Genomic DNA, 115343 nt, shown 5'->3' on the forward strand with positions numbered 1-115343 from the left:
AGGAGATTGTACTTTGAAAATACCATTATAGAAATGGTGCTTGAATAGAAGTTGTGGATTTGAAGAGGCTCCCATACAATACGTGATGGTTGTAAATGCCCTAAACGTAATGGGTCAATAATTAATCAAATTGGTGCAAATGAAAGGTAAGAAAAATAAAAAAAGAGGGCTGAATCCCTCTTTTTCTTTTGATATGCTAATTAATCACAAATCGGTATTCCAAGCACTCTTAGAGCTAATGCTACTTGAAGAGAAATCTCTAATCTAGCAATCTCGATACCAGCTACTGTAAGAACTAAAAAAAGGTTGGCCATTTACAAACACAACGCAACTTTCCATGGTTACACCTCCCTCGTATATTAATATTTAAGCCCTATTACAGGCTTAGATTTTCTTCTTAATAAGAGCCCTATAAATAAAAATACTTGGACGTCTCAAGATATTTCTAGATAATGATTGTAGGATCATTTGGGACAATTCTTTCACCTCCTGTGGATTTACCACATTTGAAGAGTGTTTCTCAGTGAACGTGCGGGACTCCCTACTCGCAGGCTGAGCAGCCTGCCCCTCGAACCTAGATGATAGTAGCTCTAGGGCGGCTTTCGATTCAGGACTAGCTCTCATACACGAGGTTGTTGGTCGGCGTACACACTAGAGATATCTCGAGACGTCCAAGAAATGATTCTAATATAGAAGGGAGGTCTCTTACATGAGATTATTTGTTGGTTTAGATGTAAGTTCGTTTGATATGAAAGTTTGCTTTTTAAATGGTGATGGAGAAAAACTGGATTCTTTTTCGGTCAGTAATGACCTACCAGGAGCTACTACACTCAAAGAAAAATTATTACAGTGTGTTGCAGGGAAAGAGGTCGACATCCTTAAGATTGGCCTAGAATCCACCTCTGTTTACAGCTTTCATCCTTCTATGTTTCTTCACCATGATATAGATTTACAGCGTTTTGGAGCAAAAGTATTTCTCCTAAACCCAAAGCAAGTCGCAAATTTTAAGAAAAGCTATTCTGACATGAATAAAACCGATGAGATTGATGCCTATGTCATTGCTGATTACTTACGATTTGGCCGCAATCAAATGTCTATCGTAAAAGAAAGCCAGTACGTGGCACTGCAGCAATTAACTCGATCACGATACCAACTTGTCAAAATGTTAACGAAAGAAAAACAACACTTTCTTCAACACCTAAGTTTTAAATGTAATACATTTTCACAAGAGGTGGATACTTCCGTATTTGGTAGCGCCATGACAGAACTATTTCTTGAAAAATTCAGCTTAGAGGAACTAGCTAATATGCCTTTAGAAGAACTCGCTGAGTTCCTACAGGAAAAAAGTCGAAACCGTTTTGGTGATCCAAAATGCGTAGCAGCATCCATTCAAAAAGCTGTGAAAGCTTCTTATCGCTTGGATAAGGTTGTAGAAGATTCAATAGATGTCATCTTAGGTACATCCATCGCAGTCATTCGTACGTTTCAACAGCAAATCAAGGAATTAGAAAAGTCTATTAAAAAAATCATGGCTGGTTTGACCCAAACACTTGAATCTATTCCTGGAGTAGGTCCTGTTTTCGCTGCCGGTATCATTGCTGAAATTGGCCAAATCGAAAGATTTGACGATGAAACAAAAATAGCCAAATACGCTGGATTATACTGGCGAAAGCACCAATCTGGTCGTTTTACAGCTGAAGATACTTCATTATCCCGTACAGGTAATCATTACTTGCGTTATTACTTAGTTGAAGCCGCCAATTCAGTAAGAAAGCATGTATCAGATTATCAAGAGTATTACGTGAAAAAATATAATGAAGTACCAAAACATCAACACAAACGTGCACTCGTTCTAACCGCAAGAAAATTTGTGCGATTGGTGGATGCGCTACTACGTAGCCACCAACTTTTTACGCCTGGAAGGTGTGTGAAAGAATGACATAAATTTTTGTCATCGCTACCTTTCATTATTTTCCAGTAAATTACATTCGTTACTGGTTTAGTTTCGTGATGCCTTTTTTAAACAAATTGACCTTTGGCAACTTTAAACTTTGTTATTTCTCAGTTGACATACTACCGCAGGTCTTTTAGTAAACTACTACAGTATATGAGTTGAATATTAATATGTAATAGTTAAATTAACGGATTTAATAGAATTGATAGATTTACCTTGTTCTAACAAAACAAACTCAACACAAACCAAATATTGTAAAAGTGATTTGGAAATGATCTAATGTAACACATCATATATTTTGTTACATTAGATTTATGAAGAGAAATGCTGTTATATCAACGTTTCTTTCTAATTTTAAAAATAACTACCATACTTTATGTAACATATTGTATAATAAAGATACATCTAATATAACATAACGTATGGAGGGGTAAGGAATGAAGTTTGTGCAACCAATTCGAGATAAGAAAAAACTAGAAGAAGTGAAAGAGGTTTTACGTCGCCAATCTTATCGTGATTTGTTTTTATTTGAAATGGGAATCAATACAGGTCTAAGAATTAGTGACTTATTAAAGTTACATGTAAATGATGTGAAAGAAAGAACTCACATTGTTATTAAAGAACAGAAGACTGGAAAAGAGAAACGTTTCATTATCAATACAGCGTTAAGAGAAAAAATAAATGAGTATGTAAGTGGAATGAACGAAACAGATTGCTTATTTGCTTCTAAAAAGACAGGGAAACCGATCACAAGAATTCAAGCTTATCGAATCATGAACGCTGCTGCTGAAAAAGTAGGGCTTGATGAAATTGGAACGCATACTCTTAGAAAAACTTTTGGATACCATTACTACCAAAAGACAAAAGATGTAGTAATGCTACAAACAATCTTTAATCATTCTGCTCCATCAATTACATTACGTTATATAGGAATCCAACAAGATGAGATAGATAAATCATTAGAAGATTTCAGTTTATAAATAAGAAACAACTAAAGTAGCGAATCCGCTGCTTTTTTATTTTTAAAAAAAGAACCTGCAAACCTGCAGATTCTCCTGACAATGATTTATATAAGTAAGATTCGAAAATGAATTCAAGATCGCTTGTTAATTCAATCTGTTCTATAATCATTGTTTCTAATTTTCTTTTTTATATCTAAAAATCCTATAAGCATAATTGCTATAAATATTAATTTAGTCCAATGAAATTCTTGATGGAACATTAGCCCATAGAAGAATTCACAAGCATATATTAGCCCAATGATGGGGAATAGCCAAATCATAAATTTTAAATCTTTTAAATGATATTTGTAATTATTGATTTTTTTCCACATATGTATCAGCTCCTTTTATTATGAGTTACTTATAATACTACATTTAAATTAATAGATTAACAATAAAATACAAAGAAATTATCGTGAGGTGGTGTAAATGGAAAAAGAAACTATAAACGTTCCTACATGCTCTGTTTGTAATGAGCCTTGCATGTGGACATTAAAAATGCCATTAACTATTACTCATTTTGATAAAACATATATCCGTGAAGTAAATACGGATAATGCTCAAATATGCATTGAGTGTTTAGAGAAGGAAGTGCAAGCAATTGGATAAGGGGGCAGGTGTTATGTGATTATGGCCAGACAACGAAGTCCAGACCGTAACAAAGCGTATGAAATATTTAAAGAACATAATGGCGATATTACGAATCGTAAAATTGCTGAATTGTTGTCTATATCTGAAAAAAACGTAAGTGAAAAAACGATTGGCGGATGGAAATCCAAAGATGAATGGATAGACAAATTAAATGGAGTACTCCATAAAAATGAACGGAGTACTCCAAAGAAAGATACGGAGTACTCCAAAAAGAAACCAGGAGCACCCAAAGGTAATAAGAATGCTGTAAATAATCGTGGTGGAGCAAAAAAGGGCAATAAAAACGCTGTCGGTAATTCCGGTGGCGCTGCTCCACTACGTAATGGTAATGCAGCTACACATGGTTTGTATAGAAAGTATTTGCCGCAAGAAATATATGATTTAAAAGAAGAATTAAAAGAAGCTGTTAACAACGATTCTTTAACAATCATTTGGGACAGTATTATGCTGCAGTACACTCAAATCATTCATGCTCAACGTATTATGTTCGTTCGAGACAATGAAGACATGACCAAAGAACTGCGGAAAAATAAACTTACCGAAAGTGGTTTTGAAGAAGAGTGGGAGATTCAATTCGCTTGGGATAAACAAGCTAGTTTCTTAAATGCTCAATCGAAAGCAATGTCAACGCTAGTAAATCTAATTGAAAAATACGATAGATTAGCTAATACAGAAGAACAAAAACTACGAATTGAGAAACTCAAGAAAGAGATCGCTGCTATTAAAGTTGATGGTGATACTAATCAGAATACAGAAGACTGGAAAGAGTCTCTTATGAAGATAGCAGAGCGCAGACGTAAGCAAAAGGAAGCTGAAGCTAATGAGTAATACTGCTTTTAGTGAATTTATGGAGATTATCGATGTTTATTGGGATGATCCAGTTGCGTTTGCCGAGGATATGCTTGGTTTTTATCCGGATGAATGGCAGAGAAAAGTTCTTATGGATTTGGCACAAAGTCCAAAGGTTTCAGTTCGTTCTGGCCAAGGTGTTGGTAAAACAGGTCTTGAGTCAGTTGTTGTTATCTGGTTCCTCTGCTGTAGGCCGAATCCAAAGGTTATTTGTACAGCTCCTACAAAAGAGCAGTTATTTACTGTACTTTGGGCTGAAATAGCAAAGTGGTTAGAAGGCAGCGCGGTTAAAAATCTTCTTAAATGGACTAAAACGCGAGTATACATGATTGGTAGTGAAGAACGTTGGTTTGCTACTGCTAGAACAGCAACTAAGCCGGAAAATATGCAGGGTTTCCACGAAGACTATATGTTATTTGTATGTGATGAAGCTTCTGGTATAGCAGATCCTATTATGGAAGCGATACTCGGTACTTTATCTGGTGCAGAAAATAAATTGTTTTTATGCGGAAACCCAACAAGAACAAGTGGTGTATTTTATGATTCTCATAATCGTGATAGGGATTTATATAAAATACATAAAGTATCTAGCTTAGATAGCCCTCGAACCAGTAAAGACAATATAGAAGTATTGAAAAAGAAATATGGTGAGGGTTCAGATGTTTGGCGTGTACGTGTACTTGGTGAATTTCCTAAAGCAGAAGCAGATGCCTTTATTCCGCTAGAAATTGTAGAGCAAGCAGCATCTTGTAAAGTGGAGCCAACTGGTGAGACACTTGATTTAGGTGTTGACGTTGCCCGATTTGGTGATGATGAAACTGTAATTGCTCCAAGGATAGGAAATAAAGTCTTTAAACTATTAAACCACTATAAACAAGATACTATGGAAACTGCTGGCCACGTATTGAAATTAGCTAAAGAATACATGGTAAAGTACAAGCAGTTAAAAAGAGTTGATATAAAAGTCGATGATAGTGGTGTTGGTGGTGGTGTTACGGACAGGTTAAAAGAAGTTATTAAATCTGAACGATTACCATTCAAAGTATATCCGGTTGTGAATAACGGGAAGCCGCTTGATGATGAACATTATGATAATGCAGGTGCAGAAGGTTGGGCCGTAGTAAGAGATTTACTTGAAGAGAATATGAAAGCATTTATGCAGGGTGAAGAACCTACAATGGAGATTCCAAATGATGAAAAAATGATTTCTCAATTTTCTAGCCGTAAATACAGAATAACAAGTAGAGGTAAGATTGCATTAGAGCGAAAAGAAGAAATGAAGAAACGCGGATTGCAATCACCCGATAGAGCAGATGCTATAGTTCTAGCCTTCTATAAACCGAAAGTAGTTATGGGTGGGAAGGTTAAAAGAGTGTAGTCGGACATTTATTGTTCCGCTATTTCTTTTGCTCTTTATTAATAGAAGAAAGGAGGACACACAAACGATATGAGCGACAAGAAAACCATAAAGAATGTAAAAGTATTTGGTATTAATAAAACGGCAGATGACCCAAAGAATAGGGAAGACAACAGTAAGCAAATGACTGTAGATCCATTCGCGCAAATATATGGCGATAAAGGGTTGGTTAAACCACCTTATGATATGTCAGTGCTGTTGGAAATAAAGGAAAGTAATCCAATCCATTCTGCTTGTATTAGCGCAAAAGTCGATGATATTGCAGGGGTTGGTTTCGACTTTGCTCCTTTTGAAGAAGTGAAAGAAGCGAACCAGGAGCAATATAAAAGGTTGAAAGAATTTATGCGGAATTGTAATCCAGAAATGACGAGTTCAGAAATTCTTAGAGCTGTATGGGATGATTATGAAACCGTTGGCTGGGGGATTATCGAAGTTGTTCGGAATCAAAAAAACGAACCATCGGAACTGTACCATATTCCGGCGCATACGGTTCGTGCTCATAAGGATAAAGTCCGATTTGCTCAAATTGTAAATAACAAAGAACGATGGTTTAAAAAGTTCAATTATCCCGATAATTTCTGTCTTGCTGATGGTAGTGCGATAAATGCAGAGGATGTTGCAGAAAGCGGAACAGAAAAAGCTGGAGAAGTAATTGTTATTCGTAAATTCGGTTCTCGTTCTTCTTATTATGGGATACCTAATTACGTTAGTTCTATCGGCTCGATAGTTGGATCTCAAGCAGTAAGAGATTACAATATTAACTTCTTTACAGGAAAGACAATTCCGGATGCTCTGCTATTTCTTGAGGGCGTTGATGAAATAGATGATGGAACGGAAAATGAACTAAAAGCATTCTTCTCTGCAGAAACAAAAGGAGAACATCATAAATTGGCCGTTGTCCCCGTACCGCCAGGGGCAAAAGCTAGATTAGAAAAAGTTAGTCCAGATGTAAAAGAAGGCAGTTTTCGTTTATATAAGCAGGATAGCGCAATGGAGATATGTGTGGCTCATCGTGTGCCGCCTTATCGTATCGGCTGGGCTATGACAGGCTCATTAGGACAAACAACTGCTAAAGAAATGAACGAGATGTACAAGCGTTCTATTATTGAGCCTGGACAAGGAATATTAGAACATCGATTAAACTATCAATTGTTCCGTGTATTTGCTGAAATACTTGGTGGATTAGATTGGCATTTCAAATTAAACGAAATTGATACAGATGATCGTGAAGCTGATATGCAATATGCGGCAGATGGTTATGAGAAACGTATATTAACACGGAATGAATCTCGTAAAGTAGTAGGTTATGAACCTGTAGCAGATGGAGATACATTCTTTGAAGGTGGTCCATCCGTTTCTCAAATAGAACCAATTGCAAAAGCTGCAGATAATGAGCAAGATAACTTAATTGCTATTAATGCATTTAGGGAAAAGCATGAAGAAGTAGAGAAAGCTATGCAAAAGAAGGTAGCTGATTTTTTTCTGAACAGGGAAAACGGCTCTTAAACCTGCTTCCCGTAATTCGTATTAATAAAGCAGATGAAGAGATTGATCTTGTGATTGCAGAAGCAGAAGTTGATGAATTTCTTGATAGTGTCGATTGGGATGAAGAACGACAAATGTTTGTTGATGAAGTCACGGACACACTACAGGATGATGTAACGGAATTCGTCCAAAGTACCATTGCATCAAACGGACTAACTTGGATGGTATTAGATCCAATTGGTGACGTCGCTGCAAAATGGGTTGCTGCTTACGCATTCGAATTGGCAAAGGGAATCCATGAAACTACTAAAGATAGATTAAGGGAAACGATGTTAAAGAATCTTAGTGAGGGAATGGGTGTCGATGCATTAAGTGTTTCTATTGCAGATGTGATGTCAGAAGCAAGTAACTACAGAGCAATGATGATTGCACGTACAGAAACAACATATGCCATGAATTACGGCAATTTAATTGCTTATAAGGGCGCAAATAGAAATAAGAAAACATGGCTTACAGGAAACGATGAGCGTGTTTGTAAAGAATGTGGTGGTTTACATGGAGAAACGGTAGATATTGATGATCTATTTAGTAATGGAAAGATGTGCCCGCCAGCTCATCCACATTGCCGCTGCACTATGATTTCAGAAGAGTAATAAAATACACCTATTTGATTGGGGTTTCATCGTCAAAACGTATGCGGCTTTAAATTGGCTATTATGCGTTTTGACAGTGGAACCCCAATATTTATAGGGAGGAGGTAAAACGATGGGATACGAACTAAAAAACGCCAATATCAGCTATGTTTCATTAGTTACAAAGGGCGCTAATGGGCGTCAATTCGCCATTATGAAAAGTGAATCTGCTAAACAACCAAATATATCAAAACAAGTTCCAATCCTTAAAACAGAGGAAGAGAAGCAGCTTGTTACAGGTGTGGTATATGAACCGGATGTAGAAGATTCACACGGGGATAAAATGACCGCAGAAGAAATTGAAAAGGCTGCTTATACCTTTATGGAAAATTACCAACACATCGACAAGCAACATGATGAAATCGCTGGTAAAGGGACAGTTGTTGAAAACTGGATTGCTAAAAGTGATATGACAGTAGGCGAACAAGAAGTACAAGCGGGAACATGGCTTATGACTGTTCGTGTTGATGATGCAGACACCTGGGAAGAAATTAAAAAAGATGAAGTTACCGGTTTTTCTATGGGTGGATTTGGTGAACGTGTAGAAATCGCTAAGACTGATGATTTTACTCATGAAGATAAAGGCCTTATTCGAAAGATGTTAGATTTCGTTAAAGGTGAAACTCACAAAATTACAAAAGGCGAAGTGAAAGATCGTTTTATTGATGAAAAACAAAAGCGTGATTTACGAGCTGTATTTAATTTGTTTGAAGATGTGTTTTATTGGGAGATTTGGGAAAGTAACCCCGATATCGACCGAATGACGGCTGCTCTTGATGATATGAAGGACATACTTTCTTCTATTAAAGGTGGTTATACCATTGCGAAATCAAAAGACAGTGTACAAGCAGAAAGCATCGTTTTAGAAAGTATTAAAAAAGCGGGGAAAGTATTATCCCAAAAGAATCATACAAAATTAGATGAAGCATTAGCTTTAATTACTGAAATAAAAGAAGCTGCTTCACCACAGGAGGAAGATGAAATGAAAGCAGAAGATATTGCAGAGATTGTTAAACAAGCAGTAGAACCACTAGCTACTAAGTTAGAAAAGATTGAAAAACAGGTGAATGGTGAAGAGGTAGAACCGACGCCAGAAGAGCAAACAGAGGAAGAAAAAGCTGCAGCAGTTATTCAAAAAGCATTAGAACCAATTACAAAGCGGCTTGAAAATATCGAAAATGCTGCTTCTATCCGTAAAGGTTTAGATCCAGATGAAGAAGTTACACCAGGACAACAACCAATAAAAAAATCAGTATTCTCAAATTTAAATTTGTAATATAAGGAGAAATAAACAATATGAACAATCAACAATTATTAAATCGTTTATCTAAAATTGAAAAGACAATTACTACAGGTTCAGTTTCTTCTGGCTTATTAAATCCAGAGCAAAGCAAAGAATTCTTTAGAATGGCATTTGACGCAACACCATTCTCTCAATTACATCGAAAAGAGATGCGTAAAGCAAAACAAGGTGTACTTGATAAAGTTGGTATTGGCGGCCGCATTCTACGTAAGAAAACAGAGAATAAAGATGAGGATTACCGTGCAGGTGTTAATACATCAACTATTCCATACAATACAAAAGCACTTCGTCTACCTTGGGAAATTACAGAAGAAACGCTGCGTGAAAATATTGAAGGTGAAGGCTTTGAAGATACTGTAATGACACTTATGTCAACTCAAACAGGTATTGATTTAGAGGACTTACACTGGAATGGTGATGTAGAATCATCTGATCCATTTTTATCAATTAACGATGGCTGGTTGAAGAAGATTCTAAAATCAAAAGAATCGCATATTATTGACCACGCTAAACTAGTAACTGGTACAGGGGAAGAAGCAAAAGCTAATGGATTTGGTAAAGGTTCGCTCTTTGCTTTATCTGGTGTAATGCCAAATAAATATAAAAATAGTAATCTACGTTGGATTATGTCACCAAATCGTAGAGAAAAATGGATTGAATATTTAACAAACCGTCCAACTGGAGCGGGAGACGCTGCGTTATTAGGAGCTGGCGATCAAGTAAATAAACCAATGGGTTATGGGATTGTTACAGTTCCTTCTTTATCAGATGACATTATTATTCTTGCAGATCCACGTAACTTTATTGCTGTTAACACCTATGAAACTCGCATTCGTAAAACAACAGAAGGTAAATCTGCAGTAATGGAAGATAAACGATTCTATGTAATTCACTTTGATGACGATGCTGTAATTCAAGAAATGGATGCAGTAGCAATCCTAACGAATATTCCGGATACGTTTGGAGCTTAATATCCAGGCGTATTTTTTATGGGAATAAACCCTTTGTTATTAGGGTTTTGAATGTATACTTTTTTATTATTTTCTTGTTTTTAATAGAAAACGAGTTAGGGACAATAAAACCAACAATACGAATGTAAACTTTCATGTGATAGTTTACATTCGTGAAAGGGGTGTTAATTATGAAAGTAGTTACGCTGCGATACGGTGGCACTTACACCGCTTATGGACAAAAGTTTAAGAATGGCCAAGAAGAAACAGTTGCAAATGAAAAAGCTGATTACCTTGTAAGTACTGGACATTTTGAACTTGTAAAAGAAGTCGATAAGAAGGAGAAAGAAACATAATGGATATTACCTTGCAGGACATTAAAGACCGCGTAAATGTGCAGAAGATGCCTGATACAGTAATTCAAGAACTAATAGATTACTATGCAGTTATTGTTAGAAAGTATTTAAGAGTTAAGCCGGAGAATCCAATGAAAGAAGTCATTCAAACAAGCAAACTAGCTTGGCTTTCTTTTCCCGCTGAATATATAGCAAAAGTCACTCATGTTAGTTCGAAACAAGATATGACCGATTCTATTACTGTAAATGGCCGTATTGTTTATGGTTTATCCGAAAATAAAATGTATGAATTCGAATATAAGATACAAGATTATGATGATCTGCAGGTACTTATGAAGAAATGTATTATTGATTTGGTTGTTTCAGCAGTAGTTCGTGCTAACTTACACCGAAAAGGTATGAAGACATCGGAGAGTATTGGCGATTATTCGTACCAGATTAGCCCAGAAACGCTGGATGAACCAGCAACAAACAATAAGATACTCAATGGTTTAAAAGGGTTTAGAGCAAGAGTTAAGCCGGTGATGGCTACATGAATACGTACTTCGATGATGGTGATATGGATGATTTATATATTCATGAGGTAGTAGTAAAACGAAAAATGAAAAAGAAACAATCCGCTGGTAACTATGCGGAAGTACCAGTGGACGTTTACGAGAAGATGATTTGCCGTGTAACTACTAATTCTGCTACTGATAATGAGAGATTTAAGCGTGATAAACAAAATTTTGATACAACCTTTAAGATATATGCACCTGCTTCTTACATAATTAAACCCAATGATCTTATTCATTTCAAAAATGAAGATGTGGGTGTTGATTATACATTTGAAGTAAAAGGAGAGCCGCGTAATCCTGCATTTATGAATCATCACATTGAAATTTATTGCGAAAAGGTATGATTCTATATGGCGAATTCAGTAGAAATTGAGTACTCAAGTAATATGGAGCAAGTAAAGACGCATATTAACGCTATGTGTGTTGAAAAAGTCACAGCAGCATCTATTCATTTACAAAATCAAGTTAAGAAGAATCTCACAGGTAGCCGTAGCGGTAAGCAATACAAAATACCTCATACGAGTCGTAAATATACTGCTTCTAAACCAGGTGAAGCTCCTGCTGTTCGTACCGGTGACTTGTTAAATTCGATTAAATACAATGTTAAACGGTCACAATCAGAGGTATTGGGTGCAGTAGGGAGCGATTTGAAAAAAGCAATATGGCTTGAAACTGGTACAAGTCATATGGAAGCCCGTCCATTCCTATTAAAAGCGTTTGAAAAAGAACGTAGAGAACTTAAAAGAATGATGGGAGGGTAATACATGTCTAACGCTATTGCAGCTATTAGAATGCTTGTAGAGAACGATGAGATAATAAAAGATAATCTATCAGAGTATGGTGAAGGCGAGGACAAAGGGCCTGCTCTTTCATTCCAAACTGCACAAGATGATATGGAAATGCCTTATGTAGTGATGAGAATTGAAGCAGATAATCCGGATGATGTTGAAATTATAGATCGTATGATTCTAAATTTCGATGTGTATTGTGATAATGGGGATTATGATAAGGCAAAGTTAATTGCTACACGTATTGAGAAGTTACTAGATAGAGAAGTGGGTTTAAAAGATGATGGGATACTTTCTATACATCGTGCAGGGAAACTGCCGGTACCGGATGAAGACCCATCTATCATTCATATAAATGCAAAATTTCTTGTCCGAACCATGCGAACGGACTTGTATTAGGGGGTAGGACAAATGAGCTGGAAATTAATTAATGGTGTCCGTGAAGGGACTACAGATAATTTTGTTATCGGTCCTGGTGTCATGTACAAAGGATTTAAAAGTGTAAAAGAATTAGGTGAACTTGTAGGAGCGACTACAGGCGGAACTAAAGTGGGTTTTGATCGTGAGTATTATGATGCAGATATTGATGGTGTGCTAGGTAAAATGGTGCGTGGTAAGTGGTTATTAAAAGATGAACCACATGTAGAACTTACATTAGTAGAGTTCACAAAAGAAAACCTGCAGTTAGCTTTACCTGGTATGACGGTAGATAGTACAACTGAAGAAGAATACGATATTATGAAACCTTCAAATGATATTCCAGATTCAAATTATCATGATATTGCACTCATTGGTATGATTTCGGGTAGTGAGCTACCAGTTATTTTTGTAATTCGTAATGCAATGGTAGTTTCCTCTATTGAAGTAGATCTTAAAGACGGTAAAGGAACGGTTGGTTTGAAATGTAAATTTATTGGTCATTACAGTGAATCTGCACCAACTACACCACCATACGAAATTTATTTACCAAAGAAAAAGAAAACAACAGTACAAAAAGCACCGGCTACCGCATAAATGGTAGTCGGTTTTCTATTACATAAAACGAGCTAAATGCTAAAAGGAGAGAACAAAATGGCTTCTATTTTAGAAAAAATGATGAATACCGGTACAGAAATTACAATCCTAGGCGAAAAAGTAGCAATGCGCCGATTAAATGTAACGGACGTTTGGCGATTTGCAAAAATCATCTCAAAGGTTGGACGCAGTGCAATGGCTAACTTTGCTGGTTTCGGTAAGGATAAGCAAGAAATGGATGAACTAACTAAAGCTGCTGAATCTCTTCCAGAAGAAGAAAAACAAGCGCAATTATCTGCACTTAAAGAGAAGCAACAACAAAAAGGATTAGAATTTGCTTTCCGTGTTCTAACGATGATCCCTGCTTGCGAAGATGATTTTACAGAGTTCTTTGCTAGTTTATTAAAAGTGAAAGCAGAAGAATTTAGACAGTTCCCTCCGGAAGCAATGGTTGCTGTTATACAGGGCCTATTAGAAAGTGAAGACTTAATGACTTTTTTCAACCAGGTCAAGGGACTCGTGAAAGTTCAGAGCGAGAAATGGAGCCAATCAGCAGTAATTCCAGCAGCAGCTCCGATTCAAGCGTAAATGAAAATTCAGATGAATATTTAGAAGAAGCCGAACAAAACATGTTACGTGCTTTCGACAAGATCCAAAAGCGGTATGGATGGACAGATGAATATGTCTTATCTATACCGTATTCGCGTTTAATGGACCTATTTTCTTTAATTGCACGAGAAGAGCAGCAAGAAGAACTAAATGAGTGGAAGAAGATGGCGTTCATTGGCTTTCAAACTCGTCAACTTGAAGAAGGTACTACTTTTAATGATTATCTTCAAGCCTTTGGGCTAACTGACACCCAGGATGATAAAGAATCATCTTATGAAATAGGTGAAGTATGGACGAAAGAAGAGTGTGAAGCGCATGTTGCTCAAATCATGGCTCACTTCCAAGAAGACGATGAAGAATAAAATGGTTATCGGCCCCGTGAAAGGGGGTGCGTAAATGTTAGCTGAAATGTTCCAACTGTTCGGAACGATTGGTATTAAAGCAGAAGGCGCTTATAAAGATTTACAACAATTCGAAGATCGTGTACAAAAAACCGCAAATGGAATGCATGATAAGTTTCAAAAGGCAGGGGAATCAATTAGTCATGTAGGTAACAAAATGAAAGATGTTGGTACAAACATGACAACGGGCGTTTCCTTACCTTTAGCTGGTATCGGTGCTGCAGCTGTAAAAGTAGCTTCTGATTTCGATACTTCTCAAAGAAACATCCAATCTTCTTTAGGTCTTACTGAAAAAGGTGCTGAAAACCTTGGTAAAATCGCAAAAGAAACTTGGAAAGATGGATTTGGCCAAAGTATTGAAGAAGTGGATCAGTCTCTTATAAAAGTGTATCAGAATATGAAAGACGTTCCTCACGAAGAATTAGAAGAAGCTACAAAAAGCGCTATGACATTGGGGAAAACATTTGATTCTGATATCAATGAAGTAACTCGTGGTGCAGGACAGTTAATGAATCAATTTGGTATTTCTTCCAAAGAAGCATTTGATTTATTTGCTGCTGGTGGACAAGAAGGTTTGAACTATTCAAATGAAATGTTTGATAATGTGGCCGAATATGCGCCATTGTACAAACAAGCCGGCTTCTCTGCTAACGAGATGTTTACCATTATGGCAAACGGGACTCGTGATGGCAGTTATAATCTCGATTACATTAACGACCTTGTAAAAGAGTTCGGTATTCGGGTACAGGATGGTTCTAAAGGTGTATCTGATGCCTTTGCTGAAATGTCACCCCAAACACAAAAGGTCTGGGATAACTTCAACAAAGGTAAAGGAACTTCTGCAGATGTGTTTAATGCCGTCTTAGGTGATTTAGGTAAGATGGACGATAAAGTAAAAGCAAACCAACTTGGTGTTGCTGTATTCGGTACAAAATGGGAAGACATGGGTGCTCAAGCTGTCTTAGGTCTTAATAATGCAAATGGTGCGTTAGGCGATGTCGAGGGCACAATGGGAAAAATGCAGAAGACGCAGCAAGAAGCTTTTGGTGTTCGTTGGCAAAAGTTAATGCGTACTACAATGGCATCTTTAGAACCATTAGGACAAGCTATTTTAGATATTGCAGAAGTGGCACTCCCTCCAATTATTAAAGCGGTAGAAGTTGCTGCAAAAGCATTTAGTTCTATGCCTAAGCCAATTCAAATTGGTGTTGTAGCAATTCTAGGTATGGTCGCTGTCTTAGGTCCATTAGTCGCCATGATGGGATTTATGACAAGTGGGGTTGGTGCATTTGTTGGTTCATTAAGATTCCTAGTACCGATACTTACTAAAGTACCATTATTATTTACAGGTATTCTTAAAGTCGGCCCTAAACTTATCGGTATGTTTGGTGGAATCGGGAAAGCCCTAGCGCTGTTGGGTAGATCCATGATGACCTTACTGATGAATCCCTGGACGATTGCCATACTAGCAATTGTAGGATTAGTATATCTAATTTATAAAAACTGGGATGACATCGTAAAGTACACCAAGAAAGCAGTTAAATGGATTGGCGATGCCTGTTCTAAGGCTTGGAACGCAACTGTAAAAGGTGCTAAAAAGGCATGGAATGGTTTAGGTAAGTTCTTCTCTGGATTCTGGGAAGGTACGAAAAAGGTATTCAGTTCTGCAATGTCATTCATAGGTAAAATATTTTCAAAAGCTTGGGATGGCTATGTAAAAATAGTTAAATGGTATTTTAACTTGTTGAAAAATATAATCGAATTCGGTTGGAATGCTATTAAATTCATCTTCAAATTTGCATTAGATGGATTGAAAAAAATTGTAGATGGCACATGGAAATTCATTAAGAATAGTGCCCAAAAGGCAGTTAACACCTGGAAGAAAATTTTCTCTACTGGATGGAATGCTATTAAAAGAATTTTCTCTATGGCTTTAGCAATAATAAAGCAGTACGTAAAAACCGAATTCGAAAAAATGAAAAATACAATATCCAGTGTTTTTAACACGATTAAGGAAATTGTAAAAAAAGCTTGGGACGCAATTAAATCAACCTTTACTACAGTATTAAAATTCTTAAAAGATTTTGTGAAATCTTCTTGGGAATCTATTAAAGATACTATTTCTAGCGTTATGAACACAATTAAAAATGTGATTCAATCAGCTTGGAATTTTATAAAGTTTACAATCATTAATGCAGTTCGTGAATTTGTTGGGTTTGTAATTACTAATTTCAACAAATTATATAACACAATAACCGATGTTGTTGGCGGTATAAAAGAATTTATTGTTAGTAACTTTAAAACTATAAAGAAAGCAATCACTGGTGCATTTACAGGGGTTGTAGATACTGTAAAGGATGTATTCAGTAAAGTTGGTTCTATAGTAAAAAATGTAGCAAAAGATGCAGTTAGCTGGGGAAAAGATATCATTGCCGGTATTGGTGAAGGTATGTCCGGTATGGCAGATTGGCTTATAAAAAAAGCTAAAGGAGTTGTTTCGGGAATACCTAAAGCCGTATTAAAGTTCTTTGGTATCCGAAGCCCATCCCGGTTAATGATGGAATACGGGGGCTATATTACAGAAGGTCTTGGTGTAGGGATGGAAAAAATGATTCCTGCAGTAGACAAAGCTTCTGAACTATTAAATAAAGCTGTCGTTCCACCTAAACCAATGAAACTAGTAACCGATGTATCTAATCAAATTGGACAAATGGGCGCACGTTCTGCTGATTTAATTGGTAAAACTGCACATCCATTTGCTGGACAAACCCGCGTTGAGAAGAAAACGGATAATGGCGTAACAATTCAAAATGCTACATTTAAAGTCTCTGTTGAAAAACTACAATCTGCAGACGACTTTGTAAAAATGAGAAAGCTGCTACAAAACGTAGTTGCTGATGATCTAATGGGAATGGCGGTGCGAAATGTATGAGTATATTAAAAACATTGCATAGAAGAGCCGGTTCATATCACCTCTTATGGGATGCTACAGAATTAAAAAGTACAATTACATATACTATTAATTTTTCATGGCCTGGGACATATAACTTCTCTTTTATGTCCCAAGTTCCTATTGGTTCTGATGGTATGTTACCGGATAAATACTTTATTGTTCGGGTAAATGGTATTGAAAAATTTAGAGCAAGAGGTGCCTATGCCTGGGAATCCAGAGAAATTTTTGTTGGTGCAGGACCACAAACAATTGAATTCATAACAAGCGGTTATGGCGGTGCAGATGTAGCTTATATACGTGACGTTCATTATTACGCTTTTGGATTCGTCCCAAACATCGCAATGATTGAGCAAACAAAAATGCCTAAATCATTAGACGGATTAAAAAACTATAATATTATGCATGGTTATCCCCGTTTCCAAAGTAACGGGAATAAAGGATGCGAAGTAGAATTCAATATTTTATTTAACGATATCAGATATTGGCGTGATTTCATGAGGGAAATATACCGCCCACATATTATTACTGGCGATTACGGTACCTATGGGGGTATAATACCGCCGAATGAAGTAGATGCAATACGAAAAGGAACGTTGGTCATAGCAAAATGCAAATTAATATCCATGTCACAAGCAGGAATAGGAGTTGATGGAATGTGAGAGAAGGATCTATTTCTTTAATTAGAATGTTGGGGAGCTATTTCCAAGTTGGGAATAACTCCCCTACTTTAATTGTTTATATGAAAAGAAGAGACTCTTCTTCTTACGTACAAATACAACATCGTGTAATAGGCTTAGAAGTGCAGGAGAACGCAGACCAGTTTGCTAGTACATTTACTATTACCTTTGCGAATGAATACGGTCAAATGGCTCCTGACAACTGGTATGGTAAGTTCTCTTCTATTCAAGAATGGTTTTATAACAGTGAAGTAACAAATACAAACCAACTATATCCGCAGACTGAATTTAAGGTGTCTATCGGATACGGTGAAGAAGCTTTACCGTATATACATGGTTTTGTATCTGATGTGAAGGTAAATGCCGAAAGTGGGACAATCTCTGTCACCTGCACCACATCATATAAAAAAGTTTTACACAAATCAGTTATCCCAACGCCAGGATCAGATGAGATTGTAGCACCAACCGGTAATGTTTATGATGTGGTGAAATTCTTCTTTGAAAAAGCCGGAGTTACATTGCACGGTAGCAGAGTAAACATTCCTGGTACCAATCAAAGTTGGATTGTTGAGGGAGCAACTGGTAAGAGGTTTCAAAAGTGGGATGAAATTGTACGCGATATTATAGATACAACATTCCATTATATAAAACATGAACCGGATGGAAGTTGCACATTCATGAAGATGCCGGACTATGCAATTAACGAACCTGCAAAATTTAGTTTTAGAGAAGGTGAAAATCTTATCTCTTTAGATATGCAGCTAACTGACCAGGACATAAGTAACAGTATTGTTGTTAAATGTGGAGATTACGCAAACGGATTTCTTAATTCATTTCTATTAAAAAATGTATCGCAGGGTGATTTACGAGAGGAAATGATAGAAGTTCCTTGGGCGACAACGTTCTTTGCAAGAAGAGCGGTTGCTGCAGCTTATCATTTAAAAGCGATTCAGAAGTTCAGAACATTAACAGTCGCAGTAATAGGTGATCCAAGGGTTCAATTATTTGATGTTATTTCTGTTTACAATAGAGATTCTGGCCAACAATGGAATTACTTTGTTAAAGGGATTAATACAATGATCTCTGCAGATGATGGATTCTATCAAACTTTAGATTTAACTGTTAATTACGGTTATGAACCAGCCCCATATACAGATATAACTGGTATCACAGTAAATGTAGATACATTACGATTGAAACTTTGGGATTGGGATGTAGAGGATGGGGACTTATTAAATATTTACTGTAATGATAAATTAGTCGCAGAAAACTATTTCATCCGAAACAATCCAACATATGTTGATATTCCACTTGAATATGGTGTGAATATTATCGTATTTGAAGCAGTTCGAAATCCTAAGGGGATTCTTACAGGACGTTTGCAAGTACTGGATACGCAGAACAATATCTTGTTCGATTATGGTTCCTTACCAGATTTATCATTTCCTCGGGTAAATCAAGACAAAGATCACTATTATATCCAACGACCAGCAAAAACTTGGTCTGTTACGAGGGTGAACTAGGGGTGATTCTATGATAATGCAAAAAAACTTATATGATCCAATCATGTATTTGATGAAGGGCTTAATCGATAGGCAAATTTATAACGGTGGTAAACCAATGCCCGGGAATGATCCAAATGACGTATTTAAAGAAGGCATGACCGAAGGATATACACTTATTCGTGACGGTGCCCGCCTATCTGCAGTCGATGGCGATAAATACCTACACTATGATTTGGCTTTCAACGCACAAGGTATGCTAGAAAAGGTCCTTGTCTCACATAAAGTAACTGGAAAAGAGATGGAGCTACAATTAATATATAATGCGCAAAAGCAGCTAGAACGTGTGCAGCCCCGCCTTCTAAACAAAGGTAACGGTATGCTGTCTGATTTACCAATTCCCGATGTATCGTGATGATGCACGGGAATTTTTTAATACACGAAAAAGGGTGATTACTCTTGTTTGAAACAACCTATTTAGCCGGTGGTCGATTAGATCCGCCTTTTCATCCAACTAAAACAGAACCATTCATACCTGGATTCATTATGGATTCTTTTTCATTCCAAACAAATGAAACTACATATACTGTACCTGCAGATATGGAGCTGTATGCAATAAGTGTAAGTGCATCTATATATGAATTAGATGATAAATGGAGCTTAATTGTAAACGGTAAAACGATTTGTAAAAACATATATACCAAGGATATTCCTGAAGGTATGCACTTTATGATTTATAAACCTTTAGCAGCAGGAAGTACGGTTCAATTTTCATTTAAAAATCAAGGCATCCTTGATAAAACAGTATGGTTCGAATTGCATTTTTTATCATAAAGGAGGGATAGCATGAGTTTTGCTGTTACATATATGGCGGGCGGTAGATTTGACGCTCCTTATTTCCCTACAAAAACGGAACCGTATATAGAAGGTAGAAGAATTGGAATAGATGATGCAGTAAAAAAAGATGAATTCTCACTACCGTTCGATACAGAGTTAATTGCATTTTCTATAGCTGCATCAAGTTATAGTGATCGTGATTATTGGAATCTATTTATCGATGGAAAACAAATATTTAAAAATGTTTATGTAAAAGACGTACCAGAAGGATTCAATTTTTCTATTATTAGACCTATTCCGGCTAACGCTGTATTAAAGTTCGAATACCACAATATAACCGGAACATCCAAAGTAGTAAAACTGAATTATCAACTATTAAGAGATTAGGAGCGTCAAACCTATGGCATATATTGAAAAAATAGTATCAGAAGCAGAATTCCATATGGAGTTAATAAACACCATGATTGAAAATGGATGGAAGAAAGTAAGCAGCTTTTACAAGGTTATTTATAAAGCTACGAAATCGGACGACCCTGTTCATAATTATTGGGCTGCAAAGCATGTAATTTTAAAAAATAGTGATGGTGGTTTATACGGAATTGTTCAAGCTTGGAAGTGGACCGCAAAGACTCAATTAGACATCGATTTTTCTAAGCCTGATGGTAAAACTGCATTTAAAACATACTTAGAAAACAACCCACAATATAAAGATCGTTCATGTATGTATTTATATATGATTGAAAAACTACCAAGCTATCAAGAGGATAATGTAGTTATTATGGGAGCCGAGGACAAGAAAGAGTTCCAATCCATTATAGATGTAGAATTGGCCGAAGTGATAGCTACAGAAAAAACAGAAATAAACAACGGAAGACCTTATACATATACCGTTTATGACTATACAGATAAGCCTGATTTAATGATGTCGCCTTGGGTTAAATCTACTTTGAGAAACCCTAAATTGCTAAATATAGACGCTGATACAAATTGGTGGCCAGATTCTTTAGTTCGTATTACAGGACAAGTTGATAAAAATAGAGTTGTCCTACTAATACAAGCAGATAAAACGCCAGCATTTGAAAATAATACTGTCCCTGTAACCCCAGTATACATGGGACGCTTAGAAAGCTATGGAAATGACGACACCATAGCAGATGCTCTTTGGGCTGGAACTGCTTACGATGAAGGTGGAGAAAGCTCATCTCACAGCTTTAATTTTGAAAGTAAAACGCCATTTAGGGACGTATCGAACTATATGCCACGCACAAAGAAATACCCTAAATCACCAGGTAACGGCATTGATAACGTAATTATTAAACGTTCCCGTTTTGGCGCAAGGTACCAAGCGCATTATATTGCATGGAATATACCAAGTAATATTATGCCACCTGATCGGAAAGGTGCTAATGGTGGCCAATATCCTACAGCATGGCAAAGCCATGATAATGACGAATATAAGTATCAATTCAATCCATCTTTATATAGCGGAAGAGTTCATACATCTAGGGCTTATATTGTACATCCAGATGAAGGGGTACGTGGTTATATGCCGTATGTTGTACTTCTCTCCCCGTTAGGATTGCTAAATGGAGATAAATTAAAAGTTAGAAAAAATACATGTCCAGATACACACGACATCTACAGATTCTTTACCGTAGATGCAATTTCACCAATTACAAAGATGCCAGCTACTGCATATCGTCCAGCAGGATTAGGTATTTTCGAGAAAACTATATAGGGGATGAATATAAATGTGGTTCGATAAAATTGTAAATTTACAAACCTTACCTACTGAATTAGAAAAGTTATTTGTAGATCACGGATGGAAACGTGATCTATTTTTCCGTATTCGAAGAGAAACCAGCAAATTCATAGATGTGCGATTATTCGAATCCGCTGGAAGTGATTTGGAGCGTAGAAGATTTGGTTTTGCAGTTGCATACGATACTACTGATTCTGATTTCGCAGATTCAAGATATGTAGCCACTGAATCGCGATTAGGGGATTTCGGAACGGGAGATGGAAAGAAAACAGACTTCATTATTCCTACTTCTCCAATCATTGCTAGTTCCTTATTTGTTTATATAAATAGTATCTATCAAGAAAAAAACACATATACAGTGGATGGTAGAACAGGATTAATTAAATTTAATACACCAGTAGCAAAAGGAGCTAGAGTTACGGGGGAATATCGTTTAGCTAACGATGCCTATGAACCAACGAATGATATTATTTTCTTCACTTATACTCGATACTTTATTGAGAAGGAAGTGAAAATGAGTGATCAAGATGCAGATTTAGGAAATGGTAATGGTACAAAAACAGCTTTTAAATTACCATACCCAGATTTTGATGAAAGCCGTTTTGCAGTATACAAAAACGGGACAATTTTAGATGCAAACAACTATACGTTCACAGGGGATACAATTATTTTCAAAGTTGCTCCTGCAAGTGCAGACAACATAAAAATTTCAGGTACTCGTTTGCTAGAATCTAGTAACGGTAGCGATGTAACAGAAATACTACCTGCTAAGACGCAATTTACCGTACAGAGCACAAATAGTGTCCTGGCTGAAATTTTTACATCTATCAATTTTGTGAACGCTTCTCCCTATACAGTACTAAGTTTGACACCGGAGCAAAGATTCACAAAGGACTGGAAACGTGATTCCGTTGTATACATGTACGGTAACGCTCATAAAGATCGTGTTGTAATGTTTATGCGAATTGATCCAACACCAAGCCCTGTACGAGCATTATTTGTTCCATTGTACATCGGAAGAATGTATACATTTGATAATAAACCGCAAAAGAATTTAATTATTATGGGTGGCTGCCGTTCTGGGGAAGAATTCAGTAATTCTACAAAGAAAATTGGTAATGCAAATATGGATTATGGCGAAAATACATCTGGTGGAAATCTTACGCCTGTTTTGTCTCAATCATTAACTGGATCTATGTATCAGCAGCATTACCTTGCCTTTATAACTCATAATGCCGATATCGATAGTGGCCAAGGGAGATTTAATCCTTCTATGTATAGCGGTAAATACCATTTATCACAAATTTATATCGTACATCCTAATGATGGATATGTAGGGAAACTTGATGATGTATACGCAGTACACCCAAAAAATATTCAACAAGCAGATGAGCTTGAAATTGAAAAAACTGTAACAGATGAAGTGATTGGTAAAGGCGATGGAACTAAAAAGATATTCCATTTAGAGCACAAACCAAAAGAAAATACATTGAATCTATTCATGGATTGTAAAGAAGTTCCTAAAACGGATTACGATTATAATCCGGAAGATAAAACTGTAACTTTTAAGGAATACCCTGGTGGTGAAATTCTAGCTAATTATCAAATGGCGCAATTATATCGCTACACATTACCAACAACAGCAGTTTCTCCATTCACAAGTAAGTTTTCGCCTTTCAATCCAATTGGCCTAGCAATCTATAAAGAAGATATTTAAACAAGAAAGGGGGAAGGCAAAAGATGAACGAGAAAAATTATTCGATTGCTGCCCCTTCTTTATTTATAAATGAAAAGAATCATATAGTTTCTGTTAGTCCAAGTCTTTCTTATGAAAAGACTTATTGTGTTTCTATTTCAATTGCTAATCCTTTTGGTGAAAACGTGCATGAGTTTCCTGTAAGTATGCCACCTAATTCAAGGTTTAAGGCTGTTAAAGAGGATAATGCAGGTGTATTCGCAACAAGAGTAAACAAAATTAAAGGTGTCTTCTCTGATGTAATTAACCAGGCTTCCAGGGACATTGAAGTTGAAGCAAGTATTACAACATTAAACGCTTTCGATATAGATCGTAACGTTAATATAGATATTTCCGAACTGGAAAACCTCACACAATCAAGATGCTTTGCAATAGATATTACAGATAATGAGTCAGCGCAGCAACGCAGTCGTATTTTTCATATGGACCATGTGAAAGAAGAACTTGCAGATAAACCATTTGATACGAGTGAAATTAAAATCGTAAATGAATCTATTATGTCTAGAACTACAGATGAATATGAAATGAATGAAAGTATAGAAGAAGAGCTTCTTCATAAGAAAATTCGTGAGTTTGCTACAGAAGTAGAAGAACTTCCCGAATGGGTGAAAGTAGCTCGTGTATTGTATGGAGAAAAATTCTACAAAAGTATATTGGTAGACCGAAAAGAAAAAGAACTGCAGTCTAATATATTTGAGAATGGCACGGGTGAGATTGTAATTAAAGAGTTAACTGCAGTAACAACACATCCTTTAGAAATGGCAGATAGATGTATTCATGAAGTTGCTGCTTCTTATGAAGAGTATGATTTATTTAATGATTTAGGAATACCTGTTTATTTACCTGATTATGATCTATTTGCAAGAATCCAAAGAGAATTAAAAGCAGATTATACAAAATTTGATACTGCAGATAGAAATATTATTCAAGTTGATGGAGGTTCAATATCATTCGAATTAGTTGAAAGAGAACAGATAGAGACCATAGCAGCGGTCCCAACAGACGAAACATTTATACGAAAAAACTTATCTTTGGAACTAGAAACCTTTGATATGGAAGATTCAAAAAGAACTCAAAATGAAGTAATAGCGTCCTCTGCACGATATGAATACGCAAATAAAATTCACTCATGTTACGAAAGTGAAATTGGAGATGAAACACAATCTATTCGAGTTACGAACGAATTAACTGGGAATTCTATCGAAGATATGGAGTCAATGGATAATAAGAGTCGTGAACTTGCTATTGATGTGGTCAATACTGCAGGTGATTTTGTTTTAACTCGGGATCTTATTGCAGAAAACATCATTGGATTTGATAATGCTACTCGTGAAAAAGAACTGATCCATACCATATTAGACACTGGAACTACTGCTCACAAAGTAGTACCAGAAGTAATAGCAGATTCCATTAAATCACGGGAGTTTAATAGAAAATCACAGAATATCCTTTCACACACTACAACAGATGAATTGAGCACACGAGAAAATAAACAAATTGATGTTATAGAGGAAGAATTCTCTACAGCAGATAGAAGTGTTATTGAATTAGAAGCCAAAAATGAAGAGATGGATTTATTTGAAGGTATGGGATTACCTGTTTATTTACCCGATTATGATTTATTTGCAAGGGTTAAACGGGAGTTACAAGCAACGACGGTGTTGTCCGATATAATGGATCGTTCCAAAGTTACTATAACTTCTGAAATAGTTGATAGCATTGATATGGAGCGTTGCACCCCAAATATCATTACGGATGTGTCCGGAATAATAGATTTTAAAAGACCTGTATTAGAATTAGATTCACAAATCGCTAATGATTATGATGCAGCTGACACACCTGCAAAGCAGTCTTTAATACTAGAACTAGATACATTTGATAGAGATGTAAGTGTAGCAACTGATATAGAAGAATTCGAGCGATTTAATAGGGATACTTGCATAGAAAGTTCAGTCGAGGAATTTGAACCAGCGGAGAAAGTTCTGGAAATTGATACGGAAATTATCGAAATTGAACGTTTTATTATTAATAAATTCATTGCTACAGAGTGCATACAATTTGATGATTTTATTGTTAATAATATTTATCCTACTGAAATAATTGAAGTTGATGAAAATAAAAAAGTTCAAAAAGAAAAACCAAAACTATGGTTACGTCATAGCCGCTCTTCTTGGTGGACAAATTCTAATTGGAAGAAAACAAGATAGGGAGAAATAAAATGGCAAAAATCGGTGATGTTCTATATGTTCCTGAAAATGGTTGGATTCGATTTGATGATGTTCCAAACAAAAATTTAATTGAATATGTAGGCGAATGGAAATTATATCAACATCCAACTCAATACGGAGAATCACATTATTATACAGAACAAAAAGGTGCTTCCTTACGCGTTGGATTCAGTGGACCCAGTTTGCGTTTAATTGCAAGAACCTATCCAGGAAATAAACCTAACAATACGACAGTAATTATAGACGGAATAAAAGAAACTTTTACTGAAAATATGACAGAAAAAAATCGGGTTTTAGTTTATGAAAAAACAGGATTATCTGAAGGTAACCATCTAGTTGAAATTATAACTCCTTCAGATGAAAACTGGTTGAATTTTAACATCGATGCTTTTGATGTTAAAGAAGGTCATAAACTGATCCATCCAAATAAAGTTAACCAAAAACCAAATGTTTCTTTATACAAGAGAGAAAACGGGAAAATCTTTTTAGATGATTTCGATTCTATAAACCCAGAATGGATTATATCACCTTCTGATTCTTTTAGTATTGCTGCAAGAAAAGGCTTTATAAGATTAAATCATACAGCAGATAAAGATGTAATGTTACTAATCAACAAACCGCAAGGAGATATAGCGATACAAGTCATTGCTGATTATACTCCTGATGTTGAAGGGGATAAGGGCGGATTGATTATATATCAAAACGCTGATAATAAAATAGAATTTCTTGAATCTCATTCTATTAATAGTTCTAAAGAACACAGGGAATGGCTTGCTACTTCTACTGGTGAACAATGGGACTTTTATAGCAAGGTAGATGCTACCTTTGATTATGCAGATAGCGACAAATTAGAAGCGACTAAAATCGGTGTTGTATTAAAGAAAGGTGTCGCAGATCCATACAAGCCTCTAGATATTGATCGTATCATTATCACGAGTGGCCACAAATTAAAGTTAAGACAACTGTTCCCAAATAACAGAGTAATTTTAAGAGATGAAAATGGAGCCATACTATCTGTTAATCAAGTGGGTAAATTAAATACTGGTATAGATATAAACCTACCATCTTTAGAGTTCCAAGGAACTATTGAAGTTTACGATGAACAAAATAGCCTTATAGCAGAAAAGAAAGCCCTATTTTATGGCGGTGACATCTATAATATGGGTTCTCCTTTAAAAATCGTAATGGACTCTAAAGAATTAAACGATACTGATCCAACTAATTTAGGAAATATGATTGAGGGAAAAAGAATCATTAAAATGATGGTCCAAAATGAAAATTCTGTAGCTGTTCATAATCTCAAAATTTCTATTGAGCAATATATGGAAAAGGTGGGATATACGTGGGCAAATATTTCGTTAGATAGCTTAGCTTGGGTAAAACAAATTTCAATAAATACATTAAGCGCAAATAGTTCTAGGGAGTTTTGGGTACTGGTAACTAAAGATTTAAACTACATTGGGTTTGAACCTATTTTATTTAACATAAAATTGCAACATGATTGAGGTGTTTACATGGGTACTGAAATGAAAATCAATCGTTACAAAGGAACTGTAGGTGATAGTTCATCACCCGTACTTATCGAAAAATCTGAACAAATACTCGTGCAAAACGGACAAACTCAATACCTTTCAATGAATATGGAATACAACAAATTTGATATTCGAACTATTCATGTAACAAACGATAAAGATGTTGAATCTATTATTTCGATTTTTGATAAGAAACAAAACGGACTACAAATATATAAGAGTAATCAAGAGAAGAAAACTTACGATATCTTAGCAATCCCTTGCGAAGATAAAGATACAACAAGTGCTGCTCATGTTTTTATTGAAAACAAAGGAAATGAACCAGCTTTATTTACAATAATCATTAAAGCAGTAAGTTTACAATAAAGGAGTGTCCTCTATGACAGAACATATCTTCAAAAGATTCACACCGTTAAAAAAGAATATATTTAATCTGGTTATTGACGAGATGTTACGTGTTGGTTGGAAACAACTAAATGAAGGAAAACCAACTTCAAATGATGTCTATGTCATGTATTCGAACGGAAATGATGGTAAAAAAAATATCTATATCGAACTTATACCATATGACGGAAGAAACATGGAGGACAGCCCACAAAAATTAGATTTTGATGTGAGATCAACGCTATATTCTGATGCTTTCTTTAAATTTTGTTATGGATATGATAAAGAGAAAGGTCGTGGGACTACTCCGGATCAATCTTGGCCGGCTAGTTGGTTCCGTGGAAGGAATTACTCTGATGGTGTTACTTCAAATGGCCCTAAAATCGCTCTAGATACTGAGATTGAATTCTATCTATTCGTTGATAAGGAAAAAATTATAACTTGCACAATTCCACCTGCAAGCACAAGATTAGCTCCTGCAGTTACATACATTGGGGTACTAGGAGAATTGATGTTAGAAGAAAAACATGAACCATATACACGCGCTTTAGTTTGGTACGCTAGTGCTTGGAGTGGAAATTATTCAACATCTAACACCGGGCTTACTTATAATCGTCCAAAAGGATCTAATGAGACAAATATCTCACAATCATATCGTAGTACTTGGTTGCAAATACCTACAGGATTAAATCCAAATATCGATAATACCTTTCTACTATCTCCGTTTTATGTTTTATCAGATAGTTATGGTGTGCGTGGGAAATTGGAAGGAATATATCGGACTTCAGATGCAAGTATAGTAAGTGGCGATATATTAGAAGTTGAAGTGAATGGGAACATACAAAAATACAAATACGTAAATGCAAGTGGTAGTTATGGTTCCTTACCTGCTCCATTAGCATTTCGTATTGAATGAGGTGATTACCATTACTGTCTTTAAAGGCATTATTTTTGAGCCTGAACTCCTATCATTAAAGAGAAATTCAGTTCAAAGAACCGGAAAAATTATTGACGATATTTTTTTTATCGGAAGTAGAAAGTCTCTAAAACGAAACGGAATGATTTTTTGTGAGGATTTAATAGTAAATAATGATTCAAAACAAGAAGTGAACTACCCTCGTCAAGAACCATTAGAGCATTCTTGGAAGAGACTAAATACGTAAATTCTAAGCGTACAACAGTAGGCTTTTTTATTTTGATCAAATTTTGAGGAGGTGAGAACTTGGAACGAATTCACGAACTCATCAAGGCATTGAATATAAGCGATGTTATTACAAGTACTCAATTTAAAGTAGGTGGTGCTATCGGTGGTGGATTAGGAACAATAATTAAGTTACTCTACGGCAAAGCTAATTTAATTTGGATATCAATTTATTGCTGGATTATCATGCTCGACTGGATTACTGGTAGTAAAGCTTCAAAGCTAGATGGAACATACTCATCACAATATGGAATTGAGGGCATCACGAGAACCGTGGTGCTTTTATCATTACCAGCCCTTGCACATTTATTTGATATTGCTCTTAAACTACCTGATTTCTTTTTCTTCATGGTAGTCGGTGGATTGAGTTACCACATTTTTAATAGTTTCGCAGCAAACTGTGCACGAATCGGCTGGGAAAAATGGATTCCCGCATGGTTATTAGAAAGTGTAGCATCTGAAATTCAAGCAAAAATCCAAAGAAGTGATGCACGAAAAGAAAAACATAATACCAAATAAAAAAATACACGCCTTACATAAGGAGAGCATTGTCAAAAGACGGTGCTCTTTTTGTTTGGCAAAAAGGGGAAAATACACAATGAAAAAACCAATTAAACTATTTAGCTCATTATTTATGACTCTATTGCTCTTATTTTCGTTTGCTACGGCTTCTTTTGCCGATAGAGTCTAATTATCCAAGACTTACCGAAACAAGCATATCGCTACGGTGTGGGCGCTTATGAGGGCGTTGTTGCACATAGCACTGCAACACCAGAAGCACCAGCAATTAACATTCGAAATTATGAAGCTAGAACATGGAGAAATGCATTTGTACATTATGCTGTAGATTGGAACGAAACAGTCCAAATTGCTGATACAAAATATGTTGCTTATGGTGCTGGACCAGTTGCAAATAAAAGATTTGTTCACATAGAACTTTCTGAAACTAGCAACCCAGATAAATTTAAATCTTCTTACGAGCGTTATGTAAAACTATTAGCTAAGATTTTAAAAGATAGAGGAGTTCATCCAAGCAAAGGTTTATGGACGCATAAAGATATTACTTACAAATTAGGTGGAACTGACCACGAAGATCCGATTGATTACCTTCGCAGTCACGGTGTATCAGAATCACAATTCAGAGCGGACGTACAAAAGGCGTATGAAGGCGCAACAGTTACAGTTAAACCAAAACCACAAGAACCATCTCAAAACGTTGTAGGCGAAACAGGAGTAGCTTATATTGATGGACTTAACGTAAACCTAAGAAGTGGACCATCAACAAATTATGGTGTTATCCGTCAATTAAATAAAGGAGAAGCATATCAAGTATGGGGAAAACAAGGTGATTGGTTAAATCTTGGCGGGAACCAATGGATTTATAACAACTCATCTTACATTAAATATCACGGGGAACAAACTTCTGCAGTAAGTTCTGTAGAAGGTAAACGTGTTGTTTCTAAAGTGGACGACCTTCGTTTCTATGACTCTGCTTCTTGGTCTGATAAAGATGTAGCAGGAACGGTAGATGAAGGGCTTGGATTTACGATTGATGCTAAAGTATCAGTAAATGGATCTGCACAATATAAAGTACACAACAGTAAAGGCGTAACATACTATATAACTGCAAATGAAGCCTATGTGTATGTAAAGTAGGGAAAAGGGTATGCCCAAACTTGGGCATACCCTTTTTTGTTTATTTCACGTAAAAAAATGGAGTTTTTTCTATAATTTAGCCTATTTTTGGAACCCTTTTCTATAATTCTTATTACATACTAAAAGGAATATTATTTTCAAAACAGAATAGTTATATTTTAAAATTACTTTTGTATTTTTTTAGAGGTGAATTAATGTTAAAATTTATTTGGGCAATTGCATTCGCTCTAATTATATTCTTTTTAGTGCGCGGTACGTTTATACCATATATAGCTTCTAATGAAAATATTGTAGCTTTATTTGTAATTTTTACCGTAGTTATTATTAATTCATGGATTATTGACTTAATAAATCGTTTATATAAAAAAAGAACCGAACTAGATAAATAATCTAGTTCGGTTCTTTTTTTATTTTGTATATTTCATAACTTTTGTATCAGTATATACTTTCTTACCGTTTTTAATTGTATCCGTTACTGTTTTTACATAATGGTTAACGGCATCGATATCTCTGTATGCTTCAGTATGATAATACGTAACAGAAGGTTGATTAAAATACATTAATCCGCTTGCAACTACTTGTGCTGTAGCCTGTACTGGTTTCCAAGGAATATAAACAGATAATCCATTTACTAACATAAGTCCTACATTATAACTATCTTTATTAATTCTATTGCTTGAATCTTTACTACTAGCGTGTTTCCAGTTGAAACTACCATCATTGATAATTACTCCTTGTACATTACTTGTACGAGTTTCGGTGCCTGAAATCTCTCTATTAATAACGTTTTCATTTTCATCAAATTTTACTGTTTCGCTGTATAACACTTCAAAGTCTGCGCTTGAAGTATCCAAAGGTGATGTTACACCTGCAAATTTTGCTGGTGAATTAGCAGATTCAGGTGCTGTAGGCGAATCTGCATATGCATTACCTGCACCCCATCCAGTACTAGCTAACATTCCGCCAACTAGTAACATTGGGATTGTTTTTTTCTTTAATAAATTTTTATAACCCATAATAACATCTCCATCCTTTTGAAAATTTATGCTAATTTACCGGTATTTACTAGCACAATCCCGATGATAGACTATAAAATTCAAAAAATAAACAATGTTCAGATTAAAATTTTCGCAAAACAATTCGACAAACCTTCTTAAAACCATGTCATTACTGGAGTTATAATGATTTTTATATAAAGAATTTCATTTTTACGATCTAACAATTTACCGATAACCATACGTCAATTGATAAATTAAAAACTGAATATTCTGAATTATATTTATAAAATCATTTTTTACAACTTATTACAATTGAACTTTGTTATGATTGATTCTATATAAACTAAATAAAGGAGATTGTGATATGATAATTCTGAATAATGAAAAAGTTACTAAACTATTGAATGAATGGTATAAAGTTATTCTATCTAAGCAAATAACAAAAGCGACAAGAATGAAAGAAGAAGTTGATGAAAAGATTAGTATCTTAATGGTCGAACAAAACCGAGATCTACAAGATCAAAATCTCTTATTGTATTATTCTCTATTGGATTATAGTTATAAAGTGTTAATAAATAAATCATATGTAACTCGTAGTGATTTTGATGCAGTTGAAAAACTTACAACAAAAACTATTGATGAGTATTTAAAATACTACTACCATTTCTATAAAGCTGTGCATAATACCATGATTGCTAACTATATAGAGGCTATGGAGCAATTTGAAGAAGCTGAACGACTTTTAGAGTATATTCCTAATGACATTGAAAAAGCTGAATTTAATTATAAACTTGGTGAACTATATTACCATCTTCAACAACCTTTATTAACGATTAAGCATGTAATGAAAGCAAAAGACATATACAAAAAGTATGAAGATTATGTAATAAATCAAATTGAATGTGATACAATCCTGGGATTAGCAAGTGTCACTTTAAGTCAGTTTGAACAAGGAGAAGAACTTTTTGTTAAGTGTTTGGATATGGCTAAAAAACATAACTGTACTCGACTAATTACCTTAATTCAGTACAACTTGGGTTTCCTTTATGCAAAACAAGGTATATCCGCAACTGCAATACGACATTTAATGGATGTATATAAATCTGAAAAACCATATCATAAAACTGTATTCTTACTGGCTCGAGAACATTTCAAAGTAAATGAAATTGAACAAGCGCAAGAATTTTTGACTCAAGGCTTTGGATTAGCTGACGTTGAATATACACATCATTTACGAATACTTCGAGCACAATACGATGAAAATTATAAGCAAAATCTAGAAACAACGATTGCAGATGGACTAGATTACTTCGAATCCCAAAAACTTTATGGATTTATGGAAGAGTAGGCTGGAATTTTAGCGAAAAAACTTTATCAAGAAGGTAATCATGAGAAGGCTAGCCAATATTTTAATATATCTTATGATGCTAAAGAATTACTTCAGAAGGGAAGTGCGTTAAAATGAAAAAAGTACTAATGGGATTTGTTAGTTTTGCTGCTGTTTTAACTATTGGAAGTTTTACAGAATCTTTTACATCACAAGCTGATCATGGTAGACCGCCTGCACCACAAAGACCAGATTATATTTCTAATGTGGCCGATTTTGATCACGGTAGACCACCTGCGCCGGCATACGAATACGGCGATACTTATATTGATCATGGTGAGCATATCTAAAACAAAAAGAGGACGTGATATATACGTCCTCTTTTTGTTTTATTTTAATTACGACCGAATTATATTTGAAATAATATAAAGGATAATGTTCTAGTATATCAATTCCATCAATAATAATGTCTGTGTGTGGCTTGCTATCAAGAAACTGTCCAAGTGTCAACAGGGAAAAGTGTTAGTTTCTCATATAAATCTCATAATTGAGAATTGGTTTAAATAACCGGTGCAACAACAGCGAAATGCGATTCATATATTTGCACACATTTTGCTCACATTTTGTTCACGTACTATATAAAAGAATATGAAAATCTATAAAAATAATTATTTCAATAAAATTTGTTCTAGATATTAAAAAGTGCCAAAACCCTTTTGTTATAAGGGGTTTGACACTTTTTTGTTTTTTATATTTTATCAAATAAACAATCCTAAAATTGTTCATTCTTCTCCCAAGATTCAACGATATAATGAGCAATCGTCGGATTGAAGCCTTTACCAACTAAAAACATAATTGCAGCAACTTCTGTTAATGCGTGTTCGTGTGATGTATGTTTTGCTTCATTTAAACCGTAATCTACCCATGGTTTTACGAAATCTAGTACAGGTTTCTTGAAAGGTAAAAATTGTGTACCGACAACTTGTTGAATTTGTTGTTGTGTTGGTTCAGTAATTGGTCCAGGTGGTAAGATTTGTGGTTGTGTAATGTCTAGTGTTGGTCCGGGCGGTAAAATTTGTGGTTGAGTTGGATCTATTGTTGGTGGTTTAGGTGGTGAGACACGTGCGTCGTAGTTTGGTTGATACATTTGTTGTTGATATTGCGGTTGTTGTGGCTGAGTTGTGTATGGGTTTTGTGGTGCTACATATGGATTTTGTGGATATTGTTGTTCTTGGTTTTGTGGTGCTACATATGGATTTTGTGGATATTGTTGTTCTTGGTTTTGTGGTATTACATATGGATTTTGAGGATATCGCTGTTCTTGATTTTGTGGTGCTGCATATGGATTTTGAGGATATTCATAATTTGGACGTGTGTCATATGGATTTTGTTGAAATTCAGTTTCTTGGTTTTGCGTTGTTGCATATGGGTTTTCGTCATGTTGTTGCTCTTGCTGTTGTAACTCTTGTTCTTCGTATTGTTCTGTGTATCTCTGTTCTTGTTGTTGAGGATACAATGGTTGCCTTGGATAAGGCGGTTGATTATTATAGAACATGTTTATTCCTCCTTCATGATGATGCCTACCACCTAGTGTATGGGCGGACAAGAAAATATGTGATGAAAAAATGCGGGCGTGTTACAATAAGTAACTGGGTGAAGATAAAATGACAAAACAAGAAAAAATTCAAAAAACAATTACTTTTGTAAAACATATTTTAGAAAAAGATGCGAGTGGGCATGATTGGTATCATATTGAACGTGTACATAAAATGGCGATTTCTTTATCTGAGCAAGAAGGTGGAAATCGTTTTATAATTGAAATGGCAGCATTACTTCACGATGTGGCAGATGAAAAGCTAAATGAAAGTGAAGAAGCAGGAATGAAAAAAGTTTCTGATTGGTTAGAAGAGCTACGTGTTGAAGAAGAGGAAAGTAAACATATTCTTCATATCATCGCCAATATGTCTTATAAAGGTGGCCATGGCGGCACAGTAGAGTCACTTGAAGGGAAAATTGTTCAAGATGCGGATCGTTTAGATGCTCTTGGTGCAATAGGAATTGCTCGTACATTTGCATATGGCGGGGCGAAAGGGAGATTAATGTATGACCCAACTATTCCGCCGCGTGAAGAAATGACGAAAGAAGAGTATAGAAAAAATAATGATCCATCTTTAAATCATTTTTATGAAAAACTTTTGAAATTAAAAGATTTAATGAATACGAATGCAGCAAAACAAGAGGCTGAAATTCGTCATCTTTATATGGAACAGTTTATTGAACAATTTATGAAAGAGTGGAATGCACAAATATGAAAATGTTAACTGTGGAGAACTTATCAAAATCATATGGAGAAAAGCCGTTATTTGATGGATTATCATGTAGTATTACAGAAGGACAACGTGTCGGAATTATTGGTGTAAACGGAACTGGTAAATCGACATTATTAAAAATTATTGCGGGATTAGAAACTCCTGATACAGGTGATATGACGCATTCACGTGGGTATACAATTAGTTATTTATCACAGCAACCAGAGTTTGATGAAAAACTGACAGTATTAGAGCAAGTGTTCCATGGCGATACACCTTTAATTCGTCTTCTTCGTGATTATGAAAAAGCACTATTAAATATTGAAAAAGATCCAAGTAATGAAAAAGTACAGGAACAATTATTTGCAGTGCAGCAACGTATGGATGCAATGAGTGCATGGGAAGCAAATGCAAATGCGAAATCTCTTTTAACGAAATTAGGAATTACGGACTTCACTGCAATTGTTGGGAATTTATCTGGTGGACAGAAAAAACGTATCGCAATGGCACAATGTTTTATTGAAACACCGGATTTATTAATTTTAGACGAGCCTACGAACCATCTTGACCACGAGACAGTTGAATGGTTAGAAGAATATTTAGCGAGATATACAGGTTCGGTATTACTTGTAACCCATGATCGTTATTTCTTAGATCGTGTGACGAATCGTATTTTTGAATTAGATAATGGTAAACTATATAGCTACGAAGGAAACTATAGTACATTTTTAGAAGCGAAAGCACTTCGTGAAGAGCAAGAATTGGCACAAGAATCGAAACGCCAAAATTTATATCGTCGTGAACTTGCTTGGATTCGTCGTGGTGCAAAAGCCCGTTCTACGAAACAAAAGGCGCGTATTCAGCGTTTTGATGAGCTAAAGGCACAAGAAGGACCAGCTGCAAAACAGTCAGTTGATATTGCACTAAGCGGAAGTCGTCTAGGAAAGAAAGTACTTGAGTTAAAAGATGTAACGAAAAAATTTGGCGATAAGACGGTATTACATAATTTTAATCATATTGTGAAACCGGGTGATCGTATCGGAATTATTGGGGCGAATGGAAGTGGAAAATCTTCCCTATTAAATATGCTTGCAGGTAAGTTATCTCCTGATAGTGGTGAAGTGGAAGTAGGACAAACTGTAAAAGTTGCTTATTATACGCAAGAAAATGAAGAGATGAATTTAAATCAGCGTATGATTGAATACATTAAAGAGATTGCAGAAGTTATTCATACGACAGATGGAAAAGTAATTGGTGCATCTCAAATGTTAGAACGTTTCTTATTCCCGACGCATTCACATGGTACACCACTTGGTAAACTATCTGGTGGTGAAAGAAGACGTTTATATTTATTACGTATTTTAATGGGAGAACCAAACGTACTTTTACTTGATGAACCTACGAACGATCTAGATACACAAACATTAACAGTACTAGAAGATTATTTAGAAGATTTCCCAGGTGTCGTTTTAACTGTATCGCATGACCGTTACTTCTTAGATAAAGTAGTAGATGAACTGTTCATCTTTACTGGCGGAGGCGAAGTGCGTGAGTTTCTAGGTAGTTATACAGATTATTTAGAAATGGAAAAGACGAGAGAACTTATGGAGAAAGCGGAAGTTCAAAAAGAGAAAAAAGTTGTAGAAGAAGCTCCAAAACAACAACGTAAACGTAAACTTTCATACAATGAACAGCGTGAATGGGAAACGATTGAAGATACAATTGCCGAACTTGAAGAGAAAATTGAGTCAATTGGAGAAGAACTTGCGAAAGTTGGATCTGACTTCACAAAGGCACAAGAATTATCTGAAGCACAGCAGAAAACAGAAGAAGAGCTAGAAAAAAAGATGGAAAGATGGAGTGAACTATCAGACATCGTTGAAGGATTAAAATAAAAACAAGCTGCATATATTGAAAAGTAAAGAGAAAAACTTTACACTATTGGTAGAACCTATTTTAGGAGGGAAAAAATGAGAACATCTAATCCAATGTTGAAAAAAGAGGCATTCCGTAAAGAGGGAGCAAGTGCTTCTGCGATGACGATTGGCGGAACAGTAGGCAAAACGTTCATTATGCTTATCTTGCTACTTGCAACGTCTGTCTATTCATACATACAGATGATGCAGGGGACGATGAAGATGCCAGTATTAATTGGTGCTTTAATCGTTGCGGCAATCATCGCATTTGCGTCTATGTTCTTCCCGCGTATTTCACCTTTTGGTGCACCAATCTATGCAGCGGTAGAAGGGGTTGTGTTAGGAAGTATTTCAGCAGTTTATACAATGAAATTTGGCGATTCTATCGTTTTAAATGCTGTATTACTAACAATCTCAATTCTATTTGCAATGTTAGTGTTATATGCAACACGCGTAGTAAAAGTAACGGATAAATTCCGTACAGGCGTGATGGCAGCAACACTTGGAATTATGGTTATGTATTTAGTCGTATTTCTACTAAATATGTTTGGTGTAACTGTTCCATACATTCACCAAGGTGGTACAATCGGTATTATTATTAGTGCAGTTGTTATTGTAGTTGCTGCATTAAACTTATTACTAGATTTCGATTTAATCGAAAATGGTGTACGTAGTCAAGCTCCGAAATATATGGAGTGGTATACTGCGATGGGACTAATGCTTACATTAGTATGGTTATACTTAGAAATTCTTCGTTTCGTTTCGTACTTTACGAAAAATGACTAATAAAAAAATCCTGCATGAAAAATGCAGGATTTTTTTATTTTCAAAGATATATTGAATGTATGGTATAATATGGATGATAGCAACTTGAAGTGAAGGAGATGGAATATGATGAAAGAGAAGAAGGGGATTATGAAAAAACTATTTTCTAAAAGTTTTTTCATAGAACTAGATGAAGCTTTAACGTATCCATCATCAAAAGTTATTACTTCAGCGATTGAAGGATATGCAACTGAATGCAATGAAAGATTAAAATTTGAGAGTAAAGTTAAACCGATTACTTTCTACTTAGAAAATGCAATGTACCGTGCTGAAATAAAGATGGCTCGCGGAGGATATTACATATCTTGTACTGAAGTGTAATAAATTTTGAAACCATACATGTTTGAACTATGTATGGTTTCTTTTTTTGTTTTGTAAGGTCTAAAATAATACTTTTTACTTACGGATATATCATTTTGTGCTTTTTACCATTCAAACATTTCTCCTTACAATGAAGAAAAACATGTGAGGTGGTATAACTTATGATGAATCGAGTTGTATTAATCGGTAGATTGACAAAGGAGCCAGAATTATACTACACAAAACAAGGCGTCGCTTATGCACGAATATGTGTTGCGGTGAATAGAGGATTTCGAAATAGTTTAGGTGAACAACAAGTCGATTTTATTAATTGTGTCGTTTGGCGCAAATCGGCTGAGAATGTAACTGAATATTGTAAGAAGGGGTCGCTCGTTGGGATTACAGGGCGTATTCAGACTAGTAATTACGATGATGAACAAGGCAAGAGAATATATAGAACTGAAGTTGTGATTGAGAGTATTACCTTTTTGGAGAGAAGGCGGGAGGGGGCATCGTAATAAAAGGTGATTTTAAGTAATAGCTTCGGAAAAAATTGTGGAAAGTATTTTAATAAACTTAATGGATAAAAAATAAAAATCATCGGAAACGAAAGCTTTTAAAATCCCGTTCCTAATTTAAAATGTAAAAAGAATGAAATAGTATGGTAGCGGGAAGAAAGTAGTAAAATTAAGCATCCGAGTAGGAGTATAGAGTGATAACATGTTACAATACAGCTAAGAACATGCAATAAAGGAGAGTTTTTTACGTGAAGATTAAAGCAATTGAACCGACGCCAAGTCCAAATACAATGAAAGTTATTTTGAATGAAGTATTACCATCAGGAGCACGTAATAATTATACAAATGAAAATAAAGAACAAGCACCAATGCAAGTGCAAGAAATTTTGAAAATTGAAGGCATTAAAGGTGTATATCATGTAGCCGACTTTTTAGCAGTGGAGCGAAATGCGAAGTATGACTGGAAAGTTTTATTACAACAAGTTCGTGCTGTTTTCGGTGAAGAAGTATTGGAAGAAAGTGAAGAACAACAACTTGCTCATTTTGGAGAAGTGAAAGTGTTTGTTCAAATGTTCTTTACAATTCCAATGCAAGTAAAGTTAACAGATGGAACGACGGAAGAACGTGTTGGCTTACCAGATCGTTTCAAAGAATCAATTATGAAAGTACAAATGTCTGCACCAAACGTTGTAAAAGAGCGTAAATGGGTAGAACAAAGTACACGTTATGGTAATTTTGAAGAAATTGGGAAAGAAGTAGTGGAAGAGATTGTTGCTGCTTATTCAGAAGAACGTGTAAATGAAACGGTTAAAGAATTATTAAATCAAGCAGGTGCTGTTGAAGTAACGATTCAAAAGCGTGAGCCATATAAAGTAACAGAAGAGATGATGAAAGATTCTGACTGGAAAAACCGTTTTGCAGCATTAGAACAAATGGATCCTACTGAAGAAGATATTCCAGTGTTGAAGATGGCGTTAGATGATGAAAAAGTTTCAATACGCCGCTTAGCAACAGCGTATTTAGGTATGGTAAAAGGTGATGAAGTATTACCGTTATTATATAAAGCGTTGTTAGATCGCTCTGTAAGTGTTCGCCGTACTGCAGGAGATTGTTTATCAGATGTAGGTGATCCGGCAGCGATGTTCGTTATGATTAAATCTCTGAAAGATCCAAGTAAATTAGTACGCTGGCGTGCAGCGATGTTCTTATTTGAACTTGGAGATGAAAGTGCGATTCCAGCATTAAAAGCAGCGCAAGATGATCCAGAGTTTGAAGTAGCCATGCAAGCACGTCTAGCATTAGAACGTATTGAAGGCGGAGAAGAAGCAAAAGGTTCTGTATGGAAACAAATGACGGAGTCTCGTAAAGGGGAATAATGTATGATTGTTTTCTATGATAGTTGGTGTCCGATGTGTACGGCCGTTGCAGAACGTACGAAAAAATTAGATAAAAAGGGTAAGATGAAATTTGTTTCATTTCGAAATGAAGATGTAGTTGAGAAGTATGAACTTTCTCAAGAACTACAAAGTAAGATGGAACAAAGATTGTATATTTTAAAAAATAATAAGTGGTATGACGGTATTCAGAGCATACATGTATTAGCAAAGGCCGTTCCATCTTATTGGTTTGCTGTTCCTTTTATAAAGCTATCTATCGTACTTGGTTTTGGAAGTAAAGTATACGATTATATCGCTAATAATAGAAAATTTGTTCCAGTGGGGCATTGCCGCGGTGGAGTTTGTGAAATCCCTACAAAAAAATGAAATCATCGTTATCTTTCTTTTGCACCTATTAATAGAGCGTGATATGATGAATTTGGAATGAAAGTTGAAGGAGAGATTACAAGATGTCAAATGCTTATGAAGAATACATGCGCCAAATGGTAATCCCAATGCGCCAAGAGTTAGTGCGTTCTGGGTTTGAAGAGTTAACTACAGAAGAAGCTGTAACAGAATTTATGGAAAATACATCAGGTACAACTTTAGTAGTTGTAAACTCTGTTTGTGGTTGTGCAGCTGGTTTAGCACGTCCATCAGCAGGTCAAGCGGTTGTTCGTGCTGAAAAACAACCTGATCATCTTGTAACTGTATTCGCAGGTCAAGATAAAGATGCTACTGCAAAAATGCGTGAATACTTCGGAGAAATTCCTCCATCTTCACCATCTATGGCATTATTAAAAGGAAAAGAAGTTGTTCACTTCATTCACCGTCATGAAATTGAAGGTGCAACTATGGACGAAATTATTACGAACTTAGAACAAGCTTTCGAAAAGAATTGCTAAAGAAGGGGGAGAGTAAATCTCCCTCTTTTCTTTATATAGAGGTGAAACAATGATCGTAACAACAGCAGGAAGAACGAACAAAGAAATGACAGATTATGCAAACGAGGTAGCAGCAGAATTAAATGCTTCTTTCGTTAAACGTAATGACATACCAGTACATAAGCTACATGAGCAGTATGAACAAGATGTGCTTGTCGTAGGGAAGAACCGATTAGCTATTTATCCAAAAGGTACGGAAGAATCGTTTTTCTTTCATCCGAACTCAGCGATGTTTCGTGTGAAAAGGTTAATGCGTGGAGAACACGATCCGTTTGTACAAGCCATGCAATTAGAGAGAGGAATGACAGTGTTAGATTGTACGCTCGGGATGGCATCAGATAGTATTGTAGCTAGTTATGTTGTTGGGGAAAGCGGAAAAGTAACAGGACTTGAAGGCAATGAGTATATGGCTTATATTATGGAAAATGGTTTGAAAACATGGTCTTCATCCGTTTCTGAAATTGATGAAGCAATGCAAAGAATCCAAGTAAAGCAAACGGAGCATTTTTCATTTTTAGCGCAATGTGAAGACAATAGTTACGATGTCGTTTACCTTGATCCGATGTTTGAAGAAACTGTCATAGAATCTGACGGAATTAAAGGATTAAAACACTTCGCTTTGTATCATGATATTACTGACGAAACAATTGCGGAGGCAAAACGAGTGGCGAGAAAACGTGTCGTTTTAAAAGATCATTTTCGTAGTTCTAGATTTGAAAAACACAATTTTTATGTATACAAAAGAAAAAGTGCTAAGTTTCACTTTGGTGTAATTGACCCTTGCTAATTGTTTGAAAAGATGTATAATAAGCAATAATTAATTAAATGTACTGTCTGTGATGAAGAGAGTAGTCTTTTTTAGAAGGAAAGCGAGCTAGGGATGGTGTGAGCCTAGTACGGAAGAAAAAGATGAAGCGCACTTCGGAGATGCTTCTTGAACGAATAGTAGAGAAAGCCGAGGCCCCCTGTCCTCGTTATAAACGGGAAAGTGGTTCGTAACGAACAACAAGGGTGGTACCACGGGTTAAAACTCGTCTCTTTTTTAGAGACGAGTTTTTTGTGTTTTAAAAAATAAGGAGGTTGTATCATGGATTATAAAATGCAGTTTGCGGAAAGTTTATCTAATATTTTCACGAATGAATTAACGCAAAAACAAATTTTAGATTTAATTGAAACACCGAAACAAGATGAATTTGGAGATGCAGCGTTCCCATGCTTTTCATTAGCGAAGCAATATAAAAAAGCACCAGCTCTTATCGCAAAGGAAGTTGCTGAGAAATTCAATGGTCCGTTTTTTACGAAAGTAGAAGCCGTTGGTCCTTATGTAAATGTATTTTTCAATCGTGAAACTGTAAGTGATGCAGTATTAAAAACAGTTTTAGCGGAGAAAGAAGAGTTCGGTCAAAACCACTTTGGCTGTGAAAAAACAGTAGTAATTGATTATTCCTCTCCTAATATCGCGAAACCTTTTTCGATGGGGCATTTACGTTCTACAATGATAGGAAATTCGCTGAAACATATCGCTGAAAAATGTGGCTATGAAGTTGTAGGGATTAATTATATAGGAGATTGGGGAACACAGTTTGGAAAGTTAATTACGGCTTATAAAAAATGGGGAAATGAAGCAGTAGTTAAAGAAGATCCAATACGTGAGCTATTTAAGTTATATGTCCAATTCCATGAAGAGGTAAAAGACGACGAAGAACTAGAAGAAGAAGGACGTGCTTGGTTTAAGAAACGAGAAGGTGATGAAGAAGCGGTAGAACTTTGGAATTGGTTCCGTCATGAGTCCCTTAAAGAATTTTCTCGCCTTTATGAACTTCTCGGCGTAGAATTTACTAATTTTCAGGGAGAAGCATTTTATAATAATTTAATGGAAGATTTTATTGGGATTTTAGAAGAACATGAGTTGCTTGAAGAATCAGAAGGTGCATTAGTCGTTAATTTAGAAGAAGAAGGAATGCCGCCTTGCTTAATTAGAAAATCAGATGGTGCGACGATTTATGCAACGCGTGACTTAACGGCAGCTTTATATCGTCAAAACACTTATGGGTTTGATAAAGCGCTATATGTTGTTGGTCCAGAACAAAGCTTACATTTCAATCAATTTTTCAACGTATTAAAAAAACTTGGCTATACTTGGGTTGATGGTATGGAACACGTACCGTTTGGCTTCATTTTAAAAGATGGTAAGAAAATGTCGACACGTAAAGGAAGAGTTATTTTACTTGAAGAAGTACTCGAAGAAGCAATCGAACTTGCAAAACAAAATATTGAAGAGAAAAATCCAAACTTAAAACAAAAAGAAGTAGTAGCAAAGCAAGTCGGTGTTGGTGCAGTCATCTTCCACGATTTAAAAAATGAGCGTATGCACAATATTGAATTCTCATTAGAAAACATGCTGAAATTTGAAGGAGAAACAGGCCCGTACGTACAGTACACACATGCACGTGCTTGTTCTATTTTAAGAAAAGAAAGTGTAGAATTTGAAACATGTGCATTTGCTTTAAAAGACGATCATAGCTGGAGTGTCGTAAAATTACTAAATAAATTCCCGCAAATAATTGGAGCAGCTTTCAATAAAAATGAGCCATCGATTATTTCGAAATATATATTAGATGTAGCACAATCATTCAATAAATATTACGGTAATGTTCGTATATTAGAAGAGAGCAAAGAAAAAGACAGCAGACTCGCATTGGTTTATGCTGTGACGGTTGTATTAAAAGAAGGATTACGTTTACTTGGGGTGGAGGCACCTGAGGAGATGTAACATAGTAGTAAACTGACAAACTGGGTCTAGTATAAACCTGGTTTGTTTTTTTATTGGATATATATTTTTTTTGCAAAATCAATTAAAATCTTTTTAGAGAGGGTGATTCATATTGATTCGAACTTTTATTTTACAAATTCCTTGTCATAGAAGATTAGATAGGAGTTTTTTTAAACTACAAAAGTACATACCTTTATGTGCACGTTGTACAGGCATGCTTATTGGTATTTTAATGTTTCCAATTTATTTTTATATGACACCTTCATTTCTTTTGGCAATCATACTATCATTTTCCGCTCAAATTCCGTTACTTATCGATGGGTTCACCCAAAAGTGGAAATGGAGAAATAGCTCAAATTTGCTAAGAATAACTACTGGTGTATTAAGCGGTAATGGTATGGGATTATTCATTTCCTCTAGTGTTATATGGATATTATCTTAAGATATATAGTAATGGAGGTATTTACATAGATGTTCTGGATTTACTTAATTCTAATTTTTATTTCAGGCGGAAGTGGAATTGGTTTTATGACTCAAAATAACTATACAGAAGCAATAATAGCTTTTGTTATTTGTATACTATTGTTTGGGCTACTGTATTATTATCTTAAAAGAAACAAAAGAAAGAGAAAAGCAGATTGTGACGATTTAGACTGTACGGATTGTTTTGATTGTGATTGTACTTGTTAAATTTTTCTTCCAAATAAAAAGCTAGTGTATTATTAAAAATACACTAGCTTTTTTGCTTTGAAATTTTAAGAAAAGTGTAGGAATACGGCTATTATATAGAGAACTTTAGTTTTGTATATAAAAGGAGGCGTTAGATGTTGGAAACATATGATTGGAACAATAAACTAACATATTTAAAAAACACGAGAGATTTATATTACAACGACGATTATGTAAGCTTTTTAGTAAATACAGTTTGGAAGATTACTAAGCCTGTACATATCGTTGATTACGGTTGTGGATATGGTTATTTAGGGTTAGTATTAATGCCATTACTCCCAGAAGGTTCAAAGTATACAGGTATTGATAGTGGAGAAACATTATTAGCTGAAGCCAGAGAGTTGTTTCGTTTACTTCCGTATGATTCAGAATTTCTTGAAGGAGATGCTACAGAAATTGAACTGAACGATAAATACGATATAGCAATCTGTCATGCTTTCTTATTACATATGACTACTCCAGAAACAATGCTACAAAAAATGATACATTCAGTTAAAAAGGGTGGAAAAATAATCTGTTTTGAACCACATTGGATTTCTAATATGGCTTCTTATTTACTAGATGGGGAGAAACAATCGGAATTTATTCAGCTAGGTGTTTTGCAGAAATTATTTGAAAGTGATACGCAAAGAAATGGTAAAGATGGCAATATAGGCATGAAAATACCGATATATTTAAGTGAATTAGGTGTGAAAAATATTGAATGTAGAGTAAGCGATAAAGTGAACTTTTTAGATTCAAATATGCATCACAATGATAAAAACGATTTGTATCAATCATTAAAAGAAGAGGGGATTGCAGGTGATCCGGGTGATAAGCAACAATTTGTAGAACGTTTAATAGCCAGAGGATTAACATATGATAATGCGCTAGCTCAATATGAAGCTGAACTACGATTTTTCAAGGCATTTCATCTTCATTCTTCTTTAGTATATGCTCCGAATATGAAAATTACATTTGGTGAAATAGAATGTTGAAAGATAGTGATTTATTAAGGATTGCTACCTTCAATATATGGAACCATAATAGTCTTTGGTTGGAGAGATTAGAAGCTATTTGTGAGGAAATTTGAATTATTTCTCCACATATTCTTGCTCTACAGGAGGTTAGAAGTTGTGTTAATTTGAATTCAAAGAAAAATGTTGCACAGTATATAGCGGGTCAAATAGAGTCTCCGTTTTGTATATTTAAGGAGTACCCTGATTTAATGAATGAGAAAAATGTCATTTTTTGTTGGTAAGTCGATATTCACCGTATAATCGCCGATATAATTTCATGTACTGTTTTTAACTAACAAAAGATAGGATACACATGTTACGTTATTCTATATAATCAAACAAAATACAGAGAAAGACAATCATTTTTACTATATTTTGTTATAAATTTGAATAATATTAATTAATACCATCCATTATAAGAGATTTTAGTTGAATACATACTATATGGTGTGTAAAATCTAAGCAAGTAGCAGTATAAATATAAATTCGAGGTGAATGCATGCTAGATTTTAAGCAGTTAGAAACTTGTTTAAAAGACAAGAGATTTGTAGATGGATTACAGGAAATAAATAATGAAATTGCATATATAAAAGAAACGAATACTTTATCCTATGTGAAGAATTGGCTTGCCAATATTCCTTCGCATAAGGAGTTCGATATATTAATTCGTCTTACTGATGAAGGGCTTATGCACCAATACAGTTCATTCCTCATTCGTTACGCTTATAAAAAATTCCCAAATATGAGAACGCTCTCTTTATATTGTGATGAGTTAATTGATGAGCGGAAAATTCTTGAAGCAGAGCAGCTGTTAAAAGAAACTTTAGAAGAGAGTAATAAAGAAGAAATAGATGCAGATTTTTTAGCGAAAACATATTTTACGTTAGTACGATGTCTTTTAGAAATGAAACGAAACGAAGAAGCGTTAATGTATATGCAAAAAGCAGAGGAGTACAGTGCACGCGCAGTGTTTGATAAATGGGGCTACGTTTATATGCATACAGGTGAATGGGAGAAAGCGGAAGAACAATTTATTGCTGGCATGCAGCATGAAGATTGTGAAGAGTTATCTACCTATTTATTATCACAATTGTATGCGAATAAAGGAGAACAAAAACGCGCGATACAGTTAATCGATGATGCAATTGTAAAATTCCCACAAGTACCATATTTTCATTTTGAGAAGATAAAGTATTTATTAGATTTAGAGCGATATGAAGAGATGTTAGCGGTAATAGATAACATAAATACTCAGCTGCCGTATCATGCCTATAATACTTACTTTGTACATTTACGTGCAGAAGCACTGTACAAAATGAATAAATTTGCAGATTTACAAAAACTATTAAAAGAAGAAAAGAGTTTAAAAGAATCTTTATATCATAATTTAGAAAAAAATCCGGATGGAAAAAAGGTTCACTTGCCGATAGTTCCTATTGTACAAAAGGATAATTATTGTGTTCCGACAAGTTTAGAGATGATGTTGCGTATATGGGGAGAGAAACGTACACAAGATGAAATAGCAGAGTTTATTTTTGATATGACAGGTTCGAAGTTTTCAGATACTGTTTCTTATTTAGAAGAATTAGGTTATGAATATCGTTATTTTAAAGGGAATGAAGAGAATTATAAGAGACTGATTGACGAAGGAATTCCTGTTTTATTAAGTATAGATATTGAGCATGCTTCACACGTACAAGTTCTATCTGGATATGATGATACATTGCAAGCTTTCTATGTTCAAGATCCAAACTTTATAGAACCAGTTCTTGTGGAATATAGTAAATTACAAGAAAAATATCGTTATACAGGCTGTTTAGCAATCACGTTTGTTCCGAAAGAAAAGAAGGAGCAACTAGCGTTTCTAAGTGAGGAAGAAAATCGTTACTTTAAATCTATTTTTTCTCTTACGGATCATTTAGATGAACATGACAAAGAGGGGATTAGTAACTTAGTACAATTTTTAAAAGAAACGAGTGATAATCCAAATACGTGGTTATATACGATAAAGCACTTAGATGTTGAAGTAGATAAAGAATTTATTTTATATTGTATCGATAAGTTAATGGAAAAGTTTCCGAACTCGGACTTTGTTAAATTGCATGGTGCACAGTGTTTTATTCGTCTTCAAGAAGTAGAGAAAGCGGAGCAAATGCTGACAAGCGTTGAGAAGAAAAATAATCGTGCTTTATATCATTTAATAAACGGAAGATATGCTTTTGAGCAGGAAAGTTATATAGAAGCGATTTCAAGCTTTCGTTCATCGTTACAATTAGACGCAGATCAGCCTATTGCTTGGAGTTTTCTCGCTTTATCCTATATGTATATTGATCAATCTGAAAAAGCATTGCAATACTCTCAAGTTGCGTTAGAGCGTAGTCCTGAAAGGTTCACTTTAACAAATCACGGTTTAATATTAATAGATTTAGAAAGATATGAAGAAGCATATGAAATCTTTAATGACTTGTTAAAAGAGTATAAATATGAAGCGCATGTATGGTATGAACGAGCGAGATGTGCACATCAACTAGGGAAATTATATTTAGCAATAAAAGGGCTTAAAGTAGCGATTCGTTTGGATAGTAATGCACCTTACATTTATACGAAACTTTCGGAAATATACGAATCTGATTTGAAGGATGAGGAAAGTGCGAAAGAAATTTTATTAAACGGTATTGAGAATTGTGATGATAAAGCACCTCTTTACGTAAAATTAGGTGATTATCATTTTCAAAATGATAGCTTGGAAGAAGCAGAAGTATTGTATAAGCGTGCTTTAGAAGAAAATGATGAGGATGTTTATTCTCACTTCGGACTTACACAAGTTTATATGGCAAGAGAACAATATAAGGAAGCAAAAGAATATATACTTGGTCTTGAGAAGCAAATTGAAAAGAGCCAAGATTTCCTCATGAATGCAGGAATGGTTTTATGGGATGCTGAAATTGAACTTGGTGGAAATGAAGAAGGGTTTAAAGTAGCACTATCTAAGTTAGAAAATGGTATAAAGAAAAGTGATTATAATGTAGCAAGTGCGTTAGATGAATATGTGAATCGAATTAAAGGAACGGAATTTGTACAACGAGGTATAGCATTTTTAAGAACGTTACACAAAGAAAGAAATGAAGTAAGTGAGTACGGTTGTTATGCAGGTATTTTATATGAATCTATTGGACAGTACGGCCAAGCGATGAAAAGATATAATAAGGCGATAGAACAAATGGAAACGGCATTACCGTATTACCGAATTGGTGAAACACTTATGGCATTAGGGCAATTGACGGAAGCAAAACAAGCGTATGAAACATGTTTAGAGCTTGATGGGAATTTCGTAGGTGTACATTTACAGCTTGCGGAAATATACGAAAAAGAAGAAAACCGTTCTAAAGAACAAAGTCATATGGTTCAGGCGATGAAAGAAGAGCCGTTGCATATTAATATGGAATATTTAGCACAGCTTTCAGTAGATATGAATCTTCAGGAAGAATTGCTGACTGAACTAGAACAATTAGTGGACGAAGTACCTGAAATATGGCGTTTAGATGCGATTGCATATGTGTACGGAGCGATGAATGAAATAGATAAAGAACAAGCACAGGTTGAATACGCACTACAATTAGATGGTGAGCATATAGAAGTTCTATATCATTATGCAAAAGTATTAGTGAAAAAAAGAAATGTAAAAGCAATTGAAGTTGCAATGAAAGTAATACAAAAAGATTTTGATAATGAACGTATATTTGATGTTTATGTAAAAGCAGTAGAGCAACATAAAAAATTGTCTAACATACGAGATTTTCTTCATACGTTAAAGGTGAAAAAAGCAGAAAGGAGTACAGCATTCATGTATGCTGCAGCTGCGGTTACGGAAATATGGATTGAACGCCAGCTGCATGAACAGCCAAAACGATCTATCATTACGAGAGCTTTTTATCGTATGAAAAATCGTGCGAAAGAAATTTCAATGGTTACTATGATAATTGATTTATATGAAATCTCTTTAAAGTTAAATCCGAAAAATAGTATGGCAGCACAGCGATTTGCGCTATTTTATGAGAATGTAGAGATGAATAAAGAAGCAATAGAGATTCTGCACACGTCACTAGAAAATAAATGGGATTATGACGTAGCGAAGCAACTTGTAAATCTTTTCGTTGAGTGCGAGGAAGAAGATATGTTAAGAGATGCTTTGGAATTAACGAAACAAATGGTTCGAGAACTACCAGATGATTATGATACTCTTCTTCTGCAAGCACAAGTATTCTTTAAAGCAGGGGAAGAAAGAAAAGCAGAAAAGATTATCTTACAATTAACAGAGCAAACACCGTTTGTAAGTAGAGCATTTCTTGCTTTAGGAGAAATATATCAAAGTCAAGAAAGGTTTGAAGAGGCAATTCATGTATTAGAAAATGCTTCTATACATCATCCAAATGAAACAGCAATTCTTCTTTCTTTAGCATCTTCATATCATGGTGCCGGCCAAACGATAAAGGCAGAAAAAATAACAAATGAAGTATTAATAATTGACGCGAGTGATTTGTTAGCAAGATATGATCGAGCTTGTTATTTAGCACAGTTAAATAGAAATGAAGAGGCGAAGGAAGAGCTTGAATTTGTCCTTCGTGAGGATGAATCGGGATTCTTTGCTGAACTTATTGAGGATGATGAAAATTTAGCAGCATTGCGAGAATTTGAAAAGTAATTGTATAAGAATAGGGGAAAAAGATAAGGATATATTTTGAATTAGTTGACAATTAGTTGCTAAATGGCATAAAATAACTTTTAACAAAGTATACAAATCTGAAGACGAGAAAGAGTAAAATAGTGAGCTGTTCTCCAGAGAGCCGGTATATTGCTGAAAGCCGGTGTGCAGACGTTATTTGAAAATCATCTCCGAGGAGCCGAGGCTGAAAGTAAGTAAGCCCGGACGGATGTCTACCGTTACAAAGAACACGTATGATAGTACGTTGCTAAGTGCTATTAGTGAAAAAGCTAATAGAATTAGGGTGGTATCGCGGGTAAACCCGTCCCTACTTTATAGGGACGGGTTTTTTGTGTGCTTTAAAATATTCAAAGGAGTGATTGTATATGGAAAAAGTAGATGTAAAAGAATCAGCTGTAGGAAGAGAAATGCGAATTCGCAAACAGTGGAACGAACAAAATATTTTCGAACAATCAATTCAGAATCGAGAAGGCGCACAGTCTTTCGTATTTTATGAAGGACCACCAACGGCGAACGGACTACCGCATGTAGGTCATGCACTTGGACGAACAATTAAAGACTTAGTAGCAAGATATAAAACGATGGCTGGTTATAAAGTGTTAAGAAAAGCAGGATGGGATACACATGGTTTACCTGTAGAATTAGGCGTTGAGAAGCAACTTGGTATTTCTGGTAAACATGAGATCGAAGAATATGGCATTGAACCATTTATTCAAAAGTGTAAAGAGAGTGTTTTCACATATGAGAAGCAGTGGCGCGAATTCACTGAAAGTATTGGTTATTGGGTAGATATGGATGATCCATATGTAACTTTAAAGAATCCATATATCGAAAGTGTATGGCATATTTTGGGGACAATTCATGAAAAAGGATTGTTATATAAAGGACATAGAGTTTCACCATACTGCCCAAGCTGCCAAACCTCATTGAGCTCACATGAGGTTGCGCAAGGGTATAAAACAGTAAAAGATTTAAGTGCAACTGTGAAGTTTAAAGTGAAAGATAGTGAAAATGAGTATTTCTTAGGTTGGACAACGACACCTTGGACACTTCCAGCAAACGTTGCGCTTGCTGTCCATCCAAATATGGAATACGTTAAAGCAAAACAAGAAAGTCATGTATACATTGTTGCGAAAGAACGTGTACAAGAAGTATTAAAAGAGAACTATGAAGTATTATCTGTTCATAAAGGCGAAGAATTATTAAACACATCTTATACAGCGCCATTTCCGATGAAAGAAGTTACAAATGGTTACCGCGTTATTGCAGCAGATTTTGTAACGGGAGATAGTGGTACAGGACTTGTTCATATTGCTCCAGCATATGGAGAGGACGATTATAGAGTTGTTCAAAGTGAAGGATTGTCATTCTTGCACGTTGTAGATGAAAAAGGTGAGTATACAGAGGCAGTACCATTTTTGAAAGGGAAATTTGTAAAAGATTGTGACGTGGATATCGTTCGTTATTTAGCGAAGGAAGGTTTACTGTATCATAAAGAAAAATATGAACATAGCTATCCGCATTGCTGGCGTTGTGATTCACCACTACTTTATTATGCAGGAGAAAGTTGGTTAATCCGAACAACTGCAATTAAAGATACATTTTTACAAAATAATGATTCTGTTACTTGGTATCCGGATCATATGAAACATGGGCGCTTTGGTAAGTTTTTAGAAAATATGGTGGACTGGAATATTAGCCGAAATAGATATTGGGGAACGCCATTGAATGTATGGGAATGTGAAAGTTGTGATCATCAGTTCGCACCGAAAAGCATTGCCGAATTAAGAAAGCATAGTACGAAAGAAACACCAGAAGATTTGGAATTGCATAAGCCTTATGTAGATGAAGTGCAAGTCTGCTGCGGGAAATGCGGAGGCACAATGAATCGTACACCAGAAGTGATTGATGTTTGGTTTGATAGTGGTTCTATGCCATTTGCACAATATCATTACCCATTTGAAAATAAAGAGTTATTTGAAGAGCAGTTTCCAGCGGATGTTATTGCAGAAGGAATTGATCAAACACGCGGCTGGTTTTATAGTTTATTAGCAGTATCAGCACTATATACAGGAAAAGTACCGTATAAACGAGTGTTATCACTAGGGCATGTTTTAGATGAAGAAGGGCAGAAAATGTCTAAAAGCAAAGGAAATGCACTAGATCCAGTTGATTTAGTAGATAAATTTGGTGCAGATGCGCTAAGATGGGCTTTACTTGTTGATAGTGCCCCGTGGAATGCGAAGCGTTTTTCTGAAAGAACAGTACTGGAAGCGAAATCTAAATTTGTAGATACATTAGTCAATGTGTATAGCTTCTACGTTTTATATGCAAATTTAGATGAGTATAATCCGAAAGAAACGTATGATGTAAAGCTTACGAAATTAGACGAATGGGTATTATCAAGATTGCATAGTACAACGAAAAAAGTGAGAACTGCACTTGATGATTATCAATTTACGAATGCAGCTCGTGAAATTGCAGCACTTGTAGATGAAGTGAGTAACTGGTATGTAAGACGCTCACGTAATCGTTTCTGGGAATCTGGTATGAACGCTGAGAAAGCAGCTGCGTATGAGACACTTCATGAAGTGCTTGTAACAATTAGTAAATTAATTGCACCATTTACACCGTTTGTCGCGGAAGACATTCATCTAAATTTAGAAGGAAGCAGCGTTCATTTAGCCGATTATCCAGTTGTAAATGAATCACTACTTCAACCAAAATTAGAAGCGGAAATGGATGCTGTTTTACAAGTTGTTGAACTTGGAAGAAGTAACCGTAATCAGCATTCTTTAAAAGTAAAACAGCCGCTAGCAGAACTTGTATTACTTGAGCATAACGAGAATGATATGGATTGGGAATCTTATCGTGATATCGTTATGGATGAGTTAAATGTAAAAGCGTTCCATGTTGAACTCGATGAAACAAAATACACATCATATCAATTGAAGCTTAATTTTAAAACAGCGGGGCCAAAATTCGGTAAAAATGTGAATGCAGTGAATGGTTGGCTAAAACAATTATCACAAGAAGAAGTACAAAACTTTGTATCAACAGGAAGAGCAGTTTACGAAGCAACACCAGAAGGAGAAGTAGTTGTAACAGGTGAAGATGTGTTAGTTGAGAAAGTTGCAAAATCAGGATTCTCTAATACGACTAACGGACAATATACAGTTATGTTAGATACGAATGTAACGGAAGAATTGTTACAAGAAGGAGTAGCGCGTGAATTCATTCGTGCGGTTCAAGAATACCGTAAACAGTTGAATTTACCAGTTAATTTACGAGTCGATATTATTCTTGATACAGAAGAAGAACTACAGCGAACGTTAACGAACCATAAAGATTTATTGGAAGAAAACTTACTCGTTAAACAATTTACATTTGGTCACTTAACGAACGAAGATGATGAACTTTCTTTAGGTGAAACAAAACTTAGAATTAAATTAAGTGCAGCTAATTAAAGAAAAAAGGAAGTTGGAATGATTCCAACTTCCTTTTTTGTATGGAGGTAAATTAACTAGCTAATTTCCTCATAATCCATTCGATAGGTCCTCTAGAAAATTTCTTTCTCCATAATACGCTAAACAAAATACTGAAAATGAAAAATGCAGTAGCAAATAATAAAACGAAAAGTAGTGTTTGATGTTCCATTCTATTGAATAGAATTAATGTCCCAATTCCGATAAATACATGACTTACATAATGAGTTAATGTTAATTGACCTGTTTGTATAATGGAAGTAACAAACCAATTTTTTTCATATTTTTCAGTGATATAGAGGCAAAGTATTAATATAGTAATAGCGGATCCTGTAGCAGATAAAATATATAATAGATTTGGTAAAATGGGTCCTGTATTAAACAAAAATGTAGCAGCTTCTTTGCCAATGTGTGGAATGAAGTAGTACGTGAGCCCTTTTGATAAAAGTTCTATCAGTACGGTGAATGTTATACCGAGCAAGAGCAACCTATCTCTAATCTTTTTATTATAAAGATCTAATCTGCCAATTATCATACCGATTAAGAAGAACGAAAACCAAGGGAAAAAAGGGTGATAACCATTAAAGAATAGATTGCGAAGAAAACCGTTTACTGTCCAGAAGTCTACATAGTTTATAAATGGAGTAGGGCCTCCCCAACCTTCGAAAGCATTGAAAGTAAGCTGAAGCGATTGTGCCAAGAGTAGGATAATAATAGATAACAAGAGCAATGTTTTTTTTTGTACTGTAATGAGTAATGCAGCAGCGAAAAGGTAAACACCGTAGTAGTGTAATATATCCCCAGTCCACTCCATTAAGTATAAAAGTAATCCTAAAATAAATAAGAATAGTGCCCGTTTCCAGATGATTTTTCGGCTATTAGAAATTTTTGTTTTTTCATTGCTAGCAACGGAGGATCTAGTCATTAAAGATATGCCAATTCCAGCAAGTATAACAAACAAGGCAGAAGCTCTACCTTCAAAAAGTGACATAAAAGTTATTAAAAATGAGGGGCCATTTCCTTCAGCACCAGTTATAACCATAAAATTAACAAGCAGCATACCAAACATCGCCAAAGCTCTAGCAAAATCTAAGCCGATAATTCGTTTTTTAGTATTCAATTCAATCCCTTCTTTCAAAAATGCTGTTTACAGCTTCCATCCATATTTGTTTATAATCTATATCCACATGTAACATCATAAAATTCCCGACATTATCAAGCACTAATGCTAACATATGAGCTTTTGAAACTAGATTTTTATTTTCAATCAATTGAAGCTCATTTGCTTTTGTAAGGAGTGATTCAAATCCTTGTAAATATTCTGTTTGCACAGTTAGTAATCGATCTTTGTACATATCATTTCTTGAAGACAGTAATACATATTCTTGCAACACACGATTAAAATAAGGATCGTTCTGCTGTTCATCAATTATTTTGAATCCAATTTCAATGCATTTCTCAATAAAATTTTCTTTCGTAAACTCTCCTGTATGGAAGAAGGAAGAAAACTGCATCGCAGCACATAATTCTGTGAAAATACATTCGATTAATGCATCTTTAGATTTAAAGTAATAATAAATGGACGGTTTAGCAATTCCGACTTCTTCAGCAATCATAGAATAGGTCGTTTTAGTAATGCCATGTCCGGCAAACAGTCGATAGCTTGCTTCCATAATTGAAGAGAGTGTTTCTTCACTTTTGCTCATAATAAAGCCTCCTACAAAAAGGTTATATAAAATCGTATCATTCATAAATATTTTTTTCAACCTACCGTTAGGTAAAAAATATCCTGTTTTTACAAAGTAATTTAAAAAGGTTAAGAGTTATGGAAATACTTTAGAAATATATTTCTAAAGTATTGTGTTCACTTTACACATAAATATTGAGAAAATTTCACTTACCCTAAATGGAAAGGTAATAGAAGTGTTCATAGAGAATTACTCGTAGATTCAATTTTTATCCCCCCATTTTGTGGGGAATGATTGCCGAGTGGTAATGGGATAAGGTTGAGCTACTTTATTAGGGGGAGTGGTTCTATGTTTAATAAAAAAATGGTGGCAATGGCAATGACCGTGCCGTTAGTAATGGGGACGATTTCTACGGTTTCGGCATTGGAAAAACAACAGCAAGTAAAGTTAGAAGCTTATTCGCCACAGAAAAAAGCAACTGAATATTTAAAAGAAAATGCTGCGCAGTATGGATTGAAAACAGACCTTTCAGACTTGCAATATATTTCTACAACAGAAACGTCAGTAGCTTCATATGTTAGGTTCCAACAAGTTGTTAATGGCGCACCTGTATTTTCAAAACAAATAACAGTTACGCTTAACGGAGAGGGAAAGGGAGTACTCGCTGTTTCTGATTATCAGCCTGTTACAGGTGTGAAGGAAGTAACGACAAAAATTAGTGAAAAAGATGCAATACAAAAATCAATGGCGTATGTTGGAGAAGCAAGTGAGCAAAATTTATGGGCTCCTACAGATAAAGAGTTCGGATATATTGTTGAAGAAGGAATTGCTCGTCCAGTATATAAAGTTGTAGTCCATTCTAATAATCCATTTGGTGCATGGGAAACATTTATTGATGCAGAAAATGGAAAGTTAATTAAAAAGGTTGATATAAACCGAAAAGCTGAAGGGTCAGGAAAAGTATTTTTACCTAACCCAGTCGTATCTAGCGGTAGTAAAGTAGGCTTAAAAGATAATAACGATGCAGATTCAACAGCTCTAACGAACCAACTGAAAACTGTTACGTTAAAAGGTTTAGATGGAACAGGATTTTTAATTGGAGAATATGTAACGATTTCTTCAAAAGCGAAAACAAAATCTACGAATTTACAATTTAACTATACACGCGCAAATGATAGCTTTGAAGATGTTATGTCGTACTATCATATTGACACATTGCAACGTTACATTCAAAGTCTAGGTTTTAAAAATATTAATAACCGTTCGATAAAAGTGAATGTTAATGGTACAACTGATGATAACTCATTCTATTCTCCATCAACAAAAGCTTTGACTTTCGGTACTGGCGGTGTTGATGATGCAGAAGATGCTGGTATTATCGCACATGAATATGGGCATTCGATTCAAGATAACCAAGTTCCTGGCTTTGGTAGTTCAGCAGAAGGTGGAGCGATGGGAGAAGGATTTGGCGACTTCCTAGGTGCTACATATGAAGATGCAGTATCGACTACTGGATATGGTAAAGCATGTGTTGGAGAATGGGATGCGACAGCTTATTCTAGTTCAGATCCAACATGCTTACGCCGATTAGATACGAATAAAGTATATCCGAAAGATATAACGAATGAAGTGCATGATGATGGTGAAATTTGGGCTCAAGGCCAATACGAAATGGCACAAGCTTTTGGCCGTGATGTAGCAACAAAAATCATTTTACAATCACACTGGTCATTAACACCAAACTCTAAATTCAGTGATGGAGCGAAAGCGATTAAGCAAGCGGATGCTCTTTTATATGGCGGACAACATGCTGCTGATATCGATCGCATTTGGGCAGCGAGAGGCATTAGTACGAATTAATATAAAAAGTCGTGGCATTATAAGCCACGACTTTTTAATTTGCTTAAGAACTGGTACTAGTAAATAAAGCTATATCAATGATAGTGTGAATATATCCGTATCCCATTTACTTTTTGGCTTCTTTAAAAACAAAATGCTCTTTAAATTTTCTAGATTCAATTTTTTGACCATTTCGCATCGATCGGAATGGGTGTTCTTGCCATGTAATAATAACATCAACTTCATCTGCTTTTGTAGCAACGGGTAAATTAGCGTGTTCAAATCCAGTTTTTCCACTTGCCAAACGACTTTCCTTTAGGGAAAAGAGTTCATATTTCGTTTTCTTATTTGGTTCGTTGCGGAATACTTCGACGTTTACATTATATACTTCACTATTCCCGACATTCTTTACTGAAAAATGATATGTTTGAAATTCATCTTTTTTAGCTTGAAGCATATTCTTGTTTGTTTTTTTCGGTTTATCAATATTCACTTGCCATCGATCAGAGTTTTGAGAGATTGGTAAAGATTTTGGTGAATAGGCATACGTTTCGTTTACTACAATTAAGCAAAACAAAAGGAGAAAGAAACTAATTGCTTTTTGCATAAACACACCTCGCTTTAAAATTTTTATTAATATGCGTAAATGAATTAGTTTTTATGTAAAAATTGGAAAATATTAAAGGTGTAATTTTGGATTTAATACATAAGAATATGTATTACAAAATTAACTTTTCACACTTTAGAAGAAGTTAGGAGTTATAAAACCAGAATGTTTCAAAAAAAGCTTGCGTTTTATAAGGTAAGGAGTTAGAATACTCTGTAAATATAAAAAGTGATGATCAGGAAAAGTACATGGTGCAAAGGTCTACAGAGAGCAGCCGGTTGCTGGGAAGGTTGCGATACCGCATGATGGAAAGACACCTGTGAGTGTTGCTTTGAACGTGATTATTAGTAAAAGCAAACGGTACCTACCGTTATCAGGGCTAAGATGGTCAATATGACAATTTGGGTGGTACCGCGGAAAAAATCCGTCCCTATTTATAGGGGCGGATTTTTGTATTCTTTGAAAGGGGGTGAGTGACCGTGGATGATGACGATGACAACAATAACGTAAATAAATATAAAATTACTGGAGGGAAAAATAATGGATTCAATAATGAAGCGTTCACTCACAAAAGAATGTACAAAGAAAAGCGGAAAGGTTGTATTACTTCAAGGATGGGTAAAAAAGATTCGACATCTTGGAAATGTTAGTTTTTTATTATTACGGGACAGAACAGGAGTAATTCAATGTGTATTAGAAAATGAATTGGCCGGATATAAAGTTGATGTAGAAAGTGTTGTCCATGTAATCGGTGAAACAGTCGAGACGTCGAAAACAGAATTGGGTGTTGAAGTACTTGCTCATGAAGTGAAAGTAATAAACGGTGCAGAGCCACTTCCATTTGAAATAAATAAAAAGAAGTTACAAGTTGGCTTAGATCAACTACTTAATGAGCGAGTAATATCATTAAGGCATGAGCGAACCGCAGCGATTTTTAAAGTGAAATCTACACTCGTTCAGAGCTTTAGTGAATTTCTTATAGAGAACGATTTCACACGGATCTTTACGCCGAAAATTGTTTCGCAAGGGGCAGAAGGAGGAGCAAATGTTTTTAAGCTTCCATACTTCCAAAAAGAAGCTTATTTAGCACAATCACCACAGTTTTATAAGCAAATGATGGTGGCAGGTGGGTTAGAACGAGTTTTTGAAATTGCACCTGTATATAGAGCGGAACATCATAATTCTTCCCGTCATTTGAATGAATATATATCGTTAGACGTAGAACTTGGTTTTATTCATGATTTTTATGAAGTGATGCAACTAGAAACGGATGTTTTACGATATATGTTTCAACAAGTAGCGAAAAAATGTGAAATAGAACTACAACTATTACAAATAGAAGTACCTGTTATTACTGAAATACCTAAAATTACATTGTTAGAAGCACAAGAAATTTTGAAAAGTAAGTATCGTAAAGAATCTCCTGTAGGGGATTTAGATACAGAAGGTGAAAAGTTACTAGGGAAATATGTAAAGGAAACATATAATAGTGAATTTGTTTTCATTACACATTATCCGAAAGAAGCGAGACCGATGTATACGATGCAAAATAAAGAGAATCCAGCTATTACTGATTCATTCGACTTATTATATAAAGGGCTAGAAATAACGTCAGGGGCACAGCGAATTCATAATTATGAATTGTTACTCGCTTCGTTTAAAGAAAAAGGATTACATCCAGAGAAATTTCAATCTTATTTAAATACATTCCGATATGGTTGTCCACCACATGGAGGTTTCGGAATTGGGTTAGAAAGGATTGTATATAAACTATTAGAATTAACAAATGTACGAGAGGCTAGTGCTTTTCCGAGAGATTGTACTCGTCTTATACCATAAAAAGAATCTTTGCGATTATCGCGAAGATTTTTTTTTAGTTCGTTTGAAAAGATGAAAATATAGACTCTTTCTTTTGCTAATAAGCTTAGTAAAAGTGAGTTATCAATATGAACCATTTCGACAAAAAATCAATATACCCCTTGACAGTTACAAATATAACCGATATACTTCATATTAATTTCAAAAGAAAATATATTCTAAATATTACAATGTGTTGAATAGGAGTAGTAAGGTCATGTATTTGTACAGAGAGCTATGGGTTGGTGTGACATAGTCAAATGACATCCTGAACTCGCCTAGGAGCAGTAAGGTGGAACGGAATTACATTCTTAGTAAATCTTAACGGTTAACCTTCGATATTAGGTTTGTAATCAAACGATTACTACTAAGGTGGATTCATAATGGAATCAATAAGGGTGGTACCGCGTTAAGTAAATGGCTTAGCGTCTCTTTATATAGAGATGCTAGGCCATTTTTTATTATATGGAAGAAGAAATGGAGGGTTTATTTGAATAGGTTTATAAGATTTGTTTATTTATATAAAAAGATTTAATTAGGAGGAAAATGAGATGAAACAGACGGAGCAATGGACTTCGAAATTAGGTTTTATAATGGCAGCAGCCGGATCAGCAATTGGACTTGGTGCGATATGGAAGTTTCCTTATATCGCTGGGAAGAGTGGGGGAGGAGCGTTCTTTTTAATCTTTATATTATTTACTGTTTTAATTGGACTACCGCTACTTATAGCTGAATTTATGATTGGACGCAGTACGCAGAAACAAGCAGTTGGAGCATTTAAAAGCATCGCACCAAATACAGGATGGCACTGGATCGGACGCCTTGGCGTTGGAACGTGTTTTATACTACTTTCGTTTTATAGTGTTGTAGGTGGATGGGTATTAATTTATTTATTCAGAGGAATAACAGGACAACTAATTACTCCAGGACAAAATTACGGTGCGTTATTTACTGAAACAATTGGGAATCCCGCTTGGGCTATTATGGGACATTTCGCTTTTATGTTCATTACGATATGGGTTGTATCAAAAGGTGTACAAAATGGAATTGAAAAAGCAAGTAAATATATGTTGCCATCATTGTTCGTTTTATTTGTCGCTCTTATTATTCGTTCGTTAACACTTGATGACGCAATGAAAGGTGTGAAGTTTTTCTTACAACCAGATTTCTCAAAGATTACTTCGGAAAGTATTTTGTTCGCAATGGGGCAATCATTCTTTGCGATTAGTATCGGAATTTCAATTATGGTTACCTATAGTTCCTATTTAAATAAAAAAGAAAGTTTACCAAAATCAGCAATAACAATTGTTGGATTGAATTTATTTGTTTCTTTATTTGCGGGTCTTGCTATTTTTCCGGCTGTATTTTCATTAGGAATGGAGCCAACAGAAGGACCTGGATTACTATTTATCGTATTACCATCTGTATTTAGTCAAATTCCATTCGGTGGATTTTTCTTAACAGTATTTCTTGCACTATTTACATTTGCGACATTAACATCGGCATTTTCTCTGCTAGAGACAGTTGTTTCAGCATTAGCAAATGGTGAACAAGAAAGAAGAACGAAACTATCATGGATGATTGGTTTTGGTATTTTCTTAGTAGGTATACCATCTGCGTTATCATTTGGAGTATGGAGTGATATTACGATTTTTGGAAAGAATATTTTTGATGCAGTAGACTTTTTATCTAGTAATATATTAATGCCACTTGGTGCACTATTTATTAGTATTTTCGTTTCATTCAAAATGGAGAAGAAGGTACTAGAAGCGGAGTTTTTTGTAGGTGGAAATTATGGAAAGAAAGTATTTACTTGTTGGGCATTTTTACTTCGATTTGTAGCACCACTTGCAATAATTATCGTCTTCTTAAATGTAATAGGGATTATTTAACATTAAATGTTATAATATTCAGTAAAAAGAGAGGGTGATGATCATAAAGGCAAATTTGATAGAAGCAGGGAAATACATGAATATTAGAGGGAAAAAGCTATACGTTGAAACGCATGGAAATCCTAAAAATAAGCCAGTCTTATACTTGCATGGTGGACCAGGAGAGAGTTGTTATGATTTTTCATTTCATCAAGCGGAACGTTTAAAAGGTTCTCTATATGTAATTATGATAGATCAAAGAGGTGTTTGTCGCTCAGAAGAAATTACTGAAGACGAAGCTTTTGGATTAAATGATTTGATTGAAGACTGTGAGGAATTAAAAAAAGTATTACAAATTGAGAAGTGGTCTATAATTGGACATTCTTTCGGTGGATATGTAGCATTGCTTTATGCGTCGATATATCCAAGTTCAATAGAGAAAATAATATTTGAAGGACCAACTTTTGATTTTGCATTAACAAGTAGGGCTTTGTTGCAAAAGACAGGGCATTTATTAAAAAAGTATGGAAAAGAAGAAGTAGCAAAAGAGTGCTTTGCTTATTCATTTAGCGATGCTAGTTCAGAAGAGTTGTTAGAAGCTTATATAAGATTAAGCGCTGAATTAGAAGAAAAAAGAATGGAGATTTACAATAATAAGGAAGATAGGACAGATGAGAGTTTATACAGTGATGAAGAGTAGGAAATATTTTCAAATCGCTCCAAAATTCACTTTGATAGATTAAAATTAGAGGGAGCATGTCATACATCATTATTATCAAAAATAAAAGATGTACAAAATCTAATGTTATTAATAGTAGGAAAACATGATGTAGTAACGTGTGAAGAACAAATTAAAACATTTAATAAAGATGCCCGAAACGGCAAGTATATCGTATTTGAAGAGAGCGGTCATTCACCTCATTATGAGGAAGCAGATAGATTTGCAGAAACAGTCATACATTTTTTGAAATGAAGAAAAGGGTGCTTCTATAAATGAGAGGCACCCTTTCTAAATTTCTGGATATGTGATTGTGATGTTAGGCCACTTACTTTGCCAATTCTTTTTTATAACTCTGTTTTTGTACATATGTAATCGTTCTTTTGATTCAAGAAAATGAGCTGTTGGTCTCACTTGTAAAGAAAGGACATCTCCAATACCACATGGGGCTGTTAAGATAACGTTGTTTAGTTCATCAAGTGTAACTCCTAAAGCCGTTGCTGTTTCAGGGAATTTAGAAATAGCATTAACAGAAGAAGAATATGGTGGCATATTATTCACTACATGCATACGAGCTTGATTTTTTACAGACCAAGGGATAGTAGCATCAATATTCATTAATTTCGTTTCTAATGATTGTTCGTATATCTCATCTTGATGTAGACTATCATAATAAATCACATCAACATCAGGCATAGCCGTTTTAGCTTCATAGTCATGTAAAGTATCCCAAATTTTAGAACGAACAAATCCGGCACAAATCCACCAATCAGGTAGCTCTAGTGATTTTGCCATTTGTAATACATTCATCATCCATTCGTCGTTTTCTATTAAGCGAATGATATCTTGCTCTGTTTGTATAGTCATTTGTTATCTCACCTGCTTTTTTAGAGAGTGAATTAATTCATAAGCTTTATAATCCATGTGATCCAGTAAGCACCTGGTATGAATAACAGTTGAGCTAGTAATGTACCAAAAAGTCTAGAAATCATTAGCCAAGCATACATTTTGCTCATTGCTTCAGCACCTTCTTCTGATTGAAGAGCTCGCTCTGTTAAAAGAGCAATACGTGGATCTAGTAGTACTGTTAATAAAATAGTAGCAAAACCATTAATAAGACCAGAAGCTGTAGTGGCTTTTGTTGCGAAAGCTGGAATTAAAAAAGAAGCATATAGTGCGGAAAGAACCCCGGCTGTATAAATTGCAGTAGCAAACATGTTAATAAGCATAATACGCTTTGGAATACCACCGATACGCAGTCTATGAATCATTTCTAACTTTGGAAAACGGACATATTTTTTTGTGTACTTTAATTTTTGAATGTTATTCGTTTTCATCATTCGAATGAAAGAACCGTCTGTTTCAAAGTTTTGAATGACATATCCAAATAGTTTTGTCAAAGTTGGATACAGTATAATCGCAAGCAATGTACCGATAGAAGCAGATAATAGTACAAGACGTATAATATGCTCTAAATCAATAGAAGGATCTTGTTTTGCTTCGTCAACAATCCCGCCAAGTAAAAAGGCTTGTAGTAAGTTTGATGTTCTTGAAATGAGTAATACGATTCCTACGACGGATAATGCGACAGCAATCTTCTTTAAACGAACCCCGGCTAATCGAATACTATAAGAGCTTGTTTCAACTGCGTGGATCACAATTGTGAAAGCCATTATAAAAATTAACGTAATTGACATTTGTTTCACCAGTTTCTATTAAAATAATTGTAACTTTTTTACTGTATCATATCTATCGTATTTTGTAACTGAAAGTATGTGACATATGGAAATTGATTTTTCGAAAAAATAGATAATGATAGTATAATAGGGAGAAGTGGAAGAGATGTTAGCACTTATTTATACAGCAAATTAAGTGGAGGAATGAAGCATGTATAAAACATTTCTATTTGATTTAGATGGAACTTTAACGGATCCGAAAGAAGGGATTGTAAACTCGGTTTTATATGCATTAAAAAAAGTAGGAATTGAAGAAGTACATATAAGTGAGTTAGATTCATTTATAGGTCCTCCTATTCAGCAATCATTCATAGAGAGATATAATATGAGTGAAGGAGAGGTTGAACGTGCTGTTTTTTACTTCCGTGAGTATTTAAAGCAGCGTGGATTGTTTGAAAATAATGTATACGAGGGGATTCTGAAGCTCTTGCAACAATTAAAAAGTTCAGGGAATCGCATATTCGTAGCAACTTCAAAGCCCACTGTATTTGCGAAACAAGTTATAGAGCATTTTCAATTAACGAATTATTTCGAAGACATCATTGGAAGTAATTTAGATGGTACGAGAATAAAAAAAGAAGAAATAATTGCTCATATTTTACAAATAAATGAAGAACTAAATAAAGAAGAAATGATAATGATTGGTGATAGAAAGCACGATATAATAGGTGCAAATCAGAATGGAATTGCTTCAATTGGTGTTTTATATGGCTATGGCTGTGAAAAAGAACTGACTGAAGTTAGTGCGACCTACATAGTGAAAGATGTTGAAGAACTGTATCATTTTTGTGTAGAGAAAAATTTAATAAAGCAGTAAATATAGATTCTAGCAATCCCTTTATAACGTATGACGATGAATTCGTTTCTGTTTAAAGGGATTTTTCATATGTAATCGAATAATTATAATTAGACATTTTTAGCATAAAAATTTGTATGAATAAGAGGAGGGATGTCAGAATTAAAAGGTTAGTAGAAATTTATCAATAAAATTTAGAATATTCTGTTTAATGGAGGGGTAAAATTGGAGTTAGTTATTATATTATTAGCACTAAGTTTACTTATGTTCGTAGCATACAGAGGTTTTTCTGTTATTTTATTCGCGCCGATATTTGCATTATTTGCAGTATTTTTGACAGAACCTAGTTATGTATTACCTTTCTTTTCTAATATCTTTATGGAGAAAATGGTTGGATTTATAAAATTATATTTTCCTGTGTTTTTATTAGGAGCAATATTTGGAAAAGTAGTGGAAATGTCAGGAATTGCAGATTCTATCGCAAAAACAATTATTGAGTTAGTTGGTGAAAAACGTACTATATTAGCGATTGTATTAATGGGGGCTATTTTAACGTATAGTGGTGTTAGTGTGTATGTAGTAGTGTTTGCTGTTTATCCGTTCGCAGCTAAGTTGTTTCGACAAGCTAATATTCCAAAGCGTTTAATCCCTGGAACGATTGTTCTTGGAGCAGTAACGTTTACAATGGATGCGTTACCTGGATCACCACAAATTCAAAATGTAATACCTACAACATTTTTTAAAACGGATATTTATGCTGCACCGATACTTGGGATTGTAGGAGCAATTTTTGTTCTTACAGTAGGTTTACTATATTTAGAGAGTAGACGTAAGAAGGCAAAAGCGGCAGGTGAAGGATACTTTGGTTTTAATGATGGAAATACTGAAATGGCAGCATCTTTGCAAGTAGAACAAAAAAATATGACATTAATTAATAACATTGAAATCACAAGAGCACAACAACTTATTGCATTTATACCACTTATTTTAGTAGGTGTAATGAATAAAGTGTTTACTATTATGATACCGAAGTGGTATCCAAGCGGTTTTGATTTTTCTGCAATTGGTATGAAAGCATTTGGAAAAGTAGAATTAAGTGCAGTAGTAGGAATTTGGTCTGTAGAATTGGCACTTATTATAGGGATCTTAACAACGTTATTATTATATTGGAAGCGAGTAGTAACAGGTTTCCAAGCTGGATTGAATACAAGTATTGGTGGAGCGCTACTTGCAACGATGAATACAGGAGCTGAGTTTGGATTCGGTGGTGTCATTGCAGCACTTCCAGGTTTCGCAATTATGAGAGATGGCATCTCTGCTACTTTCACAAATCCGTTAGTGAATGGTGCAGTAACGACGAATATTTTAGCTGGAATTACAGGCTCGGCATCAGGAGGAATGGGAATAGTATTAAGTGCAATGGGAGATAAATTTATTGCAGCGGCCAATCAATTTGATATTCCATTAGAAGTTATGCACCGTATCGTATCAATGGCATCAGGAGGAATGGATACACTACCACATAACGGGGCTATTATTACTATTCTTACAGTAACAGGATTAACACATAAACAGTCATATAAAGATATATTTGCTATTACAATTTTGAAAACGGTTGCTGTATTTTTAGTTATCGCATTCTATACTTTAACAGGACTCTATTAAAAAATTTGAATCGTAAAGATTCATCAAATCGATAATTTATGTTATAAAATATTAATTAGGATAAGAAGGGGTGGGGGACTTGCAAGAGGTTTCCGAGTTTCGTATGCCAAAGTCGGTATTATATGGAAGGAATTCGCTTGAAAAACTGGGAGAACAATCAAAAAAGTTAGGGAAAAGAGCTTTTATAGTTACTGATACAATTATGGAGAAATTAGGATATGTTGAAAAGTGTATGCAACAACTAAATAAGAAAGGCATTACTGTTAGTACATATAATAAAGTGGATGCTGAGCCTACAAATATACACGTATTAGAAGCGTTATCTCTTTGTAAAGAGGAAAAGTGCGATTTTATTATCGGTATTGGTGGTGGAAGTTGTATTGATGCTGCGAAAGCGGTAGCGGTTTTATATACAAATGGTGGAGAAGTTGAGGATTATGTCCAAAAGGATATTAAAATAGAAAACAATCCACTACCACTTATTGCAATTCCAACAACTTCTGGTACTGGATCGGAAGTTACAAGTGTAGCAGTAATTACGAATAAAAAAACAGATGTAAAAATGATGATGAAGCATCCTAGTTTTATACCGAAAGTAGCAATTATAGATCCAGTTTTGACAAGTTCGTTACCCCCACAAATTACGGCAGCAACAGGAATAGATGCGTTATGTCATGCGATTGAAGCGTATATTTCTAAAGTTTCACAACCACTTACAGATGTACTTGCTCTTTCAGCTATTGAAAGTATTATGAAATATTTACGTATAGCATATGAAGATGGATGTAATATGGAGGCAAGAGAAGCGATGATGATTGCTTCCTTACAAGCTGGAATTGCATTTTCTAATGCATCAGTTACATTAGTTCATGGAATGTCAAGGCCAGTGGGAGCATTATTTCATGTACCGCATGGAATATCAAATGCCATACTATTACCTACAGTGTTAGAGTTTACAAAAACAAGTGCAATGAAAAGGTTAGCAAAAATTGGACGTAGTTTAAATAAGGATTTGTATTCGAATTCTGATGAGGAAGTAGCAGACTACACACTTGGTGAAATAAAAAAACTTTGCTTTGATCTTCGTATTCCAAATTTAAAAGAATACGGAATCGATGAAATTGAATTTGAAAATGCTATTTCTAAAATGGCATCAGATGCAATTGAAAGTGGTAGCCCAGCTAATAACCCACGTGTTCCATCATATGATGAAATCAAAGAGCTGTATCGAGAGTGTTTTAATTATAAGTATAAAGAATTTATAAAAACATCAGATTATTAATTTCAGAATATTCTATAAAAATTTCCTTGGAAATGAAAGTAGAATTATTCTTTATTATTTCCATATTTCCGTTAAAACAAGACTTTATATTCCAAACTTAAAGTCTTGTTTTATTATGTATAATATACACAATAAAACGTTGTTATTAGTTTTATAAAAATAGTTTAGGTAGGTGTTTATATGAAAACGATAGGTCTTATAGGTGGCATGAGTTGGGAATCAACTTCTGAATATTATCGAATTATTAATGAAGAAATAAAAGAGAGATTAGGAGGGCTACATTCAGCAAAATGTTTGATTAATAGTGTGGATTTTGAAGAGATTGAACGATGTCAGTCTAGCGGAGATTGGGATGGTGCTGGAGAAATTCTAGGGAATGCGGCATATTCATTACAAAAGGGAGGAGCAGACTTTATAATCATTTGTACAAATACAATGCATAAGGTAGTTGAAAAAATAAAGGAGAAAATTGATATTCCAGTCTTACATATTGCTGATGCAACTGCAAAAGAAATTAAAAGAAAAGACATTCAAAAGGTTGGTCTGCTTGGAACTAAATATACAATGGAGCAAGATTTCTATAAGTCACGTATTGAAGAGCATGATATAAAAGTAATAGTACCATCAGGAACAAATAGAGAAAAAGTAAACGAAGTAATATATACAGAATTATGTTTAGGAAAAATAGTAGTTCAATCTAGAGAGTATTATAAAAGGGTTATAGAAGAATTAGTACAAGAAGGAGCACAAGGAATTATATTAGGTTGTACGGAAATAGGTTTATTAATAAAGCAAGAAAACATATCAGTCCCGATATTTGATACGACCCATATACATGCAATTGAAGCAGTCAAGGTAGCTTTAGATAAATAGATTATAATTATATTATGTAAACTTAATTCGTATATCTGGAAAACATTCAGAAAATACTTTATAATGTAAGTGGTTACATTTAAGGGGGAATGCGTATGTTTTCAGTTCAACCAATCGCATTTGTACATAATGAAAGAAAGGAAATAAAAGATGATGAGTGGGGAGAAGTAAGATCCCGTATAACTTTAACTGAAATGTATGCAGAAAAAAGTATACAAGGGATTGAAGATTTTTCTCATATTGAAGTTGTTTTTTATTTTCATAAAGTAACTGACGAGCAAATTCAGTATTTTGCTAGACATCCTAGAAATAATAAGGATTATCCTGAAGTAGGTATTTTTGCACAGCGCGGGAAAAATCGTCCGAATCGCATAGGTGTAACAATTGTAAAGGTGATCAAAAGAGAAGGTAAATCAATTATTGTTGAGGGATTAGATGCTATTGATGGCACTCCTATATTGGATATAAAACCAATAATGAAAGAGTTTATGCCGACAGAAGAAATACACCAGCCTAAATGGGCAACGGATATAATGAGACAGTATTGGAAGGGGAATGGAGTAAAATGAGAATATATGAGGCAACAATTGCAGATTTAGATGGACTGGCATCAGTTTTTAATAACTATCGCATGTTTTATAGACAAGATTCTGATTTAGAAGGGGCAAAAGTATTTTTACGAAATCGAATTGAGAGAAAAGAGTCCGTTATTTTCGTAGCAGTTGAAAACGGCGAATATATTGGATTCACGCAACTATATCCATCATTTTCTTCCATTTCAATGAAAGAATTATGGATTTTAAATGATTTATTTGTACAAGCGGCGAAGCGTGGAGCCGGAGCAGGTAAAAAATTATTAGAAGCTGCTAAAGAATACGCATTAGAAAATGGAGCAAAAGGTGTAAAATTGCAAACAGAGATTGATAATTTATCAGCACAACGATTATACGCTGAAAATGGCTATTTGAGAGATAATCGTTATTTCCATTACGAATTAACGTTTTAAAAAATTAAGTTGAAAGAGGCATTTTCAAGAAAAAGAATTTCTTTGTAATGAGAAATTCTTTTTTATTTTTGCCTAAATTAAAAAACATGACAAAAATAAAACGATATTTATTTATTGTTAAACAATAAACGTTATGATAAAATTATGTTGCCATTAAATAAGTGAGGTATTGTAAATGAATCTTAAACGAAGTTCAACAATGTTCTTAAAAGTAATTATTTTTCTTGCTGGAATTTCAGTGCTTGCTTTATGCATACTTTTAGTGCCGGAAATGGCGAATTTCGCAGCAAATTTGTATCCTAATATTGCTCCGATGAAATATCTTGTTTTCATTGTGATGTATGGAGCAGCTGTGCCTTTTTACGTTGCTCTTTATCAGGCTTTCAATCTTTTACAGTACATTGATGAGAACACAGCGTTCTCGGAATTATCAGTAAAGGCGTTAAAGAATATAAAGTGCTGTGCAATTACAATCAGTAGTTTGTATGTATTAAGTTTGCCACTTTTTTATTTTATAGCGAAAAAAATGGACCCTCCTATTGGGTTAGTGGGACTCATTATCGTTTTTGCTTCGCTCGTTATCTCCGTTTTTGCTGCTATCCTCCAACGACTTCTACAAGAGGCAATTAACATAAAATCAGAAAATGATTTGACGGTTTGAGGTGGCGGATATGACAATCATTATTAATATTGACGTCATGTTAGCAAAACGAAAAATGAGTGTAACGGAGCTTTCAGAGAAGGTTGGAATTACGATGGCGAATCTTTCTATTTTGAAAAATGCGAAAGCAAAAGCGGTTCGTTTTTCAACATTAGAAGCGATATGTAAAGCTTTGGAGTGTCAGCCAGGGGATATTTTGGAGTATAAAAACGATGAGAATACTCAATAAAAACAGATAACAAATGTAAATAATAGAAGTCAATAAAGAAGGGATAGCCACTAAGCTATTCCTTCTTTACGTTAATTGCTGTTACTAATAAAAAATATAATTTGAATTGCAATGTTTGCGTATCAAAAGGGAACTTGCTACCTTTTGAGGTGATCCGTTTTGTGGAATACAATTATTTGCCAAAAAGGCTATTTTAACTATGTTTTAAATTATTTCGGGTGAATCAAAATTTTCATTTGTATTATAGTTGATTTAAAACCCAGTTTGTTGCATCTTCAAAGTTATCTGCAATGTAGTTTGGTTCAATATGTGCCCATTTGTCTCGGTACGTATGCAAAGCATCATACCCAGCGCCTGTTCGGACTAGAATCGTAGTCGCATTTACTTTTGCTCCTGCAACAATATCAGTCCAACGATCACCAACTACAGCACATTGTGTTAAATTAAGTCCATGTTTTTTTGCTGCTTTAAGCAGCATGCCTGTACTTGGTTTACGGCATTCACAACCATCACCGTGTTTATGAGGACATACATAAATATCATCAAAACCGAAGCCTTCTAATTCTTGTACAAAATCGGCTACAGTTGCTATTCCATCTGCGATACCGGGTTGATTTGTGAAAGAGAAAATTTTTATATTTTTAGCTTTTAGTTTTTGCAAGGATGTTATTGTGAATGGAAATAATGTAAAAGATCCTGGATAATGTATTGTAGTGTCACCACCAATTGTACCGTCACGATCAATGAAAATTGCTTTAATGTTTGTCATAGTTATAGTCCCTTCACTTTATAAAGTAGTTTAAAAATATTTTACAAATCGGTAGCCATTTACTTCATAACCTAATTTTTTGTAAAAAGGATGAGCTTCTACTCTTTTTGTTCCACTAACTAGCCATGTGCCAATGCAATTATGTTTCTTTGCTAATTGCTCGGCATAATCCATCAAAACTTGTCCAATGCCTTTCCGTCGTATGTTAGAATCAACGCTAATAATTGAAATCTCTCCATAACGTGTTACATCTTCTAAATTTTCACGTATACGAAATCCAAGTAATCCAAATATAGCTTCTTCTTCCTCGTAAACATATAAAAAATCAAACGGACTCATTTGTACGAATTGTAGGCGGTTGTTCATATCTTCATAGGAAATAGAGGAACCTTTTAATTCTTTCGTTAAAGAACAAAGTGCGTCTATATCATCTATCGTTGCTTCACGAATTTGAAAAGACATATTATCAACTCCAATAAAATGTAATCAAACATTTAATATTCTGTTAAAAAATGTTTTTTCCTGCTATGAAAATAAATGTTTTATAATGATATATAGATAGTTATATGTTATTCTTTTCCTTGATTGTATTGGAAATGGAAAGAAGGGGAATGCATGTTAAAAGTAAATATCCGCTCAGCTGGATATGAAATAGGCGAAAAAACAATTCATGATATAGTTTTTTCTATCGAAAAAGGTGAACTAGTTGCTCTTATTGGAGCAAATGGTGCTGGGAAAAGTACGACGATTAAAACGATACTCGGATTACTTGTAAATATGGACGGTGAAATATCATTCGGTGAAAAGAAAAATCCGTATGCATACGTACCAGAACATCCAACATACTATGATTACTTGACGCTCTGGGAACATATTGAATTATTAATGGCAGCTCGTGGAAGTGAAATGGGAAGTTGGGAAGAACGAGCGGAACAATTATTACATACTTTTCGAATGAATAAGCATAAACATGAGTATTTATCAAAGTTTTCAAAAGGCATGAAACAAAAGTCTATGCTAATATTGGCGTTTTTAACTGAGCCAGATTTTTATATCATTGACGAACCTTTTATCGGTTTAGATCCAGTAGCTACGAAAGAGTTTTTAAATTATTTATATAAAGAAAAAGAGCGCGGGGCAGGAATTTTACTTTGTACGCACGTATTAGATACTGCTGAAAAAATTTGTGAAAGATTTTTACTCATTTCACAAGGTACATTAGTCGCAGATGGACATTTAGAATCTATTCAAATATTAGCGGAAATGCCGGGTAGTTCATTATTAGACTGCTTTGATGTAATTGTAAGGCGTGAACAACATGATTAAACAACAATTTTATAAGAGATTACGCCATGAACTCCAGCGGAAATGGAAGTCTATACGTTCGGTAACAGATTGGACAGTCGCATTATATATTATTATTCCAGCACTTATATTTATGGGAATCTATTATCGATCGCTATGGATAAATGAATTATCAACGGAAGAGACGATTTATTTCGGATTAGGATTACTCGCATTTTATCTAGTAACATATCCAAGAGGAGTTCGTTCATTTTTTGAGCAAGCGGATAGTTTATTTTTAATTTCGTATGCAACACATATGCGAAAATTAGTCCAGTATGGCATGATGTACACATTTGTTCGAATAGCGATAACGAATATAATAGTAGTCGTTATTATGTTACCAGTGTTGATGAAAAGTATCGAAGTAACAGAGATACAAGTCCTATTATTTTGGGTATTCTTTACTATATTTCGATTTATGTTGTCGTTGTTAACGAGATTTGTTCATGTACATGTGGGGAAACGATGGGTTTTATGGATTGTAAAAAATGTAGTATTTTCTATGAGCGTGTCCTTTTTTGGAATTAGTTTATTTTTTATTTATAAAAATCCGTTGTATTCAATTCTATTTATCGGTCTAGTAATTTTCTTAAGTAGTGTATTAGTAAAAGAGAAAATGAATTATAAAAAGTTCTTTTTTAAAGAAATCGAGAAAGAAAAGGAGGAAAGCATGCGCTGGACGAGCGGAATTATGCAAGTTGGTGGTCATGCGGCTAAACCGAGTAGTTCGAATAAAAAAACCGTGGATGTTTCCGCGCTCTAAAAGACTTTTAGGGAAAAAAGCTGATTCTCGTATTGTCGAATCTTTTTTGAAAGAATTTTTCCGTACAAGTACTGCACGAATATTTTATATTCAAATTGTATGTATCAGTACTGCAAGTATAATTATGACTCCAAGGTGGATTGCAGCTATTGTTCTCGTATTTGCTGTAGTTGCAATTTCTCGCTATGCACGTGATTATTGGAATGAATTTACGAATAAGATGTTTCTTCGTTTATATTGTGATGAAGGGAAATTACTATTGTTAAGATGGAAGGCAGATCGTTATTTACTACTACCAGCAATACTTTTATATGGAATAGTTATACTTTCACAGTTTTATTTATTGCCAGCTGTGGTAGGCAGCGTTGTTTTTATTTTATTAATTGTATGGATTGTATTTGTACCATTAAAAAAGAGCCAGTGACGGCTCTTTTTCTAGTCTGTAACACATTGATAAATAAAATATACTAAAACGAGTATACTTGCGGCGGAATACATGACATCTAAAGTCATCTGATCGCCTCCTTATTGTTGTTGTATTTTTATTGTATGAAATCTTACAATTTCATATTCAAGTGAAAAATATGTGAACGTTAACAAAATTGTAAAGTGCAAAAATTACAATCATTTTGTATAATAGAAGAAACCACCGTTATATAAAAAATAATGAGTGAAAGGGGAGGGAACATAAATGCCAAATTGGTTTAGAAAAACCTTAGTCGCATTAATTACCGTGTTTACATTTGGTTTAGTGACGCCTCCTTCCATATTACTTGATAATGCCAAAGCTGCGGACAAGCCTACGAGCACAGCTGGGCAACAAAGTTTGGAGAGCACGTCCTATACATATGAAGAAACGAATGACAGGTTAACCACCGATACTTTTATTACTTATGCAATGCAAGAAGCAGAGAAGCAGTCGATGCAAAAGTTTGGTACTAAAATTGGTCCAGTAATTGAAGATGAGTTTAAAGATGTAATATTACCGAAAATTGAAGAGGCAATTGCTGAGCTTGCTAGTGATGTACCAGAAGATTCACTACAATCATTAGCGATTTCTCAAAAACCAGCTGGTGGAAATAATGAGAAGATTTTTCACGTCTACGATACGAAATCTGGAAATGATTTATTGCGTTTCCATGTAAGAAGAGATCATCCACCGCAAGATGGTTATTATTTTAATTTCCATTACCACCGTTTTGATGATGGATACTCTGGACATCATGAGTTAGGAAATATTTATTGGAATACGAATGTACCACCGAAATGGTTGTCTTAAAAAGAACAAGAGAAAATCTTGTTCTTTTTTATTTTTATAGAAGGGACAGACAACTATGTTGTTGAATAACATAGGTTTAGAAAAAAGAAGCAAAGGGAGTATGGGAATGCAAAAATATATTGTTTTTGACTTTGATGGCACATTAGTAGATTCACAAAATATATTTGTACCGATTTATAATCAACTTGCTGAAAAACATGGGTATAAAGCAGTAAAGGAAGACGAAATTGAACATTTACGTAAATTAACGATGCCAGAGAGATGTAAACAACTTAATGTACCACTGTATAAACTACCGATATTAGCGTTGGAATTTTATAAATTATATCAGCCTGCTATAAAAAATCTCGTTTTGTTCCATGGGATGAAAGAAGTATTAGATGAACTACATAAAAAAGGCTACGGAATTGCAGTCATATCATCGAACTCAGAAGAGCATATTCGGGCGTTTTTACACAAGAATGGTATCGAAAATATTCAAGAAGTGTATTGTTCTAAAAATTTGTTTGGTAAAGATAAAATGATAAAAAGATTTTTGAAATCAAAAAAAATAACAGAGAAAGATATGTTATATGTCGGTGATGAACAGCGAGACGTAGCAGCGTGTAAAAAGGCTGGAGTGAACGTAATTTGGGTATCTTGGGGATATGATGTTATTGAAACAGTGAAAAAAGATGCACCAGATTACATGGTTCATAAGCCGATGGAAATTGTGCAAGTAGTACAAGGAGCGTATTCTTAATATGAATACACTGCGAGCAGGCATTCATCATATTGAATTTTGGGTAGCAAATTTAGAGGAATCCATTTCTTTTTATAATAAGTTGTTTTCCATAATTGGGTGGAGAAAGTTAAATGAAATAGCATATAGCACAGGAGAAAGTGAAATATACTTTAAAGAAGTAGATGAGGAAATTGTAAGGACGTTAGGGCCTAGACATATTTGTTATCAAGCTATTCATAGAGAAGTAGTTGAGGAAGTAGCAGATTTTCTTTCTAGTACGAAAGTGAAGGTAATACGTGGTCCAATTGAAATGAATCATTATTCGGAAGGTTACTATACGATTGATTTTTACGATCCGAATGGATTTATTGTAGAAGTTGCCTATACACCAAATGCAGAAATGTAAGGGGAATAGATATGAAGATAATTACAGCATGGCAAAACAATATACAAATAGTAAAAAATGCAGTGGATATTAAAGAAATTTCTAAAGGTTTTTCACCTGATAAGAAATATATAATTACGAGTGCGAATAATGATAAATATTTATTGCGGACAGGCGATATAAAAGAGTATGAAAGAAAGAAAATAGAGTTTCAAATTTTAAATGAAATGCAAAATCGTAGTGTGCAAGCACAAAAACCAATTGAAATAGGTTTGTTGGCAGAAGAAGGTTTATGCTATGGCATCTTTTCGTATTTAGAAGGGGAAGATGCGAAGAAGTTATTGCCTACGTATTCACCAAAAGAACAATATGATATTGGTATAGAGGCAGGGAAAGATTTAGCAAAAATGCATACATATGAAGCTCCTAATAATATACTTCCATGGTATGAAAGAGCAATGAAAAAACATAGTAAATATTTAGAGGCATATAAAACATGTGGAATAAACATAAAAAATGATGATAAAATCATAAAGTTTATTGAAGAAAATGAAATATATTTAAAGAACCGCCCAAATCGATTTCAACACGATGATTTTCACTTAGAAAATATAATTGTACGGGATGGAAAATATGTAGGTGTTGTTGATTTTAATGGCTACGATTGGGGCGATCCACTTCATGATTTTGTGAAAATTGCACTGTTTGCAAGGGACATTAGTATTCCGTATTCAATCGGACAAATAGAAGGATACTTTAATAGAAAAATACCAGAGGAATTCTGGAAATTATACACGGTGTACGTTGGTATGACAGTTTTCTCCTCAGTTGTCTGGACATTACGAGCAGCGCCGCATATGTTAGATGATATGTTAGAGCGCCTTACTATAGTTTTAGAGGATCATAATAACTTTGAGTTATCGAAGCCAATTTGGTTTCAATCAGATAAGATTGATATGAAATAGAAAAGGTAGGTGTGATTCGCACCTACCTTTATTTTTTACCATCAAAATACTTATTTAATTTTCTTAAATGTAAGCGGCTGAGTACTTAATGTAGCTGGTACATGTAACTGAAGGGATGGGAATTCACCACTTACATTCATTTCATAAGCGAATAATAAGCTCATTTTCATTTGGAATAAGTCAACTTTTGCAGAGAAGATGTCGTAATGATGATGCCCTAATTGAATATCCATTTCCATAAATTGTACATATAACGAATCATCTCGTTTGTATACTTGTAATGTTCCGTATGCAGGATGTTCAAAAGTACCAGTATAATCCTCTAACTTGTGCGAAGGTGTAGTCCCTTTAATTTGTTCAGGGAGGGATTCAGTTGCTTCTTTCATCATTTCCTTCATTTTTTTAGTATCTTCTACAGCACGTTTATGCCAATCAATGGATTCTAATTCAAGTAGTTCGTCATAAATTTGATTAGCGAGATAAGTAGGAAGTAATGTTCCTCCAGCATTCGTTAAAATGACAAGGCCTATGTTTTCTGTTGGTATGAATGAAACAAGCGCTGAAAATCCATCGATATTACCGCCATGATGAATCACTTTTTTACCACGATAAGCGCTAATAAACCAACCAAGACCGTAACTATTTAATGGAGATTCAGGGAGTGATAAAACCGGTTGGTCTGGAATTGAATTGTGTGGTGTATACATTTGTTGTAATAATTCAGAGGAGATTAATTCATGATCTCCAAATTTTCCTTCATTTAAGTGGAGAAGTACCCAATTTGCCATATCTTCAATTGTGGAATTAATACACCCAGCAGCGCCAACTGTATCGATGTTACGGAATGGAACTGCTTTTATTTCACCGTCATTTTCAATGTAAGGTAAAGCGTAATCATCTGTAGTTTGTGAATCGTTAACAGAGAAGTTTGTATGTCTCATATTTAAAGGTTCTAAAATATGTTCTGTAGTGTATTGCTCCCACGTTTGATTTGTAATGTTTTCAACAATGTAGCTAATTGTTGCATACATTAAATTGTTATATAGAAATGCAGTTCGGAACGGTGCATCAAGTGGTAAATGTTTTATTTTTTCAACGAGATCTTTTCGAGATAAGGAAGAACTGTACCAAAGAGCCTCATGACGACTCACTCCAGTTCGATGAGAAGCTAAATCCCGTCCTGTAACTTGTGAGCTAGCAAGTAGTTCAGATAAAGTAAAGTTAGGTATATAAGACTGGATAGGGGTATCCCAATTAAACTTTTTTTGCTGTGCTAACAAGCTTAATGAAAGTGTGCCAAATGCTTTCGTTGAGGAACCGATTGCGAATCGAGTATTCGGTGTAACAGCCTCTTTTGTTTCTATATTACGATAGCCGAAACCTTCTGAAATAATAACTTCACCGTCTTTTATAACAGCGACAGCAGCACCAGGAACATTTAAATCCTTCATCATTTTTTCAGCCGTTGTTTGTAAAGAAGTCATAACAGGCGTTTCAATTTTAGACATACTTCTAACCTCCAAATATAAATTTTGTTCTACCGCACTATACTTTCGGTAATAGAAAATGAAAACCTTTTTATATTTGGAAAGTTAATAATTTTGTAAGAATTAGCGCAAGAAATTTTATTAATTAGGATTATTAAATTTATCATTTTTCATGTTATGATAAATTGCATATACGATTGAAAGAAGGTTTTCCTACATATGAAACATGCTGAAAATGAATACTTAAATTTATGCCGCCATGTAATGGAACATGGTACGAAGAAAGAAGACCGTACAGGGACAGGCACTGTATCTGTATTTGGATATCAAATGCGTTTTGATCTAAGTAAAGGTTTTCCTTTATTAACAACAAAGAGAGTACCGTTTCGCCTTGTAGCAAGTGAACTGCTTTGGTTTATGAAAGGTGATACAAATATTCGCTATTTATTGCAGCATAATAATAACATTTGGAATGAATGGGCTTTTAAGAGCTGGGTAGAAAGTGATGAGTATACTGGTCCTGACATGACTGATTTTGGTCTTCGCTCACAACAAGATGAAGAATTTAAAGTACAGTACGACGAGCAAATGGAATTGTTTAAAAAGAACGTTTTAGAAGATGATGAGTTCTCAAATAAATATGGTTATTTAGGAGACGTTTACGGTAAACAGTGGCGTGCTTGGAAAACGACAGCTGGTGAGACACTTGATCAATTAAAAGATGTAATTGAAATGATTAAAAAAACACCAGACTCACGTCGTTTAATCGTTTCTGCCTGGAATCCAGAAGATGTACCAAGTATGGCCTTACCGCCTTGTCATACGCTATTCCAGTTTTATGTAGCAGATGGAAAGCTTTCTTGTCAGTTATATCAAAGAAGTGGTGACATATTCCTTGGGATTCCATTTAACATTGCAAGTTACTCACTACTAACACATTTAATTGCACATGAATGCGGACTTGAAGTGGGAGAATTTGTTCATACAATTGGTGATGCACACATTTATACAAATCATTTTGAACAAGTAGAAAAGCAATTGGCACGTGAACCACGTCCATTCCCGAAACTTACATTAAATCCAGATGTGAAATCTGTTTTCGATTTTGAAATGGAAGATTTAACGATTGAAGGATACGATCCGCATCCAGCAATTAAAGCACCGGTTGCAGTATAATTGTAGAGGAGATGAAAAAATGATTGTTTCATTTATGGTCGCTATGGACGAAAATAGAGTAATTGGTAAAGATAATAATTTACCTTGGCGTTTACCGAGTGAATTACAATACGTGAAGAAAACAACGATGGGTCACCCGCTTATTATGGGAAGAAAGAACTATGAAGCGATTGGTAGACCACTGCCTGGAAGACGTAATATTATTGTAACTCGTAATGAAGGGTATCATGTTGAAGGTTGTGAAGTTGTTCATTCTGTAGAAGAAGTGTTTGAACTATGTAAAAATGAAGAAGAGATTTTTATTTTTGGTGGAGCGCAAATTTACGACCTCTTTTTACCTTATGTAGACAAGTTATATATAACAAAAATCCATCATGCATTTGAAGGAGATACATTCTTCCCAGAAATAGATATGACAAATTGGAAAGAGATTTTTGTAGAAAAAGGTTTAACGGATGAAAAAAACCCATATACGTATTATTACCATGTATATGAGAAACAACAATAATAAAAAAGATTGATGTGAGAATTCGCATCAATCTTTTTATTTATATTCACCAATATAAGTTTATAGATGAGATTCGATAGTGCTATAATGATAGGTAGCATGTAAAAATGCTAAAATTTTCAAAAGTACTAATATAGAAAGAGGAGGAGAATCGATTGAGAAAGATATGGGGGATTCTTTTTCTTTGCTTAACATTCATGTTAGTTGGATGTGGTAAAGAAGAAAAACCACAAGAAGCGTTTGATACATATGTAAAAGCGTGGAATAAACAAAAATTTGCAGATATGTATGATCAACTATCAAAAAATGCAAAAAAAGATATTTCAAAGAAAGAGTTTACTGAGAAATATGAAAAAATTTATTCTGGTATCGAAGTGAAAGACTTAAAGGTAGAAACAGGGGAAGTAAAAGAAGATAAAAAAGATGAAGGCCCTGTTCCTTTTAAAGTAAGCATGGATACAGTTGGTGGTAAAATTACATTTGGTCATGAAGCAAAAATGGTGAAAGAAAAAGATGGAGATAAAGAATCTTGGAAAATAGATTGGACTCCTGATTTTATTTTCCCAGGCATGACGAAAGATAGTAAAGTGCGTATGCAGACAACACAGCCAAAACGTGGTGAAATATACGATCGTAATGGAAAAGGTCTTGCAACGAATGGGAAAGCTTCTGAAATCGGATTGATTCCTGAAAAGTTAGGCGATGCTGCTCCGCAAACGAAAGAAACAGTAGCGAAGTTATTAAATATGTCTGTAGAAGAAATTGATCAAAAATTAGCTGCTAAATGGGTAAAACCAGGGTATCTCGTACCAATTGGAATTTTGCCTGAAGGGGCAACACAAAATACGTACATTGATTTACCAGGTGTTTCAACAAAACCTGTAAATGTTCGTACATATCCGTTAGGGGAAGCGGCAGCTCATCTGACTGGTTATATTGGAAAGGTAAATGCTGAAGATTTAAAAACGCTACAAAAGAAAGGCTATCAAGCTGATGACCCAGTTGGTAAAGCTGGTTTAGAGCAAGTATTAGAGGAAAAGCTACGCGGTAAAAAAGGTGGCCGTGTCTTTGTAGAAGATGCGCAAGGAAAAGAAATTAAAAACTTGGCAAAAACAGATGCTGTTGATGGAGAAAATGTAACTTTAACTATTGATAGTGTTGTTCAAGAAAAAACGTATAATGAAATGAAGGGCGAAGCTGGTTCAAGTGCAGCAATTAATCCGAAAAGTGGAGAAACAATTGCACTAGTAAGTAGTCCAGCATATGATCCTAATATAATTGCACGAGGGACATCGAAGGCACAACGCGAAGCTTGGAATAATGATCCGAAAAAACCAATGACAAATCGCTTTACACAATTGTCGGTACCAGGTTCTGTATTTAAACCTATTACAGCTGCAATTGGTCTTGAAACGAAAACAATTGATCCAAAAGAAGAGTTGAAAATTGAAGGATTAAAATGGACAAAAGATTCTTCTTGGGGTAATTACTATGTAACGCGTGTGAAAGATGCAAATCCGATTGATCTTGATAAGGCGATGAAATACTCGGATAATATTTACTTCGCACAAGAAGCTTTGAAAATCGGAAAAGACAAGTTTATGAGTGAAGCAAAAAAATTCGGATTCGATGAGAAACTACCAATTGAATATGGATTCCCTGCTTCTAAAATTGCAAATGACGGCATTAAAAATGATATTCAAATGGCAGATACGGGATATGGACAAGGACAAGTATTAATGACTCCTCTTCATTTAGCTTTAACGTATGCGCCAATTGTAAATGATGGAACGATTCCGTCACCGTATATTATTAAAACAGATAAACAACCAAAAGCTTGGAAAGAAAATGTAATTTCTAAAGGAAATCAGGATATATTAAAAACTGCAATGACGAAAGTAATTAATGATCCAGATGGTACAGGGAAAATTGCTAAAATTGATGGTATGACTCTTGCTGGAAAAACAGGTACAGCGGAATTAAAAGTATCAAAAGAGGCCGAAGGAAAAGAACTAGGTTGGTTCGCTGCATTTGATTTAAATTCCCCAGATATGGTCATTACAATGATGATTGAAGATGTAAAAGGTAGAGGCGGAAGTAATATTCCAGCTGAAAAAGTAAAACATGTATTTCAAAAATAATATGTAATAGTAGGCTATCTCTATAAGTTGTAGAGGTAGCCTTTTTATATGAAAGAGTTCGTAATATCTGTATACTGAATTTTAAGGAAACAAAGTAAATCATTAACTTACGAAAAAAAAGTAGCTATTTTTTATTGACATTGATTAAAACTTTTTGTATTATACTTACATAAGGTAAGTTATTAACTTTTAAAAAACAAATCTTGAATTAAAGATAAAGAGAAAAAAGGGAGAGAATACAATGACAAAAGTACTATTTATTACAGCAAATCCAAATTCAGCAGAAGGTTCTTTCGGAATGGCAGTAGGGGAAGCTTTCATTGAAGCTTATAAAAACGAACATCCACAAGACGAAGTTGTAACAATTGATTTATTCAACACTACAGTACCAGCAATTGATGCAGATGTATTTGCTGCTTGGGGTAAATTTGCAGCAGGTGAAGGCTTTGAAGCTTTAACTGAAGTTCAACAACAAAAAGTAGCAGCAATGAACACAAACTTAGAAACATTTATGAATGCAGATCGTTATGTATTCGTAACTCCAATGTGGAACTTTAGTTATCCACCAGTAGTAAAAGCATACTTAGATAACGTAGCAATCGCAGGTAAAACATTCAAATATACTGAAAATGGTCCAGTCGGCTTATTAGAAGGTAAAAAAGCGCTTCACATTCAGGCAACAGGTGGCGTATATTCTGAAGGAGCATACGCAGCTGTAGACTTCGGTCGCAATCACTTAAAGACTGTATTAGGATTTGTCGGTGTAAATGATACTGAATATATTGCAGTTGAAGGTATGAATGCAAACCCTGAAAAAGCACAAGAAATTAAAGAAGCAGCAATTGCTAATGCTCGTGAATTAGCAAAACGTTTCTAATATAGAATGCTTAAAAAGTCCGAACACTTGCTGTTTGGACTTTTTTTCTTCTTTTTCCTTCGTTTGTCTAGTATAATGAAGGTCGGAATGATAATAGGTGGGGGTTCTGTATGATTCAAACGTTTTTTAAAATCTTTTATTTAATTTTAATCGTAATTGCGATTACACCGAGAATGTGGCGTCTTAAAAGACAAGTAAATACGATGGCGCCAAAAGAAAAAGATAATGCTGTGTATAAAACGACAAATTGGTTTGGTAAGAAAATGGTACGTGTAGCTGGAGGGGCAGTAGAAGTGAAAGGACTTGAAAATGTTCCGAAAGACAAGCCAGTACTAGTTGTAAGTAATCACCAAAGTAATATGGATATCCCTGTTTTACTAGGTTACTTAAATAAACCAATTGGATTCGTTTCAAAAGCAGAGATTAAAAAGTTCCCAGTTGTACCAACTTGGATGGAACTGATGAATTGTGTATTTATGGATCGTAGCGATCGTCGTCAATCTCTTCAAGCGATTAAAGATGGAATTGAACTATTAAAGAATGGACATTCTATCGTAATTTTCCCTGAAGGAACGAGAAGTAAGGGCGGCGAAGTTGGAGAGTTTAAGGCTGGTAGTTTTCATCTTGCAGTAAAGTCAGGTGTAGCAATTTTACCTGTAACGTTAGATGGTACATATAAGATGTTTGAAGCGAATGGAAATCGTATGAAGCCAGCTCATGCAACAGTAACAATTTCTAAGCCGATTACACCTGAAGATTATGCGAATATGGATATTAAAGAATTAACGAAGCATACACAGGAAGTTATTGCATCACAATTACATAAGTAATAAAAAAGGATTCAGCTTATCGTAAGCTGAATCCTTTTTATTATGCTGTAGGTAAGACATAAAAGAGTACACAGAAGAACATCATCGCACTACCACCTAAAACGAACAGGTGCCATATGGCATGGTTGAAAGGTAGCTTTTCCCAAAGGAAGAATATAGCTCCGACAGAATATAAAATGCCACCTGCTAAAAGTAGTGAAAAACCATGTCCAGTTAGATTTTCATAAAGTGGTTTAATAGCAACGATTATGAGCCATCCCATTATGATATAACATAGCGTTGATGCCTTAATAAAGCGACGTACAAAGAAAATTTTGAAGACGATACCTCCGATTGCTAGTGTCCATATTATAGCAAGCAACGTCCATCCTAATGGGCCACGAAGTGTAATAAGTAGAAAAGGAGTATACGTGCCAGCAATCAATAAGTAAATGGCTGAATGATCTAAAATAGTAAATATTTTTTCTACTTTAGGATGATGAATGCTATGTAGCAAGGTTGAAAACAAGTACAGTAAGAACATACTTACACCATAAACAGTAAATGCAACTACGGCTGATGCGGTACCGTGCTTAGAAGCATGAATAATCAATATGATTAAGGCAGGGATGCTTAAAATGGCACCGATACCATGTGTAATTGCATTTGCAATTTCTTCTTTTACAAATTGGGTCATTCGTGTCATTTTTTCAGTCATAATGCAAATCCTTTCTACTATCATAAAATAATATGTCATTTCCCTTACCATATCATACACAAGAGCAATAGAAAATGAAATTTGTATAATTGATTATATTTTTGAATTTTTTTGACAAAAGACAATGGATTTGTTGACGTTTTCAAACTTTTTTGACAAAATAAAATTATGTAATAGTAGGACAAGGAAACTACTAATAAAGGGGATGGGGAAATGTTTTCAAATATTGGCTTTCCAGGGTTAATTTTAATTTTAGTAGCAGTACTCATTTTATTTGGACCTAAAAAATTGCCGGAAATCGGGAAGGCTTTAGGGGAAACGTTAAAAGAGTTTAAAAAATCAACGAAAGAATTGACAGATGACGCATTTCAAGAAAAGGAAAAGAAAGAAAAAATGTAGTGTATTTTCCTTGTAATGGATAAATAAAGTGTGGTGAACGAGATGGAAAATCGGGAAATGAGCGTAGTAGAACATATTGTTGAGCTTCGAAAAAGAGTAATATATACGGTGTTATCCTTTGTACTATTTTTAATTATTGGATTTACTTTTACAAAGGATATTTATTTTTGGCTTGTAAAAGATTTACCAATGAAATTAACTGTTCTCGGTCCAAGTGATGTATTGTGGATTTTTTTCTCGATTGCTACAGTATTTGCTATCGTTTGTACAATTCCTTTTGCTGCTATACAAATTTGGTTATTTGTAAAACCGGGTTTACATCCAAATGAACAAAAGATGACAATAATGTATATACCGGTATTGTCTATATTATTTATTGCAGGTTTATGTTTTGGATACTTTATTGTAATGCCGTTTCTATTTCACTTTTTAACTATGATAGGTAATGAAATGTTTAATACGATGTTTACGACAGAAAAGTATTTTCATTTTGTACTTAATTTAACAGTTCCATTTGCTGTGATTTTTGAATTGCCAGTCGTTGTAATGTTTTTAACTAGTATTGGAATACTTACGGCGGAATTTTTAATAAAAATAAGAAGGTATGCTTACGTAGCATTAATTATCATTGCATCTTGTATATCACCGCCAGACTTTTTATCTCATAGTTTAGTTGCAGTGCCGCTTATTTGTATTTATGAAGTAAGTATTGCGTTATCAAAGGTTGTTAGTAAGAGGAAAAAGAAAAGAGAAGAAATGCAGTCGAAAAGTGCCTCGTTATAAAGGCACTTTTTTATTTATTTGTTATACTATAGCTATAAACGTATACAATATATAGAAGAAAAAAATTATAGAATCTCCAAAATTTAGACAAACTTTGCGCTTTTATAAGCTTATACTAAATGTATTAAACAATTGATGGATAATGAGATTCCCGTCTCAGAGATATTTAGGGCGGGAAGGTGAATTAGGTGGAGATGAATAGAGTATAAATCTTCTAGCCATAAGGACTACAGAAATCATATAAGTCTGATTTTACTCCACTTTAAACAACGTGTTACAGCGCAAAGTAGAGGAAGTTCAAAAATCCAATGAAAAAGAGGATTGATATTGTGATTACGAAAAGTTTTTATTTCACTCATTCAACAGGGGATTGCATTAAAATATTCGAAATCCCTGTCCTACAGGCACAGCATCCATTATCGTTTCTAATTCAGTCTCGTCTTCAATTATTTATTGCAAAAATTCAAAAACAAAAACACCCAAGATTTTCGTATTCTTTCCGTGAATATTTACAAAATTGTTTGAAGTGGAATGATTATTTAAATGTATATAAAACAAATACCCTTGAAAAAAATGCATGATACGAAGTACGGACAGGGTTAGTAAACTCTGTCTTTTTCATTTTAGATATGAAAATATAATTAATTTGATGAAATTTCGTTCCAAATTGTTGAAAGCAATGGGAATACTAGTATAATAACAAGGAGAGCGTATTGGAAAGGGAAGAAGTATAGTATGCAAAAAATTAAAATTGTAACAGATTCAACGGCAGATTTATCACAAGACGTAATCGAAAAGTATGACATTCATGTTTTACCATTATCAATCTCTGTAAATGGACAAACATATTTAGATCGCGTTGATTTACAACCTGACGAATTTATTGAAGAAATGATTAAATCAGAGGAATTACCAAAAACATCACAACCAGCTATGGGTACATTTGTAGAAATGTATGACAAGCTAGGGGAAGATGGAAGCGAAGTCCTTTCTATCCATATGACAAGTGGAATGAGCGGTACTGTAGCAACTGCAAATAGCGCTGCATCAATGACTGATACAAAAGTAACAGTTGTTGATTCTCAATTTATTACACATGCTTTAGCATATCAAGTAATTGAAGCTGCAAAAATGGCAAATGACGGACGCTCACTAGAAGAAATTTTAAAACGTGTAGATGAAGTAAGAAAGAATACTCGTTTATATGTAGTAGTGGATACATTAGAAAACTTAGTGAAGGGTGGACGTATCGGTAAAGGAAAAGCGTTTATCGGTTCTCTACTTAATATAAAGCCAATTGCTAGTCTTGAAGACGGTGTTTATAATCCTGTAACGAAAGTTCGTAGCCAAGGCCAAATTGTAAAAACATTAGCTAAGTTATTTGAGCAAGATACGGCTGGAAAAGTCGTAAAAGCTGTTGCAATTCCGCATGCGAAAGCAATTCCTTTAGCTGAAAGTATGAAAGCGGCGGTTGAAAAAGTAAGTGGATTTGCTCAATCAGAAATTTTCTATACAACGCCTATTATTAGTACTCATACAGGTCCGGGCGCAATCGGATTTATGTATTTAGCAGAGTAATAAAAAAGCTACTTGAAAATATATTTCAAGTAGCTTTTTTATGTAAATAGAAAGTAAGAAATAAGAAGAGCTACACAGGCACTACCGCTAATGATATAGCGAGTCTGTAAATATTCATTCATAGAAAACACCCTTTATCCCGCTATTTGTGGACAGTAAAACTCTCTACCTCAAATTTAGCTGGAGCAAAGAGGTTAGGTAGCGGGCTGCCCGTAAAAGCTTGATTGGTGAAGGAAAATAATCAGTGGGGATGAAGAAAACCCACTAATTAAAGTTTCACTATAGGATTTTCTATATTATATGTTGGATATAGAAAATCAGTCATTACGTTACACATGTAAAGTTTCAATTTTTTCGTTTATTTGCTTATTATTTGTTGCGTTACTATAAATAAAAGTTTGACCTAAAAAGAGTACATGCAGTTGTTCCCACGGTAACATGCGCAAATTCCAATTATTTCGAAGTCTAGTTATTGCTTCACGAGGTGTTTCATCGGCGAGTGCAAAAGCTCCGTAATGCATTGGTATAAAATGCGTAGCGTTTAAATCTAAATAAGCTTGCACGGCCTCTTCAGGTGAAACATGAGATACTTTCATAAACCATTCTGGTTCATAAGCGCCAATGGGCATAAGAGCAATATCAATTAAAAAGCGTTCACCAATTTCTTTGAAACCTTGGAAATAGCCACTGTCACCACAAAAATATATGGTTTCCATAGTCGTTTCATTATCAATAATCCATCCACCCCAGTGAGACGTATTCATATCAAATAAGAATCTTCTCGTCCAGTGCTGAGCGGGTACGAAGTGAAAAGAAACTTCGTTAATTATCGTACTTTCCCACCATTTATACTCTTCTACATGTTTAAATTTCTTACGAGTAAATAATTTTTTTAATCCAATAGGTACAAGATATAGAACATCATCATTCAACTGACGAAGAGTTGAAAAATCTAAATGATCATAATGACCATGTGAAATAAGGACAATATCAATTTTAGGTAGTGCTTCTATAGAGAGTCCAGGTTCTGTAAGTCTTGGAACTAGCTTTAATTTATTAGCCCATACTGGATCTGTTAATATATTAAGTCCATTCGTTTGGATAAGAAAAGTGGAATGCCCAATCCATGTGATAGTCGTTTTTTCAACATTACTTTGCAAAAATGCACTTTGTTTAACGGGTGATTGTTCTACTAAGAAAGAAAAATCTTTTTTGTTTTGCTTTCGTTCTTTACGCCAGCGTAAAAAAGAGCGAATTGATTTTTTTGTACTAACATTATCCATATTTTCATAGCGCTTTGCCATGAACATCACCTCATTTAAAATCGTTGTATTTGTATTGTACCGAAATGTTGTTAAGGAATACAGTGTAAAACATGGATTAATGTTTAAGGAATTGTTAAAAAATAGGGAGAGGTATTTACAAAAGTAACAATAAAATTAGTTTTATCACTTTTATTTAGAGAAATAATAGTAAAAAAATATATTTTGTCTAGTAATTCGCTTGAAATAAAAAAGTAACATACGTAAATTCGTACGATTTCGTGAACAAATGTAGTAAACAATTTTCTCGTAGTGTTAACTTTTGTTATTATAAACATAACCTATTTAAATTTAGGATAGAGAAAAGAGGTTTATAAATGAAGCGTTATCAAAAAATAATTGGTCTTATGGTTGTATTTTGTCTCTTTGTACTTGCTGGATGTAGTGAATCAGGTTCAAAGCTTCGTAAACCATTAAATTGGGATTTAGAAACCTTCCAATTTACAAATCAAGATGGAAAGCAATTTGGTACAAAAGATTTAAAAGGGAAAGTTTGGGTTGCAGATTTTATGTTCACAAATTGTCAGACAGTTTGTCCACCAATGACTGCAAATATGGCCAAGCTCCAAAAGATGGCAAAAGAAGAGAAATTAGACGTTCAGTTTGTTTCATTTAGTGTAGATCCAGACCTTGATAAGCCAGAAAATCTGAAAGCTTTTATTCAAAAGTTTACAGAGGATACTAGTAACTGGAATTTATTAACGGGGTATTCGTTAGAAGATATTACAAAGTTTTCAAAAGATAATTTCCAATCACTTGTAGATAAGCCGGAGAACGGTCAGGTCATGCATGGTACATCATTTTATTTAATTGATCAAAACGGAAAAGTAATGAAAAAGTATAGTGGCATTAGTAATACGCCATACGAAGACATTATACGTGATATGAAGCGATTAGTGGGTTGAAAATAAGGGTGCATAGCACCCTTATTTTTTTGCATTAGTCTATCGATAAAATGTCATGTTGCTGGGGAAGTTTCGGCGCCCGAATTTCTAATACGCCGTTTTGATAAGAAGCTTTTGCCGCTTTTTTATTAATTGAATACGGCAATTTAATCAATCTTGATGCTTCTGAAATGGAACGTTCTCGGCGATAATAGTTATGGGATGTTTGTTCTTCTTCCTCTTCAAGTATCTCTTCTTTTACAGAGACTTTTAAGTATTCACTTTGTATTTCAATTTGGATTTGTTCTTTTTGTATACCTGGTAGTTCAGCTGTAACAACGAGTTCTTCACCAACTTCATATAAATCTACAGGGAATGTTAATAAACGGTTTCCTTTTTGGAAAAAATGATTTAAATCAGCGATTACATTGCGAAGAGGTGTTTGCTCGAAGAAATCATCAATTTGCTTTAAGTAATTACGAACCGGTGGGCGAGAAGAATCTTTTTTTTCTTCACTCATGGTATTCCCTCCTAGAAATCAATTTGCAATATCATATGACAAAAGCGGAGAAAGGTGAGTGCCTAGTTTTCATGTTTTCATAAAAAATTGTTAAAAATGTGAAATGGAGTGATTTTTTTATAGTTTTTGGTCGCCATATTCAGTTGATTATGCTAGTATAAATAGGGTTGATATAGTAGTATAGAGACAGAATGAAAACTGAAAGAGGGTAAGAAGTATGTGTGGTTTTGTAGGATGTTTATGTGAAAACCCTAGAGAGTTTTCAGAAACAGAAAAACATCAATTTGAAAATATGAACACGATGATTTTCCACCGTGGTCCAGATGACGAAGGATATTTTCGTGATGAACATGTACAATTTGGCTTCCGCCGTTTAAGCATCATTGACTTAGAGGCAGGACATCAGCCGCTAACTTATGAAAATGATCGATATGTAATTATTTTTAATGGTGAAATTTACAACTATGTAGAATTACGTGAAATGTTACTTGAAAAAGGTGCAACGTTTGCAACGCAATCTGATACAGAAGTTATCATTGCATTGTATGCACATATGAAAGAAAAATGTGTAGATTACCTTCGTGGTATGTTTGCATTTATGATTTGGGATCGTGAAGAAAAGAAACTTTTCGGTGCACGTGATCACTTCGGTATTAAACCTTTATACATCGCACAACAAGGTGATACTACATTCTTCGCATCTGAGAAGAAAAGTATTATGCATGTGATGGAAGATAAAGGCGTTAATCCAACGTCACTACAACATTACTTTACGTACCAATATGGTCCAGAGCCAGAAACTTTAACAATTGATGTTAATAAAATCGAGCCTGGTCATTATTTCGTAAAAGAAATCGGTAAAGAGATGGAAATCCATCGCTACTGGAAACCTTATTTCAACGCTTCAAGTGCAACGAAAGAGGAGCATATCCAAGCAATTCGTGATGTGTTATATGATTCAGTAAAAGTGCATATGCGTAGTGATGTACCAGTAGGTTCATTCTTATCTGGTGGTATCGATTCATCTATCATCGCTTCTATCGCAAGAGAAATGAATCCAAATCTTTTAACATTCTCTGTTGGTTTTGAGCAACGTGGTTTCAGTGAAGTTGATGTTGCGAAAGAAACTGCTGAGAAATTAGGCGTTAAAAACCATAACGTATTCATTTCAGCGAAAGAATTTATGGATGAGTTCCCAAAAATCATTTGGCATATGGATGATCCTTTAGCTGATCCAGCAGCTGTACCATTGTACTTCGTTGCGAAAGAAGCACGTAAACATGTAACAGTTGTTCTTTCTGGTGAAGGCGCAGACGAGCTATTTGGTGGTTATAACATTTACCGTGAGCCAAACTCACTAAAAATGTTCTCTTACATTCCTAGTCCAGGTAAGAGCGTTCTAAAAGCATTAAGTGGTGCTCTTAAAGAAGGATTTAAAGGTAAGAGCTTCCTAGAGCGTGGATGTACACCAATTGAAGAGCGTTACTATGGAAATGCTAAAATCTTCCGTGAAGAAGAAAAAGCTGAATTAATGAAGTATTACAATGAAAGTGTTAACTATATGGATATCACGAAACCATTGTATAACGAGATTAAAGATTATGATGATGTAAGTAAAATGCAGTACATTGACATGTTCACATGGTTACGCGGTGACATTTTATTAAAAGCTGATAAAATGACAATGGCAAACTCATTAGAACTTCGTGTACCGTTCTTAGATAAAGAAGTATTCGATGTTGCATCTAAAATTCCAACTGAATTTAAGATTGCTAACGGAACTACGAAAGCTATTTTACGTGAAGCAGCACGCGGAATCGTTCCAGATCACGTATTAGATCGTAAAAAACTTGGATTCCCAGTACCAATTCGTCACTGGTTAAAAGACGAAATGCATGATTGGGCTATAAATATTATAAACGAAAGTAAGACAGAGCATTTAATCGACAAACAGTATGTATTAAACTTACTGGAAGCACATTGTGCAGATAAAGGCGATTATAGCCGTAAAATTTGGACTGTACTTGCGTTTATGGTATGGCACCAAATTTATGTTGAGCATAAATACGATACGAATAAGTTCCATGAAGAAACAAAACGTGCGTATAGCTTAGTTTAATTAGAAAAACCTTAAGATCGCATACGGTCTTAAGGTTTTTTTCATAAATAGGAAGTATTATTGATACAATAATAGTAAAAGGATGGACAACATATGATTACGTTTGAGAAAGTTACTGTAGAAAATGAAAGCGTTGTTAAAGAAATGTTTAAATCGCATAGTTTAGGTGAGAAAAAGGTACAGTACTGTGTGAAAGTTGATGATACATATATTGGTGTAATAGATTATAGTGTACAAGAGGAACGGGCTGTTTTATCACAGCTAATTATTCATTTTGACTACCAAGGTTACGGTTATGGTACAAATACGTATTTTACATTTGAAGAAATGATGAAACAAAGAAATGTGAAAGAAATAAAAGTGCTACAAGAGAAATTAACAGAAAAGGCGAAGTCTTTCATAGAGAGTTTTGGTTTTACTTCAGAAGATGAAGAGTATGTAAAGAAAATATAACGATGATTATTTATGCGATACAATAAATATAAGGCAGGTGGATGTATGACGATGACTTCTGGTCTTGTATTAATTGGAGGGTGCTTTATAGTAGCAGAATTATGTCATATAATCATTCGGAAAAGAATGATTAAGAAAAAAAAGCCGTATGAATTACAATACGTCCCTGTCTTTTTCATTATGTTTTGCATGCTTAGTACATTACAAAATCTAATAAACTTTCCACCACTTGTAAATGTTTTTTTAAAGTTCGGTTTACTTTATAGTGGTGTTGGAATAGCACTTTTATTTATTTTATTTTGCATACGTTATGTTCACTATCAATCGTATATATTTATTTTAAATTGGTTAAAGCAAGATGATAGAAACCGCCTTACATAAGGCGGTTTTTTATTTGCAATTGTAACAGAACTTGTACATTTCACATAAAATAGGACGAGTAGAAATGCAAACATATTACAAGAAAGGGGCGGGGCAATAAAATGAAACTTGTTATAGACGCAGGGCACGGTGGATATGATTCTGGTGCTGTTGGTAATGGTTTAGTAGAAAAAAACTTAACACTTCAAATTGCTAGACGCGTTCGAGACATTTTAACGGTAAATTACCCAATTACAATTAAAATGACACGTGATAGTGATGTGTTTATTTCTTTATCTGAACGTGCTAATATTGCTAATGCTTTCAGTGCGGATTATTTTATTTCATTTCATATTAATAGCGGCGGGGGTACAGGTTTTGAAAGTTATATTTATAATGCGTTATCCAATAGCAGCACTGCATATGCAAAGCAACAAAAAATGCATACAGCTGTCAATCCTGTATTAACAAAATATGGTCTTCGTGATCGAGGAGCAAAAAAAGAAAATTATGCGGTATTAAGAGAAACCGCAATGGATGCAATTTTAACTGAGACTGCTTTTATTGATACAGCTTTTGATGCAAATTTATTAAAAAATCCACAATTTATTGAAGATCTAAGTCAAGCGTATGCAAATGGAATAGCAGCTATTTTTGGAGTAGCTCCAAATCCACAACCTCCTAACCCACAACCGGTACCTCAAACGAAGGGAATCGCTTATGTTCTTGGGAAAAATGTAAATTTAAGAAATGGTCCATCAACTTCTTCCACAGTTATTCGTCAATTAAATTCTCCAGAATCTTACGTTGTATATCAAGAAAGTAACGGATGGCTAGATTTGGGGAATGGACAATGGGTGTATAATGATTCTTCTTACATTAATTTTGTAAAGACAAGCAATAGTGATGGAAGCCCGATTGGGGTTGCATATATACAAGGGATGGATGTAAATTTAAGAAGTGGTCCATCAACTACATCTGCAGTTATCCGCCAATTAAATTCTCCAGAATCTTATTTAGTATATATAAATGAAAATGGTTGGTTAAACCTTGGTGGAAATCAGTGGGTATATAATGACCCAGCGTATATTAAGTATACTCAATATTAGGAATTGAAATGATAGTGCAATATGGATGCGTATCCTTGTTATGTATAACAAGGATACGCATTTTAATAACAACATTTTTTTCATACTTATGCACTATGTTTTAAAAAGAAACATTAGAAAAGCGGATAGAATCTAAATAGTATATATTAAAAAAGTTTTCTGATATACATTGACAATGTATGTAAGATACATTAATCTTTAAATGTTAATGATAATCGATTTCATCTGGGGAGGGCATATGATACATACTAAAAAACTAATTATGTTCTGCATTATGATACTCATGGTTGTAATTGCAGGATGTAGTAAAGAAGAGAAAAAAGAAAATAATATATCAGCGAAAGCAAAAGATTCATATACGGTAAAGCATGCAATGGGTGAAACGACAGTAAATGGTACACCTAAAAAAGTTGTTGTTTTAACAAATGAAGGCGCAGAGGCTCTCCTAGCTGTGGGCGTAACGCCAGTGGGGACTACGAAACCACGTGCTGGTGATGAATGGTATCCTCATTTAGCGAAAGAGTTAAAAAACACGGAAGTTGTAGGAACTGAACGTGATATTAATTTAGAGGCTGTAATGAAGCTTAAGCCAGATTTAATTATCGGAAATAAAATGCGTCATGAAAAAATATATGATCAGCTAAAAGAAATCGCACCAACTGTTTATGCAGAAACATTACGCGGTGATTGGAAAGAAAACTTTACACTTTATACAAAAGCTGTAAATAAAGAAAAAGAAGGGCAAAAAGCTCTTGATGATTATAAAAAACGCATTGAAGGAATGAAAGAGAAGTTAGGCGATAAATTGAATTCTAAAGTTTCTATTATTCGTTTCGTGCCAGGTGATGTTCGTATTTATCAAAAAAACTCATTCTCGGGCGTTGTTTTAAATGATATTGGATTTAAACGACCACCATTACAAGATAAAGATGATTTTGCGATAAAAGGAATTACAAAAGAGCAGATTCCAAATATGAACGGAGACTACTTATTCTATTTCACGTCTGATAAAGATGCAGATAAGAATAATGAAGGAAATTCGTTAGCGAAGGAATGGACAGAAGATCCACTCTTTAAGCAACTACAGGCTTCTAAAAATAATAAAGTATTCCAAGTGGATGAGGTAATCTGGAATACAGCAGGCGGTATTAAAGCTGCGAACCTTATGTTAGATGATATTGAAAAATATTTCCTTAAATAAATGATAAAATACATCACTTTTACGAAGTGATGTATTTTTAGTTTGTGAAAATACAGAAAATTTCTTCTTTCAGGGTGTCATAAGTTGTACAATAAAATCAATCATGTGATAAAGGAGTGGGGAAGAATGAAAGCTACTCATAAAGATTGGATCTTGTTTAATGGGAGAATGATTAATACGAAAGAAGAACAGCCGATGGTAGCATTAGAAGAGAGAGGCTTCCAATTTGGTGATGGGATTTATGAAGTATTTAGACTATACGATGGCAAGCCTCATTTATTAGATTTACATTTGGAACGATTCTTTAACTCTATGGCAGAAATAAAACTAATTCCACCATTTACGAAGGAAGAATTAGTAGAAGAGTTATATCAAATGATTGAAAAAAATCAATTTCAAGAAGATGGGAATGTATATTTACAAATATCAAGAGGTGCACAACCGCGCAATCATGTATATGAATCAGATTTACAACCGACATATTTTGCAAATCTTGTTTCGTTCCCAAGACCAGTTGCTTCAATGGAGGCAGGGATTAAGGTGACAGTAGAAGAGGACATCAGGTGGAAGTTTTGCCATATAAAATCTTTAAATTTGCTTCCTAATATCATGATCAAAAACAAAATAAATGAACAAGGGTATCAAGAAGCAATATTAGTACGAGATGGTATTGTGACTGAAGGGTGTCATTCCAATTTCTTTATCGTGAAGAATAATAAGTTGATTACACATCCAGCGGATCATTTCATTTTACATGGTATTACACGTCACTATGTAATTACATTAGCGAAAGAGTTACATATCGATGTAGAGGAACGAGAGTTTTCATTACAAGAAGTATATGACGCTGAGGAGTGCTTCTTTACAGCGACGCCACTTGAAATATTCCCAGTCGTTCAAATTGGTGATGAACAGTTCGGGGCTGGTGAAAGAGGACCAATTACGAAAAAACTACAAGCTGCATACGAAGAGAGTATTCGTTTGTTTAAAATGACAAATTAATCATGAAGAAAAAAGCTGGTATTCTTCCGGCTTTTTTTCATGATATAATTCAAGCATAGGACAAGTTTTGAAAACGCTGTAAAAAGGGGATTTAATATATGAATTATGAAGATTTTAAAGAAGTAATTCACGGAAGACGAAGTGTTAGAAAGTTTACAGATCAAGAAGTATCTACTAATGATATAAAAGAAATAATTGATTGTGCTCGTTACGCACCAAGTGATACGAATTCACAAACGTGGGAATTCTTAGTTATCATGAATCGAGAGAAGATTAAAGAAATTGAACAAATGACGTGGGATGCATTACATAAACTTGCGGCAAAAGCAGCAGAAAATGGAGAAGAGAAAGCAGGGAAATTACTTACACGTTCTTTCGGACCATATGCAACAGCTTTCTCGGAGGCACCAGTATTAATCGTATGTTTGGCAACACCATATGAATCAAAGTTCCGTGAAAAGATATTTGATCCAATTGCTTTTGTTCCAAATTCAGTTTGGGAGGAAGAAGGCATTAAGAGTAGCTGTTTAGCGGCACAAAACTTAATGTTAGCTGCACATGCAAAGGGACTTGGTACTTGTCCAATGACAGGGCCAGTATTGCTAGCTCAAGATGAACTGCGCCAATATTTACAAGTTGAGCCTGAAAAACAAATAAATATGGTTATTTCACTCGGATTTCCGAAAGATAAACCGAAGAAACTTCCAAGAAAAGAAGTAGATGAGATTACAACGTTTGTTTTTTAATTGCTGTATAGAAAAGACATTGAATTAACAATGTCTTTTTATTTTTGAGGGTATGTAATTCATATGTTGGGCTAAAATGATAGATAAGAGGAAATTACTATTTATTTCATAAAAAAAATTAATGTTCTATTAAGGAAAGTATGATACATTAATCGTGAGCAAGATTCTATTTGTTCATGAAAGTGTTGAAAGTAGTCTCAAAATTTAAAAGTTATTTTTGTATAATAAATTATAATGAAGTTACAGGGGGGATGAATTTTGAAAAAATTCATAATCACTGGATTGTCTGTATTGTTATTAGTTGGTTGCGGTGCTCCACAGGAAAAAGAGGACGCGCAATCAAAACAGGAAGAACAAGTTGTAAACGCAAGTGATGAGAATATGGTTGTATTTCCTGAAGGAGCAATGTCAATTGGAGAAGGGAAAGTAAAAGTTATTACTCCAGATGGTACTTCTGAAAACGGCAATATACCGACTGTATTCATCAAAAAGGATACGTTAATTCAGCAAGTTGAATTAGAACTTTCTAATTTTCAAAGTGATAAAGAAACATTCGTATTTGTAGATCAAATGTATACAGATAAACATCAAGTAACTAGTACAACGCAGACAACAGTGCAGTTAAAAGAAAAAACGCTGGAAACAGGTAGTCATACAATTACTGCAGTTCAGTATGAAAACAATGACCCGAAAGGAAAGGTTATTAGTTTTAATCAAGCAACATTTGAGACAAAACCTGCGTCTTAATAAGAATAAAAAGTACATTACTCAAAAAGTAGTGTGCTTTTTTGTTTGGACTAAAGTGGGCAAGAGTGAATAACTTATTTCATTTTCTAATACGATTAAATAGGAAGTAATCACTTGTTACTACTATGACAGAGAAAGAGGTTGAATACGTGAATCGGTGTATTCGTATCATTTTGATTAGCCTAATGATGGCAGTAATTTGGTTTACGATACAAGAGTTTATGCAAATAACGCTCAATTATCAAATTCATGACTTGTTAATAGGAGCTATTTGTTTTACCATTGTTTATCTATTATATGATAAACTCGGACTAAGGTAAGTTTCAGAAGAAAAATGTAGGTATTTCATTTGAAATGTCGAATAGTACATACGATGTCGTAATAACAAATTTTCTATTGTTTACTGTGAAACAGAAGAAGGAGAGATAGTGGTTATGAAACGAGCTCTTATTAATATTGATTATACATATGATTTTGTAGCGGAAAAGGGTGCTTTAACTTGCGGGAAACCAGGACAGGAAATTGAGAAGGAAATTGTACATATAACGAAGCAATATATTGAAAATGGAGATTACGTTGTCTTTGCTATTGATAAACATGAAGAAAATGATGTATATCATCCAGAATCAAAGTTATTCCCACCTCATAATATAGCTGGTACAAGTGGAAGAGATTTGTTTGGTGAATTACAAGATGTGTACGAAACATATAAAAATGCAGAGAATGTATATTATATGGACAAAACGCGATACAGTGCGTTTGCTGGAACGGATTTAGAGATGAAGCTAAGAGAAAGAGGAATAGAAGAAGTTCATCTTGTAGGTGTTTGTACTGATATTTGTGTTCTTCATACAGCAGTAGATGCTTATAATAAAGGGTTTAAAATTGTTGTTTATGAAAAGGCGGTTGCATCTTTTAATGCACAAGGGCATGAATATGCACTTGGACATTTTAAGTCATGCTTACATGCAGAAGTGAAGTGAAAAAAGAGGCCTTTAAAAAAGGTCTCTTTTATTTGTCCATGTTCATTGAAAACAGCTACAGCAGAGTGGTCTTGATCCGACAACTTTTCTAAGTTCTTCAATATATCCCATTGTATGTAACCTCCGTAAGAAAAAATAAGAGCAAATAAACTATTCGTTATTATGTAAATATATTCCTCTTTATAAGGGGAGAGATGACATATAACTTATTTGTTTTATTTGGTAAAATATACATCAAAAAAGGTCAAACAAAAACTTTGACCTTTTTTGACCAAATGTTATAATAAAGGCAGAAAGAGATAATCTTTCATTCATAAATAATAAGGAGGAAAAAATATGCGTAATTTATTTCCAGAGATAACAAAACGTCAAAATGGCATTTTTGATTTTGGGCCTTCTTTATTAGAAGGGATGACAGATGCTTTCTTTAAGCCACTGAACATGGATACTTTTAAAGTAGATGTTCATGAGCAATCTGGTAAATATACTGTGAAAGCAGATTTACCAGGTTTTCAAAAAGAAAACATTCAAGTTGATTTTGAACAAGATATATTAACGATCCAAGCAACGAATCATAATGAAGTAGACGAAAAAAATGAGAATGGCACATATATTCGTAAAGAACGTTCTATAGGTTCTGTAACTCGACGCTTTAATTTTAAACAAGTTGAGGAAGAAAATGTTAAAGCAAATTATAAAGATGGCGTACTGACAATTGAATTGCCAAAATTGAAAGAAGAAAAAAGTAGTAAGACAACAATTAATATTGAATAAAAGAGCTGATAAATTCAGCTCTTTTTTTACGTAGTTAATGAATAAATGAGTTGAAATCGTAATGAGATGAATAAAGTTTTAACGTATAAAAAAATTTCACGATTCGCTCCCCCTTAGGTTATTAAAAAGGGTATATTTAAAGGGAAAGGAAAAAGAACACCTAGACATACTGTTTAAGGTGAATTAGTAATAGAGTCAAAATACATAGTAAGGATAGTGGCATTTTAGATTAAGATAATAGATTTTTCTGGAACAAACTTAGGCGATTATGAATTTTTTAATTAGTAAGGAAGTGGTTAAATGAGCTTATTAACGTATACTGAAGAATTTTTTAATTATGTAAGAGAGTTTTTACTTTTAAGATTTTTACTATTTGCTTTAGTTTTAATCATTATTTCTTTTGTAATAAACCGTATTATTGATTGGTTTTTTAGGAAATCAAGCTTTTTTGATGAAGAGGTAGAGCAGACGATTCAAAGTGTAATTCGATCTATTTTTAGATATATCATTATCATCAGTCTTATCATATATTTAATTAGCCAATTTGTAGATATAAAAAGTATTATTGCAGGTGCAGGGATAGCTGGAGTTGTCATCGGTTTTGCTGCACAACAGATGCTAAAAGATGTTATATTAGGCTTTGCAAGATTAGCGGACAAAGAGTTTCGGGTTGGTGATTTTGTAACTTTTAACGGAACAAATTCAGGAACTATTGAAGAGATTAGTATTCGTTTTATGCAAATTCGTGAATGGTCAGGAAAACTACTTACCATCCCGCACGGAGAGATTAGAACGATACAAAATTTTAATAAAGGATGGATGCGTGTAATTGAACGCATCACGGTAAGTTATCAGGAAGATCCAACAAGAGTGAAGGAATTGTTAGAAGAAGTATGTGTTATATGCAATGAAGAATTGAATCAAACTCTTTATAGAGTAGAGGATGAGGCTGTTGAACCATTTAAATACGTCGGTGTTACAGACTTAAATCCTAACTTGAAATATGTTGGCTATGAATTTTGTATTACAGGTTTAATAAAGCCAGAAGATTATTTTGAAACTTCTAGACAAGTAAGATTTGAATTAATGTCTATGTTCCATAAGAATCAAGTGCAAATGCCAGCAGCGAATATGGTTGTTACTACTGAAGGTTTACAGCATATCCATGGTGGACAATCTTTATCGGACAGCTAAAGTAGAATCGTTTGTTAACAAAAATTCTGCTTCCAACATTGGATAGAATAACAATAATAAAATGATTGATATAAAGAAAGGGCTGAAGGAATTCGGTTCTTTTTTTATTTATAGAATTTAGAAATTTCTTAATGTTATAATTGTAGTTGGTGATGAGAATGAACTTTGAAGAAAAAGAGATGCGTCGTTTAGAAGCATTAAAAGAAATTGCTGAATTATTAAATGAAGCAACAAACTTACAGGATATGTTAGAAAAAGTGTTGCATACATTGTTACAAGTAATGAATTTACAAACAGGGTGGATATTCTTTATTGATGAAAGTGGAAAGCACAGCATGCTTGTAGACGAAAATTTACCAGAGGCTCTTACGTGGCAAAAGAAGAAGCCGATGTGTGAAGGAAACTGTTGGTGTGTAGAACGTTTTGTGAATGGGAGATTGGAAAAAGCGACTAATATTATTGAATGTAAGCGAATAGAAGATGCAATTGAATGTAATTGGGGAGAGACAGAAGATGTTACACATCATGCGACAATTCCGCTTAGGTCTGGATCAGAAAAATTTGGTCTACTAAATGTGGCTGCACCTCATAAGACTCATTTTTCTGAGGAAGAGTTAGCGTTATTAGAATCAATTGCATTTCAAATTGGAACGACAATACAACGTATTCAATTAGTTGAGAAAGAACGTAAATATGTAGTGGTAGCGGAAAGAAATCGACTTGCACGTGATTTACATGATTCAGTAAAACAATTGTTATTTTCTATTATGCTAACAGCGAAAGGTACTCTGAATATGACGCAAGATAGAGAATTGCAAGAGATGTTAAGTTATATTGGGGAATTATCACAAGAAGCATTACAAGAGATGACGCTATTAATTTGGCAATTAAGACCTGAAGGATTGGAGAAAGGATTAGCAGAAGCAATTCAAAATTACGGGAAGTTATTAGGAGTTCAAGTGGAAGTTCGAATTGATGGGATGGTTTCAATTGGGGATGAAATAGAAGAAGTTTTATGGCGTATTAGCCAAGAGGCGCTACATAATTGTAAAAAGCATGCTTCGTGTGAAAAGGTACATATTCTTTTGAAAATAGAAAATAACCAGTTACATTTTTACATAGAAGACAATGGAATAGGATTTATACAAGAACAAGTAAGGGAATCAGCACTTGGCCTGAAAAGTATGAAGGAACGTATTCAGTTAATGAAGGGATCGTTTCAAATTATAACAGAGCTGAAAAAGGGTACAAAAATAGAAATTCAATTGCCGATTTGAAGGGGAGAATAAGGTTGAAGATTAAACTGCTACTAGTTGAGGACCATCATATTGTTCGAAGAGGACTTGTATTCTTTTTGAAAACGAGAGAAGAATTTGAAATTATTGGGGAAGCGGAAAATGGCGAAGAGGCATTACATTTCATGCAAAAAGAAAGACCAGATGTCGTACTAATGGATGTATCGATGCCGAAAATGGATGGAATTGAGGCAACAAAACGTCTAAAGCAATATGATGAGACAATAAAGGTACTTATATTAAGTAGTTTTTCAGAGCAAGATTATGTTATACCAGCACTTGAAGCTGGAGCAGATGGTTATCAATTAAAAGAAGTACAACCTGAGCAACTTGTCGCTTCTATTATTGCAGTACATCAAGGAAATGCGAATTTTCACCCGAAAGTAACACCTGCATTAATGGGGCGTTCTGCAGTAAAGAAGGAAGTAGAAAATCCTTTTTCAATGTTAACGAAAAGAGAGCAAGAGGTACTTCGCGAAATTGCGAAAGGAAGAAGCAACAAGGAGATTGCAGCAGAACTTCATATTACAGAACAAACTGTGAAAACACACGTTTCAAATGTTTTAGCTAAATTGGAAGTGGATGATCGTACGCAAGCTGCATTATACGCAGTGAAACATGGAGAGAATTATTCATAAGCATGAATAATTCTGTTATATCGTATGACAGAATACATAGGAGCAATTAAAATTTATAGTAATCCCTAATATAGGTTTTTCTTCTTTCGATAATTAGGTACAATAAAGTGAAACTCTAATCAGTGGGGGACCATCCCCACTGATGATTAGTTTAACTAATCGGTTTTTACAGGATAAAGCTACGATGGAAGGGGAGGATATGCTATGCCTGGTACAAGAAGTGGGATTGGAAAGATTCAGGCTTCGTTAAATGGTTTATCACCGAAATTGCGAAGTATTGCCGAACATATTTTGAAACATCCACAAGATGTTGTACATAAATCTATTACAGAATTAGCTGAAGTTACGAATAGTTCCGAAGCTACGATATTCCGCTTATGTAAACACCTTGGTTTGCAAGGTTTTCAAGATTTAAAGATTACATTAGCTCGTGAAATTGTACATACACCGATGCAAAATATTCATGAAGAGGTATCAGCAGAAGATAGTATGGTAACTGTTGCTAAAAAAGTTTTTCATTCGCATATTACAGGACTGCAAGATACTTTACATTTGCTTAATGAAACGGCACTTGAGCAGGCTGTACGAGCCTTACAAGAAGCAAGTCGAATTGAGTTTTATGGAAATGGTGGCTCTGGTATTATTGCAATGGATGCGTATCATAAGTTTATGAGAACGGGTATTTCTTGTATCGCTCATACTGATTCGCATTTTCAAATTATGGGAGCAGGTTTACTCTCAGAAAATTCAGTTGTTATTGGTATTTCTCATTCTGGTAGCAATAAAGGATTACTTGAAGCGTTAGAAGTAGCGAAAGCAAGAGGAGCCAAAATTATTGCGATTACGAGCTATAAGAAATCAGCATTAAGTCAACTTGCTGATATAACGTTATATACATCAACACGTGAGACTGAATTCCGCACAGAAGCAAGTTCATCACGATTAGCACAGTTAAGCTTATTAGATACTTTGTATGTAGGGTTGTCGTTGCAGCGACAAGAGGAAACTCTAAAAAATTTACAAAGTATACGTGAAACGATTTCGATGAAGCGAATATAAAAAAAGCTCTTCAAATGAAGAGCTTTCAGACTGTAGACAAACTATTTTTGGAGAGTTCAAATGCTAAAAATAGTTTGTTTCTTATTTTAGGGATAATTTATCCAATGGAATTTATATGTAGTGCTTTCTATACTATAATTTACTATAAGTGAGGAAGATGTCTTATGAAAATATCTGTTTATGTTGCAAGTGCATTTAGCAAGGAGCATAAAGGCGGAAATAAAGCAGGAGTGGTATTTATTGAGAATACAAATACATTGACCACTACTCAAAAAATCGAAATAGCCAAACAACTGGGTTATGCGGAAACCGCATTTATATCAGAATCTGAAATTGCTGATTATAAATTTGAGTATTTTACTCCAAAAGAAGAAGTTGATTTATGTGGTCATGCCACAATTGGCTCTTTCGCGATACTGATGCATTTAAATAAACTTTTCAGGAATCGCTATACGATTGAAACGAACAGCGGTGTTCTTACTATCAATATAAAAGATGACATCATATTCATGGAACAAAATAAACCGAGATTCTATGATGTTGTATCTCCAAACGAGTTCATCGACTGTTTTGATAGTAAAGATATAGACAATAAATACCCAATTCAAATTGTCTCCACTGGCTTAAAAGATATTTTAATTCCTATAAAAAGCGAAATACAATTACATGCACTGCAACCTAATTTTGAAAAAATTAAAGAAATCAGCAAGTATTATAATGTTGTCGGGATGCATTTATATACTTTTAATGACAATCGAATTATATGCAGAAATTTTGCTCCACTATACGACATTAATGAAGAAGCAGCGACTGGAACTTCAAACGGTGCATTAGCTTGCTATCTTTATGAACAGCACTATTTGCAAAAAGAAGTCTATGTATTTGAACAAGGTTATTCTTTACACTCGCCTTCCGAAATATTAGTTAAATTAGCAACCAATAGCAAGAATAAAATAGAAAAAGTTTATGTTGGTGGCAAAGGCTATTACTGTGAAACTAAGTGTTTAAATATAGAAAATATTGAGTGAAGAGCTTTTTTATCGATGAGAAGTTTGTTACTTTATTTTCTTTTAGAAATGTATGACTTACTTATAGTCAGTGATAAACTCTCATTTTTAAAAATTTAAAATAAAGACCGATTTATGTAATAATTCAAATATTGTTCATAATTTCACAAATTGTTTATGAAGTGTCATGTTATGATGAAGATGTAATGATGATTGAACACTTAAATTTGGTACAATAACTAGCCAAAGTAGTGAAGAAAGTAGTTGTGAGATAAACTCATTAAAATGCTAAAACACTAAAGGGGAGATCAGATATGAAAGCAGTAGTGGTTAATAAAAACAGCAAAGCAAACATCGAAGTGATTGAAAAAGAATTACGTCCGTTACACTCAGGTGAAGCGTTAGTAGATGTAGAGTATTGTGGAGTTTGCCACACTGATTTACACGTTGCGAATCATGATTTTGGTAACACTGATGGCCGTATTCTTGGTCATGAGGGTGTAGGTATTGTTACGAAAATAGCTGATGATGTTACTTCACTAAAGATAGGTGACCGTGTAAGTATTGCATGGATGTTCCAATCTTGTGGACGTTGTGAATATTGCGTAACTGGTAGAGAAACATTTTGCCGTGAAGTTAAAAACGCTGGTTATTCAGTGGATGGTGGTATGGCTGAACAATGTATCGTTACAGCTGATTATGCGGTAAAAGTACCAGAAGGATTAGATCCTGCTCAAGCATCATCAATTACTTGTGCTGGTGTAACTACATATAAAGCTATTAAAGTATCAGATATTAAACCTAGTCAACCTATTGTAATCTATGGCTGCGGTGGATTAGGTAACTTAGCTATCCAATATGCTAAAAATGTATTTGGTGCAAAGGTAATCGCAGTAGACATTAATGACGATAAATTAGCCTTAGCGAAAGAAGTTGGTGCTGATATGACTATCAATCCAATTTCTCAAGGTCCTGCTGATAAAATTGTGCAAGAGAAGTTTGGTGGCGCTTATGCTGCGGTAGTAACAGCAGTCTCTAAAGTAGCCTTTAACTCAGCAGTTGATGCAGTACGTGCTTGCGGTAAAGTAGTTGCAGTAGGGCTACCAGTAGAAACAATGGACTTAAACATCCCACGACTTGTACTGGATGGAATTGAAGTAGTTGGTTCTCTAGTTGGTACTCGTAAAGATTTGGAAGAGGCGTTTATGTTTGGGGCAGAAGGAAAAGTAGTGCCGGTTGTTCAAACTTGTTCGCTAGATAAAGTACAAAATGTATTCGAAGAAATGGAACAAGGTAGAATTCAAGGGCGTATGGTAATTGATTTTAAAAAACATAATTGTGATTGCAAATAATTCACTTTAAATATAAAAAACATGAGTCTAGCAAAGGACATGTAAAAAAGTTAGACAGCATAAGAAGATGATCCCTGTATTTAATAGGGATCATCTTCTTTATTTTCTACTAATATCGATGCCAATTAATACTTCATTAATGAGAAATGATTAAAGGTTTACTTTATTTGCAAACGAAAAGGAATCTTTATGTTTAACAAATTTTTTATGATCTGGAACGTTTTGAATTGCTACAATTTGCGAATCTCTTGCTTTCAGTGCATCTTGAATCCCGATGGTCATAAGCTTAATAAATAGAATCGTAATAAAGAATGAAGCGAGAGTATAAAAAATAATCCACCATGAAAGATTCATTTCATTACGATTTAATCCAATAAGACCTGCCCAATCATTAGATAGAGAAACAGGTTTGAGCACTCCGTCATAGAGTTCACGCATTTGTATGCCGCCAATTACAATGTTAAGCAACGCTAAATGGATAACGAGTATGAGTGTTTGGACGATATGTTCCATAAATAATACAAATAAGCGGTCAAGTAATAAGACTCGTAAGTGTTTTTTTATAATATGAAAACGACTAGCCCCCAGTAATTGTGAACTTAAGATGTAATCTTGTTTCATAAATTCATCAACCTCTGAGGATATGTATAAAGAAAGTGTAGGCAGAGCGACGAAAATAAGTACGAGTACTTGATAAAACGTAAATGAAATATTTGGATCTACCCCATCAGCATTTGATGTGATTATAATATTAACGGGCGTGATGAGTATGAATGCGATAAATAGAGTTGGAATGTAATAAAAAACTTCTGAGCATGACTGGAAAAATCTCTTGAGTTTTGGAGCAAATAAACTTAAGAGGATTCCTATACATGTTCCGCATAAAATTCGAAAGAAGCTAATTGCCATGGCTAATAAAATAGTGAATTTTGCTCCTTCTACAATTTGTAAGAAAACAGACTCTCCAAAACGATCAGATCCAAAAGGTGGAATTAACGATGGCGGAAAGGGGGCCTTTCCAAGTAATTCGTTATTGTCATTGTAAAGTAACTGAGGAGGTTTTGGGATGTTATCTTTAAAGAACCAACTATAAATAAAACTAGCTGAAATAAGTATGAATAGATAAGTAAAGCCGATTAAAAAGCGTTTTGATTTCCAAATAGATTTCATAATGATACTCCTTTCAATTGCTTTTTCCATCTATTCATCATGAATGAGACTATTTGGAAAATGGCATAAAATGGTAAAAAAATCATAACAAGTATGATAAATGCAGCTGGAGGTGAAACAAACGCCTTATTAAATAAAAATTGAATAATGCCTTCCATATTAAAAACAAATTCTAAAATGAATAAATTAGAAAGTAAGAAAACAAAAATCGTTTTTAAATGGTGGAAGAAGTGGATAGATATATTTTTGAATAAATGAATGCATAGTATATAACTTGATGAAAGGCCTTTTCCATATGCAACCTCTACGTAATGTTTTCCTTGCTCTTCTTTTATGTATAACACCATCATCCGAAACATTTGTAATGTAGGTAAGACAGCTAATGATAAAATAGGGAGTAAATAAGCTCGATTTTCATTAAAGGAAATAATAGTGACAGGAGATTCCCCAAATTTCTGAAGTACCCATATGAAAAAAATTTGCAAACAAATCATCATCATCATATCAGGGACAGCTTCTAATATGAACACAATTCGGTTTATCCATTTTTTTATATAATCTTTTGCTAAAAAATAAAAAAATGCCATGCTAGATGATAAAAAGAGAGCAAGAAAAAAGGCTAAAAATAATATAGTAAATGAATATAGGTAAGGTTCTAAAACAGTTGGAAATAATGGTGTTTTTTTGAAATGGCCAAACTTCGGGTCTGATCCTATAATCACTAATGATTCAGGGGAAAAAACCTGTTTTAACATAGTAACGGTCTGATTAAAAAAATAAATTGGTTGAAAGGTAAATCCTTGTTGAGTGATAAATAAATAAGGTAAATTTAATAATAGTAAGAGTGATAAAAGAATTGATGAAAGCTTAATTGTGAATTGAGATATTTTATTTAACATTAAATCCCTCCGACATCTTTTTACAACATTATACAATAAATTTCGTGTTATTGTTTTTATTTTTCTGAAAAATAAAAATACTTTTCGGTTTTATAGTATGCAAGATATATTTACAAGATAAAAAAGTGATAGTAGGGGGCCACGCTCTATGTTTATCAAGATAAAAGACTAGTGAACCTAAAACAATAAATATGAGTAAAATGCACAGAATTCTCATTCTGCGGTTAGTTACTTTTCTTGGCTTGATGGTGATGTTACGTGACCGCTAAAAATGAATATTGCTTTTCAACTTTTTCTTCAAGCAAATAAGTAGAACGTATGGAGGATTATGTATGTGTTGTTAATGAGAGGAAAGAGTGTATTGCGTAACGAATATAACGTAATTTTACCGCATGGAAAAGCTAAATTTAGTATATAAGTGAAATGGAATGAGGGGATTTATTTTTGGTATGAAAAAAATTTTCTTTTTATAACTTGATAAATGAAAAAATATTTTATATACTAATTCATGTAAACGGTTTACTAAATCGTATTTTGCTAGTAATGAAGGGAAGATTCGCATGGAAACAAGGGGGAGAGTAATCGGGATTGATATCGGTACCACAAGTACAAAAACGGTTGTGTTCACAGAAAAAGGAAAAGTCATTGCATCACATGCAATCGATTACCCAATTATTCAACCGAATGTAGGATGGGCTGAGCAAGATCCTGATGTAATATGTGCCGCTGTATACAAAAGTGTAAGCGTTGCCATTGGAAAAGGTAATGTATTACCAGAAGATATTTCTTCAATCGGTATTAGTACAGCTATGCACGCATTAATTGCAGTAGATGAAAATGGTGCGCCATTAACGCGTTCTATCATTTGGGCAGATAATCGAAGTACGAAGCAATCAGAAAAATTATTACAACAAATGAATGGGCATGAAATTTATAGACGTACAGGTACACCGATTCATCCGATGTCACCACTTTCTAAATTGTTATGGATGAAAGAAGAGGAACCAGAGTTATATACAAGTGCCTATAAATTCATTTCCATTAAAGAGTATGTGATTTACCAATTATTTTCACGCTACGTAGTTGATTATTCGATTGCTTCTGCTACAGGGTTATTTAATTTAGAAACATTAAACTGGGATGAAGATGTTTTAACTATGTTACATATGTCACCAGAACAATTATCAACCCCTGTACCAACTACATATATTTTATCAGGTATGAAGCCAGAGTTAGCACAGAAGATGGGGATAAGTGCAGAAACACCAATTGTCATCGGAGCAAGTGATGGGGTTCTTGCAAATGTAGGAGTTGGTGCGATATCACCGGGTGCGGCTGCAATTACGATTGGAACGAGTGGTGCGGTTCGAACAATCTCATCAAATATAAATACAGATGAGAAAGGGAGAACGTTTTGTTACGCATTAACAGATGAGCACTGGGTAATCGGTGGTCCAACGAATAACGGCGGAATATTACTGAGATGGTTACGTGATGAATTTGGTAGTCCAGAGCAAGAAGTAGCAAGAAAGCTCGGCATTGATCCTTATGATTTATTAATTAAATATGCAGAAAGCGTACCAGCTGGAGCGGATGGGCTATTGTTCTTACCTTTCTTATCTGGAGAACGCGCACCTTACTGGAATGCAAATGCTCGTGGTACATTCTTTGGAATCAATCTTCAACATAAGCGAGAACATTTTATACGTGCAGTGATGGAAGGTGTTTGTATGAGTGTATATTCAGTAGCACTCGCAATCAGGGATTGTACAGGGCCACTTACTGAAATACGAGTTTCAGGAGGGTTTGCAAAATCTGCATTTTGGAGACAAATGTTGTCCGATATGATGGGAAAAGAATTGCTTGTACCTGAAAGTCATGAAGCATCTGCGCTTGGGGCAGCGGCAGTTGCTTTATATGCTGTAGGAAAAATTGATTCTCTTGAAGAGGTAAAGGATTGGATTGATATTGTCCATCACCATGTACCGAATAAAGAAAATACGGCTATATATTTAGAAATGTTTTATATGTATGAACGACTTTACAATCGCTTGAAAGAAGAATTTGATTGTATAGCTGCTTTCCAACGTAAACAATAGGGGGATTGGGAGAAATGGTAGTTGGGATCGTACTAGCGGCAGTTGTCATACTACTTTTACTTATTACGGTAGTAAAATGGCATCCATTTGTCGCATTAATTTTAACAGCAATTGGTGTAGGATTAGCAATGGGAATGCCTTTAATTGGAACTTCACCAAAAGATCCAGGGATTATTGATTCTATTAAACTAGGGCTTGGTAATACATTAGGGTTTTTAGCAATAGTTTTAGCACTAGGAACGATGCTTGGAAAAATGATGGCCGAATCTGGTGGTGCTGAACGTATCGCTAACACATTAATTAATCGTTTTGGGAAGAAACGAGTTCACTGGGCGATGATGTTCGTTGCATTTTTAGTAGGGATTCCGGTATTTTTCCAAGTTGGATTTGTACTATTAATTCCGTTAGTATTTACAATTGCGTTAGAAACTGGGGTATCACTTATTACAATTGGTATTCCGCTAGTAGCAGGACTGTCAGTCGTACACGGACTTGTTCCACCGCATCCAGCGGCAATGGCGGCAGTTGGTATTTTTAAAGCAGATGTAGGGAAGACAATTTTATATGCGTTAATTGTCGGACTTCCAACTGCAATTATTTCAGGTCCACTTTACGGGAAATGGATTGGTGCTCGTATACATAAGGAAGTACCATTAGATATAGCGGAGCAATTTGTTGAAAAAGATAATAAAAAAGAGCTTCCTAGCTTTTGGAATACATTGTTTACAATTTTACTTCCAGTATTTCTTATGCTTGGTGCATCAATAGCAGAAGTTGCATTAAATAAAACGAGTCAACTAGCACAAGTATTACACTTTATTGGAGATCCGATTGTGGCTTTATTAATTGCAACCATTTACTCTTTCTTTAGTCTTGGATATGCAAAAGGTTTCTCAAAAGATAAAGTGTTACAATTTACAAATGATTGCCTTGGACCTATTGCAAACATATTGTTAGTGATTGGTGCAGGCGGCGCATTTAATAAAGTATTATTAGATTCTGGAATTGGAACGACAATTGCAGATATGGCGAAAGAATCACATATTTCACCGATATTATTAGGGTGGGGAATTGCGGCACTAATCCGAATTGCAACTGGATCGGCAACTGTTTCTATGATGACAGCAGCTGGTATTGTTGCGCCGATTGCAGCAAGCACACCAGGTGTAAATGTTGAATTATTAGCACTTGCAACTGGTGCAGGGTCATTAATTTTATCACACGTGAATGATTCAGGATTTTGGATGATTAAAGAGTATTTCGGAATGACTGTGAAAGAAACATTATTAACATGGACTGCAATGGAGACTATATTATCTGTAGTAGCACTTGGGCTAATTTCGATATTAAATATATTTGTATAGAATAGGAGATTGATTAATATGAAACTAGGTTTAATTGGATTAGGAAAAATGGGATTTCCATTAGCTGAACACTTATATGAAGACAAGCATGAAGTAGTTGTATACGATGTAAATAAAGAGCTTGTTGAAAAGGCAGGAAAACTAGGAATTACTGCACGTCATACATTAAAAGAAATGATTGCTGAACTAGAAGCTCCTCGTACAATTTGGGTAATGGTGCCTGCAGGAGAAGTTGTAGAGTCAGTACTAAAAGATGTATATCCATTATTAGATGAAGGTGATATCGTTATTGAAGGCGGAAATTCATTCTATAAAGATACGTTACGCCGTGCTGAAGAAGCAAAAAGCTTCGGATTACATTATGTAGATATCGGTACATCAGGCGGTGTAGAAGGAGCTAGATACGGTGCTTGCTTAATGGTTGGTGGAGAAAAAGAAATTTACGACCAATTAGAACCTTTATTTAAAGATTTAGCAGTAGAAAATGGCTATTCTTATGCTGGCCATGTTGGTAGTGGTCATTTCTTGAAAATGGTTCATAACGGTATTGAGTACGGCATGATGCAAGCAATCGCTGAAGGATTTGAAGTACTAGATAAGAGTGACTTTGATTTCAATTATGAAGATGTTGCAAAAGTATGGGCTAACGGATCAGTTATCCGTGGTTGGTTAATGGACTTAACTGAAAAAGCATTTGCAGAAGATCCGAAACTAGATGGCATTAAAGGTGTAATGAACTCTTCAGGAGAAGGAAAATGGACTGTCGAAACTGCACTTGAACTTCAAGCTGCAGCACCAGTAATCGCTATGTCATTATTTATGCGCTATCGTTCTCAGGAAGATGATACATTCCATGGAAAAGTAGTTTCAGCATTACGTAATCAGTTCGGTGGACATGAAGTTGTGAAAAAATAAGGATGTTTTTAAAAAGAAACTTGTGTATAAGCGCAAGTTTCTTTTTTATAGTTTAAGAAATTACTAATTTAAAAATACCAATCAATCATCGTTTTTTTGTCACAAATGATAGCTTCAACGTTCATTGAATGAACAATATATTCTATATTTTCTTCTTTAGCTAATAATAAGGTTGTAAAGGAATCGTATATACTCATAAACGCATACTCATTATCTTCGCCAGTAATAATTAACTCATTATTGCTAATGTCCCAAATATCTAATGGAGTAGTATTATTTACCTGTAATAATCCGTTTGTATCAAGAATTGGTTCAGAGAAATATAGATTTTTTGCACCTTTAGAACCGAGGAGTTTAAGTAATTTGTGTAATAAAAATATAGACGTATAATCTTCTGTTGGATAATAAAGATCTTTTTTTAAGTTTGAATGTAGCTTTTCAGCTAAATCCTCTCTTTTATATTCTTCTGAAAGGGTACTAATGGAAGTCAACATGGCCATTGCTAGGTCTGCGTATGAATGTAATCCACTACAAGACATCATTTCCTTCCAAGAAACGGATTTCCCATTATAAATGATTTCTTCAGCGCTAGGATAGATGTGCTCATATGGTCTTTTTCTCACAGACTTTTCCCATCCTAAAGGCATTTGGATAAAAGGATGTAGCAATATAGCTGCAGATTTAAAGTTTCTTGGTAGTTGTTCTAAAATTGGTGATTTGTCATCTAGCCAAATGTAATCCAACAAAATATAACCTCCTCTTAGACTTTGAAATGTACGGATTCCCGTATTATGTTTTTTGTATTGATTGTATCAAATATAAAGCGAAGCATGAAATATGTCCCAACATAAAAGTAAGAATAAATAAAATGAAGTTTTCATAAATAGTAAAAGGGTGCTTATGTCATCAGTATAGCTAAGAAATGTTGTTACATATGAGAAGAGCGTGTTAATAAAATATGAGGTGGTTAAATGGGAAATGAGCAAGTGAAGTCTGTAAAGGAAGAAAAAAAGTTATGTCTTTGTATGATCGTTAAAAATGAGTCTAGAATTATGGAAAGATGTTTAAATGCAACAAAATCAATTGTAGACTTTGTTTCTATTTGTGATACTGGATCGACGGATAATACGCCTGAAATTATTGAAAATTGGTGTAAGGAAAATGAGATACCTGGGACGGTTCATCATGAGCCGTTTAAAAACTTTGGTTATAACAGAAGCTTAGCTGTTTCGTTAGCGCAAAAAACATACCCAGAAGCAGATTATTTATTAATATTAGATGCGGATATGATTTTAGAGGTTGATCCGAATTTCGATAAAACGAGCTTAACGGAAGATCATTATCTTACATTACAATATGATGTTCATATTAAATATTGGCTTACACGTCTTTTAAAAGCTTCTTTACCATGGAAATCTGTCGGTGTTACTCATGAGTATTGGGATATAGATCGTTCAAAAGTTGGAGCGAATTACAATACGAGGGTAGCTCGGTTAGAGACTCTTGTCGTGAATGATCCCGGAGATGGCGGGAGCAAAGCTGATAAATTTGAAAGAGATGAGAGGTTGTTGTTACAGGGAATAAACGACCCAGAAACAACACCAGATTTGCATATAAGATATTTATTTTATTTAGCTCAGACTTATTTTCATTTAAGTCAATTTGAGAATTCAATTAAATGGTATAAAAAACGTGTGGAAGCAGGAGGATGGGTTGAAGAGGTATTCTATTCGTTATTGCGAATAGGATTTTGTTATGAGCAGTTAGCAAATCGTTCAGCAAATAAACAAAATGAAGTGACAGATGCTGATGAAAAAGAAACTGTTAAAGGGCAAGAAGAGCAATATTTAGCGTTAGCTGTTTTTTATTTTCAAAAAGCTTGGGAATATAGACCAACCCGGGCTGAACCATTATACCAACTTGCAAGGTTGTATCGATTACGATCTCAAAACAATATTGCTTTGATGTATGCTCTGCAAGGGAAGGAAATTCCTTTTCCAAAGGATGATCTACTATTTGTAGATTATCATGTGTATGATTACTTATTTGACTATGAAATTTCTATTAGTGCTTTCTATATACCTCATAAAAAACATTTAGGGGCGGTGTCGCAAAAGTATTTGGAATCGATAAAAGAAAAGATTCCATTTCATATAGCAAATATAGTAGAGAATAATGCGAAATTTTATTAAATACATTTTCGATTAAAGGAGTAGTGGAGTAATCATGGAATTAATACGATGGGCGATTGAACTAGGAGAATCGGTGCATGGAAATACGTATGAAGAATTGATGCCACTACTAGACTATTATTATGATCGTGATCATTTAAAAGCGTATTGTATCGCAAATCTTCTTTTAAACATGGATGTATTAGATGAGGACCGGGAAAGAATCGAATTAAGAAGATGCATAGCTGCTTATTATGCTGGATTATATAAAGTAGCAAGAAAACATGCAAATGAGTTGGTACTTAAACATCCGGATGTAGATCTATATAAAAATAATTTAAGATTAATGGAAGTTTATTTGAATAAAGAATATGATTATTGTCTTTTTATATGCCCAAAGACATACGGTAGTTTCATAGATGTTGCGCGAGCTTTAAAGTGGAGGTTGGAGCAGGAGGGAAATACAGTAATTATATCAGAAACAATACTGGAAAATGTAAAGAATACAGTTGTTTTTGGAGCACATACATATGCATATAACCCGAACCTTCTTCCGAAAGATGCAATTGTTTATAATTTAGAACAGCTATACGAAGGAAGTCCATATGCGCATCCCCTTTATTTAATATTATTAAAAGATAGAGTGATTTGGGATTATAGTAAACAAAATATAGAATGGCTTAAACAA

The 115343-nt window shown here is 34.5% G+C and carries 112 protein-coding genes, 5 pseudogenes and 4 other annotated features (1 of these 121 only partly in view); of the genes and pseudogenes, 99 read left to right on the plus strand and 18 right to left on the minus strand.

Annotated elements, in window-relative coordinates; genetic code table 11:
* Window positions 1-200 precede the first annotated feature (200 nt).
* Window positions 201-339 (minus strand): annotated as a pseudogene (locus MHH55_RS04820) (DUF3956 domain-containing protein).
* Window positions 340-709: 370 nt separating this feature from the next.
* On the opposite strand from MHH55_RS04820, the gene MHH55_RS04825 reads away from it, so the two are divergent.
* Window positions 710-1939, plus strand: a complete 1230-nt coding sequence (locus MHH55_RS04825) for an IS110 family transposase (protein ID WP_340880302.1) — start codon at window positions 710-712, stop codon at window positions 1937-1939.
* A 452-nt stretch (window positions 1940-2391) separates the two neighbouring features.
* Complete coding sequence (locus MHH55_RS04830) at window positions 2392-2934, plus strand: site-specific integrase (RefSeq protein ID WP_078186931.1); 543 nt, start codon at window positions 2392-2394, stop codon at window positions 2932-2934.
* Window positions 2935-3065: 131 nt separating this feature from the next.
* Here MHH55_RS04830 and MHH55_RS04835 read toward each other — a convergent pair whose 3' ends face one another.
* A complete protein-coding gene (locus MHH55_RS04835) occupies window positions 3066-3287 on the minus strand; it encodes a hypothetical protein (protein WP_000265602.1) in 222 nt (73 codons plus the stop codon).
* Window positions 3288-3384: 97 nt separating this feature from the next.
* On the opposite strand from MHH55_RS04835, the gene MHH55_RS04840 reads away from it, so the two are divergent.
* The 30 genes and pseudogenes from MHH55_RS04840 (at window position 3385) to MHH55_RS04985 (ending at window position 30904) form a co-directional block, all read left to right on the plus strand.
* The gene (locus tag MHH55_RS04840; protein ID WP_078186930.1) at window positions 3385-3564 is read left to right on the plus strand and encodes a hypothetical protein; all 180 of its coding nucleotides are present in this window, start codon (window positions 3385-3387) and stop codon (window positions 3562-3564) included.
* A 21-nt stretch (window positions 3565-3585) separates the two neighbouring features.
* Window positions 3586-4434: a phage terminase small subunit gene (gene terS, locus MHH55_RS04845; protein WP_078186934.1), complete on the plus strand. Its 849-nt coding sequence runs from the start codon at window positions 3586-3588 to the stop codon at window positions 4432-4434.
* Window positions 4427-5833, plus strand: a complete 1407-nt coding sequence (locus tag MHH55_RS04850) for a DEAD/DEAH box helicase family protein (protein WP_078186929.1) — start codon at window positions 4427-4429, stop codon at window positions 5831-5833. Before terS ends, MHH55_RS04850 begins: the two co-directional genes overlap by 8 nt.
* Before the next feature lie 69 nt (window positions 5834-5902).
* A complete protein-coding gene (locus MHH55_RS04855; protein WP_078186928.1) occupies window positions 5903-7378 on the plus strand; it encodes a phage portal protein in 1476 nt (491 codons plus the stop codon).
* 113 nt (window positions 7379-7491) lie between these two features.
* On the plus strand, window positions 7492-8010 hold the full coding sequence (locus MHH55_RS04860) for a phage head morphogenesis protein (protein WP_078186933.1): 519 nt from the start codon (window positions 7492-7494) through the stop codon (window positions 8008-8010).
* A 112-nt stretch (window positions 8011-8122) separates the two neighbouring features.
* On the plus strand, window positions 8123-9325 hold the full coding sequence (locus tag MHH55_RS04865; protein WP_078186927.1) for an XkdF-like putative serine protease domain-containing protein: 1203 nt from the start codon (window positions 8123-8125) through the stop codon (window positions 9323-9325).
* 20 nt (window positions 9326-9345) lie between these two features.
* On the plus strand, window positions 9346-10323 hold the full coding sequence (locus tag MHH55_RS04870) for a major capsid protein (protein ID WP_078186926.1): 978 nt from the start codon (window positions 9346-9348) through the stop codon (window positions 10321-10323).
* 170 nt (window positions 10324-10493) lie between these two features.
* Window positions 10494-10658 (plus strand): YqbF domain-containing protein, encoded by a 165-nt coding sequence (locus MHH55_RS04875; protein WP_000869888.1) that lies wholly within the window; start codon window positions 10494-10496, stop codon window positions 10656-10658.
* On the plus strand, window positions 10658-11194 hold the full coding sequence (locus MHH55_RS04880; RefSeq protein WP_078186925.1) for a hypothetical protein: 537 nt from the start codon (window positions 10658-10660) through the stop codon (window positions 11192-11194). Before MHH55_RS04875 ends, MHH55_RS04880 begins: the two co-directional genes overlap by 1 nt.
* Window positions 11191-11559, plus strand: a complete 369-nt coding sequence (locus MHH55_RS04885) for a hypothetical protein (protein WP_078186924.1) — start codon at window positions 11191-11193, stop codon at window positions 11557-11559. Before MHH55_RS04880 ends, MHH55_RS04885 begins: the two co-directional genes overlap by 4 nt.
* Before the next feature lie 6 nt (window positions 11560-11565).
* Complete coding sequence (locus MHH55_RS04890) at window positions 11566-11976, plus strand: HK97-gp10 family putative phage morphogenesis protein (protein ID WP_000024034.1); 411 nt, start codon at window positions 11566-11568, stop codon at window positions 11974-11976.
* A gap of 3 nt (window positions 11977-11979) precedes the next feature.
* Entirely contained in the window at window positions 11980-12402 is a 423-nt protein-coding gene (locus MHH55_RS04895; RefSeq protein WP_000063400.1) for a hypothetical protein, read from the plus strand.
* A gap of 12 nt (window positions 12403-12414) precedes the next feature.
* A complete protein-coding gene (locus tag MHH55_RS04900) occupies window positions 12415-13017 on the plus strand; it encodes a hypothetical protein (protein WP_000118570.1) in 603 nt (200 codons plus the stop codon).
* 57 nt (window positions 13018-13074) lie between these two features.
* Window positions 13075-13605 (plus strand): hypothetical protein, encoded by a 531-nt coding sequence (locus tag MHH55_RS04905; protein WP_000146557.1) that lies wholly within the window; start codon window positions 13075-13077, stop codon window positions 13603-13605.
* Window positions 13557-13988 (plus strand): hypothetical protein, encoded by a 432-nt coding sequence (locus MHH55_RS04910; protein ID WP_078186923.1) that lies wholly within the window; start codon window positions 13557-13559, stop codon window positions 13986-13988. Before MHH55_RS04905 ends, MHH55_RS04910 begins: the two co-directional genes overlap by 49 nt.
* A 34-nt stretch (window positions 13989-14022) precedes the next feature.
* Complete coding sequence (locus MHH55_RS04915; RefSeq protein ID WP_078186922.1) at window positions 14023-16959, plus strand: phage tail tape measure protein; 2937 nt, start codon at window positions 14023-14025, stop codon at window positions 16957-16959.
* Window positions 16956-17639: a hypothetical protein gene (locus tag MHH55_RS04920; RefSeq protein ID WP_078186921.1), complete on the plus strand. Its 684-nt coding sequence runs from the start codon at window positions 16956-16958 to the stop codon at window positions 17637-17639. Before MHH55_RS04915 ends, MHH55_RS04920 begins: the two co-directional genes overlap by 4 nt.
* Complete coding sequence (locus tag MHH55_RS04925; RefSeq protein WP_078186920.1) at window positions 17636-19180, plus strand: hypothetical protein; 1545 nt, start codon at window positions 17636-17638, stop codon at window positions 19178-19180. Before MHH55_RS04920 ends, MHH55_RS04925 begins: the two co-directional genes overlap by 4 nt.
* A 10-nt stretch (window positions 19181-19190) precedes the next feature.
* A complete protein-coding gene (locus MHH55_RS04930; protein ID WP_017673854.1) occupies window positions 19191-19574 on the plus strand; it encodes a hypothetical protein in 384 nt (127 codons plus the stop codon).
* A gap of 44 nt (window positions 19575-19618) precedes the next feature.
* Window positions 19619-19993, plus strand: coding sequence for a hypothetical protein (locus tag MHH55_RS04935; protein ID WP_017673855.1), 375 nt, complete (start codon window positions 19619-19621; stop codon window positions 19991-19993).
* Between the two features lie 12 nt (window positions 19994-20005).
* Entirely contained in the window at window positions 20006-20383 is a 378-nt protein-coding gene (locus MHH55_RS04940) for a hypothetical protein (RefSeq protein ID WP_017673856.1), read from the plus strand.
* 13 nt (window positions 20384-20396) lie between these two features.
* The gene (locus MHH55_RS04945) at window positions 20397-21734 is read left to right on the plus strand and encodes a hypothetical protein (protein ID WP_078186919.1); all 1338 of its coding nucleotides are present in this window, start codon (window positions 20397-20399) and stop codon (window positions 21732-21734) included.
* Between the two features lie 13 nt (window positions 21735-21747).
* Window positions 21748-23475, plus strand: coding sequence for a hypothetical protein (locus tag MHH55_RS04950; RefSeq protein ID WP_078186918.1), 1728 nt, complete (start codon window positions 21748-21750; stop codon window positions 23473-23475).
* A gap of 23 nt (window positions 23476-23498) precedes the next feature.
* Window positions 23499-25721 carry a hypothetical protein gene (locus tag MHH55_RS04955; protein ID WP_078186917.1) on the plus strand — a complete coding sequence of 741 codons (2223 nt, stop codon included), beginning with the start codon at window positions 23499-23501 and terminating at the stop codon, window positions 25719-25721.
* An 11-nt stretch (window positions 25722-25732) separates the two neighbouring features.
* Window positions 25733-27247 carry a cell adhesion protein gene (locus MHH55_RS04960; RefSeq protein ID WP_078186916.1) on the plus strand — a complete coding sequence of 505 codons (1515 nt, stop codon included), beginning with the start codon at window positions 25733-25735 and terminating at the stop codon, window positions 27245-27247.
* A gap of 9 nt (window positions 27248-27256) precedes the next feature.
* Window positions 27257-27640 carry a hypothetical protein gene (locus MHH55_RS04965; protein WP_078186915.1) on the plus strand — a complete coding sequence of 128 codons (384 nt, stop codon included), beginning with the start codon at window positions 27257-27259 and terminating at the stop codon, window positions 27638-27640.
* 13 nt (window positions 27641-27653) lie between these two features.
* On the plus strand, window positions 27654-28574 hold the full coding sequence (locus MHH55_RS04970) for a hypothetical protein (RefSeq protein WP_078186914.1): 921 nt from the start codon (window positions 27654-27656) through the stop codon (window positions 28572-28574).
* A 306-nt stretch (window positions 28575-28880) separates the two neighbouring features.
* The gene (locus tag MHH55_RS04975) at window positions 28881-29378 is read left to right on the plus strand and encodes a phage holin family protein (RefSeq protein ID WP_078186913.1); all 498 of its coding nucleotides are present in this window, start codon (window positions 28881-28883) and stop codon (window positions 29376-29378) included.
* Between the two features lie 79 nt (window positions 29379-29457).
* A pseudogene (locus tag MHH55_RS04980) lies at window positions 29458-30515 on the plus strand (N-acetylmuramoyl-L-alanine amidase).
* 194 nt (window positions 30516-30709) lie between these two features.
* The gene (locus tag MHH55_RS04985) at window positions 30710-30904 is read left to right on the plus strand and encodes a hypothetical protein (RefSeq protein ID WP_000911201.1); all 195 of its coding nucleotides are present in this window, start codon (window positions 30710-30712) and stop codon (window positions 30902-30904) included.
* 18 nt (window positions 30905-30922) lie between these two features.
* Here the strand turns inward: MHH55_RS04985 and MHH55_RS04990 are convergent, their stop codons facing one another.
* Window positions 30923-31531 carry a hypothetical protein gene (locus tag MHH55_RS04990; protein WP_000540833.1) on the minus strand — a complete coding sequence of 203 codons (609 nt, stop codon included), beginning with the start codon at window positions 31529-31531 and terminating at the stop codon, window positions 30923-30925.
* 346 nt (window positions 31532-31877) lie between these two features.
* On the opposite strand from MHH55_RS04990, the pseudogene MHH55_RS04995 reads away from it, so the two are divergent.
* A pseudogene (locus MHH55_RS04995) lies at window positions 31878-32978 on the plus strand (response regulator aspartate phosphatase).
* On the plus strand, window positions 32975-33190 hold the full coding sequence (locus MHH55_RS05000) for a hypothetical protein (RefSeq protein ID WP_000757098.1): 216 nt from the start codon (window positions 32975-32977) through the stop codon (window positions 33188-33190). Before MHH55_RS04995 ends, MHH55_RS05000 begins: the two are co-directional and overlap by 4 nt.
* A gap of 422 nt (window positions 33191-33612) precedes the next feature.
* On the opposite strand, the gene MHH55_RS05005 is transcribed toward MHH55_RS05000, so the two are convergent.
* Window positions 33613-34395: a hypothetical protein gene (locus MHH55_RS05005; protein WP_025687368.1), complete on the minus strand. Its 783-nt coding sequence runs from the start codon at window positions 34393-34395 to the stop codon at window positions 33613-33615.
* A gap of 109 nt (window positions 34396-34504) precedes the next feature.
* Here MHH55_RS05005 and MHH55_RS05010 point away from each other — a divergent pair, with 109 nt between their 5' ends.
* The 15 genes from MHH55_RS05010 (at window position 34505) to ileS (ending at window position 53718) form a co-directional block, all read left to right on the plus strand.
* Window positions 34505-35152, plus strand: a complete 648-nt coding sequence (locus MHH55_RS05010; protein ID WP_000165965.1) for an HD domain-containing protein — start codon at window positions 34505-34507, stop codon at window positions 35150-35152.
* Window positions 35149-37044: an ABC-F family ATP-binding cassette domain-containing protein gene (locus MHH55_RS05015; protein WP_000783169.1), complete on the plus strand. Its 1896-nt coding sequence runs from the start codon at window positions 35149-35151 to the stop codon at window positions 37042-37044. The genes MHH55_RS05010 and MHH55_RS05015 overlap by 4 nt, the downstream gene beginning before the upstream one ends.
* Window positions 37045-37119: 75 nt before the next feature.
* A complete protein-coding gene (locus MHH55_RS05020; RefSeq protein ID WP_001260655.1) occupies window positions 37120-37851 on the plus strand; it encodes a Bax inhibitor-1/YccA family protein in 732 nt (243 codons plus the stop codon).
* 105 nt (window positions 37852-37956) lie between these two features.
* Window positions 37957-38211, plus strand: coding sequence for a DUF4318 domain-containing protein (locus MHH55_RS05025; RefSeq protein ID WP_000975138.1), 255 nt, complete (start codon window positions 37957-37959; stop codon window positions 38209-38211).
* Window positions 38212-38372: 161 nt separating this feature from the next.
* Window positions 38373-38708: a single-stranded DNA-binding protein gene (locus MHH55_RS05030; protein WP_000982018.1), complete on the plus strand. Its 336-nt coding sequence runs from the start codon at window positions 38373-38375 to the stop codon at window positions 38706-38708.
* Between the two features lie 248 nt (window positions 38709-38956).
* Window positions 38957-40084 carry a conserved virulence factor C family protein gene (locus tag MHH55_RS05035; RefSeq protein WP_000692564.1) on the plus strand — a complete coding sequence of 376 codons (1128 nt, stop codon included), beginning with the start codon at window positions 38957-38959 and terminating at the stop codon, window positions 40082-40084.
* Window positions 40085-40087: 3 nt separating this feature from the next.
* Window positions 40088-40471: a thiol-disulfide oxidoreductase DCC family protein gene (locus tag MHH55_RS05040; RefSeq protein ID WP_078187345.1), complete on the plus strand. Its 384-nt coding sequence runs from the start codon at window positions 40088-40090 to the stop codon at window positions 40469-40471.
* An 83-nt stretch (window positions 40472-40554) separates the two neighbouring features.
* Window positions 40555-40989: a BrxA/BrxB family bacilliredoxin gene (locus tag MHH55_RS05045; protein ID WP_000063706.1), complete on the plus strand. Its 435-nt coding sequence runs from the start codon at window positions 40555-40557 to the stop codon at window positions 40987-40989.
* 49 nt (window positions 40990-41038) lie between these two features.
* Window positions 41039-41815 (plus strand): class I SAM-dependent methyltransferase, encoded by a 777-nt coding sequence (locus MHH55_RS05050; protein WP_000637456.1) that lies wholly within the window; start codon window positions 41039-41041, stop codon window positions 41813-41815.
* Between the two features lie 40 nt (window positions 41816-41855).
* Window positions 41856-42070 (plus strand) — a binding site (T-box leader).
* Window positions 42071-42115: 45 nt separating this feature from the next.
* Complete coding sequence (argS, locus tag MHH55_RS05055) at window positions 42116-43801, plus strand: arginine--tRNA ligase (RefSeq protein ID WP_078187346.1); 1686 nt, start codon at window positions 42116-42118, stop codon at window positions 43799-43801.
* Window positions 43802-43913: 112 nt separating this feature from the next.
* On the plus strand, window positions 43914-44243 hold the full coding sequence (locus MHH55_RS05060; RefSeq protein ID WP_002182700.1) for a DUF2085 domain-containing protein: 330 nt from the start codon (window positions 43914-43916) through the stop codon (window positions 44241-44243).
* Between the two features lie 29 nt (window positions 44244-44272).
* A complete protein-coding gene (locus tag MHH55_RS05065) occupies window positions 44273-44491 on the plus strand; it encodes a hypothetical protein (protein WP_000498606.1) in 219 nt (72 codons plus the stop codon).
* 137 nt (window positions 44492-44628) lie between these two features.
* Window positions 44629-45507 carry a class I SAM-dependent methyltransferase gene (locus tag MHH55_RS05070; RefSeq protein ID WP_048656812.1) on the plus strand — a complete coding sequence of 293 codons (879 nt, stop codon included), beginning with the start codon at window positions 44629-44631 and terminating at the stop codon, window positions 45505-45507.
* Window positions 45508-46027: 520 nt separating this feature from the next.
* Window positions 46028-50230 carry a bacteriocin-processing peptidase family protein gene (locus MHH55_RS05075; protein WP_048656758.1) on the plus strand — a complete coding sequence of 1401 codons (4203 nt, stop codon included), beginning with the start codon at window positions 46028-46030 and terminating at the stop codon, window positions 50228-50230.
* 92 nt (window positions 50231-50322) lie between these two features.
* Window positions 50323-50563: a binding site (T-box leader), on the plus strand.
* 53 nt (window positions 50564-50616) lie between these two features.
* The gene (ileS, locus tag MHH55_RS05080) at window positions 50617-53718 is read left to right on the plus strand and encodes an isoleucine--tRNA ligase (protein WP_000416534.1); all 3102 of its coding nucleotides are present in this window, start codon (window positions 50617-50619) and stop codon (window positions 53716-53718) included.
* A 52-nt stretch (window positions 53719-53770) separates the two neighbouring features.
* Here the strand turns inward: ileS and MHH55_RS05085 are convergent, their stop codons facing one another.
* On the minus strand, window positions 53771-54856 hold the full coding sequence (locus tag MHH55_RS05085; protein WP_139362477.1) for a DUF418 domain-containing protein: 1086 nt from the start codon (window positions 54854-54856) through the stop codon (window positions 53771-53773).
* 1 nt (window position 54857) lies between these two features.
* Window positions 54858-55442, minus strand: a complete 585-nt coding sequence (locus tag MHH55_RS05090; protein WP_078187079.1) for a TetR/AcrR family transcriptional regulator — start codon at window positions 55440-55442, stop codon at window positions 54858-54860.
* 330 nt (window positions 55443-55772) lie between these two features.
* On the opposite strand from MHH55_RS05090, the gene MHH55_RS05095 reads away from it, so the two are divergent.
* Window positions 55773-57284: a M36 family metallopeptidase gene (locus MHH55_RS05095; protein ID WP_000482274.1), complete on the plus strand. Its 1512-nt coding sequence runs from the start codon at window positions 55773-55775 to the stop codon at window positions 57282-57284.
* 106 nt (window positions 57285-57390) lie between these two features.
* On the opposite strand, the gene MHH55_RS05100 is transcribed toward MHH55_RS05095, so the two are convergent.
* Complete coding sequence (locus tag MHH55_RS05100) at window positions 57391-57870, minus strand: hypothetical protein (protein WP_075676941.1); 480 nt, start codon at window positions 57868-57870, stop codon at window positions 57391-57393.
* A gap of 222 nt (window positions 57871-58092) precedes the next feature.
* Window positions 58093-58305, plus strand: a binding site (T-box leader).
* A gap of 105 nt (window positions 58306-58410) precedes the next feature.
* Here MHH55_RS05100 and aspS point away from each other — a divergent pair.
* The 3 genes and pseudogenes from aspS to MHH55_RS05115 all read left to right on the plus strand — a co-directional run bounded on the left by aspS (window position 58411) and on the right by MHH55_RS05115 (window position 62571).
* The gene (aspS, locus tag MHH55_RS05105; RefSeq protein ID WP_000377334.1) at window positions 58411-59709 is read left to right on the plus strand and encodes an aspartate--tRNA(Asn) ligase; all 1299 of its coding nucleotides are present in this window, start codon (window positions 58411-58413) and stop codon (window positions 59707-59709) included.
* Window positions 59710-59914: 205 nt separating this feature from the next.
* Window positions 59915-60163, plus strand: a binding site (T-box leader).
* Window positions 60164-60278: 115 nt separating this feature from the next.
* Window positions 60279-61619 carry a sodium-dependent transporter gene (locus tag MHH55_RS05110; protein ID WP_078187078.1) on the plus strand — a complete coding sequence of 447 codons (1341 nt, stop codon included), beginning with the start codon at window positions 60279-60281 and terminating at the stop codon, window positions 61617-61619.
* Window positions 61620-61695: 76 nt separating this feature from the next.
* Window positions 61696-62571: pseudogene (locus MHH55_RS05115) on the plus strand (alpha/beta fold hydrolase).
* A 36-nt stretch (window positions 62572-62607) separates the two neighbouring features.
* On the opposite strand, the gene MHH55_RS05120 reads toward MHH55_RS05115, so the two are convergent.
* Together MHH55_RS05120 and MHH55_RS05125 are read right to left on the minus strand one after the other, a co-directional pair.
* The gene (locus MHH55_RS05120; protein WP_078187077.1) at window positions 62608-63183 is read right to left on the minus strand and encodes a nucleotidyltransferase family protein; all 576 of its coding nucleotides are present in this window, start codon (window positions 63181-63183) and stop codon (window positions 62608-62610) included.
* A gap of 32 nt (window positions 63184-63215) precedes the next feature.
* Window positions 63216-64013, minus strand: coding sequence for a lipid II flippase Amj family protein (locus MHH55_RS05125; protein WP_016081802.1), 798 nt, complete (start codon window positions 64011-64013; stop codon window positions 63216-63218).
* 190 nt (window positions 64014-64203) lie between these two features.
* Between MHH55_RS05125 and MHH55_RS05130 the strand changes: the two genes are divergently transcribed.
* The 8 genes from MHH55_RS05130 to MHH55_RS05165 all read left to right on the plus strand — a co-directional run bounded on the left by MHH55_RS05130 (window position 64204) and on the right by MHH55_RS05165 (window position 70564).
* Window positions 64204-64869, plus strand: a complete 666-nt coding sequence (locus tag MHH55_RS05130; RefSeq protein WP_078187076.1) for an HAD family hydrolase — start codon at window positions 64204-64206, stop codon at window positions 64867-64869.
* A gap of 204 nt (window positions 64870-65073) precedes the next feature.
* On the plus strand, window positions 65074-66513 hold the full coding sequence (locus MHH55_RS05135; RefSeq protein WP_048656764.1) for a GntP family permease: 1440 nt from the start codon (window positions 65074-65076) through the stop codon (window positions 66511-66513).
* Window positions 66514-66592: 79 nt separating this feature from the next.
* Window positions 66593-67795: an iron-containing alcohol dehydrogenase gene (locus tag MHH55_RS05140; protein WP_078187075.1), complete on the plus strand. Its 1203-nt coding sequence runs from the start codon at window positions 66593-66595 to the stop codon at window positions 67793-67795.
* Window positions 67796-67975: 180 nt separating this feature from the next.
* Window positions 67976-68668, plus strand: coding sequence for an aspartate/glutamate racemase family protein (locus tag MHH55_RS05145; protein ID WP_078186883.1), 693 nt, complete (start codon window positions 67976-67978; stop codon window positions 68666-68668).
* 95 nt (window positions 68669-68763) lie between these two features.
* Window positions 68764-69237, plus strand: a complete 474-nt coding sequence (locus MHH55_RS05150; protein ID WP_000493257.1) for an SAM-dependent methyltransferase — start codon at window positions 68764-68766, stop codon at window positions 69235-69237.
* Complete coding sequence (locus tag MHH55_RS05155) at window positions 69234-69674, plus strand: GNAT family N-acetyltransferase (protein WP_078186882.1); 441 nt, start codon at window positions 69234-69236, stop codon at window positions 69672-69674. The genes MHH55_RS05150 and MHH55_RS05155 overlap by 4 nt, the downstream gene beginning before the upstream one ends.
* 175 nt (window positions 69675-69849) lie before the next feature.
* Window positions 69850-70335, plus strand: coding sequence for a DUF2975 domain-containing protein (locus MHH55_RS05160; RefSeq protein ID WP_078186881.1), 486 nt, complete (start codon window positions 69850-69852; stop codon window positions 70333-70335).
* Between the two features lie 10 nt (window positions 70336-70345).
* A complete protein-coding gene (locus tag MHH55_RS05165; protein WP_000152532.1) occupies window positions 70346-70564 on the plus strand; it encodes a helix-turn-helix domain-containing protein in 219 nt (72 codons plus the stop codon).
* Between the two features lie 241 nt (window positions 70565-70805).
* Here MHH55_RS05165 and MHH55_RS05170 read toward each other — a convergent pair whose 3' ends face one another.
* Complete coding sequence (locus MHH55_RS05170; RefSeq protein ID WP_048656767.1) at window positions 70806-71333, minus strand: HAD-IIIA family hydrolase; 528 nt, start codon at window positions 71331-71333, stop codon at window positions 70806-70808.
* A gap of 30 nt (window positions 71334-71363) precedes the next feature.
* Window positions 71364-71795 (minus strand): GNAT family N-acetyltransferase, encoded by a 432-nt coding sequence (locus MHH55_RS05175; protein WP_000009777.1) that lies wholly within the window; start codon window positions 71793-71795, stop codon window positions 71364-71366.
* A gap of 153 nt (window positions 71796-71948) precedes the next feature.
* On the opposite strand from MHH55_RS05175, the gene MHH55_RS05180 reads away from it, so the two are divergent.
* The 6 genes and pseudogenes from MHH55_RS05180 (at window position 71949) to MHH55_RS05205 (ending at window position 76796) form a co-directional block, all read left to right on the plus strand.
* The gene (locus MHH55_RS05180) at window positions 71949-72659 is read left to right on the plus strand and encodes an ABC transporter ATP-binding protein (RefSeq protein WP_000921912.1); all 711 of its coding nucleotides are present in this window, start codon (window positions 71949-71951) and stop codon (window positions 72657-72659) included.
* Window positions 72652-73867: pseudogene (locus MHH55_RS05185) on the plus strand (ABC transporter permease). The gene MHH55_RS05180 and the pseudogene MHH55_RS05185 overlap by 8 nt, the downstream one beginning before the upstream one ends.
* Window positions 73868-74134: 267 nt before the next feature.
* The gene (locus MHH55_RS05190; protein WP_001134421.1) at window positions 74135-74722 is read left to right on the plus strand and encodes a YpjP family protein; all 588 of its coding nucleotides are present in this window, start codon (window positions 74135-74137) and stop codon (window positions 74720-74722) included.
* Between the two features lie 106 nt (window positions 74723-74828).
* Entirely contained in the window at window positions 74829-75464 is a 636-nt protein-coding gene (locus tag MHH55_RS05195) for an HAD family hydrolase (RefSeq protein WP_025687389.1), read from the plus strand.
* 1 nt (window position 75465) lies between these two features.
* Window positions 75466-75852: a VOC family protein gene (locus MHH55_RS05200; RefSeq protein WP_001094664.1), complete on the plus strand. Its 387-nt coding sequence runs from the start codon at window positions 75466-75468 to the stop codon at window positions 75850-75852.
* 11 nt (window positions 75853-75863) lie between these two features.
* Window positions 75864-76796 carry an aminoglycoside phosphotransferase family protein gene (locus tag MHH55_RS05205; protein ID WP_000692086.1) on the plus strand — a complete coding sequence of 311 codons (933 nt, stop codon included), beginning with the start codon at window positions 75864-75866 and terminating at the stop codon, window positions 76794-76796.
* 50 nt (window positions 76797-76846) lie between these two features.
* Here MHH55_RS05205 and MHH55_RS05210 read toward each other — a convergent pair whose 3' ends face one another.
* Window positions 76847-78304, minus strand: a complete 1458-nt coding sequence (locus tag MHH55_RS05210; RefSeq protein WP_000034322.1) for a serine hydrolase — start codon at window positions 78302-78304, stop codon at window positions 76847-76849.
* Between the two features lie 198 nt (window positions 78305-78502).
* Here MHH55_RS05210 and MHH55_RS05215 point away from each other — a divergent pair, with 198 nt between their 5' ends.
* The 5 genes from MHH55_RS05215 to MHH55_RS05235 all read left to right on the plus strand — a co-directional run bounded on the left by MHH55_RS05215 (window position 78503) and on the right by MHH55_RS05235 (window position 83815).
* Entirely contained in the window at window positions 78503-79459 is a 957-nt protein-coding gene (locus MHH55_RS05215) for a thymidylate synthase (RefSeq protein WP_000679609.1), read from the plus strand.
* Between the two features lie 19 nt (window positions 79460-79478).
* Entirely contained in the window at window positions 79479-79967 is a 489-nt protein-coding gene (locus tag MHH55_RS05220; protein ID WP_000637205.1) for a dihydrofolate reductase, read from the plus strand.
* Window positions 79968-80122: 155 nt separating this feature from the next.
* Complete coding sequence (gene pbpC / locus MHH55_RS05225) at window positions 80123-82108, plus strand: penicillin-binding protein 3 (protein ID WP_001227240.1); 1986 nt, start codon at window positions 80123-80125, stop codon at window positions 82106-82108.
* A gap of 241 nt (window positions 82109-82349) precedes the next feature.
* The gene (locus tag MHH55_RS05230) at window positions 82350-82985 is read left to right on the plus strand and encodes an FMN-dependent NADH-azoreductase (protein WP_000170025.1); all 636 of its coding nucleotides are present in this window, start codon (window positions 82350-82352) and stop codon (window positions 82983-82985) included.
* 110 nt (window positions 82986-83095) lie between these two features.
* Window positions 83096-83815, plus strand: a complete 720-nt coding sequence (locus tag MHH55_RS05235; protein WP_000616577.1) for a lysophospholipid acyltransferase family protein — start codon at window positions 83096-83098, stop codon at window positions 83813-83815.
* A 40-nt stretch (window positions 83816-83855) separates the two neighbouring features.
* Here MHH55_RS05235 and trhA read toward each other — a convergent pair whose 3' ends face one another.
* Complete coding sequence (trhA, locus tag MHH55_RS05240; protein ID WP_000136889.1) at window positions 83856-84512, minus strand: PAQR family membrane homeostasis protein TrhA; 657 nt, start codon at window positions 84510-84512, stop codon at window positions 83856-83858.
* 213 nt (window positions 84513-84725) lie between these two features.
* Here trhA and MHH55_RS05245 point away from each other — a divergent pair, with 213 nt between their 5' ends.
* From MHH55_RS05245 to MHH55_RS05260, 4 genes are all read left to right on the plus strand, one after another.
* Window positions 84726-84911, plus strand: a complete 186-nt coding sequence (locus MHH55_RS05245) for a twin-arginine translocase TatA/TatE family subunit (RefSeq protein WP_000492443.1) — start codon at window positions 84726-84728, stop codon at window positions 84909-84911.
* A gap of 42 nt (window positions 84912-84953) precedes the next feature.
* Window positions 84954-85694: a twin-arginine translocase subunit TatC gene (gene tatC / locus MHH55_RS05250; RefSeq protein ID WP_078186880.1), complete on the plus strand. Its 741-nt coding sequence runs from the start codon at window positions 84954-84956 to the stop codon at window positions 85692-85694.
* A 329-nt stretch (window positions 85695-86023) separates the two neighbouring features.
* Window positions 86024-86275, plus strand: a complete 252-nt coding sequence (locus tag MHH55_RS05255; protein WP_000629012.1) for a DUF2535 family protein — start codon at window positions 86024-86026, stop codon at window positions 86273-86275.
* Between the two features lie 154 nt (window positions 86276-86429).
* Window positions 86430-87272 carry a DegV family protein gene (locus tag MHH55_RS05260; RefSeq protein WP_001169470.1) on the plus strand — a complete coding sequence of 281 codons (843 nt, stop codon included), beginning with the start codon at window positions 86430-86432 and terminating at the stop codon, window positions 87270-87272.
* Between the two features lie 329 nt (window positions 87273-87601).
* On the opposite strand, the gene MHH55_RS05265 is transcribed toward MHH55_RS05260, so the two are convergent.
* Window positions 87602-88576: an MBL fold metallo-hydrolase gene (locus tag MHH55_RS05265; RefSeq protein WP_001129630.1), complete on the minus strand. Its 975-nt coding sequence runs from the start codon at window positions 88574-88576 to the stop codon at window positions 87602-87604.
* A gap of 335 nt (window positions 88577-88911) precedes the next feature.
* Here MHH55_RS05265 and MHH55_RS05270 point away from each other — a divergent pair, with 335 nt between their 5' ends.
* A complete protein-coding gene (locus tag MHH55_RS05270; protein WP_000833335.1) occupies window positions 88912-89499 on the plus strand; it encodes an SCO family protein in 588 nt (195 codons plus the stop codon).
* Window positions 89500-89533: 34 nt separating this feature from the next.
* Here MHH55_RS05270 and MHH55_RS05275 read toward each other — a convergent pair whose 3' ends face one another.
* The gene (locus MHH55_RS05275) at window positions 89534-89998 is read right to left on the minus strand and encodes an Hsp20/alpha crystallin family protein (protein WP_001288085.1); all 465 of its coding nucleotides are present in this window, start codon (window positions 89996-89998) and stop codon (window positions 89534-89536) included.
* 217 nt (window positions 89999-90215) lie between these two features.
* Here MHH55_RS05275 and asnB point away from each other — a divergent pair, with 217 nt between their 5' ends.
* The 17 genes from asnB (at window position 90216) to adhP (ending at window position 106037) form a co-directional block, all read left to right on the plus strand.
* Window positions 90216-92117 carry an asparagine synthase (glutamine-hydrolyzing) gene (asnB, locus tag MHH55_RS05280; RefSeq protein ID WP_000333816.1) on the plus strand — a complete coding sequence of 634 codons (1902 nt, stop codon included), beginning with the start codon at window positions 90216-90218 and terminating at the stop codon, window positions 92115-92117.
* A gap of 93 nt (window positions 92118-92210) precedes the next feature.
* Window positions 92211-92570: a GNAT family N-acetyltransferase gene (locus MHH55_RS05285; protein WP_000627523.1), complete on the plus strand. Its 360-nt coding sequence runs from the start codon at window positions 92211-92213 to the stop codon at window positions 92568-92570.
* Between the two features lie 51 nt (window positions 92571-92621).
* On the plus strand, window positions 92622-92951 hold the full coding sequence (locus tag MHH55_RS05290) for a hypothetical protein (RefSeq protein ID WP_000200455.1): 330 nt from the start codon (window positions 92622-92624) through the stop codon (window positions 92949-92951).
* A gap of 101 nt (window positions 92952-93052) precedes the next feature.
* Entirely contained in the window at window positions 93053-94039 is a 987-nt protein-coding gene (locus tag MHH55_RS05295) for an N-acetylmuramoyl-L-alanine amidase (RefSeq protein ID WP_074553990.1), read from the plus strand.
* A 238-nt stretch (window positions 94040-94277) separates the two neighbouring features.
* Entirely contained in the window at window positions 94278-95240 is a 963-nt protein-coding gene (locus MHH55_RS05300; protein WP_074553988.1) for an ABC transporter substrate-binding protein, read from the plus strand.
* 126 nt (window positions 95241-95366) lie between these two features.
* On the plus strand, window positions 95367-96242 hold the full coding sequence (dat, locus tag MHH55_RS05305; protein WP_074553986.1) for a D-amino-acid transaminase: 876 nt from the start codon (window positions 95367-95369) through the stop codon (window positions 96240-96242).
* A 98-nt stretch (window positions 96243-96340) separates the two neighbouring features.
* Window positions 96341-96988, plus strand: a complete 648-nt coding sequence (locus MHH55_RS05310) for a nitroreductase family protein (protein ID WP_001105288.1) — start codon at window positions 96341-96343, stop codon at window positions 96986-96988.
* Window positions 96989-97246: 258 nt separating this feature from the next.
* The gene (locus tag MHH55_RS05315) at window positions 97247-97735 is read left to right on the plus strand and encodes a hypothetical protein (protein WP_000713496.1); all 489 of its coding nucleotides are present in this window, start codon (window positions 97247-97249) and stop codon (window positions 97733-97735) included.
* Window positions 97736-97860: 125 nt separating this feature from the next.
* Window positions 97861-98055, plus strand: a complete 195-nt coding sequence (locus MHH55_RS05320; protein WP_017674122.1) for a hypothetical protein — start codon at window positions 97861-97863, stop codon at window positions 98053-98055.
* Window positions 98056-98169: 114 nt separating this feature from the next.
* Entirely contained in the window at window positions 98170-98718 is a 549-nt protein-coding gene (locus tag MHH55_RS05325; RefSeq protein WP_000816763.1) for a cysteine hydrolase family protein, read from the plus strand.
* Between the two features lie 336 nt (window positions 98719-99054).
* On the plus strand, window positions 99055-99492 hold the full coding sequence (locus MHH55_RS05330; protein ID WP_001245055.1) for an Hsp20/alpha crystallin family protein: 438 nt from the start codon (window positions 99055-99057) through the stop codon (window positions 99490-99492).
* A gap of 300 nt (window positions 99493-99792) precedes the next feature.
* Window positions 99793-100686, plus strand: a complete 894-nt coding sequence (locus MHH55_RS05335; RefSeq protein WP_000055427.1) for a mechanosensitive ion channel family protein — start codon at window positions 99793-99795, stop codon at window positions 100684-100686.
* A gap of 179 nt (window positions 100687-100865) precedes the next feature.
* Window positions 100866-101963: a two-component system sensor histidine kinase CasK gene (gene casK / locus MHH55_RS05340; RefSeq protein ID WP_170879395.1), complete on the plus strand. Its 1098-nt coding sequence runs from the start codon at window positions 100866-100868 to the stop codon at window positions 101961-101963.
* Window positions 101964-101977: 14 nt separating this feature from the next.
* Complete coding sequence (gene casR, locus MHH55_RS05345; protein WP_000694623.1) at window positions 101978-102619, plus strand: two-component system response regulator CasR; 642 nt, start codon at window positions 101978-101980, stop codon at window positions 102617-102619.
* A 204-nt stretch (window positions 102620-102823) separates the two neighbouring features.
* The gene (locus tag MHH55_RS05350; protein WP_001119642.1) at window positions 102824-103678 is read left to right on the plus strand and encodes a MurR/RpiR family transcriptional regulator; all 855 of its coding nucleotides are present in this window, start codon (window positions 102824-102826) and stop codon (window positions 103676-103678) included.
* 164 nt (window positions 103679-103842) lie between these two features.
* A complete protein-coding gene (locus MHH55_RS05355) occupies window positions 103843-104706 on the plus strand; it encodes a PhzF family phenazine biosynthesis protein (protein ID WP_074553984.1) in 864 nt (287 codons plus the stop codon).
* 293 nt (window positions 104707-104999) lie between these two features.
* Complete coding sequence (gene adhP / locus MHH55_RS05360) at window positions 105000-106037, plus strand: alcohol dehydrogenase AdhP (protein WP_000649120.1); 1038 nt, start codon at window positions 105000-105002, stop codon at window positions 106035-106037.
* 150 nt (window positions 106038-106187) lie between these two features.
* Here the strand turns inward: adhP and MHH55_RS05365 are convergent, their stop codons facing one another.
* Together MHH55_RS05365 and MHH55_RS05370 are read right to left on the minus strand one after the other, a co-directional pair.
* A complete protein-coding gene (locus tag MHH55_RS05365) occupies window positions 106188-107207 on the minus strand; it encodes an ABC transporter permease (protein ID WP_000836565.1) in 1020 nt (339 codons plus the stop codon).
* Window positions 107204-108106 (minus strand): ABC transporter permease subunit, encoded by a 903-nt coding sequence (locus tag MHH55_RS05370; protein WP_074553981.1) that lies wholly within the window; start codon window positions 108104-108106, stop codon window positions 107204-107206. Before MHH55_RS05370 ends, MHH55_RS05365 begins: the two co-directional genes overlap by 4 nt.
* A gap of 560 nt (window positions 108107-108666) precedes the next feature.
* Between MHH55_RS05370 and gntK the strand changes: the two genes are divergently transcribed.
* Genes gntK through gnd form a run of 3 tightly spaced genes read left to right on the plus strand, consistent with a single transcriptional unit; the run spans window position 108667 to window position 112484 of the window.
* Window positions 108667-110205: a gluconokinase gene (gene gntK / locus MHH55_RS05375; RefSeq protein ID WP_016117742.1), complete on the plus strand. Its 1539-nt coding sequence runs from the start codon at window positions 108667-108669 to the stop codon at window positions 110203-110205.
* A 14-nt stretch (window positions 110206-110219) separates the two neighbouring features.
* Complete coding sequence (locus MHH55_RS05380) at window positions 110220-111569, plus strand: GntP family permease (protein WP_000260208.1); 1350 nt, start codon at window positions 110220-110222, stop codon at window positions 111567-111569.
* A gap of 18 nt (window positions 111570-111587) precedes the next feature.
* On the plus strand, window positions 111588-112484 hold the full coding sequence (gnd, locus tag MHH55_RS05385) for a phosphogluconate dehydrogenase (NAD(+)-dependent, decarboxylating) (RefSeq protein WP_074553979.1): 897 nt from the start codon (window positions 111588-111590) through the stop codon (window positions 112482-112484).
* Window positions 112485-112552: 68 nt separating this feature from the next.
* On the opposite strand, the gene MHH55_RS05390 is transcribed toward gnd, so the two are convergent.
* The gene (locus tag MHH55_RS05390) at window positions 112553-113230 is read right to left on the minus strand and encodes a DUF2711 domain-containing protein (RefSeq protein ID WP_078186544.1); all 678 of its coding nucleotides are present in this window, start codon (window positions 113228-113230) and stop codon (window positions 112553-112555) included.
* Between the two features lie 225 nt (window positions 113231-113455).
* Here MHH55_RS05390 and MHH55_RS05395 point away from each other — a divergent pair, with 225 nt between their 5' ends.
* Window positions 113456-114676: a glycosyltransferase gene (locus tag MHH55_RS05395; protein WP_000526219.1), complete on the plus strand. Its 1221-nt coding sequence runs from the start codon at window positions 113456-113458 to the stop codon at window positions 114674-114676.
* A 34-nt stretch (window positions 114677-114710) separates the two neighbouring features.
* Window positions 114711-115343: the 5' portion of a hypothetical protein gene (locus tag MHH55_RS05400; protein WP_000420431.1), read on the plus strand. It continues 522 nt past the right edge of the window; 633 of the gene's 1155 nt are visible here — the first part of the coding sequence; its start codon is at window positions 114711-114713; the stop codon falls past the right edge of the window.

Source organism: Bacillus sp. FSL K6-2944 (assembly GCF_038005385.1).
Classification (GTDB): Bacteria; Bacillota; Bacilli; order Bacillales; family Bacillaceae_G; genus Bacillus_A; species Bacillus_A cereus.

Bases quoted from the DNA above. Each gene is read 5' to 3' on its own strand.
- MHH55_RS04825 (WP_340880302.1), top strand. From the start codon at position 710: ATGAGATTATTTGTTGGTTTAGATGTAAGTTCGTTTGATATGAAAGTT.
- MHH55_RS04830 (WP_078186931.1), top strand. From the start codon at position 2,392: ATGAAGTTTGTGCAACCAATTCGAGATAAGAAAAAACTAGAAGAAGTG.
- MHH55_RS04835 (WP_000265602.1), bottom strand. From the start codon at position 3,287: ATGTGGAAAAAAATCAATAATTACAAATATCATTTAAAAGATTTAAAA.
- MHH55_RS04840 (WP_078186930.1), top strand. From the start codon at position 3,385: ATGGAAAAAGAAACTATAAACGTTCCTACATGCTCTGTTTGTAATGAG.
- terS (WP_078186934.1), top strand. From the start codon at position 3,586: ATGGCCAGACAACGAAGTCCAGACCGTAACAAAGCGTATGAAATATTT.
- MHH55_RS04850 (WP_078186929.1), top strand. From the start codon at position 4,427: ATGAGTAATACTGCTTTTAGTGAATTTATGGAGATTATCGATGTTTAT.
- MHH55_RS04855 (WP_078186928.1), top strand. From the start codon at position 5,903: ATGAGCGACAAGAAAACCATAAAGAATGTAAAAGTATTTGGTATTAAT.
- MHH55_RS04860 (WP_078186933.1), top strand. From the start codon at position 7,492: ATGTTTGTTGATGAAGTCACGGACACACTACAGGATGATGTAACGGAA.
- MHH55_RS04865 (WP_078186927.1), top strand. From the start codon at position 8,123: ATGGGATACGAACTAAAAAACGCCAATATCAGCTATGTTTCATTAGTT.
- MHH55_RS04870 (WP_078186926.1), top strand. From the start codon at position 9,346: ATGAACAATCAACAATTATTAAATCGTTTATCTAAAATTGAAAAGACA.
- MHH55_RS04875 (WP_000869888.1), top strand. From the start codon at position 10,494: ATGAAAGTAGTTACGCTGCGATACGGTGGCACTTACACCGCTTATGGA.
- MHH55_RS04880 (WP_078186925.1), top strand. From the start codon at position 10,658: ATGGATATTACCTTGCAGGACATTAAAGACCGCGTAAATGTGCAGAAG.
- MHH55_RS04885 (WP_078186924.1), top strand. From the start codon at position 11,191: ATGAATACGTACTTCGATGATGGTGATATGGATGATTTATATATTCAT.
- MHH55_RS04890 (WP_000024034.1), top strand. From the start codon at position 11,566: ATGGCGAATTCAGTAGAAATTGAGTACTCAAGTAATATGGAGCAAGTA.
- MHH55_RS04895 (WP_000063400.1), top strand. From the start codon at position 11,980: ATGTCTAACGCTATTGCAGCTATTAGAATGCTTGTAGAGAACGATGAG.
- MHH55_RS04900 (WP_000118570.1), top strand. From the start codon at position 12,415: ATGAGCTGGAAATTAATTAATGGTGTCCGTGAAGGGACTACAGATAAT.
- MHH55_RS04905 (WP_000146557.1), top strand. From the start codon at position 13,075: ATGGCTTCTATTTTAGAAAAAATGATGAATACCGGTACAGAAATTACA.
- MHH55_RS04910 (WP_078186923.1), top strand. From the start codon at position 13,557: ATGGAGCCAATCAGCAGTAATTCCAGCAGCAGCTCCGATTCAAGCGTA.
- MHH55_RS04915 (WP_078186922.1), top strand. From the start codon at position 14,023: ATGTTAGCTGAAATGTTCCAACTGTTCGGAACGATTGGTATTAAAGCA.
- MHH55_RS04920 (WP_078186921.1), top strand. From the start codon at position 16,956: ATGAGTATATTAAAAACATTGCATAGAAGAGCCGGTTCATATCACCTC.
- MHH55_RS04930 (WP_017673854.1), top strand. From the start codon at position 19,191: ATGATAATGCAAAAAAACTTATATGATCCAATCATGTATTTGATGAAG.
- MHH55_RS04940 (WP_017673856.1), top strand. From the start codon at position 20,006: ATGAGTTTTGCTGTTACATATATGGCGGGCGGTAGATTTGACGCTCCT.
- MHH55_RS04945 (WP_078186919.1), top strand. From the start codon at position 20,397: ATGGCATATATTGAAAAAATAGTATCAGAAGCAGAATTCCATATGGAG.
- MHH55_RS04950 (WP_078186918.1), top strand. From the start codon at position 21,748: ATGTGGTTCGATAAAATTGTAAATTTACAAACCTTACCTACTGAATTA.
- MHH55_RS04955 (WP_078186917.1), top strand. From the start codon at position 23,499: ATGAACGAGAAAAATTATTCGATTGCTGCCCCTTCTTTATTTATAAAT.
- MHH55_RS04960 (WP_078186916.1), top strand. From the start codon at position 25,733: ATGGCAAAAATCGGTGATGTTCTATATGTTCCTGAAAATGGTTGGATT.
- MHH55_RS04965 (WP_078186915.1), top strand. From the start codon at position 27,257: ATGGGTACTGAAATGAAAATCAATCGTTACAAAGGAACTGTAGGTGAT.
- MHH55_RS04970 (WP_078186914.1), top strand. From the start codon at position 27,654: ATGACAGAACATATCTTCAAAAGATTCACACCGTTAAAAAAGAATATA.
- MHH55_RS04985 (WP_000911201.1), top strand. From the start codon at position 30,710: ATGTTAAAATTTATTTGGGCAATTGCATTCGCTCTAATTATATTCTTT.
- MHH55_RS04990 (WP_000540833.1), bottom strand. From the start codon at position 31,531: ATGGGTTATAAAAATTTATTAAAGAAAAAAACAATCCCAATGTTACTA.
- MHH55_RS05000 (WP_000757098.1), top strand. From the start codon at position 32,975: ATGAAAAAAGTACTAATGGGATTTGTTAGTTTTGCTGCTGTTTTAACT.
- MHH55_RS05005 (WP_025687368.1), bottom strand. From the start codon at position 34,395: ATGTTCTATAATAATCAACCGCCTTATCCAAGGCAACCATTGTATCCT.
- MHH55_RS05010 (WP_000165965.1), top strand. From the start codon at position 34,505: ATGACAAAACAAGAAAAAATTCAAAAAACAATTACTTTTGTAAAACAT.
- MHH55_RS05015 (WP_000783169.1), top strand. From the start codon at position 35,149: ATGAAAATGTTAACTGTGGAGAACTTATCAAAATCATATGGAGAAAAG.
- MHH55_RS05020 (WP_001260655.1), top strand. From the start codon at position 37,120: ATGAGAACATCTAATCCAATGTTGAAAAAAGAGGCATTCCGTAAAGAG.
- MHH55_RS05025 (WP_000975138.1), top strand. From the start codon at position 37,957: ATGATGAAAGAGAAGAAGGGGATTATGAAAAAACTATTTTCTAAAAGT.
- MHH55_RS05030 (WP_000982018.1), top strand. From the start codon at position 38,373: ATGATGAATCGAGTTGTATTAATCGGTAGATTGACAAAGGAGCCAGAA.
- MHH55_RS05040 (WP_078187345.1), top strand. From the start codon at position 40,088: ATGATTGTTTTCTATGATAGTTGGTGTCCGATGTGTACGGCCGTTGCA.
- MHH55_RS05045 (WP_000063706.1), top strand. From the start codon at position 40,555: ATGTCAAATGCTTATGAAGAATACATGCGCCAAATGGTAATCCCAATG.
- MHH55_RS05050 (WP_000637456.1), top strand. From the start codon at position 41,039: ATGATCGTAACAACAGCAGGAAGAACGAACAAAGAAATGACAGATTAT.
- argS (WP_078187346.1), top strand. From the start codon at position 42,116: ATGGATTATAAAATGCAGTTTGCGGAAAGTTTATCTAATATTTTCACG.
- MHH55_RS05065 (WP_000498606.1), top strand. From the start codon at position 44,273: ATGTTCTGGATTTACTTAATTCTAATTTTTATTTCAGGCGGAAGTGGA.
- MHH55_RS05075 (WP_048656758.1), top strand. From the start codon at position 46,028: ATGCTAGATTTTAAGCAGTTAGAAACTTGTTTAAAAGACAAGAGATTT.
- ileS (WP_000416534.1), top strand. From the start codon at position 50,617: ATGGAAAAAGTAGATGTAAAAGAATCAGCTGTAGGAAGAGAAATGCGA.
- MHH55_RS05090 (WP_078187079.1), bottom strand. From the start codon at position 55,442: ATGAGCAAAAGTGAAGAAACACTCTCTTCAATTATGGAAGCAAGCTAT.
- MHH55_RS05095 (WP_000482274.1), top strand. From the start codon at position 55,773: ATGTTTAATAAAAAAATGGTGGCAATGGCAATGACCGTGCCGTTAGTA.
- MHH55_RS05100 (WP_075676941.1), bottom strand. From the start codon at position 57,870: ATGCAAAAAGCAATTAGTTTCTTTCTCCTTTTGTTTTGCTTAATTGTA.
- aspS (WP_000377334.1), top strand. From the start codon at position 58,411: ATGGATTCAATAATGAAGCGTTCACTCACAAAAGAATGTACAAAGAAA.
- MHH55_RS05110 (WP_078187078.1), top strand. From the start codon at position 60,279: ATGAAACAGACGGAGCAATGGACTTCGAAATTAGGTTTTATAATGGCA.
- MHH55_RS05120 (WP_078187077.1), bottom strand. From the start codon at position 63,183: ATGACTATACAAACAGAGCAAGATATCATTCGCTTAATAGAAAACGAC.
- MHH55_RS05125 (WP_016081802.1), bottom strand. From the start codon at position 64,013: ATGTCAATTACGTTAATTTTTATAATGGCTTTCACAATTGTGATCCAC.
- MHH55_RS05130 (WP_078187076.1), top strand. From the start codon at position 64,204: ATGTATAAAACATTTCTATTTGATTTAGATGGAACTTTAACGGATCCG.
- MHH55_RS05145 (WP_078186883.1), top strand. From the start codon at position 67,976: ATGAAAACGATAGGTCTTATAGGTGGCATGAGTTGGGAATCAACTTCT.
- MHH55_RS05150 (WP_000493257.1), top strand. From the start codon at position 68,764: ATGTTTTCAGTTCAACCAATCGCATTTGTACATAATGAAAGAAAGGAA.
- MHH55_RS05155 (WP_078186882.1), top strand. From the start codon at position 69,234: ATGAGAATATATGAGGCAACAATTGCAGATTTAGATGGACTGGCATCA.
- MHH55_RS05160 (WP_078186881.1), top strand. From the start codon at position 69,850: ATGAATCTTAAACGAAGTTCAACAATGTTCTTAAAAGTAATTATTTTT.
- MHH55_RS05165 (WP_000152532.1), top strand. From the start codon at position 70,346: ATGACAATCATTATTAATATTGACGTCATGTTAGCAAAACGAAAAATG.
- MHH55_RS05170 (WP_048656767.1), bottom strand. From the start codon at position 71,333: ATGACAAACATTAAAGCAATTTTCATTGATCGTGACGGTACAATTGGT.
- MHH55_RS05175 (WP_000009777.1), bottom strand. From the start codon at position 71,795: ATGTCTTTTCAAATTCGTGAAGCAACGATAGATGATATAGACGCACTT.
- MHH55_RS05180 (WP_000921912.1), top strand. From the start codon at position 71,949: ATGTTAAAAGTAAATATCCGCTCAGCTGGATATGAAATAGGCGAAAAA.
- MHH55_RS05190 (WP_001134421.1), top strand. From the start codon at position 74,135: ATGCCAAATTGGTTTAGAAAAACCTTAGTCGCATTAATTACCGTGTTT.
- MHH55_RS05195 (WP_025687389.1), top strand. From the start codon at position 74,829: ATGCAAAAATATATTGTTTTTGACTTTGATGGCACATTAGTAGATTCA.
- MHH55_RS05200 (WP_001094664.1), top strand. From the start codon at position 75,466: ATGAATACACTGCGAGCAGGCATTCATCATATTGAATTTTGGGTAGCA.
- MHH55_RS05205 (WP_000692086.1), top strand. From the start codon at position 75,864: ATGAAGATAATTACAGCATGGCAAAACAATATACAAATAGTAAAAAAT.
- MHH55_RS05210 (WP_000034322.1), bottom strand. From the start codon at position 78,304: ATGTCTAAAATTGAAACGCCTGTTATGACTTCTTTACAAACAACGGCT.
- MHH55_RS05215 (WP_000679609.1), top strand. From the start codon at position 78,503: ATGAAACATGCTGAAAATGAATACTTAAATTTATGCCGCCATGTAATG.
- MHH55_RS05220 (WP_000637205.1), top strand. From the start codon at position 79,479: ATGATTGTTTCATTTATGGTCGCTATGGACGAAAATAGAGTAATTGGT.
- MHH55_RS05230 (WP_000170025.1), top strand. From the start codon at position 82,350: ATGACAAAAGTACTATTTATTACAGCAAATCCAAATTCAGCAGAAGGT.
- MHH55_RS05235 (WP_000616577.1), top strand. From the start codon at position 83,096: ATGATTCAAACGTTTTTTAAAATCTTTTATTTAATTTTAATCGTAATT.
- trhA (WP_000136889.1), bottom strand. From the start codon at position 84,512: ATGACTGAAAAAATGACACGAATGACCCAATTTGTAAAAGAAGAAATT.
- MHH55_RS05245 (WP_000492443.1), top strand. From the start codon at position 84,726: ATGTTTTCAAATATTGGCTTTCCAGGGTTAATTTTAATTTTAGTAGCA.
- tatC (WP_078186880.1), top strand. From the start codon at position 84,954: ATGGAAAATCGGGAAATGAGCGTAGTAGAACATATTGTTGAGCTTCGA.
- MHH55_RS05260 (WP_001169470.1), top strand. From the start codon at position 86,430: ATGCAAAAAATTAAAATTGTAACAGATTCAACGGCAGATTTATCACAA.
- MHH55_RS05265 (WP_001129630.1), bottom strand. From the start codon at position 88,576: ATGGCAAAGCGCTATGAAAATATGGATAATGTTAGTACAAAAAAATCA.
- MHH55_RS05270 (WP_000833335.1), top strand. From the start codon at position 88,912: ATGAAGCGTTATCAAAAAATAATTGGTCTTATGGTTGTATTTTGTCTC.
- MHH55_RS05275 (WP_001288085.1), bottom strand. From the start codon at position 89,998: ATGAGTGAAGAAAAAAAAGATTCTTCTCGCCCACCGGTTCGTAATTAC.
- asnB (WP_000333816.1), top strand. From the start codon at position 90,216: ATGTGTGGTTTTGTAGGATGTTTATGTGAAAACCCTAGAGAGTTTTCA.
- MHH55_RS05285 (WP_000627523.1), top strand. From the start codon at position 92,211: ATGATTACGTTTGAGAAAGTTACTGTAGAAAATGAAAGCGTTGTTAAA.
- MHH55_RS05290 (WP_000200455.1), top strand. From the start codon at position 92,622: ATGACTTCTGGTCTTGTATTAATTGGAGGGTGCTTTATAGTAGCAGAA.
- MHH55_RS05295 (WP_074553990.1), top strand. From the start codon at position 93,053: ATGAAACTTGTTATAGACGCAGGGCACGGTGGATATGATTCTGGTGCT.
- MHH55_RS05300 (WP_074553988.1), top strand. From the start codon at position 94,278: ATGATACATACTAAAAAACTAATTATGTTCTGCATTATGATACTCATG.
- dat (WP_074553986.1), top strand. From the start codon at position 95,367: ATGAAAGCTACTCATAAAGATTGGATCTTGTTTAATGGGAGAATGATT.
- MHH55_RS05310 (WP_001105288.1), top strand. From the start codon at position 96,341: ATGAATTATGAAGATTTTAAAGAAGTAATTCACGGAAGACGAAGTGTT.
- MHH55_RS05320 (WP_017674122.1), top strand. From the start codon at position 97,861: ATGACAGAGAAAGAGGTTGAATACGTGAATCGGTGTATTCGTATCATT.
- MHH55_RS05325 (WP_000816763.1), top strand. From the start codon at position 98,170: ATGAAACGAGCTCTTATTAATATTGATTATACATATGATTTTGTAGCG.
- MHH55_RS05330 (WP_001245055.1), top strand. From the start codon at position 99,055: ATGCGTAATTTATTTCCAGAGATAACAAAACGTCAAAATGGCATTTTT.
- MHH55_RS05335 (WP_000055427.1), top strand. From the start codon at position 99,793: ATGAGCTTATTAACGTATACTGAAGAATTTTTTAATTATGTAAGAGAG.
- casK (WP_170879395.1), top strand. From the start codon at position 100,866: ATGCGTCGTTTAGAAGCATTAAAAGAAATTGCTGAATTATTAAATGAA.
- MHH55_RS05350 (WP_001119642.1), top strand. From the start codon at position 102,824: ATGCCTGGTACAAGAAGTGGGATTGGAAAGATTCAGGCTTCGTTAAAT.
- MHH55_RS05355 (WP_074553984.1), top strand. From the start codon at position 103,843: ATGAAAATATCTGTTTATGTTGCAAGTGCATTTAGCAAGGAGCATAAA.
- adhP (WP_000649120.1), top strand. From the start codon at position 105,000: ATGAAAGCAGTAGTGGTTAATAAAAACAGCAAAGCAAACATCGAAGTG.
- MHH55_RS05365 (WP_000836565.1), bottom strand. From the start codon at position 107,207: ATGAAATCTATTTGGAAATCAAAACGCTTTTTAATCGGCTTTACTTAT.
- MHH55_RS05370 (WP_074553981.1), bottom strand. From the start codon at position 108,106: ATGTTAAATAAAATATCTCAATTCACAATTAAGCTTTCATCAATTCTT.
- gntK (WP_016117742.1), top strand. From the start codon at position 108,667: ATGGAAACAAGGGGGAGAGTAATCGGGATTGATATCGGTACCACAAGT.
- MHH55_RS05380 (WP_000260208.1), top strand. From the start codon at position 110,220: ATGGTAGTTGGGATCGTACTAGCGGCAGTTGTCATACTACTTTTACTT.
- gnd (WP_074553979.1), top strand. From the start codon at position 111,588: ATGAAACTAGGTTTAATTGGATTAGGAAAAATGGGATTTCCATTAGCT.
- MHH55_RS05395 (WP_000526219.1), top strand. From the start codon at position 113,456: ATGGGAAATGAGCAAGTGAAGTCTGTAAAGGAAGAAAAAAAGTTATGT.